A 115,343-nucleotide genomic window follows, 5' to 3' on the forward strand; every position below is an offset into this window, starting at 1 on the left:
AAAAGCTGCTCGCGCTCGGGACCGGCAAGTCCGGCGTATTCAATTTGCGCGAGAAGGAGCTCGACTCCGTCGATTACGGCCAGACCATCCTGGACGAGACCCGCAAGCTCAATGTCGGCCTCGGCATCAGCGTGCAGCAGCTCGTCGACGCCGTGCAGAAAGAGACCAACACGTCGACCTTCCAGGCGCGGCAGGAGATTTCGCTCGCCACGACGGCGATGCTGGCGCTGGGCGCCATGATGTTGGTCGGCTCGGCGCTGTTCGTCTGGCTCTATGTCGGCCGCAACATCCTCCGCCGCATCAGCGGCCTCCAGCGCGCCATGCAGCTGCTCTCGGCCGGCGATCTCGACACCGAGATCGCACGCGCGAAGCACAACGACGAGATCGGCGCGATGACCGATACGCTTCACGTGTTCCGCGACAGCATGATCGAAGCCCGGTCGCTGGCCAGCGAGCAGGACAAGGATCGTGCAGCGAAAGCCGAACGTGCCGCGCGGATGGAGGCGAAGATCGCCGAGTTTGAAAGCACTGTCCGCTCCGCGCTCGACAATCTCGCGCAATCAGCCAATTCGATGCAATCGACGGCGCAGAGCATGTCGAATACCGCGGACCAGTCCAACGCGCTGGTGAACGCGGTCGCCTCCGCCGCGGAGGAAACCTCCGTCAACGTGCAGACGGTCTCGGCCGGCACCGAGCAGCTGTCGTCCTCGATCGCCGAGATCAGCCGTCAGGTGGTGACCTCGGCGGAGATCGCCAAGAAGGCGGTCGACGAGGCCGGCGCCACTGACGCGACGGTGCAGAGCCTCGCCGACAGCGCGAGCCGCATCAATGTCGTCGTCGATCTGATCCAGACCATCGCCTCGCAGACCAACCTGCTCGCCCTCAACGCCACCATCGAGGCGGCACGCGCGGGCGAGGCTGGCCGCGGCTTCGCAGTGGTCGCGTCCGAGGTGAAGAGCCTTGCGAGCCAGACCGCCAAGGCGACGGAAGAAATCCGCACCCAGATCGCCAGCATGCAGGAGATAACGACCTCGGCGGTCGGTGCCATCCAGGGCATCGGCCGGATCATCGGCGAGATCAACGACGTCACCACGACGATTGCGGCTGCGGTCGAGCAACAGGGCGCCGCTACCCGCGAGATCGCCCGCAACATCCAGCACGCCGCCGGCGGCACCAGCGAGGTCTCCAGCAACATCGTCGGCGTCTCCACGGCGTCTGCCGAGGCCGGCGCTGCGGCAGGCGAAGTGCTGAACGCCTCCGATGCACTGCGCCGCGAGGCCGACATGCTGCGCGGGGAGATCGACGCGTTCCTCAACAACATGCGCGCGGCCTGATCGTCATTCCGGGACGCCTCGAAGAGGCGGGCCCGGAATCTCGCACCACAATCTCCGGATTCCGGGTTCGCGCTTGCGCGCGCCCCGGAAGGACAGCGTTTTTTTTGCCGGCTTCAACCGAGACGCGGAAAAACCGCTGCCGGTATGACGGCCATGCGACGGTCGACTCCCATCCTTTTCGGCTGGCGCCCCGCGCGCCGCGGGTTTAAGCCGGTAGCATGAATTCGAAAACCGACACCGCGCAGTCCTCGGCCGAGGCCTTGCGCCACCCTTGGGAACAGCATCCCGGCCCCGAAGAGGTGGTTGAGGTGCGGCCCGGTGTGCTGTGGGCGCGGCTGAAACTGCCGTTCCGCCTCAATCACGTGAACATCTACCTGCTCGCCGACGGCGACGGCTATGCCATGATCGATGCCGGCTTCGGCAACGAGGAAACGATCGAGGCCTGGACAAAGCTGTTCGAGGGCCCGCTGAAAGGCGTCAACATCACGCGGCTGATCGTCACCCACTCGCACCCCGATCATGTCGGTCTCGCCGGGTGGATCGTCGAACGGTTCAACTGCCCGCTGGTGATGTCGCAGGTCGAATATCTGCAATCGGTCTATCACCAGAACCGCGGCACCGAGGAGCGGCGCGAGGCGCAGCGGCTGTTCTTCCGCCGCCATGGCATGGACGAATCGCTCACCGAAAAACTGCTCGGTCGCGGTCAGGATTATCTCAAGCGCGTCTCCGTGCTGCCGCCGTCCTACCGCCGTATCTCCCATGGCGACGACGTCGTGATCGGTTCACGCCGCTTCAAGGTGATCACCGGCGGCGGGCACGCGCTCGACCAGGTGATGCTGTATTGCGCCGACGACAAGCTGTTCCTCTCCGCCGACCAGGTGCTGAGCAAGATCTCGCCGAATGTCAGCGTCTGGGCGGTCGAGCCCGACCAGAACTCGCTCGGCGAATATCTGGCCTCGCTCGCCAGCCTCACCACGACGCTCCCCTACGACGTGCTGGTGCTGCCTGGCCACGGCGTGCCGTTTTACGGCTTGAAGACCCGCATCAAGCAGCTCGCCGACCACCACGAGGAGCGCTGCCGCCTGATCGCGGAAGCCTGCCGCGAGGTGCCGCAGACCTCGCGCGCCTTGGTGCCCGTCGTATTCAACAAGCATGTGCTGGACGAGCATCAGATGGGCTTTGCCGCCGGCGAACTGGTGGCCCATGTCAACTACATGATCGTCGAGGGCCGGCTGAGGGCGGAGACGCAAGACGGCGTGTTGCAGTTCAGGACGACCTGAGTTTGCCTTCGCCTCTCCCCGCTTGCGGGCAGAGGCCGGAATTCAAGCGCAGCTTGAGGCGATGGCGTCGGCCGGCTCCGCAATGATGGACGGAGCGTGCACCATGGACAAAATGTCCACGGCAGCCCCACCTTTCCGGCAACTCCGGTCCGGGCCGCAAGTGCGCGCTAGGCACTTGATCCAAATCAACAATCGCGGCCAGGCCGGCGTTATCAATTGGCACGCTCGCCTTGCCGCAAATGTGAGCAGGTGCATGGACATCGGAGCTGGAAAAGCTCTAAAAATTGAACGGCCGCCTTGGGCCGGGTTCCGCTGCAGGTTTGCCGATGGATTACAACGAGTTCTTCAGTTCCGCCCTCGACCGTCTTCACACCGAGCGGAGGTACCGCGTGTTCGCCGATCTGGAGCGCACGGCCGGCCGGTTCCCACACGCGGTCTGGCATTCGCCGAAGGGCAAACGCGACATCGTGATCTGGTGCTCCAACGATTATCTCGGCATGGGTCAGCACCCGAAGGTGGTCGGCGCCATGGTCGAGACCGCAACCCGCGTCGGCACCGGGGCCGGCGGCACCCGCAACATCGCCGGCACGCATCATCCGCTGGTCCAGCTCGAGGCCGAGCTGGCCGATCTCCATGGCAAGGAAGCCGCACTGCTGTTCACCTCGGGTTACGTCTCGAACCAGACCGGCATCGCCACCATCGCAAAACTCATTCCGAACTGCCTGATCCTGTCGGACGAGCTCAACCACAATTCGATGATTGAGGGCATCCGACAGTCCGGCTGTGAGCGGGTTGTGTTCCGCCACAACGATCTTGCCCATCTTGAAGAGCTGCTGAAAGTGGCCGGGCCGAACCGGCCAAAACTGATCGCCTGCGAGAGCCTTTATTCAATGGATGGCGACATCGCCCCGCTCGCCAAGATCTGCGACCTCGCTGAAAAGTATGGCGCGATGACCTATGTCGACGAGGTCCACGCGGTCGGCATGTACGGCCCGCGCGGCGGCGGCATTGCCGAGCGTGACGGGGTCATGCATCGCATCGACATCCTCGAAGGCACGCTGGCGAAAGCTTTCGGCTGCCTTGGCGGCTACATCGCCGCCAACGGTCAGATCATCGACGCCGTGCGCTCCTATGCGCCGGGCTTCATCTTCACCACCGCGCTACCGCCGGCCATCTGCTCGGCCGCGACCGCCGCGATCAAGCACCTGAAGACCTCGAACTGGGAGCGTGAGCGCCACCAGGACCGCGCCGCCCGCGTCAAGGCGATCCTCAATGCCGCCGGCCTGCCGGTGATGTCGAGCGACACCCATATCGTGCCGCTGTTCGTCGGCGATCCCGAGAAGTGCAAGCAGGCCTCCGACCTTCTGCTCGAGGAGCACGGCATCTACATCCAGCCGATCAACTATCCGACCGTCGCCAAAGGCACCGAACGACTGCGCATCACGCCCTCGCCCTATCACGACGACGGTCTGATCGATCAGCTCGCCGAAGCCCTGCTGCAAGTGTGGGACCGCCTGGGCCTGCCGCTGCGCCAGAAGTCGCTGGCGGCGGAGTAGGGTTAGCTTCCACCCTCCCCTGGAGGGGGAGGGTCGGCTCACATTGAGCGCAGCGAAATGGAGCCGGGGTGGGGTGACAGTCTCTCCACCTCGAACGCTGCCCGTGTCGAGAGATCACCCCACCCCGCTCGCGCTGCGCGCGATCGACCCTCCCCCTCCAGGGGAGGATAGGCGCCCTGCCGCAAGCGAGCAGCTTAACGACAACTCCAGTTCCCGGCTCCACCGGGCATTTCGCTGTCGCTTGCGACCGCGCAACGCGCTAGATTTGTTAAGAAAATGAGATCGGGCGCTGCCAGCGCCCAGGGAGAAGCGCGCTCGCCATGCTGCACGACTGGGGCGTGATCGCCGCCGCCTTCGGCTACATCGGCTTTCTGTTCCTGGTGGCGAGCCACGGCGACCGTCGCTCGCCGACCGGGCCCGGCCGCGCCTCCGGGCTGATCTACCCGCTGTCGATGGCGATCTACTGCACCTCCTGGACCTTCTTCGGCTCGGTCGGCTTCGCCACCCGGACCTCGACCGACTTCCTGGCGATCTATGTCGGCCCGATCCTGATGATCGGACTGGGCGCCGGCGTGCTCCGGCGCGTCATCCAGCTCGCCAAAGCCCACAACATCACCTCGATCGCCGACTTCATCGGCGCGCGCTACGGCAAGAGCCAGGCGGTGGCAGCCACCGTGGCGCTGATTGCCATCATCGGCTCGGTGCCCTACATCGCGCTGCAGCTCAAGGCGGTCGCCTCATCGCTCGGCACGATCCTGAGCGAGGACCAGGCCTTCTCCCACATCCCGATCCTCGGCGACATGGCGCTGATGGTGACGCTGGCGATGGCGGCCTTCGCCGTGCTGTTCGGCACCCGCCAGACCGACGCCACCGAGCATCAGCACGGCCTGATGCTGGCGGTCGCGACCGAATCCATCATCAAGCTGGTCGCCTTCCTCGCCGCCGGCATCTTCGTCACCTTCTGGATGTTCTCGCCGCAGGAACTGATCGAGCGCGCCATGAAGACGCCGGAGGCGGTGCGCGCAATCAACTACTCGTCGTCGATCGGCAACTTCCTGACTATGACGCTGCTGTCGCTGTGCGCGATCATGCTGCTGCCGCGCCAGTTCCACGTCAGCGTCGTCGAGAATTCGTCCGACGCCGAAGTCGGCCGCGCGCGCTGGCTATTCCCGCTCTATCTCGTCGCCATCAATCTGTTCGTGATCCCGATCGCGATTGCCGGCCTCGTGACCTTCCCGTTCGGCACCGCCGACCCCGACATGTACGTGCTGGCCCTGCCGATGGAGGGCGGCGCGGATCTGCTCAGCGTCGCCGTCTTCGTCGGGGGCCTGTCGGCCGCGACCGCGATGGTGATCGTCGAATGCGTCGCGCTCTCCATCATGGTCTCGAACGACCTCGTGGTGCCCTTGGTGCTGCAACGACGGCCGGAGGGCCGCACCGGCGGCGCCGATTTCAGCGATTTCCTGCTGCGGTCGCGGCGACTTGCGATCTTCGCCATCATGGTGATGGCCTATTTCTACTATCGCGCGCTCGGCAACACCCAGCTCGCAGCGATCGGCCTGTTGTCCTTTGCCGCCATCGCCCAGCTTGCACCAAGCTTCTTCGGCGGGCTGCTGTGGCGACGGGCGACGGCGCGCGGTGCGATCGGCGGGATGCTGGTCGGCTTCGTGGTGTGGCTCTACACGCTGTTCGTCCCGAGCTTCATGGATTCCTCGACGACGGGGATCCTGCTGCTCCAGCACGGCCCGTTCGGAATCGAGGCGCTGCGGCCACAGGCGCTGTTCGGCGCCGACCTGCCGCCGCTGATGCATGGCGTCATCTGGTCGCTGTCGCTCAATATTCTCACCTATGTGCTGCTCTCGCTGGCGCGCCGGCCATCTTCGATCGAGCTGGTGCAGGCCGATCTGTTTGTCCCCAACACGCTCGCGCCGATCTCCCCAAGCTTCCGCCGCTGGCGCACCACCGTCACCGTGCAGGACATCCAGACCACGGTCGCGCAATATCTCGGGCCCGACCGCGCCCGCCATTCGTTTGAGGCTTTCTCGGCGCGGCGCAATGTCCGGCTCGAACCCGGAGCGCCCGCCGATTTCGAGCTGTTGCAGCATGCCGAGCACCTGATCGCCTCGTCGATCGGAGCCGCGTCCTCGCGGCTCGTGATGTCGCTGCTGCTGCGCAAGCGGACGGTCTCGGCAAAGGCCGCGCTGAAACTGCTCGACGATTCCCATGCGGCGCTGCACTTCAACCGCGAGATCCTTCAGACCGCGCTCAACCATGTACGCCAGGGTATCGCGGTCTTCGACGCCGATTTGCAACTGATCTGCTCCAACCGGCAGTTCGGCGATCTCCTCAACGTTCCTCCGCATTTCATTCAGTTCGGCACGCCGCTTCGCGAAATCCTGGAGTTCATCGGCATCAGCGATCCGGACGACCCGGTCGAGCGCGAGGCCATGCTGGAGCGGCGGCTGGCCGCCTACACCACCGACAGCGAGCCCTATCTCGAACGCCTGCCGGAACGCCACATGGTGATCGAGGTGCTCACCAACCGAATGCCGGGCGGCGGCTTCGTCATCACCTTCACCGACGTCACGCCCACCTTCGAGGCGGCGGAAGCGCTGGAGCGCGCCAATGCGACGTTGGAAAAGCGCGTCCGCGACCGCACCGAGGAGCTGACGCGGCTGAACTCGGAGCTGGCGCTGGCCAAGAGCACGGCGGAGGACGCCAGCATCTCCAAGACGCGCTTCCTCGCCGCCGCCAGCCACGATATTCTCCAGCCGTTGAACGCGGCGCGGCTCTACGTCACCAGCCTTGTCGAGCGCCAGCACAATGGCGAGGAGACCCGGCTGGTCGAGAACATCGACGAGTCGCTTCAGGCCATCGAGGAGATCCTCGGCGCGCTGCTCGACATTTCCAGGCTCGACGCCGGCGCGATGACGACTTCGATCACGAGCTTCAAGATGGCCGATCTGATGCGCTCGCTGGAGATCGAGTTCGCGCCGATCGCGCGCGCCAAGGGCCTGGAGCTTGCCTTCGTGCCCTGCTCGTTGCCTGTCGAGTCGGATCGGCTGCTGCTGCGGCGCCTGCTCCAGAATCTGATCTCCAACGCGATCAAGTACACCCCCCGAGGCCGCGTGCTGGTCGGCTGTCGTCGCCGCGGCGCCTCGCTCAAGATCTGCGTCTACGATACCGGCGTCGGCATCCCGCCGGTCAAGCGCGGCGAGATCTTCAAAGAATTCCACCGACTCGAGCAGGGGGCGCGAATCGCACGCGGCCTCGGCCTGGGGCTCTCGATCGTCGAGCGGCTGGCCCGCGTGCTCAAGCACAGCATCGCCATCGACGGTAATGCAAGCGGCGGCTCGGTATTCTCCGTGACGGTGCCGACGGCGAAGGCGATCACCCACACCGCGGCCGTGACCAGCGCGACGCCGCTGGCACGCACGCCGATCTCGGGCGCACTGATCGTCTGCATCGAGAACGATGCGGCGATCCTCGACGGCATGCGCACGCTGCTGAAAGCGTGGGATGCCGAGGTTATCGCGGTCGCCGATCCCGAGGGCGCGATGGCGGCGATCGAAGCCGCCGGACGGCGCGTCACCGGCCTGCTCGTCGACTATCATCTCGATCGCGGTAACGGCATTGCCGCCATTCGCGACATCCGCCGCCGCTTCGGCGACGGCATCCCCGCGATCCTGATCACCGCCGACCGCAGCCCCGCCGTGCAGGTCGCCGCGCGGGATGAAAAGGTCGCGGTGCTCAACAAGCCGGTCAAGCCGGCCTCGCTGCGCGCCCTGCTCGGTCAGTGGCGCACGCAGCAGATGGTCGCGGCGGAATGAATGCGGGCCGGTCAGTAGTCGGTCGACACACTGAGCGCGCGCCATTTCTCTAGCTCTTCGAGCCGAAGCCTGTCCGACGCCGCGATGGCGTTCACGGCGTCGCTTCCGAGGGCGATCCGCAGAGGTGGACGATTCATATCGACGAGCTTCAGCACAAGTGCTGCAGCCTTGGCCGGGTCACCGGGCTGGCGGCCATCGTAATCGCGCTGCATCCTGACGGCTGCGCCAACAACCACGTCGTACTCCGCTCGCCCATCGCCGGTCGCATGCGCGGTCTGGGCAAAGCCGGTGCGGAAGCCGCCGGGCTCGACGATTGTCACCTGCACACCGATCAACGCCATCTCTCGCGCCAAGGACTCCGAAAAGCCCTCGATCCCCCATTTCGCCGCCGAATAGGCCGCGCGAGCCGGAGCACCAATGCGCCCGCCAACGGATGAGACTTGCACGATGTGCCCGCGGCCTTGCCGGCGCAGCACGGGGATCGCCGCCTTGGTAACAATGATGGTGCCGATCAGATTGACCTCGATCTGCTGACGGAACGAGTCCAGGCTCGTGTCCTCGACCGATCCGAGATCGCCGTAACCGGCGTTGTTCACGACCACATCGACGCCACCGAAGGCTTCCACAGCCAGGCCGAGCGCCGCTTGCGCTGCCGCCTCGTCGGTCACGTCGAGGGTTGCAAGCCGAAGCCTTTCGCCGAAGCGCCCAAGCAACGATTCGAGCGGCTTTGGGTCCCGGGCCGAAGCGACAACGCGATCTCCCGCCGCGAGCGTCGCCTCCACGATAGAGCGGCCGAGCCCGCGCGAGCTGCCGCTGATGAACCAGATTCTGGACATTCAGGGTGCCAGCCGCGTGAAGACGTAGTCTCGGCTCTTGGCGCGGGCTTCGTGGCAGGAGAAGCAGGTGCGGTGCTGGGCCTCATCGACCGCCTTGCCGTCGACGAAGCGACCAAAACCCCAGCCGCCGGTTGAGGCGTATTTCTTGGAGTCTTTGACCATCACCTGAACCGTAGTTGCGGCGCCGGGAATCGTCGCGGACGCAAATTCAGGGGACTGCTTCCGCTTCCAGGCGCGCTTGACCAGAACGGTGCCGTCCGGGAGCGGAAGCTTTCCCGTGTGATAAGCGTCAATTGCGATCTGGTTGCCGACGACAGCGCGAAGCTCGTCGAGCGGCGCCGCCTCTTCGGCCGGCGCGATCAGCTCCCACTGCTTGTAGCCCGGCGGAACCGTGACCCCGAAGATCGGCGAGGCGTCCGCCGCGCCGCGGTCCGCCGGCCCCTCCGCGACGGCGACCGTGACGAGATACGGCACGCAGGTCAGGAGCACGACGAGGAGGATCACCGCCAGAACGACCATCTTGGCGTAAGAAGACTTCTTCTTTTCAGGTTCGGTTGTCGTCATGACGTTCCACCAAGCTGGAATGAGGGGCGATCCTTGGTCCAGCCTGGCTGGACCGAGGTGCTGACAATGTTCAGGCGCGGTCGGCGTCGATGACGGCCTTGGCAAAGGCTTGCGGTGCTTCCTGTGGCAAATTGTGGCCGATGCCGCCGGTGATGAGGCGAAACTCATATCGGCCTGAGAACTTCTTGGCATAGGCGCTCGGGTCGGGATGCGGCGCGCCGTTGGCGTCGCCCTCCATCGTGATCGTTGGCACGTCGATGACGGGAGCTGCCGCGACCTTCTTTTCGAGATGCTCGTATTTCGTCTCGCCCTGGGCAAGCCCGAGCCGCCAGCGGTAATTGTGGATCGTGATCGCGACATGATCCTTGTTGTCGAGCGCTGCTGCGCTTCGATTGAAGGTGGCGTCGTCGAACTTCCATTGCGGCGAGGCGAGCTTCCAGATCAGCTTGGCAAAATCATGCGTGTACTTCTCGTATCCGGCGCGGCCGCGCTCGGTCGCGAAATAGAACTGGTACCACCATTGCAGTTCGGCCTGCGGCGGCAGCGGCGCGTTGCCCGCGGCTTGGCTGGAGATCAGATAGCCGCTGACCGACACCAATGCCCGGCAGCGGTCCGGCCACAGCGCGGCGATGACGTCCGCGGTGCGCGCGCCCCAGTCGAAGCCGGCGACGACGGCCGTCTTGATATCGAGCTTGTCCATCAGCGCAATGATATCGGCAGCCATTGCCGCCGGCTCGCCGTTGCGCGGCGTCTCGCTGGAGAGGAAATGCGTCGTACCATAGCCGCGCAGGTAAGGGATGATCACACGATAGCCGGCTTTTGCCAGGATCGGCGCGACATCGACGAAGGCGTGAATGTCGTAGGGCCAGCCGTGCAGCAGGATCGCGACGGGCCCGTTGGAGGGACCCGCCTCCACATAGCCGACATTGAGAACGCCGGCATCGGTCTGCTTGATCGTACCGAAGGACGCGTTTGATGCTTGGGATCGCGACGCTTCCGTCTCGGCGCGGGCGAGTTCGATCACGCCGAGACCGGCGGCAACGGTTCCCGCGGCGACGCCGAGAAACTGGCGGCGATGTTGGTCGATGATCTGCTTCATGGTGGCTACCTTGCTGATGGTGGGTGATGATGCGTCAGATCAGCGCGACCGTGACGTCTATGTTGCCACGGACGGCCTTGGAATAGGGGCAGGTTTGATGCGCTTCATCGATGATGCCGCGTGCGACCTCGCGATCGAGACCCGGCAGACTGATATTGAGGCGCGCCCTCAGCGAGTAAGCGCCCTCGTCGAGCACGAGGTCGATCTCCGCATCGATCGCGCATTTCCTGGGGAGATCGATTCTCCGCTTGCGCGCCGCGATCTCCATCGCGCCTTCGAAACAGGCCGACCAGCCCGCCGCAAACAATTGCTCGGGATTGGTGCCGATGCCTGCGCCACCCGGCGGCGACAGCTTGACGTCAAGCCGACCGTCGGAACTGCGCGACATGCCATCGTGTCGACCGCCGCTGGTGTGTGTCTTGGCCGTGTAAAGCAGTTTTGCCGCTTGCGTCATCAAGGTCTCCTTGCCGTTGCGCAGCTGACTAGCAGCGGCTGCCGCAGGACACCCGTTTGGAATTGTGAGAAGTTGTGAGGTCTCAGCTCGCTCGTCTCACAAGGGCTGCATCCACCGTCTGATGCCGATGCAGGCAGGCGCTTGCTGGATCGCAGCCATCTGCTATCGGGTCCATTGGAAAGCATCAGGATTCGTCATGACTGAACCGGCCGGGTCTGTGGCAAAAACCCTATCGTTCGGGCCATTCACCGTGACGCCGCATGAAAGGCTGATGACGCGCGACGGCATCCCGCTGCCGCTCGGCGCGAAAGCCTTCGACCTGCTCATCGCGCTGATGTCGCGGCCGAACGAGGTCGTCAGCAAGTGGGATCTGATGGCGCTGGTGTGGCCCGGCCTGACTGTGGAAGAAGCCAGTTTGCGCTTTCACATCGCAGCCCTTCGCAAGGCGCTCGGCGACGGCAGCGACGGCGCACGCTACATCACCACGCTCTCCGGCCGCGGTTATTGCTTCGTGGCGCCGATCTCGCGAGCGGCCATCCCGGCAGAGCGGTGCGCGGCACCGCGGGGCGGCCTGTCGCCGGTGAAGCTGCCGAACCGGCTGCAACGGATGGTCGGACGCGACGATGCGATCGCCGCCGTCTCGGACAAGCTCATCGCCTCGCGCTTCGTCACGATCGCCGGTCCCGGCGGCGTCGGCAAGACGGCCGTGGCGGTCGCAATCGCTCATGACCTGCTCGAGACCTTCGCCGATGCCGCACACTTCGTCGATCTTGCCGCGCTCAGCGATCCCGATCTCGTGATCACCTCGATCCTGCTGATGCTGGGCTTGCCGGCGCAAACCGACGATCCTCTGCCCGCGCTGCTCGCGCATCTCCGTGACAAGAGGATGCTGCTGATCCTCGACAATTGCGAGCACGTCATCGCTGCTGTGGCCCCGCTGGCTGCGGAGATCTTCCACGCCGCACCGCATGTCCATATCATGGCCACGAGCCGCGAAGCCCTACGCGTCGAGGGCGAGCAAGTCTATCGATTGGCGCCACTCGCTGTTCCGCCAGACCGCTCGAGACTAACAGTCGCTGCGGCGCGGACCTATCCTGCACTTCAACTCTTCCTCGAACGTGCCACGGCCAGCGGCGCGCAGATCGCGCTCGACGATGCCAATGCCGCGATCATCGCAAGGATTTGTCGCAAGCTCGACGGCATGGCCCTGGCGATCGAACTCGCCGCCGGCCGGGTCGAGGCCTATGGCCTGGAGCAGACGGCCACGCTGCTCGACGAACGCCTCAATCTGCTCTGGCAGGGCCAGCGCACCGCGCCGCCGCGGCAGAAGACGTTGCAGGCGACCCTGGACTGGAGCTACGGGCTCCTGACCCACACCGAGCGCCTGGTGCTGCGCCGGCTTGCGGTGTTCGCCGGGCACTTCACCATCGACGCCGCGCTCGAGGTCGTCCCGGACAAACGCGTCGATCGCTCCCACCTGTTCGACGCCATCGACAGCCTCGTCGCCAAGTCCATGGTGGCGCCCCGACCGATCGGCGCCATGATGCGCTACCGGCTGCTCGACACCACGCGCGCCTATTTGCTCGAGATCGAGCCGAACGACGCGGGGCTCGCCGGACGCCACGCCACCTACTACCGGCAATGGCTGGAGCAGGCGGGCTCGACCTGGGCCACCGTGCCGAGCGCCGACGAACGGGCGATCCACTTCTCCGCACTTCACAACGTGCGCGCCGCGCTGGATTGGTGCTTCGGCACGGACGGCAATGTCGGCATCGGCATGGCGCTCGCCGCTGCGGCGGCACCGATCTTCCTCGCGATGTCGCTCTTGATCGAATGCCGGCGCTGGTCGGAGCGGGCGCTGCTTGCGATCGATCCTTCCTCGCGCGGTAGCGCCGAGGAAATGCACATCCAGGCTGCCCTCGGCCTCACCTTGATGTTCACGCGGGGCGGCAGCGAAGCGGCGCGCGCCGCCTTGAGCCGGAGCCTTGCGATCGCCCAGGGCCGTTGCGACGAGATCAACCAGCTCCAACTGCTCGGCCGCATGCATATCTTCCACGAGCGGATGGGAGAGTTCGATGCCGCACTCCGTTACGCCCAGCAGAGCCTCACCGTTGCCGAGGCGCTCGGCGATGCGGCTTCGACCGCACTTGCCCATTCGCTCCTGGGCGTCTCGCTGCATCTGGCCGGCGAGCATCACGATGCGCTGACGATGCTGGAGGCTGCCTGGCTGGGGCCAGGCACGGAACGGATCAGCACGGTCTACGGCTTCGATCATCGCAACCGGGCCGGCATTTCGCTTGCACGAGAGCTTTGGTTGCAGGGCCGGCCCGCGCAGGCGCAGCAGCTGGCGCGACAGACGGTCACCGAAGCCGCGCAGATGGATCATCCGATCACGCTCTGCATCGCGCTGATCTGGGCGGTTTCGATCGACCTCTGGAACGGAGACCTCAACGACGCGGAAGCGAACATCGACCGCTTCATCGCACACGCCGAATCGCGCTCGATGAGCCCGTATCTCGCGGTCGGCCGCGGCGTCAAAGGCGAGCTGGCAATCCGGCGGGGAAACGCCGCTGACGGCCTCGAGACGATCAGGGCTTGTCTGCACGAGCTCCACGATGCCGGCTACGAGCTGCTCACTACGACCTTCAACATCGCGATGGTTCAGGGCTTCTTGGCAATCGGACAGATCGAGCAGAGTGCACGCCTGGTCGACGAGGCGATCCGCCTCGTCGAGCAAGGCGGCGACCACCTCTACATGCCCGAGCTGCTGCGCATGAAAGGCAGAATCCTGTTGTCGCTGCCAGAGCCCAACGCTGAGCAAGCAGAAGCCCACTTCATGCAGTCGCTGGATTTGAGCCGCCACAGAGGTGCAAAAGCCTGGGAGCTGCGAGCGGCAATCGATCTCGCCGAGCTCCTTGCGGAACGGGGCCGGCGAGAGCACGCGAAACGCCTGCTTCAATCAGCGCTCGATGGCTTCGCCACGGGCTCCGAGACGACGGATATCACCGCCGCTAACAGGCTGCTGGCGATGATCTAGGTCGGACTGTGCGCACCCCGGGACGCTTCACCCCGTCGGCGTGCCCTGCTTCCACTGGCCACCGGCGATCTTCGCGGCGGCAATGACGGCTTGAGTGCGGCTCTCGACCCCGAGCTTTTGCAGGATGGCCGAGACGTGCGCCTTGATGGTGGCCTCGGAGACGCCGAGCTCATAGGCGATCTGCTTGTTGAGGAGGCCCTCCGATAGCATCATCAGGACCCGGACCTGCTGCGGCGTCAGCGTCACCAGACGGTCGCGCAGGCGCGTCATGTCGGGGTCGGCGGCGGCCGACAGATCGGTGTCCGCGGGAACCCAGACGTCGCCCTCCATAACCTTGAGGATGGCGTCGCGCAGCGTCTCGACGCCGAAACGCTTGGGGATGAAGCCGGAGGCGCCAAAATCGAGCGAGCGGCGAATCGTGGCGCTGTCGTCGGACGCCGAGACGATCACGACCGGTATCGCCGGATATTGCGCCCGTAGATAGATGAGGCCGGAAAAGCCGGAGATCCCAGGCATCGAGAGGTCGAGCAGGACCAGATCCACGTCGGAGGCCTGTTCCAGCAGCTTGGTCAGATCCTCGAACGATCCGGCCTCGTCGATCCTGGCCGAGGTCAGGACGCCCGCCACCGCCTGCCGCAGCGCGTCGCGGAACAGCGGATGATCATCGGCAATGACGAGATGGGTTGAGGGAGCGTTCATCGTTCTCTTGCTGTCGTTCGCGCCGGGAGGCGTGTCAACGCGGCGGCGGTCAATTCTTCCCCGAGCGGCCATGGCATGCAAGTGCACATTATCCCTTTGTCGCAAAGGGGTTAATCCCAGCCTTTACGGTTGCGCACCGGCGCCCCAGACCGGAGCGTCAGGCGCGCGTCAGTGCGCAAAGCCGAAAGTCGTATTGGGGCGGGTTTCACGCCGATGTTACCTTGCAAGCAAGACCTGGATTGATCCGGCCCGTCCGGGCATCTGGGGCGCGAGGAAACGCATTTCGGGGAGCGACTCAACATGTCGACAATGGCAGTGTCTCAGACGGGCGCGGGAGGTATGACGAAGGACGAACGGTTCGTCATTCTCGCCTCCTCGCTCGGTACCGTCTTCGAATGGTACGACTTCTACCTCTACGGTTCGCTGGCGAGCATCATCGGCGCCCAGTTCTTCTCGGCCTATCCGCCCGCAACCCGCGACATCTTCGCGCTGCTGGCCTTCGCCGCCGGCTTCCTGGTGCGCCCGTTCGGCGCGATCGTGTTCGGCCGCATCGGCGACATCGTCGGCCGCAAATACACCTTCCTTGTCACCATCCTGATCATGGGTCTTTCGACCTTCATCGTCGGCCTGCTGCCCAACGCGGCGACCATCGGCATCGCGGCTCCGATCATCCTGATCGCGCTGCGCCTCGCCCAGGGTCTGGCGCTCGGCGGCGAGTATGGCGGTGCGGCGACTTATGTCGCGGAGCACGCCCCGAACGGCAAGCGCGGCTACTACACCTCCTTCATCCAGACCACGGCGACGCTTGGCCTGTTCCTGTCGCTGCTGGTGATCCTGTTCACCCGTACCGCGACCGGCGAAGCCGATTTCGCGGCCTGGGGCTGGCGCATCCCGTTCCTGGTCTCGGTGCTGCTGCTTGGCATCTCGGTCTGGATCCGGCTGCGTCTCAACGAATCGCCGATCTTCCAGAAGATGAAGGACGAGGGGAAGAGCTCGAAGGCGCCGCTGACGGAGGCCTTCGGGAACTGGCAGAACGGCAAGCTCGTGCTGCTCGCCCTGCTCGGCGGCGTGATGGGCCAGGGCGTGGTCTGGTACACCGGCCAGTTCTATGCGCTGTTCTTCCTGCAATCGATCCTGAAGGTCGACGGCTACACCGCCAACCTCCTGATCGCCTGGTCGCTGCTGCTCGGCACCGGCTTCTTCATCGTGTTCGGCATCCTCTCCGACAAGATCGGCCGCAAGCCGATCATCCTCGGTGGCTGCCTGATCGCGGCGCTGACCTTCTTCCCCATCTTCAAGATGATCACCACCAACGCCAATCCGGCGCTGGAAAAGGCCATCGAGCAGACCAAGGTCGAGGTGGTGGCAGATCCAAAAGGCTGCGGCGACCTGTTCAACCCGGTCGGCACCCGCGTCTTCACCGCGCCTTGCGACACCGCACGCGCCTTCCTGTCGCAGTCGTCGGTCAAGTACTCGACCACACCAGGCCCGGCCGGCTCCGGCGTGAAGGTCATGGTGAACGGCAAGGAGGTTCCGTACACGAACGCCAAGGACAGCAACCCGGCCGTCCTCGCCGCCGTGCAGGCCGCCGGTTATCCGAAGGCGGGCGATGCGGGTATCGTGAAGATGGCGCACCCGTTCGACATCTTCCGCCCGCAGGTTGCGGCAGTCGTCGGGCTGCTGTTCATTCTGGTGGTGTTCGTCACCATGGTGTACGGCCCGATCGCGGCCATGCTGGTCGAACTATTCCCGACCCGCATCCGCTACACCTCGATGTCGCTGCCCTACCACATCGGCAACGGCTGGTTCGGCGGCCTCCTGCCCGCGACCGCCTTCGCCATCGTGGCCTCGACAGGCGATATCTATGCAGGTCTCTGGTATCCGGTCATCTTCGCATCCATCACCGTGGTGATCGGCTTCCTGTTCCTGCCCGAGACCAAGGACGTCGACATCAAGGCGACCTGATCGAAAGCACAGTCGACAACACGAACCGGCCGCGGTCTCCGCGGCCGGTTTTGTTTTGTCCCTACTGATTGCTGCCGACGAATTGCAGCACGATCTCGCGCCGATGCGGCCGGCTGCGATGTTCGATCAGGTAGATCGCCTGCCAGGTGCCGAGCGCGAGCTTGCCTTTCAGGATTGGCACCTGAAGCGAGGTCCCCGTCAGCATCGTCTTGACGTGCGCCGGCATGTCGTCCGGCCCCTCAGTGTCATGCGTCCATCCGGCATTCTCCGGCGCAAGCCGGGACAGCGCCGTGGTGAGATCGACGAGGACGGACGGATCGGCGTTCTCCTGAATCGTCAGCGAGGCCGAGGTGTGGCGGATGAACAATGTCAGCGTGCCCTCGCGCGCGTGCGCTTCGGCGATGAACTTGGCTGCCTCGCTGGTCAGATCGGTGAAGCCGCGGCCGGGCGTCTGCACGGTGAGCAGCGACGATGCGAGCGTGGTGGTTTGCACGAATGATGACGCCGAACGCTTTACGGATTTACCTGATGTCATCAAGAGCCTCTCGTCGTCCTGGCGAAAGCCAGGACCCACTACCCCGAATGCTCGTGATGGCGAAAGGTGGCAACTCGTGTCGAAAAACAGAGAGGCTGCGGTACATGGGCCTGGCTTCCGCGAGGACGACCTCGAAGGGGCCGAATCAAATCTTCCCCGACACGTCCTTCTGCACGCGGTTGGCCATGTCGATCAGCCGGCGCCAGGCCCTTTCCAGGAAAGACATCACGCGGTCGACGTCTTGGTCACTCGGCAGCGGGATCTCGATCTTGCGCTCGCCCTCGGCGGCCTTCGGCTCCGCCTTCTTGAGCGGATCGGATTTCGGCAGCGGCTCGTCGATTTTGCCCGATACCGTCGGCCCAGCCGCGAGCTGGCCCTTCAGCTTCTCGACTTCGGCCTGAAGCCGGCCGATTTCGGTATCGAGCGCGGCCCGTTCGTCAGGTAAGGCGTAGCAGGCCCAGCCGGCGCCGTTCTTGGTGCAAGTCGACATGGTGCCGGTGCGGGTGTCGAGCCGCAACACGCCTTCCGGGATCGGCGTCATGCTGTAGCGGCCGTTTTCGCTGTCAGGAGCGGATTGCGCGGCGACGAAGCCGCCGCTGACGACCATCACCACGGCGAACGTCGCTACCGCAAACCATGATGTTGTGGATGACGTCACAGGTCTCATCTTGCGCTCCGCCACGACGTGCAGGTGACACTTTCGCAATTCTACCCCCGCCGAGGCAATCCGCCGCCCAAAACGCACCACCGATATCAACGACCACGACCGTCTCTTTGATCCCGGCGGCGCGGCGAAATGGCGGCTGCATTCGTCGATCATGCGGAGAGCTGCTGCGGTGCGGCGTCACGCTGTGTGCAGCACTGCTGTGCGCGCCAATATCAGCAAAGAAATCAGATACATAACGGAAAACGACGCAATCGTGACTTGGCTTGACTTGATAATAGGCCATCAGTATGGTCCGCGCGGCTTTTGAGGGTGGCGGGCGTAATTTCCATTCAGCCGCGGCGTTTCGGGTCTTCGTTGCATGACACAGGGCACGGAGCACGGCGGGAATGGAGATCGCGATAGATCGTCCGAGGAAGCTGCGCTTTCCGAACGGCTCGGAAATCTTGATCAACGCTTGTCCGAACTTCGGGACCGGCGGAGCAAGACCGAGCAACCCGCAGGTGACGGTGAGGACGGAGCGGCCAGAGCCTCGGCGATGGCGCTTGGTTTCCGGTTATCCTCGGAGTTGATCGCCGGCGTCGTTGTCGGAGCGGGGATTGGCTGGGGGTTCGACCGCTTGCTGTCGACGTCGCCTTTCGGATTTATCGTGTTCCTGCTGCTGGGCTTCGTCGCCGGCGTGGTGAATGTGGTGAGAACGGCGGGCGCGGGTCAAAACAGGCGCGGTGGTTCTTAAGCGATCCGCCCAGCAGAGGAATGATCGTGCCGGCCTTGCCGGTACGGGCCGGCCCGGCCGGCAGACCGAGACCCGCCGGCATTGCCGGCAGACCAAGAGATGCCGCGCTGATGAAAATCGACCCGATCCACCAGTTCAACATCGAGCCTCTCTTCACCCTGGGCCATATCGGCAATCATACGATCGCCTTCACCAATTCGTCGCTTTACATGCTGGTGGCGGTCGCGATCATCTCGATCCTGATGCTCGCCAGCGGCACGCAGCTGGTTCCCGGACGCCTCCAGTCCGTCGCTGAAATCTCCTACGAATTCGTCGCCTCGACCATCCGTTCGACGGCCGGCGCGGAAGGCATGAAGTTCTTCCCGCTGATCTTCTCGCTGTTCATGTTCATCTGCGTCTCGAATCTGGTGGGCATCATCCCCTACACCTTCACGGTGTCGAGCCACCTGATCGTCACCGCGGCGCTCGCGCTCTTGGTGTTCTTCACCGTCCTGATCTACGGCCTCTACAAGAACGGCCTGAAATTCTTCAAGATTTTCGTTCCCCACGGCGTCCCCATCTACATTCTGCCGCTGGTCATGTTCATCGAGATCCTGTCGTTCTTCCTGCGGCCGGTCTCCCACAGCGTCCGTCTCTTCGCCAACATGTTGGCCGGCCACATCGCGCTGAAGGTGTTCGCCGGCTTCGTCGCCATGCTCGGCTTCTCGCTCGGCGCCCTCGGCTGGGTCGGCGGCGTGCTGCCGCTGGCGCTCACGGTCGCGCTGACCTCGCTCGAGATCCTGGTCGCATTCCTTCAGGCCTATGTGTTCGCGATCCTGACCTGCATCTACCTCAACGACGCCATTCATCCGGGACACTGAGCTGTCCGGGGAATTTCCACCCAAAACCCAATCTTTCTTCCAAGGAGACTAAAATGGATCCGGCAGCAGCAAAACTTATCGGCGCGGGCATCGCGTGCATCGGCATGGGCGGTGCGGGCGTCGGCGTGGGCGTGATCTTCGGCAACTACCTCGCCGCAGCCGTTCGCAACCCGTCGGCCGCTCAGGGCCAGTTCGGCAACCTGATCTTCGGCTTCGCCGTGACCGAAGCGCTCGGCATCTTCTCGCTGCTGATCGCGCTGCTGCTGCTGTTCGTTCCGCTCTGAGAACGACGTTTTTTCGCGCCGTTCCAGCCTCTGGGACGGCGCGCGTGACAGCAACAGGAGAACTCCATGGCTGAGAGTCATGGCGGCGCGAAAGGTCCGGCGGGCGCTCACACCGAGGCTGACGGTGGTCACCACGGTGGCGGTTTTCCGCCGTTCGAGAGCAGCAGCTTTGCTTCACAGCTGGTGTCGCTCGCGATCTTCTTCGTCCTGCTTTACGTGATCGTGTCCAAGCTCGCTCTGCCGCGCGTCGGCGGTGTGATCGAGGCGCGGCAGAACAAAATCGAGGGCGACCTCACCGAAGCGCAGAAGCTGAGGGACCAGTCCGACGCAGCGCTGAAGGCCTATGAAAGCGAGCTCGCTTCGGCGCGCATGCGGGCACAGGCGATCGGCAACGAATCCCGCGACAAGGCGAATGCGCAGGCGGACGCCGAGCGCAAGGCGCTGGAAGAGCAATTGGCGGCCAAGCTGGCCGGGGCGGAGAAGACCATCGCCTCGACCCGCGCCGCCGCCATGAGCAACGTCCGCGGCATCGCGGCGGATGCGGCAGGCCAGATCGTGCAGCAGCTCACGGGCGTCGTTCCCGACGCAGCGTCGGTCAATGCCGCGGTCGACGCGTCCTTGAAGGGTTAGTTGAGATGTTCTTCGAGCCTGAATTTTGGGTCGCCGTCGCCTTCGTGATCCTGATGGTCGTGTTCGGCTATCTCGGGATCTTCAAGACGGCGATGGCCGCGCTTGACCATCGCGCCGATCGCATCAAGGCCGAGCTCGATGACGCGGCGCGTCTCAAGCAGGAGGCGGCCAAGGTGCTCGCCGACTACAAGGCGCGCCGTGCCATGGCCGAGCGCGAGGCTGCCGACATCATCGCCAATGCCAGAGCCGAAGCCGAGCGAATCGCAGCCGACGCCAAGGCGAAGATGGAAGACTTCGTCGCCCGCAGAACCAAGACCGCCGAGAGCAAGATCGCGCTCGCCGAGGCCCAGGCGCTGGCCGACGTCCGTGCCGCAGCCGCGGAAGCCGCCGTTCAGGCCGCTTCCACGATCCTGTCACAGTCGGTCAAGGGCCAGGTCGCCGACGACCTGCTCGCCAGGGGCATCAACGAAGTCCGGCAGAAGCTGAACTGAGAACTCTGCCCTCACCACTCAAAAGCCGCGCGATGAGCGCCGGCTTTTTGTTGGCCGATCTATAGCTACAAGTCCAGTGTCATGCCCCGCGCAGTCGGGGCATCCAGTACGCCGCGACCTCTCGATAGATCACTGACCTCTCTGGAATACTGGATCACCCGCCTTCGCGGTGATGACAGCCGTAATTGTAGTGACAGCCGAGCTTGAACCCTACTTCTTCTTCCGTCCCTTCGGCTCGGGCGCGAGCGCCTGCGGGTCGAAGCCGACATAGAAGATGTAGGTATCGGCGACCGCGGCCGAGGGCATCGGATAGGCCAGATCTTCGGCCACGAACGTGAACGGCACGCTGCCGCCCTCCGACATCTCGACCGTGGTCCGGTAGGCCTTCGAGGCGATCACCTTCTCGCCGACGCCGCCCTGCACCACGGCAACACGCAAGGGGACCTCGACGGTCGCAGGCGCGCCGGCGGGACCGGCGATGACACGGCCCTGGATTCCGATCCGCGCGGTGATATCACCGCCGCTCCGGGCGCATTCGCGCGCCATCTTGGTGATTGTGGCTTGGAAGCGGATGTCGTTGCCGACGGCCTGCTTGCCACCCGCGCCGACCGCGTAAGTCGAGGCGCCGGCGCGCACCGTGACCTGCGGGCAATCAACGTCGTCATCGGCCGGCTGGCCGGGCGCGGGCGCCGGCTTGGGCTGGGCCGGTTCGTCGGACTTGCCGCCGAACAGGCTCTTGAAGCGGTCGCTCAAGGACTGGGCCGCCACCGGCGAGACAGACGCGAGCGCAACCGACAACGTCAAAGCTGCCACCGTCCTCCGCCGCAACGCATTTCGCGACGACCGAAGCTCCTTCACCATCAACACCCATACTCCATGACAGCACAGCGCCGATCGCTGGCCGGCCCGCGCCGTTATATCGCCAAAATCGGCGAACCCAAGGCAGGCAGATTACGGCAGCAAACAAGGCGGGACGATCAAGACTTTGGCCGCAGGAGGTGGCAGCTCAACCGCGAAAATCCTCATGCAGCAGGCCGAACAGCAGGTGATCCTGCCAGATCCCGTTGATGCAGAGATAGCGGCGCGCCAGCCCCTCGCGCGAGAAGCCGCACTTCTCCAGCACCCGGATCGATGGTGCATTGGTGGGGATGCAAGCGGCCTCGACGCGGTGCAGATTGAGCTCGCCGAACAGCGTCGGCAGCAGCACCCGCAGCGCGGCGGTCATGTAGCCGCGATGGGCGTAAGGCTGCCCAACCCAGTAGCCGATGGTGCCGGCCTGCACGATGCCGCGCCGGACATTGGCCAGCGTGATGCCGCCGACCATGGCGCCGTCGAGCTCGCGGAAGATCAGAAAGGGATAGGAACGGTCCGCAGCAATGTCCTCGGAATAGCGGCGCAAGCGGCGACGAAAGCCGGACCGGGTGAGATCGTCCGACGGCCAGATCGGCTCCCAGGGGGTGAGATAGTCGCGGCTGCTTTCGCGCAAGTGAGCCCATTGCAGGAAGTCCGACATCTGCGGGGCGCGCAGCAACAGCCCGTTGCCGCGCGGCGCGAGGGCGGCGGGTCCACTGGATGGCAGGCGGAACAGGGCCATGGTGATGCTTCCCGGAGCGGGCGCCCCTTGCGCGGCGGCTCTTAATGCAGCCGCGCCTTGGCACGCGCCCGCGTCAATCCTTCCGCAAAAGATACCGCCGTGTCCAGACCCCTGCCACTACCCAATGCAACAACCGCAGGGCGGCTGCGCGAAAGCAGCGCACGCGCGGCATCCCGGGTCGATTCGACGCTGACGGCGTCGATCCGGGCCACCAGCTCCTGCACCGTCTGCGGCCGGCCATAAGCCAGGACATGCCGGGCGAGCTGTTCGGCGCGGGAGGAGCAGCTCTCCAATGCCATCAGCAGGCCCGCCTTCATCTGCGCCTTGGCACGCGCGATCTCGGCCTCGGTCAGGGTCTCCACCGAATCATTCATGACATCGACCACGACCTCCATCATCTCCGGCGCGTCGGCGGGATCGGTGCCGGTGTAGAGGCCGAAGAAGCCGGTGTCGGTGTAGGGCGCGTGGAAGCTGTAGATGGAGTAGCAGAGGCCGCGCTTCTCGCGCACCTCCTGGAACAGCCGCGACGACATCCCGCCGCCGAGAATGTTGGTGAAGACCTGGAGCGAGAACAGCGACAGGTCGGTCTGCGGCACCCCTTCGAGCGCCAGCGTCAGATGCGCCTGCTCGAGTTCGCGGTGGACCACCTTGGCGCCGCCCTTGCCGAACTGGGCGGATTGCGGCTTCGGTCCCGGCGTCGCCTCAAAGCTCGCGAAGCGCTGCTCGACCTCGGCGACCACCTGCTTGTGATCGACCGCGCCGGCGGCGGCCACCACCATGTCGGGCCCGCGATAATGCGTCGACAGATAGCCGCGGAGCATGTCGCGGTTGAAGCCGCGCAGCGTCTTGGCGGTGCCGAGCAGCGAGCGGCCCATCGGCTGGTCGGGATAGCAGAGCTCGTTGAGATGCTCGAACACGACGTCGTCGGGTGTGTCCTGCGCAGCCCCGATCTCCTGCACGATGACGTTCTTCTCGCGCTCCAGCTCGTCCGGCTCGAAGGCAGGATTGGCGAGGATGTCGGCGAGCACGTCGAGCGCGAGCGGCACGTCGGCCTTCAGCACCCGCGCGTAATAGGACGTGGTCTCGGTCGAGGTGCCGGCATTGAGATCGCCGCCGACCGCCTCGATCTCCTCGACGATCTCGCGCGAGGAGCGCTTGGTCGTACCCTTGAACGCCATGTGCTCCAGGAGATGCGAGATGCCGTGCTCGTTCGGCTTCTCGTCGCGCCCGCCGACGCCGGCCCAGACGCCGAGCGCCGCAGTCTCGAGATGGGGCATTTTGTCGGTGACGACGGTCAGGCCGGAGGCAAGCTTGGAAATCTCGACGCTCATCCGGCAACTCCTTGCTTTGCGGCGCGGCTGACCGACAGCACGAACCGCTCGACCTCGGCCTGATCGTTCTTCATCACCTTCATGTGTTCGGATTTGGTCATCAATCCGTCGAGCCAGGCGGGCAGTTGCGGCCGCTGGCCGCAGGCCGCCTCGACGGCGTCGGGGAATTTGGCCGGATGGGCGGTAGAGAGCACGATGCTCGGGACCGTCGTGTCGGTGGTGTCGCGGTCGGCGACCGCGAGCGCCACCGCGGTATGGGGATCGACCAGCTCGCCCGCCTCGCGCCAAGCGGCGCGGATCGCGGCCGCGGTTTCGGTCTCGTCGGCACGGCCTGCGTCGAACGCCTCGCGGATCGCGGCCAGCGTCGCATCGGGCAGCACGAAACGCCCGGACTGCTTCAGTGAATCCATCAGACGGCGCACGCCGGCCGCATCGCGCCGGCCAGCCTCGAACAGCAGCCGCTCGAAATTCGACGAGATCTGGATGTCCATCGACGGCGACGCCGTGGCGTGCACTTCGCGCACCTCGTAGATCCCGGTCTTGAGCGTGCGGGCCAGGATGTCGTTGACGTTGGCGGCGATGTGCAGCGTACGCACCGGCAGCCCCATGCGCTTGGCGACGTAGCCGGCAAAGATGTCGCCGAAATTGCCGGTCGGCACGACGAAATCCACCGCGCGCGCCGGTGCACCGACGGCAACGGCCGACGTGAAATAGTAGACCACCTGGGCGACGATACGCGCCCAGTTGATCGAGTTGACGCCGGACAGGGACGTCGCATCGCGAAAGCGATGGTTGTTGAACATCCCCTTCACGAGCGCCTGGCAGTCGTCGAAGGTGCCTTCGACGGCGAGCGCGTGCACATTGGCCGCACCGGTCGTCGTCATCATCCGCTGCTGCACCTCGGAGATGCGGCCATGCGGAAACAGCACGATGAGGTCAACATTCTCCAGACCCGCAAAGGCTTCGACCGCGGCGCCGCCGGTATCGCCGGAGGTTGCGACCACGATGGTGGTGCGCTGGCCGCGCTTGGCGAGCACATGGTCCATCAGCCGCGAGATCAGCTGCATCGCCACGTCCTTGAAGGCGAGCGTCGGGCCGTGGAACAGCTCGAGCACGAACTGATGCGGCGACATCTGGCGCAGCGGCACCACCGCGGGATGGCGGAAGGTGGCATAGGCCTCGTTGGCCATGCGGCCAAGCTCGGCGTCCGTGATCTCGCCGCCGGCGAAGGGGCGAATCACGTCGACCGCGACCTCCCAATAGGCGCGGCCGAAGAAGCCGGCGATGGTCTGCGCCGAAAGCTGCGGCCAAACGGCCGGCACGTACAGCCCGCCATCGCGGGCTAGCCCGGTCAGCATCACGTCGCAGAAGCCGAGTTCGGGGGCTTCGCCCCGGGTCGAGATATAACGAGTCAAACTGCCCTCCAAAGGCCAACCGAGTCTGAGCTCGCTCGTTAAGCCTTTGATTTTACGAAATTACTTGTTAACAGCCAGAGGCTTTGAGCCACCATAAAGTGTTTTGCGGCATCGGGAAACCGCTTCCGCTCGCCCCGTGGCCCAATGAAAAAGGGCTGCGGCATTGCCGCAGCCCTTCTCTTGGAAGGTCTGTCGTTGTGTGCAGACCGGTTGCCTCGTCGGGTCGTTCGACCCGCTAAAACTGTTCACCCAAGCTTTCGTCAGCTGTCGTCAAATCGTCAAGAGCCAAAACGGCGGGCGGGGGAAGATGTTCCAGTTTTTCCCGGCGTGCTCCAGGCCTTCTTTCGCGGATATGAGCAATGACTTGCGTGATATTGCCGTCTTTTCCCTAACCCATGGCCTGCCTGAGGAACGAATGCCGTGGCGGCCGATTGGGTCGGCGGACGGTGCCGGCCATCGCCCATGCATTGCCCGGCCGATAGCGACGCCGATCCGTCGACCGAACCGCTGCCTCCTGGAGCAGCCGGTTCGGTCGTTGGCGGGAGGTCAATTCATCCCGATTTCCACTGCGATCCGGATCAGGTCGGAATGGTTCTTGGCCCCTAACTTCTGCTTGAGCAGGGACGTCGTGTTCGCGACAGTCTTGTAGGAGATGCCGAGCGCCTCGGCGACCTCGACGATTTTGTCGCCGCGTCCGAGCAGACGAAGAATCTCGAGCTCCCGCGGCGTCATCTGCGAGGCTGGATTGGCCTTGATTGCGGCACCGGAAAACGTCACGGCTTCCGCAAGCTGCGGAGAGATGAAATTATCGCCCGCGACCACTTTGCGCACCGCTTTCAGCAGGATCCTGGGATCGTCACCCTTGGAGACATAGCCTTGGGCCCCAAGCTCGACCGCCCGCACCACGAAGGCCGGATCATCGTTCATGCTGAACATGATGATCTTGGCGTCCGGATCGTCCTTCCGAATGCGTCGCATCAGCTCGAAGCCGGAGACATCAGGCAGGCTGATGTCGATCACGGTAACGTCGGGCCGCTTGCTGATATAGGCGCGGTGCCCGGATTTCGCATCGTTCGCCTCGTCGATACGGATCGACTGGTCGGACGCGAACAGGGTGCGGCAACCGGACAGCACCACAGGGTGGTCGTCGACGATCAGGACCTTGGTTGCCGGCTTGGCGGTATCTTGCATCGCAGGCTCACTTGCTTTCTCGACTCATAGACCGGCGGGAACAAATGGAAAGAGAGAATTCCGCCAAAACACGTTAGAATTGACCTAATGTGGCAACAACTCTCGTTCAGGACGCAACTGTTTCTTCCGCTCGGCGCGAGCCTTCTCGCGGCACTGATCCTCGGCGGCGTGCTGCTTCAGACCTTCGCAGGGGGCCAGCTCGTTGAGGAGAATGAGCCAGGCCGGCGTTCGACCCGGGCCATCGCCACCGCGCTCAACAACACGCTGCGCGCTTCGGACAATCCACGACGGACGCTCGATGCGTTTGTCCAATCGTTGGACACCTCCTCTGATATCCAATTCCGTTCCGTGGAAGCGGGTCCCGCGCGCTCCCCGAAGGACGACCCGCGCACGCCGCATAGCGTGCCGCAATGGTTCATCGACCTGATCACCATCCCCGAAATGGACGCGGCATCCCCGGTGACGATCGACGGCGAGCGTGTCGGCGATGTCGTCTTCGTGCCCGACCTATCCGCCGAGCTGTTCGAGAAATGGATCGGCTTCCTCGCGCTCACCGGCCTGATCGCCGGGCTAATGGCGCTTACCGGCACCATCGCCTACGTCCTGGCGGAGTCGGCGCTACGCCCCCTGCAGCAGCTCGGCGAAGGACTCACGCGAATGCGACGCGGCGACTACACAAAACCGATCCCGGTGGCAGGGCCGCCGGAGATCCGGCAGAGCTGCGAGGTGGCGAACGCGCTGGCGGGCACGTTGGCGCAATTGAGCCAGGACAATCGCGACCTGTTGCATCGGCTGGTGTCGCTTCAGGACGATGAGCGGCGCGACCTCGCCCGCGAATTGCACGACGAACTCGGCCCGCTTCTGTTCGGCATCCGCGCCGGCGCGGTCGCGCTGATCGAGGCCGCGCCTGCCGTGGGAAATCTCGGCAATTCGGCGCAAGAGGTGCTGCAATCGGTCGAGGCGCTCCAGCAGGCCAACCGCCGTATTCTCGACCGGCTGCGGCCGCTCTATGTTGAGGAACTGGGCCTCGCGACCAGCGTGCAGACACTGCTTCAATACTTTCGCAAGCAGGCACCGCATATCGGTTTGACGGACACGATTGACCCCCGCCTCAACGGATTAGACGGGCCGCTGGCGCGGACCGTCTATCGGTTGATCCAGGAGGCGCTGACCAACGTGCTGCGCCATGCCAAAGCGAGCAACGCCCATGTGCAGACGACCATCACCGGTGAGACGCTCGTCATCGAGATCTCCGACGATGGCGGCGGCTTTCCCGCCGACAACGTCTTCGGCCGGGGCCTGACCGGCATGCATGAGCGCGTTCGCGCGCTCAGCGGATCGCTGTCACTGCTGCGCGCGAATGAACGAACCTATGTCCGATGCCGTCTTCCGGCTGCGCCGACCCGGGAGGCGCCGGTTTAGCTGAGCATGATCTTTTCGGAAAACCGCTACACACTTTTCCGGATCATGCCCTAGCTAGCACGCGCAGCCAACATGCGCGTTCTGTCGCGCCGGCTCGCACAGCGTGCTGCGGATCTTGCCTTCCGTGCTGAAGCGAAACGAGGCGTGAATACGCAGCGCGCCAGCGATGGAATATTCGAGATCGACGCCGTCGGACCCTGGATCGATCTCTTCCAGCCTGAAGCCCGCCAACGACAGGGTGCCAAGTCGCGGTCTCCAATAGCTTTCGAGCTCGCTTCGGCCGCGATGGCGCTGCGTTCCGTTGCAGATGCATTCAAGCTCGGCGTCGTCCGCATATAGATCGAGCAGCGCCGCGAGGTCGCCCTTGCGGCAGGCATCTACCCAGTCAATGACAATTCCCATCTGGTCGAAATCGCTCACGCTGCAATCCTGTCCTGCCGCGGACACTAGTGGCGGCTTAGAACCACACTCGTGAATGTGCGCTGAACGGTAAAGCCCGGACGATACCGGGTTCCCTCGGTTGATCTACGGATGAGTTCGGTCTTGCCGCCCCCTCGCCCACACCGCGAAGGCGATCAGCAGGGCGCCTGCGAGCGTGAACCAGGTGATCGCGTATTGCAGGTGATCGTCTTTCAGATGCACGTCGAGCGGACCGGGACGTGGAACGCTGTTCTCGGGCACCGGCTGCTCGAGGTCGACATAGAACGGCGCAACCGTCCCCCAGCCGAGCGCGCTCGCGATTGCCAGATGATCGCGCACGAACCAGAGCCGCTTCTCGCGGTTCTCCGCAGGTGTCAGCCAGCCCGGTGCTTCCGGGAACCTGAGATAGCCGGTGAGCACGACCGGCTGGCCCGTGACGAGCTTCTTCACCGCGCGATCCTCGATGGCGCGATCCTGCATCGTGTTCTCGACGAAACCGGCATCGATCACGACCATCTCGCCGCTCGGAAGCCGCGCCGGCAGGAATGCCCAGGTGCCGGGACCGGAGGCGTCCTTGCGCACGGCCGAGCCGGAGGAATAAACCATCGCATCGGGCAGCGGGACGTAGGTTGCGGAGAAGCTGACGCGGCGGAATTCATCGCGCGCGGGATTGAGCGCCGCCCATTGCGCGGGCGCCGGAAGCGCGACCGGCGCGGCCGCAAGCCGTTCAGTGAGAGCAGCGATCAGCTCGTGCTTGGCTGTCCGGCGCTGCAATTGCCAGATGCCAAGTGCGACGAACACAGCCGTCAGGAGCAGCGTGAACAGCCCAAAGCCGGCCACGCGAGGCTTGCGCACGGTCCGGTTCATTTCGCGCGGTCGATGAGTCGGCCCGGCGCCGCCTTGTGGTGGAATTGCAGCGCGATCAGCAGCGACTTCATCGCGCGCAGCGGCAAAAGCGTGGTGGCGAGAATCAGCGGCAGCCAGAGCACCGCGTGCAGCCAGAACGGCGGCTGATACTTGACCTCGACGACGAGCGCGCAGCCGACCACGATCGCGCCGGCCAGCATGATGATGAAGATCGCCGGACCGTCACCGGTATCGATGAAAGCATAGTCGAGACCGCAGCGCTCGCAGCGAGGCGCGAGTGTCAGGAAGCCCGCATAGAGCTTGCCCTCGCCGCAGCGCGGACATTTGCAGGCGAGCCCGCGCAGCGCGCTTTGCAGGACCGTGGTTTCGGACTCGGATGGGCCGGCGGTGTCGTCCATGATGGCAATCTCTATCACAGTTTCCGCCAAGGCTTCAGGCGGCCGGAAAGCGAAAGGGCGGCCCTGCGGCCGCCCTTTCTGAATCATCTGCCTCGCAGCTCAGTGCGCGCCGTGAGCCATGGTCTCGGCGCCGTGTCCCCAGACATAGATGCAAAGGAACAGGAACAGCCAAACCACGTCGACGAAGTGCCAGTACCAGGCGGCGAACTCGAAGCCGAGATGCTGGGTCGGCGTGAAGTGGCCGGCATAGGCGCGGAACAGGCAGACCAGCAGGAAGATGGTGCCGACCAGCACGTGGAAGCCATGGAAGCCGGTCGCCATGAAGAAGGTCGCGCCATAGACGTTGCCGCCGAACGAGAATGCCGCGTGGCTGTACTCATAGGCCTGCACGCAGGTGAAGAGCGCACCCAGCACGACGGTGAGGATCAGGCCGTATTTCAGGCCCTGACGGTCGTTCTCGAGCAGCGCATGGTGCGCCCAGGTCACTGTGGTGCCGGAGGTGAGCAGGATCAACGTGTTCAGGAGCGGCAGATGCCAGGGATCGAAGGTCTCGATGCCCTTCGGCGGCCAGGTGCCGGGAACGGAGCAGGCGCCGGCCTGGGTGCCAAGGCCGCAGCCGAACACCGCATCACGCGTGGCATGGACGGCGTCAGCCGGGAACAGCGCGGCGTTGAAATAGGCCCAGAACCAGGCCACGAAGAACATCACCTCGGAGGCGATGAACAGGATCATGCCGTAGCGGTGATGGAGCTGCACGACGCGGGTGTGGTCGCCCTTGTACTGGGCTTCCTTGATCACGTCGCCCCACCAGCTCGCCATGGTGTAGAGCACGCCGACGGTGCCCACACCGAACACGATCGGCGCAGCCGAGAACATGTGGTGCATCCAGGCGATCGCGCCAACCGCCATAATGAAGGCCGACAGCGAACCGACGGCCGGCCAGGGAGAGGGATCGACCAGATGGTAGTCGTGATGCTTGGTGTGCGCCGTTGCCATTTTGCGGTCTCTCTCCTCAATCCCGTGCCTGTCAGGCACTTATCCCCTTGCGTCCAATCCCCCGAGCGTGCGCCCGGCGATCAGAGATTTCCCTTGCGTTTGTCGTCATCACCCGATGCCAGCGGCTTCACCACAGGATCCTTCACCGAATAGAACGTGTAGGACAGCGTGATCGTGTTCAGCCCATCGTTCTCGCGATCCTCGGCGATCGACGGATCGACATAGAACACGACCGGCATTTCCCGCTTCTCGCCGGGCGCCATGGTCTGCTCGGTGAAGCAGAAGCAGTTGATCTTCTGGAAATATGACCCGACCGTCAGCGGCGCGACGTTATAGGCGGCCTGGCCCGCGGTGGTGCGCGCGGCCTGGTTCGTCACGGTGTAGTAGACCGTCGTCACCTGACCGATATTGACCTCGATCTCGCTCTGCTCGGGCTCGAACTTCCAGGGCAGGCCCGGCGCGACGTTGGAATCGAACCGCACCGAGATTTTTCGCGCGATCGGGCCGGTGGCCGGCGCGGAGGTCGCGACTTGAGTCGTGCCGTTGAAGCCGGTGGCGCGGCAGAACCAGTTGTAGAACGGCACCGCCGCGTAGGATGCCCCCACCATCAGCGCCACCACGCCGCCGCAGATCGAGGCGACCAGCGCATCGCGGCCAAGACCACCGATGCGGCCCTTGCCCGCCGTCCGGCTCTGATCCTGCGGTATGGTCGGCTCGTGATCCATGTTTCCTACATCGGCCGCACTAGAACGGCCGGCCCCTTGACCATGGTGACGGCGAAGAACAGCACCACGAGCACGCCGAGCGCCAAAGCAATGGCAATGGAGCGCTGACGACGGCTCTTCTTCTGCGCCTCGGTGAGGACGATTCCATCTGGCTCGGATTTGTCGGCCATCCCTGCCTCATGCGCCCCATGCCATCGGAGCAAGCGCCCGGAATACAACCTGCGCCAGCAGGGTGGCGAACAGCGCAAACAGATAAAGGATGGAGAATGCAAACAGCTTGCGGGTGGCACGCAGCGACTGGCTGCGCTCGCGACGCATGTAGACATTGATGGCGAGCACCAGCATGCCGGCGCCGAGGATCAGCGAGACGATGCCGTAGACGGCGTCGAAATAGCCGAGCGCCCAGGGTGCGGCGGCGACCGCGATCAGCACGATCGTGTAGAGCAGGATCTGGAGCCGCGTCGCATCGGGACCGGCGACGTTGGGCAGCATCGGAATGCCGGCGCGCGCATAATCGTCGGAGCGGAACAACGCCAGCGCCCAGAAGTGCGGCGGCGTCCAGAAGAAGATGATGGCAAACAGCAGCAGTGGCTCGACGTCGACCGTGCCCGTCACGGCGGCCCAGGCCACCACCGGCGGCAGCGCGCCGGCGGCGCCGCCGATCACGATGTTCTGCGCGGTCCGACGCTTCAGGCCCATCGTGTAGATCACGACGTAGAAGAAGATGGTGAAGGCGAGCAGCGCGCCCGCGATCCAGTTGACGAGGATGCCGAGCGTCATCACCGAGAAGAAGGCGAGCGTCATGCCGAACGCCGTCGCCTCGGGGCGGGTGACGCGGCCGCGCGGGATTGGCCGGTTCGCCGTACGCGACATCTTGGCGTCGATGTCGCCCTCGAGCGCCATGTTGAGCGCGCCGGAGGCGCCCGCACCAACGGCGATGCAGAGGAGCGAGGTGATCGCCAGCACGGGGTGGAAATGCCCGGGTGCCATCGCCATCCCGACCAGCGCGGTGAAGATCACCAGCGACATCACGCGCGGCTTGAGCAGCGCGATGTAATCGCCGACCTCCGCTTCGGAGATGCGAGGATTGATGTCGACGGCATTGTGGTCGAGGACGGACACTTAATTCAGCTCGCTTCCTGATAGAGCCGCGGCGCCCGTCACGGGCGCCGCGTGCGATGGCTTACTGCACCCGAGGCAGCACTTCGAACTGGTGGAACGGCGGCGGCGAGGGCAGCGTCCACTCCAGCGTGGTTGCGCCCGCACCCCAGGGATTGTTACCGGCAGGCACCTTCTTCATGTAGGCGTCGAGGACGCAGTAGAGGAAGATCAGCACGCCGAATCCGGAGATGTAGGAGCCGAGGGACGAGATCAGGTTCCAGCCCGCGAACGCGTCGGGATAGTCGACGTAGCGGCGCGGCATCCCCGACAGGCCGAGGAAGTGCTGCGGGAAGAACACCAGGTTGACGCCGATGAAGGTCACCCAGAAGTGCAGCTTGGCCAGCCACTCATTGTACATGTAACCCGACATTTTCGGGAACCAGTAGTACCAGCCCGCAAAGATCGCGAACACGGCGCCGAGCGACAGCACGTAATGGAAGTGCGCGACGACGTAATAGGTCTCCTGGAGCACGCGGTCGACGCCCGCGTTCGCCAGCACGACGCCGGTGACGCCACCGACCGTGAACAGGAAGATGAAGCCTACCGCCCAGATCATCGGCGCGCGGAATTCGATCGACCCGCCCCACATCGTGGCGATCCAGGAGAAGATCTTCACGCCGGTCGGAACCGCAATGACCATGGTGGCGGCGACGAAATAGGCCTGCGTCGCCGAGGACATGCCGACCGTGTACATGTGGTGCGCCCACACCACGAAGCCGATGCCGCCGATCGCAACCATGGCGTAGGCCATGCCGAGATAGCCGAACACGGGCTTGCGCGAGAAGGTCGAGACGATCTGGCTGATCATACCGAAGCCGGGCAGGATCAGGATGTACACTTCGGGGTGACCGAAGAACCAGAACAGGTGCTGGAACAGCACGGGATCGCCGCCGCCCTCGGGCGCGAAGAACGTCGTATGGAAATTGCGGTCGGTGAGCAGCATGGTGATCGCACCGGCGAGCACCGGCAGCGACAACAGCAGCAGGAACACTGTAACCAGGATCGACCACACGAACAGCGGCATCTTGTGCAGGGTCATGCCCGGCGCGCGCATGTTGAAGATCGTGGTGATGAAATTGATGGCGCCGAGAATCGACGAGGCGCCCGCCAGATGCAGCGACAGGATCGCGAAGTCGACGGCCGGGCCGGGGTGACCGGAGCTCGACAGCGGCGCATACATAGTCCAGCCGGCGCCGACGCCGTTGGCGCCCGGCTCGCCCTCGACGAAGGTCGACATCAGCAGCAGCGCGAAGGAGGCCGGCAGCAGCCAGAACGAGATGTTGTTCATGCGCGGGAACGCCATGTCGGGCGCGCCGATCATCAGCGGCACGAACCAATTGCCGAACCCGCCGATCATCGCGGGCATGACCATGAAGAAGATCATAATCAGGCCGTGAGAGGTCACGAAGACGTTATAGGTGTGCGTCTCGTGGAAGATCTGCACACCCGGATACATCAGCTCGGCCCGGATCGCGATCGACATCGCGGCGCCGATGACGCCGGCGACGACCGCGAAGATCAGGTACATCGTGCCGATGTCCTTGTGGTTGGTCGAATAGACGTAGCGCCGCCATCCGGTCGGATGGGCGTGCTCGTCATGATGCGCGTGATCGCTATGTGCCGCTGCGCTCGTTGCCATATTCAAATCCTGCCTTGCGTCCCATTCGGACCGTATGCGGTCCCGCCCTTCATATCGCTTTCAGTCCCTCGAGCTTCCGCCCGGCGCTTACTGCGTCGGGCCGGCCGCGGAGGCGTAGGTGCTGGTGCCGCCGCTCGCGAATTTCTTCTTTGCCGTCTCGACCCAGGAGGCGAACTCCTGGTCGTCGACCACGCGGATCGCGATCGGCATGAAGGCGTGATCCTTGCCGCACAGCTCCGAGCACTGGCCGTAGAACGTGCCGGTCTTTGCCGCCTTGAACCAGGTCTCGTTCAGCCGGCCTGGAATGGCGTCGATCTTGACGCCGAAAGCCGGCAGCGCGAAGGCGTGGATGACGTCCGCGCCGGTGACCTGGACCCGAACCACCTTGTTGACGGGCACCACCATCTCGTTGTCCACGCCGAGCAAGCGGGGCTGCTTGTCCTGGGCCATCAACGAGTCGAACTCGAACTTGCCGTTATCAGGATAGGCATACGACCAGTACCACTGCTTGCCGGTCGCCTTGATCGTCAGGTCCGCCTTCGGCACGTCGAGCTCGAGGAACAGCAGCCGGAACGACGGCACCGAGATGCCGACCAGGATCAGCACCGGAACGAGCGTCCAGGCCACCTCGATCAGCGTGTTGTGGGTGGTCCGCGACGGCACCGGGTTGGCCCTCGCGTTGAACTTGACGACCACCACCACGAGCAGCGCCAGGACGAACAGCGTGATCAGGGTGATCAGCACGAACAGGAAGTTGTGGAACCAAACGATGTTGTCCATCACCGGCGAGCCGGATTGCTGGAGCGTCCACTCCCACGGTGCCGGTTGCCCGAGCTCGGCGAATGCCACACCGCCCGTCGCCAGCGTCAGACCCGCCACGGCCAATCCCAGCAACTGCCGGCCCATCCGGCCCATCGACATCCTCATGCCGTTCGCGCTCCCCTTACGAAATCACCCCACGTGCATTTCCCTATTTCCGGGAAACGCTTATTCCATCCGCCCGTCTGACAAACCGCCGCGCAAGAATACCTCTAAGAGGAATTGGGGCCAGATCGCTAGAACGCCGAAATCAAGCCTCTCAAACCATAATTCTCGATCTATCGCAATGCAGTCTTGGGCCTCAGCTGCCAGGCATCACCCGCAAGATATTTCCTAGTAACATCAGACAAAAATACCGTTTCCCGGCATGCTGCGGCTTGACAGCGAGATTGCCCGCGGTAGGCACTGACAGACGGCCGCGCAGGAACCTGATTCGTGCGGGCGATGGTGGCGCGCGGCGGCGCGATATTTGCTTGGGAATTGCCTTCAAGCCGCCGTCATTCCCGTATCAGTCCGCCAGGTGCGAGCGAACCAGGCGAGCAGAGGGACCGACCCGATGGGGCTTTCGAGAAGCATGGCAAGGCAGGCTGGCGGGCCCACGATGCTGGCCACCCTGCTGGTGGCGCTCGCCGTCCTGGCGCTGCCTGGCCTGGCCCATGCGCAGGGCGCGGTGCGCTCCGTCCATGGCGACTGGCAGATCCGCTGCGACACCCCGCCCGGTGCCCAGACCGAGCAATGCGCCCTGATCCAGAGCGTGGTGGCGGAAGACCGCTCCAATGCCGGCCTGACCGTGATCGTGCTCAAGACCGCCGACCAGAAGAGCCGCCTGATGCGGGTGGTCGCTCCGCTCGGCGTGCTCTTGCCTTCCGGCCTCGGCCTCAAGCTCGACAACCAGGACGTCGGCCGCGCCGGTTTTGTCAGATGCCTGCCCAATGGCTGCGTGGCGGAGGTGGTGATGGACGACAAGCTGCTGGGCCAGCTCCGCGGCGCCAAGACCGCCACCTTCATCATCTTCGAGACCCCGGAAGAGGGCATCGGTTTCCCGCTCAGCCTGAATGGGCTGGGTGAGGGATACGACAAGCTGCCGTAGGGTGTGAGATCGAGGGCGATCCTATTGTTTCCGTAATGTGAGGCTTCGTGCCCTCGCGGAACCGTTCCGAAATCATTATCTTGCCCCACACCTCCCGATAATGGACGGACGCATGACCAACCCTGCCACAACCTCCCTGCTCGACCGCGCCAATCTCGACCGCGACCAGGTTCGCAACGAGGTTGCGCGCGGGCTGGCCGGTGCCGACGACGGCGAATTGTTCCTGGAATACAGCCAGACCGAAGCGCTGATGTTCGACAATGGGCGGCTGAAGCAGGCGACCTATGACACCTCGCAAGGCTTTGGCCTGCGCGCCGTCAAGGACGACGCGGTCGGCTATGCGCATTCCTCCGACGTGTCGCTGCCGGCGCTGATTCGCGCCGCGGATGCGGTCGCGGCCGTGCGCGGCGGCTATTCCGGCAGTTTTGCGGCTCCGCCCCCGCACACCAATGTGCGGCTCTATGGCGACGACAATCCGCTGGATGCTCCGGGCTTCGAGACGAAGGTCAAGCTGCTCGCCGAGATCGATGCCTACTTGCGCGACAAGGATCCGCGGGTGCGGCAGGTCAGCGTCAGCCTGGGCGCGACCTGGCAGGTGGTCGAGATCCTGCGCCCCGATGGCGAGAGCTATCGCGATGTCCGCCCGCTCGTGCGCGTCAACATCTCCGTCGTCGCCGGCCAGGGCGATCGTCAGGAGAGCGGCAGCAAGGGCTATGGCGGCCGCGCCGGCTATGGCGAATTCATCGAGAGCAGGTCCTGGCGCGAAGCCGCCGAGGGCGCGCTGCGCGAGGCGCTGGTCAATCTGGAATCGATTCCGGCTCCCGCCGGCGAGATGGATGTGGTGCTGGGCGCCGGCTGGCCCGGCGTGATGCTGCATGAAGCGGTCGGCCACGGCCTCGAGGGCGACTTCAACCGCAAGAAGACCTCGGCCTTTGCCGGCCTGATGGGCCAGCAGGTCGCGGCCAAGGGCGTCACCGTGGTCGACGACGGCACCATCGCCTCGCGCCGCGGCTCGCTCTCCATTGACGACGAGGGCACGCCGACCAATCGCACCGTGCTGATCGAGGACGGCATCCTGGTCGGCTACATGCAGGACCGCCAGAACGCGCGCCTGATGAACATGAAGCCGACCGGCAACGGCCGCCGCCAAGGCTACGCCCATGTGCCGATGCCGCGCATGACCAACACTTACATGCTCGCGGGCGACCGCGATCCCGCCGAGATCCTCGCCTCCGTGAAGAACGGCGTGTTCGCCGCGAATTTCGGCGGTGGCCAGGTCGACATCACCTCGGGCAAATACGTGTTCCAGTGCACCGAGGCCTATAAGATCGAAAACGGCAAGCTGGGGGCGCCCCTGAAGGGCGCCATGCTGATCGGCAACGGGCCGACCGACCTGCACCGCATCCGCATGATCGGCAACGACCTCGCGCTCGACACCGGTATCGGTACTTGCGGCAAGAACGGCCAGGGCGTGCCTGTTGGGGTCGGCCAGCCGTCGCTTCTGATGGAACGCATCACGGTGGGTGGAACGGGCGCATGAGCGTTGAAGAAAAGGTCACTGTCACCACCAAGCGGAAGAGCAGTGGCTGGGGCGGACAGCTGATGCAACTCGCCGGCATCGTCGCCGCCGTGTTCATTGCCAAGGGCGCGCTCGCCGAACCGTTCTACGTGCCGTCGGGCTCGATGGAGCCGACGCTGCTGATCGGCGATGCGCTGCTCGCCTCGAAATTTCCCTATGGCTACGGCACCTCGTCGCTGCCGATTCAGATCAACCTGCCGGAGACTGGCCGCGTGTTCGCGGAGACGCCGAAACTCGGCGACGTCGTCGTGTTCCGCTGGCCAGGTGATCGCTCGCAGGCCTGGGTCAAACGCGTCGTCGGCTTGCCTGGCGACCGCATCCAGATGCGGCAGGGGCAGCTCTTCATCAACGACCGTCCCGCCGAGCTGAAGCCCGATGGCGTTGGCGCTGCCGAGGACGACAAGGGCGGCAGCGAGCCAGCCTACCGCTATGTCGAGACGTTGCCGAACGGCGTGTCGCACCTGATCTTCAAGATGCGCGACAACGGCCCCCTCGACAACACGCCTGAGGTGACGGTGCCAGCAGGCCATCTGTTCGTGCTCGGCGACAACCGTGACAATTCCGCCGACAGCCGCGTACCTTTGCGCTCCGGCGGCGTCGGCCTGTTGCCGATCGACAACCTGGTCGGCCGCGCGGACGCGGTGCTCGGCTCCTGGGATCTCGGCATCCGCGGCCAGCCGGTGTGGACCTGGCTCTCCGGCTTCAGGCTCGCACGGTTCTTCACCGCTGTGCATTGAGTAGAGTGTAGATCGTAGGGTGGGCAAAGTGCCCACCGCTTCTATCGTAAGTGATGGTGGTCACGACGCGCGAAGGAGCGCGCGCCTTTGACCACCCTACGATTCCTACGGTTTGCCATGAGCAAAGACGAATTCCTCGCTCTCGCTCTGCAAAACCATGTCAACGCCGCGATCGTCGATGAACTCGGCCGACTCGCGCTGCCGGATGCGTGGCTGGTCGCAGGCTGCCTAGTGCAATCGGTGTGGAACGCGGTCACGAGCCGCCCGATCGATCACGGTATCGCCGATTACGACGTGTTCTATTTCGATTCCGATACCTCCTGGGAGGCGGAGGATGCGGTGATCCGCACGCTGCATGCGCGGCTCGCGCATCTCGCCGCCAAGGTCGAGGTTCGTAACCAGGCGCGCGTGCATCTGTGGTACCCCGACAAGCACGGTCTGCCCTATCCACCGCTGACATGCTCGACCGACGGCATCGACCGCTTCCTGACGCAGAACACGCAAATCGGAGTGAGACGCGCGGGCGACGGTTTCGATGTCTATGCGCCGCACGGGTTCGACGACGTCGCGAGGCTGATCGTACGGCCCAATCGGGCGCTGAGTTTTTCCGCCGCCAATTACGAGGCAAAATCCGCGCGATGGAAGGCGCTGTGGCCGGAGCTTACCGTGATTGCGGCGGGCGCGTAACCTCTCGTGTCCCGGACAAGACACATCGCCAGCGATGTGTCTTGTCCGGGACACAGGCCTATCTCACAACGCCGGACGTGAACCCAGCCTTCCGCCGCGGCGGCTTGATTTCCTTCTTCAGGAAACAGCGCGCCTCGCGCCCGGTGTAGCCGGGACGGGCATAGGTGAAGGCGCGGCATTTGTTGTCGGCGGTGCAGGCGGCCTTGCAGGTCTCCTCGCCCTCGCCGACCTTGAGCTCGAAATTGCGCAGGTCGCCGCCCGGGCGATCGATCGACGTTTCCACACCCTCGATGCGCGGCTCGATCACGCCAGCGCCGCGCACCCCGGAGATGCAGCAATTGCCCGGCACCCGCGTCGGCACCGTATTCTTGAGCCAGCACACCGCCGAGCCGCCCTCGACGTCGGGATAGTTGAAACTCCAGGAGCGGCAACGGCGGTCACGCTCGCACAGCAGCGCGCAATCCTCAGGGTCGCCCGAAGTGACCGGCGTGTTGAAATAGTCGCCGCCTGGGCGGTCGAACGCCGTCTGCGCCGGCGCCGGCGCGCTCGCAAACAGGAGCGAAAGCAGCGCGACGCAAGCCAAGACGCGGGCCATGACGACCCCAGGCAGGCGGCCCTTTCCCATCGGAACAGCTTTCGAGTTATTGACGATGCACAGGTTTTTCCAGCCGATCATTTGATCGCCGCAAACCTGTACGGGCGATGAACGGCTCAATTGCCTGCTATTAGCCTAATCTAGAAAGCGTATTCCGCGTAGGCAGGTTCCACCGAGCCCTTCCAGGGACCATTAAACTTGTCCAGCATCTCCTCAGCCGGCGTCCGGCCGAACTCGATGATGCGATCGAGCGGCTCCAAATGCCTCGTCTCATCGCGGCCGAGCTGGTCGAGCCGGCCACGCCGGCGCAGGCCGGCATGTGCGAGAACCAGGCACTCCTTGGCGACCTCGAAGAGATAGCGATCCCTGATCCGCGACTTGAAGCCGAAGCGCGGCACGTCGTCGCGCAAGGCCTGACGTTCAGGCGCGCTCCAGTGCTTCACGATTTCCCAAGCGGCGTCGAGCGAGACATCGTCGTAGAGCAGCCCGACCCAGAACGCCGGCAGCGCCGGCAACCGGCCCCACGGACCACCGTCGGAGCCGCGCATCTCGAGATAGCGCTTGAGCCGGACTTCCGGGAAGATCGTCGAGAGGTGATTGGCCCAGTCCGACAGCGTCGGTCGCTCGCCGGGAAGATTGTTGTTGCGGCCGTCGAAGAAGGCACGGAACGAGGAGCCCGATACGTCGATGTACTGCTCGCCGCGCTTGACGAAATACATGGGCACGTCGAGCGCGTAATCGACATAGCGCTCGAAGCCCATGCCATCCTCGAACGCCCACGGCATCATGCCCGAACGCGCATTGTCGGTGTCGCGCCAAATCTCGGAGCGGAAGGAGAGAAAGCCGTTCGGCTTGCCTTCGGTAAACGGCGAATTGGCGAACAGCGCGGTCGCGACCGGTTGAAGCGCGAGCGAGACGCGCAGCTTCTTGACCATGTCGGCTTCCGAGGAGAAGTCGAGATTGGTCTGCACGGTGCAAGTCCGGTACATCATGTCGAGGCCATATTGACCGACCTTCGGCATGTAATTGGTCATGATCTTGTAGCGGCCCTTGGGCATCACCGGGATGTCCGCGCGCGACCAGGACGGCGTCATGCCGAGCCCGAGGAAGCCGATGCCGAGCGGGGTTGCGATCTCGCGCACTTGCGCCAGATGCGCCATCAGCTCGCTCTGGGTCTGGTGCACGTTCTCGACCGGCGCGCCGGAGAGCTCGAACTGTCCGCCGGGCTCGAGGGAGATGGCACCGCCGCCGGTGACGTCGTAGAGGCCGATGATATTGCCCTGCTCCATGATCGGCTCCCAGCCGAGCAGGAGCTTCATGCCCTCGAGCAGCGCGCCGATGCCGCGCGCCCCCTCGTAAGGCACCGGTCGGTGGCCTTCGAGCGTGAACGGCGTCTTCTCGTGCTCGGTCCCCATGCGGAATTCGGACGGATCCTTGCAGCCGGCCTCGAACCACGCGACGAGCTCGTCGCGCGATTGCAGTGGCGTCATGTCGATCTGGTCTCGCGCCATATCAAACTCTAATCAAAAAGCGCTTCGACCGAACGCGCGGGTGACGGGAGCCTCCGCGAACCCGCCGGGCGCGCGGACGTGCTGGTTTGCCGCGCGATCATCGCGACGGTGTGCTTTCGTTGGCGTTTGCGGCGGGCGGCAGTTTCATCTCGCCGCACGAGCAGCCGAGGCGATCGAGCAGACCGCTGAGCTTGACGGCGTCGGCATCCGATAGTTTCGAACCGACATATTTCTCGATCGCGGCCGAATAGGCGCCCCACATCCGCTTCTGCAACTCGCGGCCGGCTTCCGTGATCTCGACGAACTGGCCACGCTTGTCGATCTTGCATTCGCGCCGCAAGGCGAGACCTTCGTCGACCAGGCGGTCGATCAGCCGCGAGGTCGAGTATTGCGGGATCAACATCTGGCGTTCGAGCTCCACCGGCCGCAACTCGCCAGAGGGGGCGCGGGACAGTTCGAGCAGCGCGTCATACCAGGCGAGCGGCGGGAACCCGGCCTTTTTCAGATCCTGCTCGACGCAATCGAGCACGCGGCTCTGCACCCGCATCAGGCGGATCCAGGCCGAAGTTGCCTCGGTCGATGGTTTGCGTTTCATGGTCCCGCTCAAGCTCGTCGCCCGCTCTTTACCTCATTCGATGCACCTGCATCAATCTTGACTATTTCATGCAAGCGCATGTAGTCGTTCTTTCGCTCCAACCAAGCGTCATGAGGAGGAAATTCCATGAAGCTGTATTATTCGCCCGGCGCCTGCTCCCTGTCCCCCCACATCGCGCTTCTGGAAGCCGGCCTGCCCTATGAGCTGGTCAAGGTCGATATCCGGGCCAAGAAGCTCGAAAATGGTGAGGATTATCTGAAGCTGAACCCCAAGGGCCAGGTCCCTGCGCTAGGCCTCGACAGCGGTGAGATCGTGACCGAAGGCCCGGTGATTGTCCAGATGATCGCCGATCGGGCATCAAGCAAGGCGCTGGCCCCCGCCCGCGACAGTTCCGAGCGCTACAAGCTGCTCGAATGGCTCAACTTCCTCACCTCGGAGGTGCACAAGAGCTTTGGCCCCCTGTTCGCCCCGGCGCTGAACGACGAGGCCAAGGCCTTCTTCAAGGACCGCGTCATGGGCAAGCTGAAATATGTCGACAGCCAGCTCGCCGGCCGCGACTACCTCATGGGCAAGCAGTTCACGGTCGCCGACGGCTATCTGTTCACGATGCTGACCTGGGCCGACCGCATGAAGTTCGACCTCTCGGCGATGCCTAACCTGACCGCCTACAAGGCCCGCGTCGCGGCGCGGCCGCAGGTGCAGGAAGCGCTGAGGAAGGAAGGGCTGCTTCAGGCGAAGTGATTGTTCTTCGTCATTCCGGGGCGCCGCGACGCGGCGGACCCGGTAGCTCGCAGTTGTTGCATGACCGAGCAAAGCCCATCGAGATTCCGGATCAGTCCGCGTTGCGGACTGTCCGGAATGACGGGTTCCGTCAGGCCGCCGCCTTGTTCGGCGCGAAGCGGCCGTAGAAGGTTTCGCCCTTTGCGGCCATCTCCTCGAGCAATTTCGGCGGCGTGAAGCGTGAGCCGTATTTGGCCTCGAGCTTGTGGCAGAGTTCGACGAACTTCTTCGTACCCATGAAATCGATGTAGGACAGCGTACCGCCGGTGAACGGCGCGAAGCCGAAGCCGAGGATCGAGCCGACATCGGCCTCGCGCGGATCGGTGATGACGTGATCCTCGACCGTGCGAGCGGCTTCCACCGCCTGCACCACCAGGAAGCGCTGCTTCAGCTCCTCGATGTCGAGCGTGTCAGGGTCAAGCTGCTTCGGCTGCAAGGCCGAGAGACCCGGCCACAGGCTCTTCTGGCCTTTGCCCTTCTCGGGATAGTCGTAGAAGCCCTTGCTGTTCTTGCGGCCAAGCCGGCCCTGCTTCTCGACCATCTCGACCATCAGCTTCTTCTGCTCGGGATTGATGGCGTTGGGACCGAGATCGGCTTCCGTCGCCTTCATGATCTTGAGACCGAGGTCGAGCGCGACTTCATCCGACAGCGAGAGCGGGCCGACCGGCATGCCGGCCATCTTGGCGCAGTTCTCGATCATTGCCGGCGGCACGCCTTCCAGGAACATCTCGTTGCCCTCGGCGACGTAGCGGCCGACGCAGCGGTTGGCGAAGAAGCCTCTGGAGTCGTTGACCACGATCGGCGTCTTGCCGATCTGCCGGACGTAATCCATCGCGGTCGCAAGCGCGACATCGCCGGTGTTCTTGCCCAGGATGATCTCGACCAGCATCATCTTCTCGACCGGAGAGAAGAAGTGGATGCCGACGAACTTGCCCTGGTCCTTGAAGCTCTCGGCCAGCGAGGTGATCGGCAGCGTCGAGGTGTTGGACGCGAAGATCACGTCGGACTTTAGGTACTCCTGCGCCCTGGCAAAGGTCTCCGCCTTGACGTTGCGGTCCTCGAACACAGCCTCGATGACGAGGTCGACATCCTTCAGCGCGGCATAGTCCGCCGTCGCGGTGATGCGGGCGAGCAGCGCCTCGGCATCGCCCGGCTTGGCGCGGCCCTTCTTGATCTGCTCCTCGATCACCTTCTGCGCATGCGCCTTGCCCTTGTCGGCGCTCTCCTGGTCGCGATCGATCAGGACGACGTCGAGACCGGCACGAGCCGAGACGTAGCCGACGCTCGCGCCCATGAAGCCGGCGCCGATCACGGCAATCTTCTTCACCTTGGTCGGCGGCACGTGCTTCGGACGGCGTGCGCCCTTATTGAGCTCTTGCATCGACAGGAACAGGCTGCGGATCATCGCGGCCGCCTCCTTTGAGCGCAGCACCGAGGTGAAATAGCGCGACTCGACGCGCAAGGCGGCGTCGATCGGCAGCTGCAGGCCTTCATAGACGCAGCTCATGATCGCGCGCGCGGCCGGATAATTGTCGTAGGTCTCGCGCCGATAGATTGCGTTGCCGGCCGGGAACATCATCATGCCGGCCTTTGAGAACACCGGACCGCCGGGCAGCTTGAAACTCTTCTCGTCCCAGGGTGCGACCGCCTTGCCACCGCCCTTGATCCAGTCCTTGGCCGCCTTGATGAGGTCGGCAGCGGGAACGATGGCGTGGATCAGGTTCAGCGCCTTCGCCTTCTCGATCGTGACGGGATCGCCCTTGAGCAGGATCGTCATCGCGTCCTGCGGCGGCACCAGACGCGGCACGCGCTGCGTGCCGCCAGCGCCGGGGAACAGGCCAACCTTGACCTCGGGCAGGCCGAGACGAGTCTTGGGGTTCTCTGCGGCAACGCGATAATGGCAGCACAGCGTGATCTCAAAACCGCCACCGAGCGCGAGGCCGTTGATCGCCGCCGCCCAGGGCTTGCCGGAGGTCTCGATCGAACGCAGGACCTGCGAGAAGCGCCGGCTCTGCTCGAACAGCATCTGGTTCGCCGCGGTCTCGCCCTGCTCCTTCAAGACCTTCGCGTAGGCCTGGTTCATGCCTTCGAGCATCGAGAGATCTGCGCCGGCGCAGAATGCTTCTTTCGCTGAGGTGATGACGACGCCCTTCACCGCGGCATCAGCCGTGGTCGCCTTGACGATCGCGTCGAGCTCATTGGTCGAGGTCTCGTCGAGCACGTTCATCGAACGGCCCGGGATGTCCCAGGTGACGAGCACGATGCCATCGGAATCGGTCTCAAGCTTGAAGTTCTTGTACGACATTTTGGTTGCTCCTCGGTGCCGGCCGCCGATCTCAGGCGCTGGCGGTTGACTTGAGATCTCGTAGGGCGGGCAAAGGCGCTCCTGCGCCGTGCCCACCATCATTTTCGAAGCGCAGTGGTGGGCACGCTTCGCTTTGCCCACCCTACAGCAACGCGTTACACGCGCTCGATGATGGTTGCGGTGCCCATGCCGCCGCCGATGCACAGCGTCACCAGCGCGGTGGACTTGTTGGTGCGCTCGAGCTCGTCGAGCACGGTGCCGAGAATCATCGCGCCGGTCGCACCAAGCGGATGGCCGAGCGCGATCGCACCGCCATTGACGTTGATCTTGGCATTGTCGATGTCGAAGGCCTGGATGTAGCGCAGCACGACGGAGGCGAAGGCCTCGTTGAGCTCGAACAGGTCGATGTCGGACTTCTTCATGCCGGAGCGCGCGAACAGTTTTTCGGTGACGTCGACTGGACCGGTCAGCATCATCGCCGGCTCGGAGCCGATATTGGCGAAGGCACGGATCTTGGCACGCGGCTTCAGGCCGTATTTCGCGCCTGCCTCCTTGCTGCCGAGCAGAACGGCGCCGGCGCCGTCGACGATACCCGAGGAGTTGCCAGCGTGGTGCACGTAGTTGACGCGCTCGATCTCCGGATGCGACTGCACCGCGACGCCGTCGAAGCCGCCCATCTGCGCCACCATCGTGAACGACGGCTGCAGCTGGGCCAGCGACTGCATCGTCGTCGAGGGCCGCATGTGCTCGTCCTTGGCGAGGATGGTGAGGCCATTGATGTCCTTCACCGGCACCACCGACTTATCGAAGCGGCCCTCGTCCCACGCCTTGGCCGCGCGCTGCTGGCTTTGCACCGCGTAGGCATCGACGTCGTCGCGCGAGAAACCATATTTGGTGGCGATCAAATCGGCCGAGACCCCCTGCGGCATGAAATAGGCCGGCACCGCCATTGAGGGATCCATCGGCCAGGCGCCACCGGAGGCGCCGATGCCAACGCGGCTCATGGATTCAGCGCCGCCACCGATCACCAGCTCATGCTGGCCGCTCATCACCTGGGCGGCGGCAAAGTTCACGGCGTCGAGACCTGAGGCACAGAAGCGGCTGATCTGCACGCCGGGCACGGCTTGGCCGAGACCCGCCTTCAGCGCTGCGAAGCGCGCGATGTCGCTGCCCGCTTCGCCCACCGGATCGACCACGCCGAGCACGACGTCATCGACCGAGTCCTCGGGCAGGTTGTTGCGGTCCTTCAGCGCCTTCAGTGGCACGGTCGCGAGCGCCAGCGCCGTGACTTCGTGCAGCGCGCCGTCCGCCTTGCCGCGGCCGCGCGGGGTGCGAACGTGGTCGTAGATGAATGCCTCAGGCATGACGCCCTCCTGATGTGATGTTCAACGATTGGGAGCAGGCGGCGGAAGCAGGTCAGAACGCTTCCGCCGGCAGTTCCATGATGGTGGCGCAGCCGGCCTGGATGCGCGCGAGATTGGCCGCGGTCTCCGGCAGCATCCGCTCCATGAAGAAGCGGCCGGTGACGAGCTTGGTCGAGAGATAGGGCGTGGCCCCGCTCTCGGCAATCTTCCCTAGCGTCACCTTCGCCATCTTCGCCCACATGTAGCCGAGCGCGACGAAGCCGAAGAGATGCAGGTAATCGGTTGCGGCGGCGCCGGCATTGTCCGGCTTCGCCATCGCGTTCTGCATCAGCCAGGTGGTGGCCTGCTGGAGATGGCCGAGTGAGGTCGAGAGCGGAGCGATGAACGGTTTTAGCGCCTCGTCGCCGCCGTTCTCCTTGGCGAAGGCCATGACCTCGCCGAAGAAGGCCATAATGGCGCGGCCGCCGTCCCGCGGCAGCTTGCGGCCGACGAGGTCGAGCGCCTGGATGCCGTTGGCACCTTCATAAATCATCGCGATGCGGGCATCGCGCACGAACTGCTCCATGCCCTGCTCGGCGATGTAGCCGTGGCCGCCATACATCTGCTGCGCGTGCACCGCATTGGCAAAGCCGTAATCGGTAAGGAAGCCCTTCAGCACCGGCGTCATCAGGCCCATGTGGTCGTCGGCGGCCTGGCGGTCCCTGGGATCCTCCGAGCGATGCGCGACGTCGCTCTTCAGCGCGGTCCAGATCACGAAGGCGCGCGCGGCCTCGTTGAAGGCGCGGATCGAGAGCAGCGTGCGGCGCACGTCGGGATGAACGATGATCGGATCGGCCGGCTTGTCCGGGGCCTTGGCGCCTGTCAGCGCGCGGCCCTGGATGCGCTCGCGGGCATAGGCAACCGCGTTCTGATAGGCGACCTCGGATTGCGCGAGGCCCTGCACGGCGACGCCGAGGCGAGCCTCGTTCATCATCACGAACATGCCCTGCATACCCTTGTTCTCTTCGCCGATCAGCCAGCCGGTGGCGTTGTCGTAGTTCATCACGCAGGTGGAATTGCCGTGGATGCCCATCTTGTGCTCGATTGAGCCGCAGACGACGCTATTGCGCTGCCCGACCGAACCATCGGCGTTGACCAGGAATTTCGGCACCACGAACAGCGACACGCCCTTGATGCCGGCGGGCGCGCCCTCGATGCGGGCGAGCACGAGGTGGATGATGTTGGAGGCGAGGTCATGCTCGCCGGCCGAGATGAAGATCTTGGTGCCTGATATCTTGAAGCTGCCGTCGGCCTGGCGCACCGCCTTGGTGCGGAGCATGCCGAGATCGGTGCCACAATGCGGCTCGGTCAGGTTCATGGTGCCGGTCCATTCGCCGGCGACCATCTTCGGCACGTAGGTCTGCTTCTGCTCGGGCGTGCCGTGCACCAGCAATGCCGCGGTCGCGCCCATGGTGAGGCCGCCATACATCGAGAACGCCATGTTGGCGGAGATCTGGAATTCATTGATCGCCTGGGAGAGCGTCACCGGCAGCCCCTGCCCGCCATATTCGGTCGGCGCCGACAGACCAAGCCAGCCGCCCTCGGCGACCTGCTTGAACGCCTCCTTGAACCCCTTCGGCGTGGTGACGCTGCCGTCATCGGCACGCTTGCAGCCTTCGAGATCGCCGATACGGTTGAGCGGCTGGAGCACCTCTTCAGCGAGCTTGGCGGCCTCGCCGAGGATCGCCTCGCGCACGTCGCTGGACGCATCCGAGAAGCCCGGCAGATTGTCGTAGCGATCGATCTGGAAGACGTCGTTGAGCAGGAAGTTCACATCGTCGACGGGGGCTTTATAGATCGGCATGGCGTTCTCCCGGCACGGGCCTCGACTTGGTTGAGCCTTGAAGTGGTGGAATTCTCGTGAAGTCCCTGCGGCGCAGTCGCGAGCTTAGCGGCTTCCGCAACCTCAGGGCAGTGTCATGATTGGGCGGCCAACTGCTCCGCCATCAGGCGGTGCAGCATGTTGATCGCCTTGAGCGGACGCACCATCACCTTGAAACGGGTAATGCGTCCGTCGCTGTCGAAACTGATGATGTCGACACCGTTGATCTCGATGCCGTCGATGACGTTCTTGAATTCGAGCACGGCGCCAGTGTCGCTGCGCCATTCACCGACATAGGTGAAGCCCGGGCCGCCGAGCACCTTCTCGGCGCTGGAGAGGTATTTGAAGGTGATGTCGCGCCCGCGCTGCGGCGAATGCACGACGGGGCTTTCGAACACGGCATCCGGGTGCAGAAGGTCCCAGAGCGCGGCGCGGTCGTGAGACTTCATGTAGGCGTACCAGGAATCGAGACCGGTCATTCTCGGGTGCCTCCCTAAGGGCAAGGGCAAAAAGGACAAAAACAACCCCATGCACAGTAGCGAGGAGGTTGATTCCGCTGGATTTTCCGTCGGGGTCTTTAGCCCCGTGCGCAAGCTGCCTCATATGCACATTGACGCATATGCGCCGATGCGCATAAAGTCAAGTAAGTCGGTCAAATTCGCGAAGGGAGGCCGGTCATGGCACTGGGCGACGCAATCCTCGCTTGCCTGACGGAACGTCCGATGACGGGCTACGAGCTCGCCAAGACGTTCGATTCATCGATCGGCTTCTTCTGGAAGGCCGACCACCAGCAGATCTACCGCGAACTCTCCAAGCTGCGCGACCGCGGCTACATCCAGGGCCGCGAGGTCGTGCAGTCTGGCAAGCCCAATAAACTGATCTATACGCTTACTCCCGAGGGCCGAACAGCACTGCGGCACTGGGCCGCGCGGCCCAGCACGCCGCCCTCGATCAAGGACGACCTCCTGGTGCGGCTGCATGCGCTCGACAGCATCGACATCGAGCCCATACGCACTGATCTGATGGCCCGCCTGGAGCATCACCGCGACCGCCACGCCAATTACGAGCGCATCCTGAAGAAGCGTTTTCCGGAGGGAACGGCGGAAGGCCGGCTCGACCTCGGCAATCTGCTCCTGCTTCAGCTCGGCGCCCGGCACGAGCAGATGGTGGCCGATTTCTGCGAGGAGGCGCTGGACGCGCTGTCGGCAATGAGCGGCAAGGCCAGCGTAGTGCCGCTGGAGGAGGGGAAGCGGGCGAAGGGCTGAGACGCATAGGCAGTGCCGGTCACCTCTCCCGCAAGCTTGCGGGAGAGGTCGGCGCGTAGCGCCGGGTGAGGGCTTTCTCCTCTTTGGGAGTCTTCGTTGTTGAAGCACCCTCTCCCCAGCCCTCCCCCGCAAGCGGGGGAGGGAGCGCACCTCGTTCGTGGCTGAGCTCCCCCGCCCAACTTTAAGACAGCGGTGCCGCATTCCTTAACCCGTTATTTACCGTAACAGGAAAAAGTCGGTTTTCGAGGCAGACGACCCGCGCCAAATTCGGTTGTGTTTGCAACCGGCACGCGAGGGGAGGCTGGAGGCGCCGGGTGGGGCGCCGGAGTCGGAACCGGACAGAGTCATGAATTCGCGCGTATCGTGGAGTGTTGACGGCATCGATCCATCCGTCCGGGAGCGGGCCGAAGCTGCTGCGCGCAGAGCCGGCATGTCACTCAACGATTGGCTGAACTCCACGCTCGGCGAGACTGCCGCGCCGAACTTTCGCGCACCTTACGAGCAGCGTTCGCAGCACATTCCGCAAGGACCGAGCCAGGCGCACGGACCGAGCCAGGAAAGCCGCGAAGTCGCCGACATCCACCAGCGGCTCGACGCGATCACCCAGCAGATCGAACGGATTTCAAAGCCCACCCAGCGCCAGGACCCTTCGCGGCAGGACATCTCGCGCGAGCAGGGCGTCGCGCGCCAGCTCAATGATGCGATCTCGCGGCTCGATGCACGGCTCTCGCAAATCTCGAAGCCGCAGCAGCAGCCTCAGACCCAGCGGCCGCCACCGTCACCGGTCGAGACGCGCCAGCGCCAGGCCGATGCGGTCGAGCGCGCGGCAGCCCAGATCTATCGCAGCTCGCCTCCCCTGAGCCCGGCGTCGTTCGACGTCGCGGTCGCCGAGATCACGGCGCGGCAAAGCGAGCTCGACGGCTTTGCACCGCGGCCGATGCCGCCGCGCGCCGCGCTGCCGATCGCGCCGATGGCGGCGCCACCCGCCCCCGCCTACGCGCCGCCGCCCCAACCGTCGGGGCCGGATTTCTCCTCGCTCGAGCGCCATCTGCTCAAGATCACGAGCCAGATCGAGTCGCTCCAGCGCCCTGACAATACCGAGCAGGCGGTCACCGCCTTCCGCAGCGAGCTTGCCGAGATCCGTCACGCCATCACCGAGGCGATGCCGCGGCGCGCGATCGAATCGATCGAGAACGAGATCCGCTCGCTGCACCGTCGCATCGACGAGACCCGCTCCAACGGCACCGACGGCCAGGTCCTGTCAGGCATCGAGCGCGCGCTATCCGACATCAAGCAGGTGCTGCGCACGCTGACGCCGGCCGAGCAGCTCACCGGCTATGACGAGGCGATCCGCAATCTCGGCGCCAAGCTCGATCTGATCCTGCGCGCCAATGACGATCCCTCGACAGTGCGCCAGCTCGAAGACGCGATCTCGGCGTTGCGCAGCATCGTCTCCAACGTCGCCTCCAACGAAGCGCTGGCGCGTCTGTCCGAAGACGTGCAGCTGCTGTCCTCCAAGGTCGACCAGATCACCCGCGCCACCGGCCCGAGCGACAGCTTTGCGGTGCTGGAGCAGCGCATCGCGGCGCTCACCGCGGCGCTGGAAACCCGCGAGCGGGCGCAGCCGTCCGAGAGCACCGAGCATCTGGAAGCTGCGATCCGTGCGCTGTCGGACCGCTTCGATCGCATGCAGGTCGGCAACGACTCGGCCTCGACCTTCGCCCATCTCGAGCAGCGTGTCTCCTATCTGCTGGAGCGGATCGAGGCCGCCTCCGATCCACGCAGCGGCAACCTGAGCCGCGTCGAGGACGGGCTGCACGACATCCTGAGGCACCTGGAGCGGCAGCAGGCGACCTATTCCGCGCTGGCCGAGAGCCGCAATTCGCCGCCGCCCGATTCCGGCGTGGTCGATCTCGTCAAGCGCGAGCTCTCCGACATCCGCTTCAGCCAGGCCGAGACCAACCGGAATACGCAGGATTCGCTCGAAGCCGTTCACAACACGCTCGGTCATGTCGTCGACCGCCTCTCCATGATCGAGGGCGATCTGCGCGCCGTGCGCACCGCGCCGCCGGCACCGCTGATGCCTATGGCCGCTCCGATGGAGGCCGCTCCGATGGAGCCCGCTCCGATGGCGCGCGAGCCGCGGCCGCCGCAGCAGCCGAAATACGATCCGAAGCCGGAGCTGCCGAACCCCGCCGCAGCGCAGGCAGCGCAGGCCGCCTTCGCCGCCGCGCCGCGCGAATTCCATGCCGCGCCGCCGCCGGTGCCGTCGGCACCGCCCGTTCCGCCGCGTGCGATCAGCGAAATCCTGGAGCCGCACACCGTGCCCGCGCGCGCTGCACTCGCGCCGGAATTGCCGCCGGATCATCCGCTCGAGCCGGGCACACGGCCGGGTGGACGCGTCGCCACGCCGTCGGAGCGCATCGCCGCCTCCGAGAGCGCAATCAGCGGAATTCCCACCGCTCCGAAAGAGCCGGTGTCGTCGTCCAGCTTCATCGCCGCCGCGCGCCGCGCCGCCCAGGCCGCCGCCGCGCAGCCGGAAAAGACCGGCCGCGCCGCCAAGGCGGGGGCCGATCGCTCCAAGGACAAGGACGGCGGCTCGACCATCACGTCGAAGATCCGCTCGCTGCTGGTCGGCGCGAGCGTTGTCGTGATCGTGCTCGGCACCTTCAAGATGGCGATGGGCCTGCTCGAAGGCGGCAGCGCGCCGCCGGCGCCGCAAACGATGGAGAATTCGTCGGGCCAGCCCACACCGCTGGCCCCGCCGCCCCCGGTCGAGACCAAGCCCGCTACGCCCGAACAGGTCACACCGTCGATGACCTCGCCGACGCCGATCGGACGACAATCCCAGAACAATGCCGCGCCGGCTCCCGCCGCCAATCCGGGCAGCTCGGCCTCGGTCGAAATCCCGCCGGTCCCTCCCGCGGCCCCGCCTGTCTCCAGCGACGTCACCGGCGCGCTGTCGGGCACGAGCCGCGGCAAGCTCGGCCTCATCCAGGTGCCGCCGAGCGAGAAGCTGCCCGACGGCATCGGCGGCCCGGGCCTGCGCACCGCCGCGATGAAGGGCGATGCGACCGCGGCCTACGAGATCGGCGTGCGCTTTGCGGAAGGAAAGGGCGTGGCTGCGAACTACGACGAAGCCGCCAAATGGTACGACCGCGCGGCGCAGGCCGGCGTGGTGCCCGCGACCTTCCGCCTCGGCACGCTCTACGAGAAGGGCCTTGGCGTGAAGAAGGACGCCGATATCGCCCGCCGCTACTACACGCAGGCCGCCGAGCGCGGCAACGCCAAGGCGATGCACAATCTCGCGGTGCTAGATGCCGATGGCGGCGGACGTGGCGCCAATTACAAGAGCGCGGCGCTGTGGTTCCGCAAAGCGGCCGACCGCGGCGTTGCCGACAGCCAGTTCAACCTCGGCATTCTCTATGCCCGCGGCATCGGCGTCGAACAGAACCTCGCCGAATCCTACAAATGGTTCAGCCTGGCCGCCGCTCAGGGCGACGCAGATGCGGCCGGCAAGCGCGACGACGTCGCCAAACGTCTCGACCCGCAATCGCTCGCCGCCGCCAAGCTCGCAATCCAGACCTTCAGCGCCGAACCGCAGCCCGACGATGCCGTCAATGTCGCGACGCCCGCCGGCGGCTGGGATAGCGCGCCGCAGGCGAGCGCCAAGCCGGCGCCGAAGCCGGTCGCGACCAAGAAGTCGGCGTCGGCGGCGCATTAAGCTCTTTCCCCTCATGGTGAGGAGCGCGCTCTTGCGCGCGTCTCGAACCATGCAGGCCCGGCTCTAAATCCGGACCTCGCCCTTCGAGACGCCTGCTGCGCAGGTTCCTCAGGGTGAGGAGAAAGAGCTTGGATGCCGCTGTTGCGCGCATTCACCACGCGCAAATTTCCCGATCCCTCCCGACAGCGAATTCCGCTATGGAGGGGCGGGGCAATCGTTCCGACCTTCCCGCGAGCATTCCGCGGCAATCGATCTGTCCCGCCGGCGCGTGGTTCAATGCAGCTCTACCTTCCGATCGCCGATCTTCCGGTCAACGTCTTCCTGGTGCTCGCCATGGGCGCCGCGGTCGGCTTCGTGTCCGGCATGTTCGGGATCGGTGGCGGCTTCCTGATGACGCCGCTGCTGATCTTCATCGGCATCACGCCGGCGGTCGCGGTCGCCTCGGTCGCGAGCCACATCGCGGCCTCCTCCTTTTCCGGCGCACTGTCCTATTGGCGGCGGCGCGCGATTGATCCGGCACTTGCGAGCGTCCTGCTCTGCGGCGGCGTGACCGGAACGGCGCTCGGCGTTTGGACCTTCACCCGGCTCCGTGCGCTCGGCCAGCTCGACTTGATGATCGCGCTCTCTTACGTCGTGCTGCTCAGCACCGTCGGCAGCCTGATGTTCTCCGAGGGCCTGCGCGCCCTTATGCGGACCCGGCGCGGCGCGGTGCCGCCGCGCCGCGCGCACAACTGGATCCACGGCCTGCCGCTGAAGATGCGGTTCAAGCGCTCGAAGATCTACCTCTCGGTGATTCCCGTCGTGGTCGTCGGCATCATGATCGGCTTCATCGGCGCCATCATGGGCATCGGCGGCGGCTTCATCCTGGTGCCGATCATGATCTATCTGTTGCGGGTGCCGACCTCGACCGTGATCGGCACCTCGATGGTCCTCACCCTGGTCACGATGCTGTTCGCGACCATGCTGCACGCGGTGACCAATCACCTCGTCGACGCCGTGCTGGCGCTGATCCTGATGGTCGGCGGCGTCACAGGCGCGCAGTTCGGCGCCCGCGCCGGCCAAAAGATCCGCGGCGAGCAGCTGCGGCTGCTGCTCGGCCTTTTGATCCTCTCGGTCGGCATCCGCTTCGCGATCGAGCTGGTGATCCAACCTGCGGACCTCTTCACCATCCGTGAGCTGGGAGTGAGCGGATGACGCGCGCGCTTGTCGCAGTGCTTCTCGTCCTGCTGCTCGTCGGCGGCGCGCGCGCCGAGCGGCTGATCGTGTCGGTCTCCAACCACCGCGTCACCGTGACGCCGAATTATTCAGGCGAGGAGCTGGTGCTGTTCGGCTCGATCGAAAAGGATGCGACGACCCCGGCCGATCGCACGAGTTACGATCTCGTCGTCACCGTGCTGGGCCCGCGCGCCGACATGGTGACGCGGCGCAAGGAGCGCACCTTCGGCATCTGGATCAACACCGACTACCGGCAATTCCTGGAGGTGCCGAGCTATCTGGCGCTGTTCGCCAACCGTCCCTTCGATGTGATCACCTCGCCCGAGATCGCGCGGCGGCAGCAGATCGGGCTCAACAACGTGCTGCTGACCCAGCGGGTCAGCGGCGACTATGCCGACGTGGTGCCGAACGATGCGTTCCGCTCCGCCTTCATCCGCCTGCGCACCCAGGACGGGCTCTATCGGGAGGATGCGAGCGCGGTGACGTTCCTGACGCCGACGCTGTTCCGCACCGGCATTCCGCTGCCGGCAGAGGTGCCGATCGGCACTTATGAGGTGGAGATCAAGCTGTTTGCGAGCGGTGCGTTCATCGGCAAGACCGAGACCGCGTTCGAGATCGTCAAGGTCGGCTTGGAGCAGTTCGTCGCCACCAGCGCGCGACAACATGGGCTTCTCTATGGCCTCGCCACCGCAGCGATGGCGCTGATGACGGGCTGGATGGCGTCGATCGTGTTTCGGAAGGATTGAGCCACACACTCCGTCATTGCGAGCGAAGCGAAGCAATCCAGATTGCCGTCGCGGAGGGATTCTGGATTGCTTCGTCGCAAGGGCTCCTCGCAATGACGACGTGGCGACATCACGGCGCCTCGATCACCGTCGGCACGCCTGGCTCCAGCAGGCGCAAGCGCGTCCCGAAGCCGAGCACGTCGAAGGTCTTGCGCAGATCCTCGCTGCTCTGGCGGAAATGAGCCCAGCCTTCGGTGTGCAGCGGCACGATCGTCGCATCGGGAAAGGCACGCGCGGTCTCGATGGTGTCGTTGGTGTCCATGGTGAGATGGAACGGCCCGCGCGTTTGCGCCGCGCCTGCGAAGGGCAGCACCACACCGCATTTGAAGCGGCGCGCGACTTCGGCGACGCCGTCGAACCAGGTGGTGTCGCCGCTGATATAGACCGGCCGCGTGTCCTTCCGGCTCGACGACACCACGAAGCCGATGACGTCGCCGGACAAGGGCTCGATGCCGGCCGGGCCATGGCGCGCGGGCGTCGCGGTGATGGTCAGCGCATTGCCGTCGCCGTCCCTGAGATGCGCGGCGCTCCAGGGCGCAAGGCCCTCGACATGGCCGCCGAGGCGCTTTGCGCCGGCTTCGGTCGTCAGCACGCGCTTGACCTTGCCGAGAAGCTCCCGGCCGGAATTGTCGAGATTGTCGGAGTGCTGATCGTGGCTCAGCAACACGGCGTCGATCGGACCGATTGCGTCAGGCCTGACGGCAGGTCCGATCGTCTTCTCCAGCTTCACATGCGGCAGTTGATAGGCACCGGGCGCGTCGAAGGTGGGGTCGGTGAGCAGGCGAAAGCCGTCGATCTCGATCAGCGCAGTGGGGCCGCCGATCAGGGTGATGGAAACGGGCATGATGAACTCCTGTTACGAGACGAGCTTTGCCGGACGCGTCACCAGATAGATACCGAGCGCGACTGGAATGATCCCGAGCAAATCGCGGGCCTCGACATGCTCGCCGAGCACGAGAAACGCGAACAGCATGCCCAGTGGCGGCATCAGGAAATGATAGGCGCTGGCGGCGGTGGCGCCACACACTTTCAGGAGATGAAACCAGAGCAGGTAGGCGAGGATCGAGCCGCCGAGCACGAGGAAGGCAAAGGCGCCGATCAGGCTCGGGGTGACCACGATCGCGTGAACGTCGGCGAAGGTGAGCGCGACCGGCGCCAGCACGATGCCGGCGGCGAGATTCTGGATGCCGTTGCCGATCCACAACGAGCCCTTCGGCGCCAGCAGCTTGAACAGGATGGTGCCGGCTACGATCGAGGCCAGTGAGGCCAGCGTGAACAGGATGCCGTGCAGGCTGTCGGTGCCGACCGACAAACGGTGCCACACGATGAAGGTGACACCGATGACGCCGAGCAGCAGGCCCGCCGCCTTGCGCCAGGTCGTGCCTTCGCCGAGCAGCAGCGCCGCAAGCGCAGCCGTGAACACCGGATTGGCCGAGACGATCAGCCCGCCGAGGCCCGCGGAGACCGATTGCAGGCCGGTATAGCCGAGCCCGAGATAGAGGGCGTTGTTGGCGATGCCGAGCACGGCGAAGATCGCGGCGTCGCGCCAGGACAGGGACCAGCCGTCGCCTCGAATCCAGGTCGCGCCCAGGATCAGAACGCCGGCCAGCGAGAAGCGCGCGGCGAGCAGGATCAGTGGCGGGCAATAGGTGACGCCGATCTTGCCGGCGATGAAGGCGTAGCTCCAGAGCAGGCAGAACAGGCCGATATAGAGCGGCAGCGGATTGAAACGGCTGCGGGGGACGGCGATCGATGGGGCGAGCGACATGACATTCTCCTGAGCCCTCGATCTAGGAAGGCAGCTTGCCATTTGGAAATTAAATGATTAACTTCCATTCAGTGGATTTTCGAATGGAGGCGGCGATGCTCGATCTCGAGCTGCTGCGCAGCTTCGTCTCGGTGATCGAGGCCGGCGGCTTCACCCGCGCCGGCGAGCGCGTTCACCGCACGCAGTCGACCGTGAGCCAGCAGATCAAGCGGCTGGAGGAGGACGTCGGCCAGGCGCTGCTGCACCGCGACGGCAAAGATGTCCGCCCCACAGAGGCCGGCGAGCGGCTGCTGTCCTATGCGCGGCGGCTGCTCTCGCTGGCCGAGGAGGCGCGCGACGTGCTGCGCCAGCCCGAGGGCGAAGGCGCGATCCGGCTCGGCATTCCCGAGGATTTCGCGGCATACCGACTGGCGAAACTGCTCGGTGCGTTCTCGCGCTCGCATCCGCGCCTGCGGCTCGACGTCCGCGCCGACCAGAGCAAGCATCTGGCCCGTGATCTCGAACGCGGCGAACTCGATCTTGCGCTGTACAAGCGCGAGGCCGGCGCGAAGGACGCCATCGCGGTGTGGCCCGAGCGGGTGCACTGGGTCACCAGCAAGAGCCATCCGGTCGACGTCAACGTGCCCTCGGTGCCGCTGATCGGGTTTCCGCTCGGCTGCATCTATCGCGCCGGCGCCATTCACGCGCTGGAAAGCGCGGGCCGCGCCTGGCACACCGCCTACACGTCATCCAGTCTCGCCGGCATCCAGGCCGCGGTCGCCGCCGGCATGGGGCTGAGCATCCTGTCGGAGATGGCCATCCAGTCCGACCACCGCGTGCTGACCGCCAAGGATGGCTTTGCGCCGATCAACCGCACGGAGGTGGCATTGATGGCCGCGCCCGGCGCCAGCCCCGCAACGCTGCGGCTGGCCGATCGGCTCGCCGAGTTCTGCGATGATGTGCAGGCGAAGGCGGCCTAATAACACCGCGACGCGGCGATCGCGTGGACGCGGCGGTCGCCGAGCAGATGGGCGACAAAGCCGTTGGTCGGAAAGACCTTTGCGAAGGCGGCATCGCGGATGCTGAGGCCGCCAGTATAGGCGCCGAAGGCCGGCATCACGGCCCGCATCCCGTCACTGGCAAAGCAGCGGCGCTCCATCGAGCGGCCGCGCGTGGAAACGCGGGCCTTCGGATGCAGATGGCCGGCAATCTCGCCGCTTGCGCCGGTCGGCTCGTGGCGGAAGGCGATCGGGCCAACCAAGACTTCGTCGGCGGCGGTGCCGCCGAGATCACGCGGCAGCATGGGATCGTGATTGCCCGAGATCCAGATCCAGTCGCGGCCGGTCTGGAGTGCGGCGACAGCGTCGCGATCTTCCGCCGACAAACGCTCATGCGCGGTGCGGTCGTGAAAGCTGTCGCCGAGCGCGATGACGATGCGTGGATCATGGCGGGAGATGACAGCAGCAAGGCGGCTTAGCGTCGCCAGCGTGTCGTAGGGCGGCAGCAGCACGCCGCGGGTGGCGAAGCTGGAGGCTTTTTCCAGATGCAGGTCGGAGACGACGAGCAGGCGCTGCTCTTCCCAGAACAATGCACCGGCGAGGTCGGCCGCGAACGTCACACCGCTGATGGTAACCTTCGAAACGCGCATGTCCTCGACATCTCCTGAAACCTGCGCGCCTGCCGTCACGTCCGAACCTGCTCTTATCCCATGGCCTCTTTGACCAGCTCGTCGGCGGCTTCCGCCAACAGCTCGTCGCCAGCTTCGCCATAAACTGACTCGCGGCCGATTTCCAGCATCACGGGGACGGCGAGCGGGGAAACGCGGTCGAGTTCCCGAAGCGTGATCCGGCCCTGAATACGCATCAGCATGTCGCTGAGACGGCGCAGGTCGAGCAGGCCGGTGGCGGCATCGGCGCGGGCGGCGCGCAAGAGCACGTGATCGGCCTGGTGCTTGCGCAGCACGTCGTAGACCAGATCGGTGGAGAACAGCACCTGGCGCCGGCTTTTCTCTTCGCCGGTATGGCGTCGCGCGATCAGGCCGGAGATGATCGCGCAATTGCGGAAGGTGCGCTTCATGAGCGCCGATTCGGCGAGCCAGGCTTCGAGATCGTCGCCGAGCATGTCGGGGTCGAACAGGGCATCGAGATCGATCCGGCCGTCCCGGATCATGAACGACATATCGCCAAGCGCCCAGACCGCGATCGCATATTCGTTGGCAACGAAGCCGAGCGGCCGGGCGCGGGCGCGTTCGAGACGACGCGTCAGCAGCATGCCGAGGGTCTGGTGCGCGAGACGGCCCTCGAACGGATAACAGACGAGATAATGCTTGTTGGCGCGTGGAAAGCTCTCGACCAGGAGCTCGCGCACCGCGGGCACGCGGGAGACATCCTTTTGCAGCGACAGCCAATCGCGCACCTGCTCGGGCAAGCCACCCCATGCGCGCCCATCATCGAGCAGCCGGCGCACGCGCTCGGCGAGATAGGTCGAGAGCGGGAATTTGCCGCCCATATAGGACGGCACCTTCGGATCCTTGTCATGCGCGCGCGAGACATAGACCTGGTCCTCGACCAGGGTCTCGTAGCGGACCACCTCGCCGCTGAACGCGAAAGTGTCGCCGGGGCTCAAGCCCTCGATGAAGGCTTCCTCGATCTCGCCAAGCAGCCTGCCGCCGCGCGCGATCACCCCGGTCGAGCCGCCTGCTTTTCCTTCACCGCCGCGCGAGCGCACTAGCCGCACCTTCAGCATGTCGTCCTCGACGATAGTGCCGACATTCATGCGGTAGCTCTGCCGCACTTTTGGGTTGGCGACGCGCCAGCGTCCTTCCTTGTCCTGCTTGATACGGGCGAAGCGCTCATAGGTCTTCAGCGCATAGCCGCCGGAGGCGACGAAATCGACCACGTCGTCGAAATCCTGCCGCGACAGGTTTGCGTAGGGCGCGGCGGTGCGAACCTCGCCGTAGAGCTCGTGCGAGAGGAACGGCTCGCCGCAGGCGCAGCCGAGCACGTGCTGGGCGAGCACATCGAGCGCGCCCGTGCGCAGCGGCGGCGTGTCCTGCGCATTCTCCGCGATGGCATCGATGGCGACGCGGCACTCCAGCACCTCGAAGCGGTTGGCGGGCACCAGCACCGCGCGCGAGGCTTCGTCGAGGCGGTGGTTGGCGCGGCCGATGCGCTGCATCAGGCGCGAGGATCCCTTGGGTGCGCCGATATTGACGACGAGATCGACGTCGCCCCAGTCGACGCCGAGGTCGAGCGAGGAGGTGCAGACCACGCCACGCAGCCTGCCCGTCGACATCGCGTCCTCGACCTTGCGGCGCTGGGCGACGTCCAGCGAGCCGTGATGCAGGGCGATGGCGAGGCCGTCATCGTTCATGCTCCAGAGATTCTGGAACAGCATCTCGGCCTGGCTGCGGGTGTTGACGAATACCAGCGTGGTCTTGTTCGCCTTGATCAGCTCGTAGATCTCAGGGAGCGCGTGGCGCGCGCTGTGACCGGCCCAGGGCAATCGCTCGCGCGTATCCAGCATCTCGACCAAAGGCGGCGCGGCGCCACCGGCGATGACGATGTCGGCCGCAGCTTCCCTGCCTTCGGGCTGCGGCACCAGGAAGCGCGCGAGCTGCTCCGGCTCGGCGACGGTCGCCGACAGGCCGATCGCACGCAGCTGCGGCGCCAGCCGCCATAGCCGCGCCAGCCCGAGTGAGAGCAAATCGCCACGCTTCGACGTCACCAGCGCATGCAGCTCGTCGAGCACGATGCGCTTCAAGGAGGAGAACAGGAATGGCGCGTCGTCGGAGGACAGCAACAGCGCAAGCTGCTCGGGCGTGGTCAGCAGAACGTCCGGCGGGTAGCGCCGCTGCCGCTGCCGGCGCGACACCGGCGTGTCGCCGGTGCGAGTCTCGACCTTGATCGGCAGCGCCATCTCGGCGATCGGCCGCTCCAGATTGCGCGCGATGTCGACGGCGAGCGCTTTCAGCGGCGAGATGTAGAGCGTGTGGAGACCGCCGCTGCGCTGCAGGCTGCGTCCGGTGGAGACGAGGCTCTTCTTCGTGCTAGCCTCCCGCCGAGCTGCATCAGAAGACAGCTCCACCAGCGTCGGCAGAAATCCCGCCAGCGTCTTGCCGGCGCCGGTCGGCGCGATCAGCAGCGCCGAGCGGTCCTCGCGTGCCTTCTCCAAGAGCGCCAATTGATGGGCGCGCGGCGACCAGCCGCGGGCTGCGAACCACGCGTTGAAGCGGTCCGGCAGCAGCGCAGGCGTCTCGGCCGGGGATTTGAGGATGCGGGGCGGCACGGCATAAGAAGTAAGCCGTGCGCGCGGGTTCGTCGAGGGGTTGAAGCGGCCGAATAGCCGACGCCACTGTCCCTGTCCCCTTGTGGGAGAGGGTGGATCGCCGCGCAACGGCGAGACGGATGAGGGGTCTCTCCCCACGAATCTAACTCTCGTTTGGAGGCGCGGATAAAAACCCCTCATCCGGCGCTTCGCGCCACCTTCTCCCGCAAGGGGAGAAGGAAGAGCTTCCCTACTCCGACATCGGCTTGTCGGAGATGTCCCAGTCCTTGCCGGTGAACGTCGAGATGAACAGCGTCTTCATTGGCGTGTAATTCTCGGGCGTGTAGCTGTAGGTGACGCCGTCGAGGAAATAGGGCGAGTGGAAACCGTTGAGGTTTGATGCCTGCTTCAGCACGTTGGCGCGGGTGAGCTCGTCGCCGCAGCGGCGCAGGATCTCGCCCATGGTCACCGCCTGGCCGTAGCCGGCGAAGGCGATGGTGTTGTCGGGATCGATCGCCGGTGTGTATTTCTTGCGCAGCTCCTCGAACGCCATCACGTCGGGGTCCTTCTCCCATTTCGGCAGGCCGACCTCCTTGTTGTAGCGGATGGCAACGATGCCGGTGGCGTTCTCGAGGCCCGCGGCGCTGAGGATGGAGCGGCCGGTCGAGCCGGCCGACAGCAGCTGCAGCGGTTTCCAGCCGAGCTCGGCTACTTTCCGAATCGACTGCGACGACGCCTTGCCGGTGGAGATGTTGTAGAAGACATCGGCGCCCGACTTCGAGAGGTTGATGAGCTGGGAATCGACCGTCGGCTCGGTGAGATCGTAGGTCTGCTCCATGATCACCTGCGCGGTGCCGCCGGCATCGGCCAGCACCTTCTTGAAGGGACCCAGGAAGTCGCGGCCGAAATCGTCGTTCTGGTAGAGGATGCCGATCTTGGCGTTCGGCTTCACGCTGACGACGTGCCGGGCCAGTATGCGCGCCTCGGTCGGGTAGAGCGGCAGGCCCGCCATGGTCCATTTGAACTCTTTCGGGTTATTCCACTTCGACGCCCCGGTGTTGAGCAGGAGCTGCGGCACGCCCTTGGAGTTCAGGTATTTGTGCACGGCGGTCTGCGGTGCGGTGCCGAGCGAGCCGTAGAGCGCCAGCACCTCCTCCTGCTCGACCAGGCGCCGCGTCGCCTCGACGCATTTCGGGGCGCTGTAGGCATCGTCCATGGTGAGGAACTTGATCTTGCGCCCGTTGATGCCGCCCTTCTCGTTCAGCATCTGGAAATATGCCTCGCCAATGCGGCCGAGCACGCCGTAGAGCGAGCCGGGGCCGGAATGCGGCACGGTCTGCCCGATCTTGATCTCGGTGTCGCTGGCCCCCGCATCGTATTTCTTCTCCGCGGCCCAGACATAAGGCGCAGGCAAAGTGGATGCGGCAATTGTGGCGAGCGCGGCGGCGCTGAAGTCGCGCCGCGATGGATTCTTGGTCATGTTTGTTTCTCCCTGTGCGCGCATTGTGCTGGCACCGCCGCACGGCTCGCAAGTGGGAAGTCGCAGCTTTGCGACGCAATGACGCTCAAATTGCCAGGCGATTAGCGCCTAGACTCAAGTTTTCTCGGCAACGGCGACGAGGCCGCGCACCGGCTCGTTGTTCTCGTTGCGCGGCGAGGCCGGCTCCAGTGTCAGCAGCTTGAGCCCGGCTTTCGCGATGGCGGCGCGCACATATTCCGCGGAATGGGCGTAGCGCAGGCCTTCGCCGAGCACGATGCCGCTGCCGTCATGCGTCTCCAGCGTGAAGGCCAGCACGCCGCCGGCTGCGAGCACGCGCTTGGCCTCGGTGAGCACCGGCGCAAGATCAGAGAGATAGACGAAGGCATCCGCGGCAACCACGAGGTTCGCGCTCGCATCACTCTTGTCGCGCAGACCTTCGATCATGTCGGCGACTTCGAGCTCGGCATAGAGATTGGTGGCGCGCGCCTGCTTGATCATGCCGGGCGACAGATCGATGCCGACGAAATGATCGACCTGCTTGGCGAAGGCGGCGGCCGCGAGCCCGGTGCCGCAGCCGAGATCGATGGTGCGCTTGAAGAAGGCGGGCTTCTTGGCGGCCGCGCGTGAGGCCAGCACCGCCTTGAAGATCAGGCTCGGGGCGCGGTACCCGAGATCGTTGATCAGCGTGTGCTCGAAGCGCGGCGCATATTGATCGAACAGGGCCTGCACATAGGCCTTCGGCATCTCCGCCATCTCGGCATCACCGAGTCGCATCAGATGCAGGCCGGCGCCGTGCTGATCCTCGGGATCGGACCTGAGCGCTTCACGAAACGCCGCGATGGCCTTGTCGCGCTCGCCGAGCTGCTGACGGACTTCGCCGAGGGTGAACCAGGCCGAGGTGAAGTTCGGCGCGAGCTCGATCGCCTGCTCCAGCAGGTCCGCGGCCGCGGCCAGATCGCCCTTGAGTTGGAGGTCGCGCGCGAACTCGAAGCGGCGGTCGGCCATGAGATCGCCGGAGGTCAGGAACAGGCGCAGGGGCATAGGAACTCGGCTCGTCACTGCCGGGCTGACCCGGCAATCCATCAAAAAACGACTGTTTAAGTGCATGGATGCGCGGGTCAAGCCTCCGCCCATTGGCTTCGGCGGGCTTTTTACACCGCCGGGCCGGCGAAGCCTAACGGAGACGGCAAGCCCGCGCATGACAGGTGAATTCGGGGCGCCTGCCTCCTATATCGTCTCCATGCGCCCGCAAGACATCCTGCTGCCAGTTGCTGCCGGCCTGTGCTGCAAGCCCGGCGGCTTCCATATCGACCCCGTGCGCCCGGTTGAGCGGGCCGTGATCACCCACGGCCATTCCGATCATGCCCGCGCCGGCCATGGCGCAGTGCTGGCGACGCAGGAAACGCTGGACATGATGCGGCTGCGCTATGGCGAGCATTTTGCCGGCTTGACGCAAGCGATCCGCTATGGCGAGGAGATCCGGCTCGGCGACGTCACCGTCAAGTTTCACCCGGCCGGACACGTCTTGGGCTCGGCGCAGATTGCGGTGAGCTGCAAAGACACCTGCATCGTCGCCTCCGGCGATTACAAGGACGCACCCGATCCGACCTGCACGCCGTTCGAGCTCGTGCCCTGCGACGTTTTCATTACCGAGGCGACCTTCGGGCTGCCGGTATTCCGTCATGGCGATGCCGCCGACGAGGTGAAGAAGTTGCTCGCCTCCGTCGCCCTCTTTCCGGAGCGCGCGCATCTCGTCGGCGCCTATTCGCTTGGCAAGGCCCAGCGCGTGATCGCACTCTTGCGCCAGGCCGGCTACGACGCGCCGATCTACCTGCATGGTGCGATGGAGACGATCACGCATTACTATCAGATCCGCGGCATCGAACTCGGCGAGCTCAGGCCCGCGAAAGGCGTGAAGAAAGCGGCGCTCGCCGGCACGATTACGCTGGCACCGCCGTCGGCAACATCCGATCTCTGGACACGGCGCTTCCCCGATCCTCTCACCGCCTTCGCCTCCGGGTGGATGCGCGTGCGCGCCCGAGCGCGGCAGCGCGGCGTCGAGCTGCCGCTGGTGATCTCCGACCATGCCGACTGGGATGGCCTCACCGCCACGATCGGTGCGACAGGTGCCGGCGAGATCTGGGTCACCCACGGCCAGGAAGACGCGCTGGTGCATTGGTGCCAAAGCAAGGGCTTGAAGGCGCGGCCGCTTGATCTCGTCGGCTATGGCGACGAGGAGGAGAGCGAGACGCCAATTGAGGGCGAGGCGGAGGCATGAACCGCTTCGCCGAGCTTCTGGACCGTCTCGCCTACGAGCCCGGCCGCAACAACAAGCTGCGGCTGATCACCGGCTATTTCCGCGAGGTCGGCGATCCCGACCGCGGCTACGCGCTGGCCGCGCTGACCGGCGCGCTGAGCTTCAAGCACGCCAAGCCGGCCCTGATCCGCGATCTCATCGCCGCGCGCACCGACCCGGTGCTGTTCGGGTTGAGCTACGATTATGTCGGCGATCTCTCGGAGACGGTGGCGCTGATGTGGCCAAAGCAGGCGCATGGTAATAACGAATCCTTTCCGGGCTACCCCTCTCCCCAGCCCTCCCCCACATCCGCCTTCGCTCTTCGAGCTTCGACGGACGAGAGGGGGGAGGGAGCGCAGCGGAGTACTGCGCAATCACCTGATGCTTCAGTAACCATCGCAAAACAGTCCAAGCGTGAGGGACACACGAGCCTCACCGTTCCCTCCCCCCTTGTGGGGGAGGGTCAGGAAGGGGGGTACCGCGGGCGCGATACCAATGTGTCCTCTCACCCAAGCAACCACAACAGCCCGCCACCCCCATCCCTCACCGAAGTCGTCACCACACTGCGAACGCTCGGCAAGACCGAGCTGCCAAGGCAACTCGAACGCTGGCTTGACGAGCTCGATGAGACCGGCCGCTGGGCGCTGCTGAAGCTCGTCACCGGTGGGCTTCGCATCGGCATCTCCGCGCGTCTTGCCAAGACCGCGGTAGCGGCGCTCGGCGACAAGGATCCGCACGAGATCGAGCTGATCTGGCCGGGGCTCGCCCCGCCGTATCTCGACCTCTTCGCGTGGCTCGAGGGGCGCGCCGAAAAGCCCGTCAATCGCGATCCGGCGCCGTTTCGGCCCGTGATGTTGGCGCATGCGATCGAGGACATGGATTTCGCCGCACTCGATCCCGCCGATTACATCGCCGAATGGAAATGGGACGGCATCCGCGTGCAGGCGGTGGCAGGGCGCGATGATCGCGGCCACATCACGGCGCGGCTCTACTCGCGCACCGGCGAGGACATCACGGGAAGCTTTCCCGACCTCGTGCCGGCGCTGCGCTTGCCCGGCGCCATCGACGGCGAGCTGCTGATCCTGCGTGAGGGCCGCGTGCAGAGTTTCAACGTCCTGCAACAGCGGCTGAACCGCAAGGTGGTCTCGCCGAAGCTGATCAAGGAATTTCCGATCCACTTGCGCGCCTACGATTTGCTGGGCGACGACGAGAACGATCTGCGCGAGCTGCCGTTCGCGGAACGGCGTGAGCGGCTGGAGACCTTCATCGCAAAGCTTGACGATCCCCGCATCGACCTGTCGCCCACCATCCCGTTCGCAAGCTGGGAGGCGCTGACCGCTGCGCGCGCCGATCCTGCCAGCGCCGGTGCGGGCGAAGATGCGGACGCGGTCGAAGGCGTGATGCTGAAGCGGCGCGATGCGCCCTATATGCCGGGGCGGCCGAAGGGACAATGGTGGAAGTGGAAGCGCGACCCGCACATCATCGATGCCGTGCTGATGTACGCGCAGCGCGGTCATGGCAAGCGCTCGTCTTATTATTCCGACTACACGTTTGGCGTCTGGACCGCAGGCGATGGCGGCGACGAGTTGGTGCCGGTCGGGAAAGCCTATTTCGGCTTCACCGACGAGGAGCTGTTGCAGATCGACCGCTTCGTCCGCCGCAACACCACCGAGAAATTCGGCCCCGTCCGCCATGTCGTGCACGAGCCGGACAAGGGGCTGGTGCTGGAGGTCGCTTTCGAAGGGCTCCAGCGCTCGCCGCGACACAAATCCGGCGTCGCCATGCGTTTTCCCCGCATTAGCCGCTTGCGCTGGGACAAGCCGCCGCGCGAGGCCGATCGGCTGGAAACGCTGGAAAGGATGCTGAAGGCGGAGGCGGCGGAGATCGAGGCGTGAAAGCGCGCTGAGTCGAGGCTCGTTTCTCGCCCAGGCAGAGGTGCGCTCCCTCTCCCGCAAGCGGGAGAGGTTTGCACCGCGCCCGCGGCGGGCGGCGCGCCCAAATCGTGGCCCTGGCGCTGCCCGAATTAAAATGCGGTAAGCTGATTGACGCACCGTTGCGGGTTCCCCATGTGCCCCGCGGTGACCTATAATCGGGGCGAATCCCCGTTGAGGAGTTTCTTGCGATGGCCCACGACGTCAGAGATTTGCCGGCTGGCCGCAGCGATGGCCTGAACCGCTTTCTCGGCGGCACGCCGCTGGCGGTCGCGTTTCGGCTGGTCCTGCTCTCGATCCTGGTCGGCGTCGTGCTGGCCGCGATCGGCTTCGATCCCTGGAATATCATCTACAGCATCCGCCTGTTATTCCAGCGGCTGTGGGATCTCGGCTTCGATGCCGTGAACTGGCTGTGGCGCTACTTCCTGCTGGGCGCGGTCATCGTTATTCCGATCTGGCTGCTGTCGCGCGTGTTCGGCGCGCCGCGCGGCAGGTAAGGATTTAGGGGCCCGCAGCCGATGCAACTACGCTTTGTCGGCTGCGGTGACGCCTTCGGCTCCGGTGGCAGGCTCAACACCTGCTTCCACATCTCGGGGCGCGAGACCAATTTCCTGATCGATTGCGGCGCGTCGGCTCTGCCGGCCCTGAAACGGCTGGAGATCGAGCGCAATGACATCGATCTCATTCTCATCACACATTTCCACGGCGATCATTTCGCCGGGCTGCCATTCTTCCTGCTCGACGCCCAATTCTCGCGGCGGACGCGGCCGCTGACGATTGCGGGCCCGCAAGGCATCGAGATGCGACTAACGCAGGTGATGGAAGCGCTGTTCGAGCACTCCTCGAAGACAAAACAAGGTTTCGAGCTCTCCGTCGTCGAACTCGCGCCTCAGCAAAGCCAGAGCTTCGACGCAGTGACAGTGACGCCCTACCCGGTCGTGCACGGCCAATCCGGCGGGCCATTCCTGGCCTATCGCGTCGAGGCTGAGGGCCGCACGCTCGCCTACAGCGCCGATACCGAATGGACGGAGACGCTCATTCCGCTGGCGCATGGCGCGGATCTTTTCATTGCCGAAGCCTATATGTACGAGAAGGCGGTCAAGAACCATCTCAGCCTGAAGACCTTGGAACAGCATCTGCCCGCGATCGGCGCAAAGCGCCTCGTCCTCACCCATATGAGCGAGGACATGCTGTCGCGCCTGGACGACATCGAGCATCTCGCCGCCGAAGACGGCATGGCGCTCGTGTTCTGACATGCACGCGCCCGTTCATCCCAGGATCGGTTCCCGCCAGGTGTTCGCCATCGCCGGGCCTGCGATGGTCGCGAACCTCACCACGCCGCTGATCGGCGTGGTCTCGACCACAGCGATCGGACGGCTCGACGATGCGGCGCTGCTCGGCGGCGTCGCGATCGCGTCAGTGATTTTCGACTGCCTGTTCTGGCTGTTCGGCTTCCTGCGCATGAGCACGCTCGCCTTCACCGCGCAATCGCTGGGCGCTGGTGATACGCGCGAGCCGACCGCGATCCTGGCGCGCGGTTTCATCGTTGCTGGCCTGATCGGCGCCGCGCTGATCGCACTGCAACTGCCGCTCGCCGCGATGCTGTTCGACCTCATGGGCGGCAGCGAGGGCGTGACGCAGGCCGCGAAGACGTACTTCAAGATCCGGATCTGGTCGTCGCCGTTCGCGCTCGCCAACTACGTCATCCTCGGCTGGCTGATCGGCCAGGCCCGCGCCAATTCGGCTCTGTTGCTTCAGGTCGTCATCAACCTCGTCAACATGGCGGCGACGATCCTGCTGGTGCTGGTCTACGACACCGGCATCGCCGGCGCCGCGAGCGCCGCGCTGTTGTCGGAAGCCGTCGGGTTCGCCCTTGGCGTGATCGTCTGCCGCTATTATGCCGGCGGCGGCTTCGCCGTCCCGTACGCTACGCTGCTCGACCGCGAGAAGCTCCTGCGGATGCTGGCGGTGAATTCGGACATCCTGATCCGCACCGCGGCGCTGATCGCCGTGTTCCTGTTCTTCACCGCCAAGGGCGCACAGGCCGGCGACGTCATGCTGGCCGCCAACTCCGTGCTCAACAACTTCCTGCTGGTCAGCGCCTTCTTCCTCGACGGTCTCGCCAACGCGGCCCAGCAGCTCTGCGGCCGCAGCCTTGGCGCACGCGATGCCAAGGGATTTGCCGATTCGACCCGGCTGGTGCTGCTGTGGGGACTCGGCTTTGCAATCGTCGTCGCGGTGCTGTTTGCGCTGTTCGGGCCGGCCCTGATCGATTTCATGACGGCGAGCGAAGACGTCCGCCGTACCGCGCGCGACTTCCTGCCGTTCGTTGTACTCGCGCCCCTACCCGGCGTCTTCGCCTTCGGCTTCGACGGCATCTACATCGGCGCGACCTGGGCGCGCGAGATGCGCAATTTGATGCTGGCCTCGCTCGCGATCTTCCTCGGCACCTGGTGGGCGCTGCAATCGTTCGGCAATGCCGGACTGTGGAGCGCCCTGCTGGCCTCCTACGTCTCGCGCGGCGGCTTGCAGGCCGCGCGCTATCCGGCGCAGTTCAGGGCGACGTTTTCGAAGCCGTAGAAAGATCGTACCCGAGATGTTCGTGTCCCGGACGCGCTGCAGCGTGAAACGCTGCTGCGCAGAGCCGGGACCCCGTGGCTTGTGGGCCCCGATCAGCACCGCACCGCCCAAGGCGGCGCGGAGTCCACCTTACATCCCCGGCCAATCTTCCGCCGTGAGCGTCGCCGCATCCGCGCCGACGATCTCGGAGAGCGAATCCCGCCCGGTGCGGAGCAGCGTCGAGGTCAGGTCGCGCTTGATCTCGTCGACGAGGCCGAGTCCTTTGTAGACCAGCGACGAATAGAGCTGGATCAAGCTGGCACCGGCGCGGATCTTGGTCAGCGCGGCCCCGCCCGAATCGACGCCACCAACGCCGATCAGGGGAAATGCGCCCTCGACGCGCACATAGGTCTCCGCGACCATGCGCGTCGACAGGCGGAATAGTGGTCGTCCGGACAGACCGCCCTGCTCCCTGGCGCGCATCTCCTCGCGCAGCGTGGTCGGTCGCGCGATCGTCGTGTTCGACACGATCATGCCGTCGACCCGGCGCGAGCGCGCCACCTGCACGACATCGTCGAGCTGAGCAAGGCTGAGATCAGGCGCGATCTTGAGCAGCACCGGCGTGTCGCCCGCCTTCTGGCGCACCCGTTCCCGCGCGTCGATCACGCGTGCGAGAAGATCGTCGAGCAGTGCGCCTTCCTGCAAATTGCGCAGACCCGGTGTGTTCGGGGAGGAGACGTTGACGGTGAAATAGCTCGCAACCGGCGCAAAGGTCTCGATCAGCTTGACGTAGTCGCCGACGCGATCGGGTGAATCCTTGTTGGCGCCGACATTGACGCCGACGATGCCGCCGTGCGCTGCGCGCGCCGCGAGCCGGCGCAAGGCGACGTCCGCGCCGTCATTGTTGAAGCCCATGCGGTTGATGACGGCCTCGTCGCGCTCCAGCCGGAACAGCCGCGGCCGCGGGTTGCCGCTTTGCGGCTTCGGCGTCACCGAGCCGATCTCGACGAAGCCGAAGCCGAGCCGCAGCAACGCATCCGGCACCTCGGCGCTTTTGTCGAAGCCCGCGGCCATGCCGATCGGATTGGGGAAGTTGAGCCCGAAGGCGCGCACCGCGAGCTTGGGATCATCAAGGCGCGGCTTGACGGGTGGCAAGAAGCGCAGACCCTGGATCGCGAGCCGATGCGCATCCTCCGGGTCGAGCCAGCGCAGCACCGGCAGCGAAAACGCGTCGAAAGCGCGGATCACGGGGCAAGCTCCGGAACATCGTGACCGCCGTCGGAACGCAAGTTGAGGTTCATCACAGCGATCACCGCGCCGAGATCGAGCTCGCCATAAAGGTGCGGAAACAGCTCGTCATTGCGCGATCGCTCCCAGCGCAATTCGCTGCCGAGCGCATCGCCGTCGACCTCCACCAGGAACAGCGCGCGCTGCCCGACATAGTGCTTGCGCAGGGTCTCGGGAACCTGGGTGGCGGTCGAGAAATGGATGAAACCGTCGCGCGCATCGTCCGCGCTGCCACGGTAGACACCCTGCCGTTCCGCCTCGCGCCAGGCCGAGGCCGGACAGATTTTGTAGATCTTGACCACCGCTACCGCAGTCCTGTTTGCTCTTTGAGTTTTTTGGGATTTTTCGTCTCTCGCGGGTCCTCAAAACCCGGCCGCGACCGTAAAGGCGGCCCCTTCTGAACTCAAGACCTAGAGCCTTTCCGTTCCGATGAAATCGGAACGGGCCTCTAGACTCTTGTTTTGACGCGTTTTCTTGACGCGAACCGGTGCCCACTTGGCTTGAAAAAGCTTCTGCCCACCACCCCTTGCGCGAAAAACGGAAAACCGGTTTGATTTGAGGACAGTTTTCCTGAGTTGCTTCGATGGTCAAACAGGCCAAAGCGCAGAGGATGCTGACTCACGACCAGATCTGGGTCGCGCTGGATCGGCTGGCGGCGCGCGCCGGGCTTTCGCCATCCGGCCTTGCCAAGCGCGCGGGGCTCGATCCCACCACCTTCAACAGGTCCAAACGCGTCACCTCCGACGGCCGCGAGCGTTGGCCCTCGACGGAATCGATCGCGAAGGCGTTGGCGGCGGCCGGCGCCTCGATTGACAGCTTTGCCAGGCTGATCGACGAGGACGCCGGCGAGCCTCACTCGGTGCCGCTGCTCAGCTTCGCACTCGCCGGTGCGAGCGGCGCTTTCGACGAATCGGGCCTTCCATCCGGCAAGGGCTGGACCGAAATCGCGCTTCCCACCGCCGAGAACGGCCACGCCTTTGCGCTGGAGATTTCCGGCGATGCGCTCCAACCAGCCTATCGCGACGGCGACGTCATCCTGGTCTCGCGCGGCACGCCGATCCGCAAAGGCGATCGCGTGGTGGTGAGGACCAAAGCGGGCGAGATGGCGGTCGCGACGCTGAAGCGCCGCACGGCAAAGGCGCTGGACTTGCAGCCGTTCGATGCATCACAGGCGGAGCGGGCGATCGCGGTGAGTGATGTCGCCTGGATGGCGCGGATCGTCTGGGCGAGCCAGTGATTGCGCCCCGCCTGGCGTGGTGAACCAGGCGATGACATCACCCGCGCCGCGCGTTTCGCCGTGGCCCTCGGCAAGGTCAAGTACAAGCAATCGGGACTACGTCCTACGCACTCCGCGCCAGCGCGCCGTCGATCATGTTGACCGCGTTCTGGATGCCGTAGACCGCGACGAAGGAGCCGAAGCGCGGGCCCTTCTCCTGACCGAGCAGCACCTGGTAAAGCATGTTGAACCAGTCGAGCGTGACGCCGGGACGGCCGTCCTTGCCCTTCTTGACCTGATCGAGGAACGGCTCGCGGCGGCCGACCTCGTAGACGACGTTCTGAATGTCCTCGGCCGAGGCGTCCTCCGGCAGTTGCGACAGCGCATCGCGCAGGTCCTGTAGCGCGGCACGCTCGCTATCAGTCGGCTCGCGAAATTGCTTCGTGGGCGCGACGAAGTCGCGGTAGTAGTTGATGGCATAGCCGACCATGGCATCGAGCTTCGGATGCGTCTGCGGGCTCACGCCGGGACGGTAGCGGCCAATAAAACCCCACAAGGTCTCGGCATTCTCCGCGTTCGACGACGACACCAGCGTCAAGAGGAGCTGGAAGGTGACGGGCATGTCGCCTTTCGGCGGATGGCCGTTATGAATGTGCCAGACCGGATTGCCGAGCTGCTGCTTGGCATCCTGCTTGGCAAAGCCGTCGATGAATTGCTGGTAATCGTCGACATTGCGCGGGATGACGTCGAAATAGAGCCGCTTGGCCGCCTTCGGCTCACGGTACATGAACAGCGACAGCGATTCCGGCGAGGCGTAGCGTAGCCATTCGTCTATGGTGAGGCCGTTGCCCTTCGACTTCGAGATCTTCTGGCCCTTCTCGTCGAGGAACAGCTCGTAGTTGAAGCCTTCCGGCGGCGTGGCGCCAAGCGCCCTGGCAATCGCGCCGGACAGCTTCACGGAGTCGATGAGGTCCTTGCCGGCCATCTCGTAGTCGACGCCGAGCGCGACCCAGCGCATCGCCCAATCGGCCTTCCACTGACACTTGACGTTGCCGCCGGTGACCGGCGTTTCGACTTCCTGGTTGGTGTCAGGATCGACATAGGTCACCGTGCCGGCCGCGACATCGCGCCGGATCATCGGCACTTGCAGCACCACGCCTGTCGTCTTGCTGATCGGCAGGAATGGCGAATAGGTGGCGCGGCGGTCGGGCCCGAGCGTCGGCAGGATGATCGCCATGATCTTGTCGTAGGCGGCCAGCATCTTAAGCAACGTCGCATCGAAGCGGCCCGATGTGTAGTAATCGGTCGAGCTCGCGAACTCGTAGTCGAAACCGAAATGGTCGAGGAAGGCGCGCAGGCGCGCATTGTTGTGCGCACCAAAGCTGTCATGCGTGCCGAAGGGATCGGGGACGCGCGTGAGCGGCTTGCCGAGATTGGCTTCCAGCGGCGCCCGGTTCTGCACGTTGTCAGGCACCTTGCGCAGGCCATCCATGTCGTCGGAGAAGGCGAGCAGGCGCGTCTTGATCTTGTCCTCGGTCAGCACGCGGAAAGCATGGCGCACCATCGAGGTGCGCGCGACCTCGCCGAACGTGCCGATATGCGGCAAGCCGGAGGGACCGTAGCCGGTCTCGAACAGCACCTCGTCCTTCGGGCTTTTCTTCAGCCGCGCGACGATCGCCTTCGCCTGCTCAAACGGCCAGGCGTTGGATTGTTCGGCGAGCGCACGCAGGTCGCTCGGGCTCGCGGCAAGATCGATAACGGACATCGGGGCCTCCGGGCCGCGGAAAATAGCGATTTCCGGGCAGAATGCAATTTTGTGGGCGAGTGTCAGACCCTCACCCTGAGGAGCGCGCTGTTCGCGCGCGTCTCGAAGGGCGAGGCCATCAGTGGGGCCTTCATCCTTCGAGAGGCTTGCTACGCAAGCCCTCAGGATGAGGATCTGAGAGCAGCGAAGAACCTAAAACGGGCTCACCGAAAAATACCGCAGCCACAGATCGGTGTAGCGGCCTTTTTCCCAGACGCGGAACAGGGCCCAGTTCAGGGCCTGGCGCAGCACGTCGTTGCCCTTGCGCACGGCGATGCCGATGCCCTCGCCGAAGAAGCGGCTCTCGACGAAGGGGCCGCCGGAGAAAGCGCAGCAATCGCCGGAATCGGTGCCGTTGATCCAGAACGCGAGCGAGATGGCGTCGCCGAAGATGAAATCGACCTCGCCCTTGCGTAAAGCGCTGCGGAGCGCATCGTCATTGGGATAGGCGTGCAGTTCGGCGTCGGTGAACATCGCCTTGAGATAAGCTTCGTGCGCGGAGCCGGCGATGACGCCGACCTTCTTGCCTTCGAGATATTCGGGCCGGATTTCCGGCATCACCGCGTCCTTGCGCGAGACGAAACGCGCCGGCACCCGGTAATAGGGATCGGTGAAATCGACGCGGGCGCGGAGCTGCGGGCTTACCGCCATCGAGGCGATAATGGCATCGCCGCGGTTGGAGGTGAGCGCGTCGACCAGCGTCTCGAAGCGGCGCATCTGCACCGTGCAGGTCACCTTGATCTCGTCGCACAATGCGCGGGCGAGGTCGACGTTGAAGCCGGCCGGATTGCCGTCGGCGCCGGTGAAGTTGAACGGCGGATAGTCGGTCTCGGTCAGGAAACGGATCACGGTCAGGCGTGACAGGTCCGGCCGCTCCGGACGGCGCCGCGGATCCCAAAAACCGGGCACGGCCTGGGGGGCGGCCTGGGGCACGGTTTGCGGCGTGGCCGGGGGCGCAGTGGGCGGCCGCTTGGCTGGTGTCTGGGCATTCGCGCCGGATAGGCCCGCGAGCAGGCACCCGCCGATGGCCAGCCGGCGCAGCAAGCTACGGGCAGATTTCGACGATTTCGCCTGTTGCGATGGTGCCATCGGCCGGAAATGAACTGATATCGGTGGGATCGGAGGGCCTTATAGACCATTCGGCCCGGAACGCGAGCGCTGAATGCGGACAAGGTGACGGTGCGCTCCCTCCCCCCGTGCCGGGGGGGAAGGCGGAGGAGAGGGTGTTTCAACAACCAAGAAATCCCTCGGAGCAAAGAGCTATCACCCCCGCCTCCGCTGCACCTCTCCCGCAGGCCAGGTAGGAGGGTGAGCTCGCGGTGCGATCGCGCTCTTCTTAGAGATACCGCTTCAGCTCTGCCGCCGCCTCGTCCGGCGTCCGCTTCAAATTGAACGGCGAGACGAAGCGGCCGTCGCGGTCCATCAGATAGATCAGCGCGGTGTGGTCCATGGTGTAGTCGCCGTCCTTGGTCGGGACCTTCTTGGCGTAGACACGGTAGGACGTGATCACCTTGGCGATCTCGGCGGGATCGCCGGAGAGGCCCTCGAGATGCGGATCGAAGCTCGACAGATAGTCCTTCATCGCCGCCGGCGTGTCGCGCTCGGGGTCGACCGAGATGAAGATGGCATTGACCTTGTCGGCATCCTTGCCCATCGCGCGCAGCACTTCCGAGATCTCGAACAGCGAGGTCGGGCAGACGTCGGGGCAATGGGTGTAGCCGAAGAAGATCAGGGTCGGCTTGCCCTTCAGGTTCTTGTCGGTGACGGTCTTGCCGTTCTGATCGGTGAGCTGGAACGGACCGCCGATCGTGGCCGGCTGCGCCACCTTGCTCATCCCGCCCATGGCCCAGAACATGATCAGGAGCCCGACAATGAGGCTTGCGGCGAAGGCGGTTGCGATCACCAGCGGACGGGCGATGGAGCTCATTGGCGGAACACTTCCTGTCGAGATCAGAAGCAGGCGGTGAAACCGGTCCTGATCATTTCGAAGAACACCTGGGTGCCGTAGTGAAACCAGAGCGTGAGGGCGGCGACCACGACGAGCGCGCCGAGACCCGCGCCCACCCACAGCAGCACGGACGGCATCCGGCCGGCATTGGGCGAATTGTCCGATACTGGATGGGCCGGGTGCAGTGGTTGAACCATGGTCATGATCGGGGCGAAGGGTTCCCTGCCTTTCAAATAGGCGCTGACGCGGGACCCGGCAAGCGCAGGGGTGGGGCAGAGATCACGATAAGCGTGTAGCAGCGCGAGCTTGTCGCAGGGTCGCCACTCCCGCAAGCCAAGCGGGAGAGCACCTCAATCGTGGTGCAAGTTTGCCAAAACCGGAGGGGTTGGGCCTACCTTGATGATGGCTTGTTGGTCGAGGCTTGCGCGTCCAGGTAGCAGGGCTTGTACATGGCCTGGAGCTGTTTGCCCCTCAGGAAGAGCATGTGCGGGGTGAGGCCGCCGCGCTGCGCGATCCAGCGCTTCACCTGCGAGGGATACATCGCATAGAGCATCTGGGTAGCTTCTGGATTGGTGATGGCGCGGCCGTTGCTGCCGAAATCCCACGCCGCATGGAAGCCGAGCGTTGCGTGCGAGGTCACGCAGATCCGGTCGCGTGGGATGGCGCCGAGCACGATGGTGCAGGCGGACGCGCAGAGGCCGTCGATGATGACGGTTTCGCCTGATTGCCGCAGGCCCTGGTATTTGTCGACGTAGGTTCCGATCCTGCCGCCGCGGTCATCCGCAATTCGAACCACCGCGTGAGAAGCCCCCATGCCGGCGATCAGCAGAATCGCCGCAAGCAACCCCGTCAGAACCTTCATTGTCCCCCGCCCCAGTCGTATTCGAATCTGCGTGTCAGGTGGTGATGCACGGCTAGCGTCGGTCGAGTCTGCGGTTTTGTCTAGGCACGCCGGCTTGCTCAAAACAAATTCAAATCCAGTGTTGCGTCCGCGCTGCACTCGGCTGGTCTCTATCCCAAAGTGGAACAAGTTAATGATGTCTTACCGGCCACACCCTTGATCTCAGTTGCAACCGCTGGCTTCAATCCGGACAACTACAGGGGGGAACCCGAGGAGGGGGAGACACATGATTGAAGAGACGGACGTCATCGTCGTCGGCGCCGGACTATCCGGACTGGTGGCCGCAACGGAGATTGCGGACGCGGGCAAGCGCGTCATCGTGGTCGACCAGGAGGGCGAACAGTCGCTCGGCGGCCAGGCGTTCTGGTCGTTCGGCGGGTTGTTCCTGGTCGATTCGCCGGAGCAGCGCCGACTTGGCATCAAGGACTCCTACGAGCTCGCGCTCCAGGACTGGATCGGCGCCGCCGGCTTCGACCGCGACGAGGACTTCTGGCCGCGGCAATGGGCCGAGGCCTATGTGGGGTTCGCGGCCGGCGAGAAGCGCGGCTGGCTGCGGGCGATGGGCCATCGCATCTTCCCCGTGGTGGGCTGGGCCGAGCGCGGCGGCTACGATGCAATGGGCCATGGTAATTCGGTGCCGCGCTTCCACGTCACTTGGGGCACCGGCCCCGGCATCGTCGAACCATTCGAGCGCCGCGCGCGCGAAGCCGCCCAAAGCGCCCGGCTGAGCTTTCGGTTCCGCCATCGCGTCGATGCGCTCTCCATCACCAACGGCACGGTGGATGGCGTCAGCGGCGCCGTTCTCGCCCCCGATACGATCGAGCGGGGCAAGAGCTCGTCACGCAACGCCGTCGGCGAGTTCTCGCTGAAGGCGCAAGCGGTGATCGTCGCCTCCGGCGGCATCGGCGGCAATCATGAGCTGGTGCGGCAGAACTGGCCGAAGCGGCTCGGCGAGCCGCCGAAATTCATGATCTCGGGCGTGCCCGAGCATGTCGACGGCCGCATGATCGGCATCACGGAGAAGGCTGGCGCGCGGCTGATCAATCGCGACCGCATGTGGCATTACGTCGAGGGCATCCAGAACTGGTCACCCATCTGGCCGCGCCACGGCATCCGCATCCTGCCCGGCCCGTCCTCGATGTGGTTCGACGCCACGGGCACGCGGCTGCCGGCGCCGCTATTCCCGGGCTCCGACACGCTCGGCCAGCTCAAATACATCATGTCGACGGGCTATGATTATTCCTGGTTCATCCTGACGCAGAGCATCATCAACAAGGAATTTGCGCTGTCGGGCTCGGAGCAGAACCCCGACCTCACCGGCAAGAGCTGGCGCATGACCTTGCGCCGCGCCACCAACAAAGGCGCGCCGGGGCCGGTGGAGGCGTTCAAAAGCCACGGTGTCGACTTCATCGTGCGCGACAAGCTCGATGAGCTCGTTGCGGCCATGAACGAGCTTGCCGGCAGCGACCTCGTCAGGCTCGAGCACATCAGGATGCAGATCGAAGCGCGCGACCGAGAGATCGCCAATCCTTACGTCAAGGATGCGCAGGTGATGAACATCCACAATGCGCGCCGCTATATCGGCGACAAGCTGATCCGCACCGCCTCCCCGCACAGAATTCTGGATCCCGCGCATGGACCGCTGATCGCGGTGAAGCTCAACATCCTCACCCGCAAGACGCTGGGCGGCTTCGAGACCGATCTCGAGTCGCGCGTGTTCGGTGAGGACGGCAGCGTCATTCCCGGCCTTTATGCGGTCGGCGAAGCCGCCGGCTTCGGCGGCGGCGGCGTGCACGGCTACCGCTCGCTGGAGGGCACCTTCCTCGGCGGCTGCCTGTTCTCCGGGCGCAATGCCGGCCGCTCCGCGGCGAAGGCGGTGGGCTAGATCATGCGGCGGTGGATGCATATCGGGGCGTTCCTCGTGGCCCTCACCGCCGTCACGGCGGCGTCTGCCGATACGGTTGACGTCAACGGCGTGAAGCGCTCCTACACCGCGCAGCTGCCGGCGAAAAAGCCTGCGCCGCTAGTCGTCGTGTTGCATGGCAAGACCCAGCGCGGTGCCGACATGGTCGCGCGGACGGCGTGGCCGCAGCTTGCCAGGCGCGAGGGCCTCGCCGTTGTCTTTCCGGACGGACTCAACCACGCCTGGGCCGATGCGAGGACCAAGGCGGGACCCGCGCTCCGCGGTCCACCCGAGGGCACCGATGACGTCGCGTTCATCGCAAAACTTATCGAGAAGCTGGTGGCCGACGGCACCGCCGATGCAAAGCGTGTCTACGTGACCGGCATCTCCAACGGCGGCGCCATGGCGATGACGCTGGCTTGCGCCCGCGCCGATCTGCTCGCGGCAGCTGCGAGCGTGATCATGAATCTCACCGACGAGGCTGCTGTCACGTGCCATCCGTCCCGGCCGCTGCCGATTCTGATCATGAACGGCACGGCCGACCCGCTGGTGCCCTATGAAGGTGGACGCGGATCGGGCTATTATGCCGCAGACGGGTTCTGGTCGACCGACGAGACGCTGGCGTTCTGGCGCAAGCTCAATGGCTGCGACGCGGATGAGTTGACCGAAGCCGACCTGCCCGACAGAAGTCCCACCGACCAATCCACCGTGACGCGGATTTCCTCACGTTGCCCGGCCGGACACGACGTCGTGCTCTATCGCGTCAATCGAGGCGGCCATCGCATGCCCGGATTTGCACCTGACGCGCGTTTCCCGAAGGTCGCGACCGGCCTGCTCGGGCCACAGAACAGTGACATCGACGGCGCCGAGACGATCTGGGCTTTCTTCAGCCAGTTTCGCTGAGCGGCGCATCGCCGCAGGCAGCGCATGCGTGTCTGGCAAGGCATGCGCGCCTGGCAACGCATGCGTGCCTGGGCTGGCACAGCGCGAATCGCTGGGCTAGACAGGGCCGCCCTTCCACCAGGAGATCCCAAATGAGCATTCAGCGTTTTGAAACCGGCCCGCGCATGAGCCAGGTCGTCGTGCACGGCAACACCGTCTATCTCGCCGGTGTCGTCGCGAACAAGGCTGCCGGCGAAAGCGTGACGAAGCAGACCCAGGACATCCTGGCGACCATCGACGGCCACCTCGCCAAGGCCGGCACCGACAAATCGAAGCTGCTCTCGGCCACGATCTACATCACCGACATGAAAACGTTCGGCGAGATGAACGCGGTGTGGGACGCCTGGGTCTCGCCTGGCAACACGCCGGCCCGCGCCACCGTCGAAGCCAAGCTGGCGGCGCCGCAATACACCGTAGAGATCATGGTGACCGCGGCGAAGTGACGCCTGCATGAGATTATGCGTGCGCCGATGACCTCCGAGGTAATCGATCGGCGCGCGCATTCCTTCGATAGTTACGGTCAGCCAACACGGCACTGTCGAAGGAGAACATCATGACCGATCCCAACACCATCGCCTGCCGCTACATCGAGCTCTGGAACGAACGCGCCGCCGGCCGCCGGCGCGAACTGCTCAGCCAAAACTGGACAGCGGATGCGAGCTATGTCGATCCCCTGATGAAGGGCGACGGCCAGGACGGGATCCACGCGCTGATCGCAGGCGTGCAGCAGCGCTTTCCCGATTTCACCTTCAAGCTGATCGGCGAGCCCAACGGCTACGGCGACCATGTGCGCTTCTCGTGGGGACTTGGTCCTGACGGCGTCGACAGCCCGATCAAGGGAACGGATTTTGCCGTGCTAAAGGAGGGCCGGATCAGGAGCGTGACGGGATTTCTGGATCAGGTGCCAGCGGGCGCGTGAAGGGCGGGCACGCTGCTTTCTTCCTTCTCCCCTTGTGGGAGAAGGTGGCGCGAAGCGCCGGATGAGGGGTTGCTTCCGCGATCCTTGCTGCTTGAGGGTCGTGCGCGGAGAGATACCCCTCGCCCGTCTCGCCGCTACGCGGCGAGCCACCCTCTCCCACAAGGGGAGAGGGAAAGAGTGCAACCCTCGACTGAACAGTCAAGCCAACCGATACGCAGCCTTCGCATTCACACCGAACGCCTTCTCGCGCACGTGTGCGCCCAGCCTCACCAGGCACGCCTCCAGCGCATCCTTGATCTCGCCGTAGCTCCCCGCAAGCAGACACACCGGCCAGTCCGAGCCGAAGATCAGCCGATCCTCGCCAAAGCATGTCGCGGCATGCTGAACGAACGGAAACAGACGCTCCGCATTCCAATCGCTCCAGACTGCTTCCGTCGCCAAGCCCGAAATCTTGCACCAGACATTGCCGCAAGCAGCGAGCGCCGCGATGCCATCGGCCCATTCGTCGCTTGCGCCATCGGCGATCGGCGGCTTGGCGGCGTGGTCGAGCACGAAGCGCGCTTGCGGGAAGGCCTGCGCGGTCGCGATCGCAACCGGCAACTCGCGGGTGCGGACGAGGAAGTCGTAGGTGAGATCGCGGGCAAACACCGCGGTGAGGCCGCGCTGGACGTCTTCGCGGAGTAACCAATCCGGATCGGCTTCATCGTGGACCTGGTGACGAATGCCCACCAGCTTGTCCCCACCGGGCGCAGCGCGCAATCGATCGAGCGTTTCGTCAAGCGCCCCGTCCGTCAGATCAGCCCAGCCAACGACACCGATGACAGAGGGCGTCGCATGCGCGATGCGCAGGAACTCCTCGGTCTCCTCCAGCGCGGAGCGGCACTGCACCAGAATGCTCGCATCGATGCCGTTTGCCTTCAGCAATGGCGCAAGATCGCCAGGGCCGAAGGCGCGGCGGATCGGTGTGAGCTCGTCCGCGTCCATCCAGGGATAGTCGGCACGCGCCGGATCCCAGAAATGCTGGTGACCGTCGATGATCATGGCTCACGCTCCGCCCGGCAGCGGCGCCCGCGCATCGACGAGGTTTTGCGCGCGCAGCTCCTGCCAGAAGGCCTGCGGCACCGCCGCCTCCGACATCGCGATGTTCTCGGCCGCCTCCGCAGCATTGCGCGCGCCCATCACCGTGACCGTCACGGCCGGGTGGGCCATGCAGAACTGCAGCGCTGCGGCCTTTAGCTCGGTGCCGTGCTCGTGACAGAGCGCGTCGAGTTCCAGCGCACGCGCGACAAGCGCCGCGTCAGCATCCTGATAATTGAACTTCGCGCTCGTGTGCGGATTGGCCAAGATGCCGCTGTTGTAGACGCCGCCGAGCAGGATGCCGATGTTCCTGGCCTGGCAGGCCGGAAATAGCGCATCCAGCGCGCCCTGGTCGAGCAGCGTGTAGCGGCCGGCGAGCAGGAAGCAGTCAACCGGCACGGCGTCGGCAAAGCGGACCAGCATTTCCGACTGGTTCATGCCGGCGCCGATCGCCTTGACCGTGCCGTCCTCGCGCAGGCGCTGCAGCGCGCGGAAGGCACCGGTGACGGCATCGTCATAGTGGTCGTCGGCATCATGCACGAGCAGGACGTCGATGCGATCGAGCCCGAGCCTGGCGAGGCTTTCCTCCACCGAGCGCATCACGCCGTCATGGCTGAAATCGAACACCGGCCGCTCACGCGGCGTGCCCTTGTAGTGCTCGTCCTCGGCGGCGGCGCCCTCGGGCGCGCGCAAAAGACGCCCGACCTTGGTCGAGATCGCATAGGATTCACGCGGCTGCTGCCGCAGGAACGCGCCGAGCCGCCGCTCGGCCAGGCCAAAGCCGTAAAGCGGCGCGGTGTCGAAGAAGCGGATTCCGAGCGACCAGGCACGCGCGACCGTCGCTTGCGCATCGGCGTCGCTGACGGGTGCGAACAATCCGCCGAGCGGGGCGGAGCCGAGGCCGATCGAGGTGACGTCGAGAGAGCCGAGGCGCGACCGTTTCATTTCCATTGCCTTCCAGGAGTCGTCCTTCCAGCGGCGCAAATCATCTCCCCCGCTCGCGGAAACCGCAAGCGGGGGAGGCACGCAGGAGCGCGGGGCTGGCGGCGCTCCTACTTCAACATCTGTGCAACGTTGTCCTTGGTCACGAGATCGAGACCGGTGTAGACGATCTCCGGCACCTTCTCGCCCTTCTTGATGGCGAGCAGCGTGTCCATCGCCTTCTCGCCCATCTCGAACGGACGCTGGCCGACCAGCGCATTGGCATAGCCGTCGCGCAGGAGCTCAAGCTGCATCTTGAGCGTATCGGCGACCACCAGGGTGAACTTGCCGGAGTCGATGTCCTTCTTGTTCCTGGAGGCGAAGGCCTTGAAGCCTTCAGGAGCGAACATCGGCCAGCCGCCGATGGGAACGATGGCGGCGAGATCGGGCGTTGCGGTGCGCATGTCGGTCATCTGCTGGACCGCGAGCGCGGGATCGTCGTTGCAGAAGGTGGGCGAGCCTGCAACTTCGGTCCATTTCGAGCCCTTCAGCGCCTCGCGCACGCCGTCGACGCGCTCGGCGAGGTTCTTGGCGCCGGGACCGCCCGAAACCATCGCATATTTGCCGCCGTCGGGCCGCATTTTCAGCAATTGCTTGCCGAGCGCGACACCGAACTCCTTGTTGTTGGTGCCGATATAGGCAATGCGCTTGGAGCCCGGTGCATCGGCATCGAAGGTGATGACGGGGATGCCGGCCGCGGTCGCCGCCTCGATCGACTTGGTCATGGCCGCGACGTCGGCGACCGAGATGGCGAGACCGTCGACCTTCTGCGTGATGAAGTCCTGGATGATCTGGGCTTGCGTCGCCGGCTCGTGCTCGACCGGCCCCTTGTAAATGCATTCGATGTTGCCGAGCTCCTTGGCGCGCTTCAGGCAACCGTCGCGCGCGAAGTCGAAGAACGGATTGTTCATCGCCTTGGGCACGATGACGAAGCGGTAGTTCGCAGCGAACGCCGGCGTTGCCATCATGGCAACAGTGATGCCGGCAAGAAGAAGTTTCCTCATTGTCTCCTCCACCCTTCTCTTGCGCCCATCCTTTCCAGATTCGTCCGGGAAGCGGACAGGCGGCATTTTCGTTGCCTCCCCGGAACGACGTCACGTCAGATCATCCGCGATCGGATGCGATCGACCAGCACGGCCAGGATGATGATCACGCCCACCAGCGTCTGCTGCCAGTAGGAGCTGACTTGCGCCAGCACGAGGCCGTTGCGGATCACCTCCAGCAGCACGCAGCCGACGATGGCCCCCAACGGACCGCCGATGCCGCCGGCGAGATTGGCGCCACCGATCACGGCCGCCGCAATCACGTTGAGCTCGTAGGACGTCGCCATGTTGGCCGGCGCCGATCCAAGCCAGCCGGAGATGATGATGCCCTGGAGCCCCGCGGCGAGCGCGCAGATCACGTAGACCTCGATCTTCACCCGCACCACCGGAATGCCGGTGAGCTCGGCCGCCTTCTCGTTGCCACCGAGCGCGAAGACGTGGCGTCCGAACGAGGTATGGTGCAGCACCACGGCCATCGCCAGCGCGAGGATCACCAGATAGATGAAAGGCACGGGCACGCCGAGCACGTCGCCGGAGGTGAGCGCATAGAAATAATCTGCATCCGGTCCGCCCGGAAAACTGCCACGGCCGTTGGAGACGACGTAGCCGAGCCCGCGTACGATCGAGAGCATGCCGAGCGTGGTCACGAACGGCGACAGACCGAGCACGGCGATGCAGAAGCCGTTGACGAGCCCGGCGACCAGCGCGACGCCGAGGCCGGCGAGGATCGAGACCAGCAGGATCAGCCCTGGCACCTTGGCGAGCACGGTCTTGCCGTCGGCCGCCATGTGCACGAACAGCGCGCCTGCCGGCGAGCCGGGTGCCGACAATTCGGTCATCACCATCGAGGTGATCATGGCGGAGAAACACATCATCGAGCCGACCGAGAGGTCGATGCCGCCGGTGATGATCACGAAGGTCACGCCCAGCGTGGCAATGGCGATGAAGGAAAAGTTCTTCGCCACGTTCTGCATGTTGCCTTCGGTGAAGAAGTACGGGCTGGCGAAATGCATGATCACCAGCAACACCGCCAGCGCGAGCAGGACATAGCCGGTCTGTGACGCGAAGATGCCGCGCTGCCACCATCTGATCCGGCCGACATTGGTGAAGCTGATCGGAGATTCCAGGGGCATGGCCATCACGCCGCCTCCTTCGCGCCGGTGATCAGGGCGGTGACCTCCTCGGGCGAAGTCTGGTGGATCGGCTTGTCGGCGCGCTTCTCGCCGCGGCGCATGACGACCACGCGGTCGCACACCGCGAACACGTCGGGCATGCGGTGCGAGATCAGCATCACGGCGACACCCTGCTCCTTCAGCCGGTGGATCAGGCCGAGCACCTGCTCGACCTGGCGGACCGAAATCGCGGCCGTCGGCTCATCCATCATCACCAGCCGCGCATTGGAGAGCCGCGTCCGCGCGATCGCGACCGCCTGGCGCTGGCCGCCCGACATTTGCTTGACGAGATCATCGGGGCGGGTCTCCGAGCGCAATTCGCCGAACAGCTCCAGCGCCCGCGCCGCCATCGCCTTGTGGTCGAGCAACGCAATGGGTCCGAATGTGCGCTTCAGCTCGCGGCCGAGGAAGACGTTGGCAGCGGCGGTCAGATTGTCGGCGAGTGCGAGATCCTGGTAGACGACCTCGATGCCGACGGTGCGGGCATCGAGCGGTCGGCTGAAATGGACCGCATTGCCGGCAAAGCGGATCTCGCCATGGCTGGGGCGGAAATTGCCGGCGATGATCTTGACCAGCGTCGACTTACCGGCGCCGTTGTCGCCCATCAGGCCGACGACCTCGCCCGGGAACACCTGCATGTCGACCTCATGCAGCGCCCGGATCGCGCCGAACTCCTTGCCGATGCCAGTCAGCTCGAGCACCGGCGTTGCTTCAGCGCTTGTCATCAGCGGCCTTCCTCAGACATGTCGGTTGACCAGGGATTCCAGATATTCCTGCCGACCCGAGCGCGGCTGCGGGTCGAAGCCGGGGCCGAGCGCACGGTCGGCGAGATCGGCGAGCGAACGCTGGCCGCCGAGAATGGCCTGGCCCTCGGGCCCGGCCCATCCTTCGTAGCGCTTGGCAAGCGGTGTGGTGAGCACGCCGGCGTCGAGCATGTCGGCAGCGGCGAGGAAGGCGCGCGCGCAGGCATCCATCGAGCCGACATGGGCGTGGATCAGATCGTCGGGATCGATCGACTGACGTCTGATTTTGGCATCAAAATTGAGCCCGCCCGCGGTGAAGCCACCGTGGCTCAGGATCTCGTGGAACACCAAGGCGAGCTCCGGCACGTTCATCGCGAACTGGTCGGTGTCCCAGCCGAGCAGATCGTCGCCGCGGTTGACGTCGAGCGAGCCGAACACGCCGAGCGCCTCGGCGAGCGCAACCTCGTGATGGAAGGAGTGACCGGCGAGGATGGCGTGGTTCTGCTCGATGTTGAGCTTGACGTCGTTCAGGAGATCGTAGCGCTCGAGGAAGCCGTAACAGGTGGCGACGTCGAAATCGTATTGATGCTTGGTCGGCTCCTTCGGCTTGGGCTCGATCAGGATCGGTCCCTTGAAGCCTATTCTGTGCTTGTGCTCGACCACCAGCGAGACGAAGCGGCCGAGCTGGTCAAGCTCGCGCTTGAGATCGGTGTTGAGCAGCGTCTCGTAGCCCTCGCGCCCGCCCCATAGCACGTAATTCTGGCCGCCGAGCCGGTGCGTCACCTCCAGCGCGGCGCGGACCTGGCCGGCGGCATAGGTGAAGATATCGGGGTCCGGATTGGTCGCGGCGCCCGCCATGTAGCGACGATGCGTGAACAGATTGGCTGTGCCCCAGAGCAGGCGGACCTTCGCGGAAGCCATCTTCGCCTCGAACAGATCGGCAATCGCGTTGAGATTGGCGACGGACTCGCTAAGCGAGGCGCCTTCCGGCGCTGCATCGACGTCGTGGAAGGTGAAGAACGGCACGTCCAGCAGGCGGAACAGCTCGAAGGCAACATCGGCCTTGGCCCGCGCCAGCGCCATCGCATCGGTACCGTCGTGCCAGGGCCGCAGGAAGGTCTCGCCGCCGAAGGGGTCTGCGCCCGGCCAGCAGAACGAATGCCAATAGCAGACCGCAAATCGTAAGTGGTCCTCCAGCCGGCGGCCATGCACGAGGCGGTCCTTGTCGTACCAGCGGAAGGCGAGCGTGTTGTCCGCATCTTTGCCGGCAAAGGCGACAGGCGTGCTGGCCTCGAAGAATTTGGCTGACGCGTTCACTCAGGCAGTCTCCTTCAATGCAGGATAAAGCGCCCGCCAGCGCAGATAGGCCTCGTCATAGGCCGCAGTGACGGATGGGCGGGGTGTGAAGCTCGCGAGCCGCCGCGGGGGTTTGCAGACCTCTGCGGGGTCCTCGCCGGTCGCGGCGATACGGCCGAGCCGCGCAACGCCGAGCGCGGCGCCCACTTCGCCTTCCTCAACGCGATGAACGGGAATGCCGAGCACGTCGGCGCAGATCTGCGCCCACAGCGGCGAGCGCGAGCCACCGCCGACCAGATCGAGCTCAGCAAGCGGCCCACTCGCTGAGCTCAGCGCGGCCAGATTGTCGCGCGCGGCAAAGGCGACGCCTTCGAGCACGGCCTGGACGATCTGCGCCCGCCCGGTCGCACCGCGCAAGCCCACAAAGGCCCCGCTCGCGGTAGCATCGTTGTGCGGCGTACGCTCGCCATCGAGATACGGCAGGAAGGAGACGGGGCTGGGCCCGTCGACGCGCTCGCCGAGCGGTGCCAAGAGCGCTGCGGCCGGAGTCTCCATCACGCCAGACAGCCAGGCGAGCGAGGCCGCGGCCGACAGCATCACCCCCATCTGATGCCAGAGGCCGGGCAGCGCATGGCAGAAGGCATGCACGGCCGAAGCCGGCGCCGGCGCGAAGCGGTCGGTGACGCGGAAGACCACGCCCGAGGTGCCCAGCGACAGGAAAGCATTGCCCGGCGCGATCGCGCCAAGCCCGATCGCGCTCGCCGCATTGTCGCCGGCGCCGCCGGCGACCACGACATCCGCAGTCATGCCCCAGCGCTGCGCGTATTCCGACGCGAGCACCGCGCTTACCTCGCTGCCCTCGACGAGGCGCGGCATGTGATGCAGATCGAGCCCGGTGGCATGCAGCAACAGTGCCGACCAGCGGCGCAGACCAACATCCAGCCACAGCGTGCCGGCGGCGTCCGACATGTCCTCGACCATTTCGCCGGTGAGGCGATAGCGGACATAGGCCTTGGGCAGCAGCACCTTTGCGACGCGATCGAAGATCTTTGGCTCATGCCGCGCCACCCAGAGCAGCTTCGGCGCGGTGAAGCCAGGCATGGCGAGATTGCCGGCGATCGCGTGCAACGACGGACAGCGCCGCTCCAGCATGGCGCATTCGGCGTGCGAGCGGCCGTCGTTCCAGAGAATCGCGGAACGCAGCGGCCGCCCATCCTCGCCAAGCAGCGTCGCGCCATGCATCTGGCCCGACAGCCCGATGCCGGCGACCCGCGCGACCTCGCGCGGATGGCGGGCGGCGAGATCGTCCACCGCGCCGATCGCCGCATCGACCCAGGCGTCCGGATCCTGCTCGGACCACAGCGGCGCCGGGTGCGACAGCGCAAGCTCGCGCGCGGCCGTCGCGACAATCGCGCCGGCTTCGCTCACGAGCACCGCTTTCACACCGGATGTGCCGATGTCTAGTCCGAGATACACGCCATCCTCCCTTTTGCCTGTCGCGGTGCGCGAGCTTGACGTCGCATTCACCGCTGCAGACCATTTTGAAATCCAGCTGCCACTAGGGCAGATTGTCCCGCATCACGATGTCGATCCTGATCTTCTCCTGTTCGCGCAAGATCGGCTCGCCGCGGGCGAGCGCGAGCAGAACGCGCACGGCGGCACGCGCCTCATGGCCAGGGTTCTGCGAGATCGCCGCATGCATCACGCCCTGCAACAGCAGCCGCCGTGTCAACGCGGTGACGTCGTGCCCGACGAACACCACCTGCTTTTCGCGGCCGGCATCGGTCAAAGCCTTGGCTACGCCTTGCGTGCCGGCGCCGACGTTATAAAGCCCGACAATGTCAGCATGCCTGCCGAACAGCCGCGCCAATACTTGCTCCGAACGCTCGTCCTCGTCGCGCCCTTCCAGCACCGGCAGCACGCTGAGACCGGGGAATTCCGTCGCCATCACCTGGTTGAAGCCGAAGATGCGCTCGGCGTGGTCGCGCAGGCCCTGCGAGCCCGCGACGATCGCGACCTTGCCGGACCTCTGGCCGACCAGCCGCCCGACCAGCGCGCCGGCGGTGCGACCCGCAGCGATGTTGTCGATGCCGACATAATGATGGCGGCGCGAGGACGGCACGTCCGAGACCAGCGTCACCACCTTGGCGCCGGCATCGACGAGATCATTGATGGCGGCGCGAACACTCGGATGATCCAGCGCCACCACGGCGATGCCATCGTAATCGCCCGATAGCGCCTCCAGCGTGCCTGCGAGCGCGGAGGGGTCGAACACGTCGGTCGGCACCATCTCGACGCTGAGGCGGCGGGCCGACAGCCAGGCCGACATTTCGCCGAGATAGGCTTCGATCTGCTGCATGAACGGGTTCGAGCCCGACGGCATCACGAAGGCGAAGCGCCGGGCGCGGCTGCGGGCGAGCTCGGCGGCCGCAACGTGCGGCTGGAACGAATTGCGCTCGATCGCCGCCTTGACGCGCCGGACCGTGTCCGGGCGGACGCCCGGGCGGTTGTGGAGGACGCGGTCGACCGTGGCGAGGCTGACGCCGGCCTCGCGGGCGATATCCTTCAGCGTCAGCGCAGTTGGGGTGAGCGTCTCGGCCATGGCTGAAGGCTAGCAGAGGTGTTTTGAGGTGCGCAACTCATTTTGAGGAATGATGGGGTTTGGCTCCGCCCTCCCAGGAACAGGTCCTCCACTCGGCCGTTGCCGCCGCGTGCGTAACGACATCACCCATGATCCCGGCGAGGGCCTGAGCCCGACGCTCGAGCGCAACATCCAGGCGCTCGTCGCGCGTCGCCGTGGGGAGCAGCGGGCTGCCACGAACCAGGAAAAACTCGCCGACGCGATCACGGCCTTCACCGGCAGCATGCCGTTCGTTTATCTCCACCTGGCCATATTTGGTTTCTGGATCATCGCCAATCTGAATTGGCTGCCGGGGATCCCGGTCTGGGACGAAAGTTTTGTGGTGCTCGCGATGATCGCCTCGGTGGAAGCGATTTTCCTCTCCACCTTCGTGCTGATTTCGCAGAACCGCATGACCGCGGCCGCGGACAAGCGCGCCGATCTCGACCTCCAGATCAGCCTGCTCGCCGAGCATGAACTGACCAAGGTTGCCCGCCTGCTCACGCAGGTCGCCGAGCGGCTCGACGTCAAACCTGACTCGAAGCGCGATCTGGAGGAAGCGGCCCGGGACATCGCCCCCGAACGCGTGCTCGACAAGATCGAGGAGACGCGAAGAAGTTGAGGCTGCATGCACCTTGCGCCAGTCGGCTGCATGCACCTTGCGCCAGTCGGCAGGCTCAGCTGGTGGTCAGATCCAGCGTCAGGAACAGGCTGTTGGGATCCTCGACATAGCCTTCGAATGGACCGCAGGCGACGAAGCCGTGGGCCTGATAGAGGGCGTGCGCGGGTTTGAAATAACCCCAGGAGCCGGTTTCCAGGCTGAGCCGCGTCATGCCGCGCATGCGGGCTTCACTGATGATGTGGCGGAGCATCTGGCCGCCGAAGCCGCGCCGGCGTGTGGTCTGCAGCGTGTGCATCGACTTCACCTCGCCGTGGTCGGCCGAAAGCGTCTTCAGCGCGCCGGTGGCGACCAGTGTCTCGCCGTCCCAGCCGGTCCAGAATCCGATGTCGGGTGCACGAAGACCCGAGAGATCAAGTGCATGGGCGCTACCGGGCGCGGTCTGCGCCCGCGCCGCCGTGACGTGATGATCGAGCAGCGCGATGACACGGGGATCAAAGGTGTCGCCGGGGCGGATGTGCATCGTCAGGGCCTCACTCCAGGGTCTCGGATCGCATCGGTGCCCTCACATCTTGCCGTAGGAAGCGCCGCGCCGCGTGATGATGACGTAGCGCGCATCCTGCCGGGTCTCGTTCTCGAAAATCACCGCGCGCATCACGTCGAAATCCAGACAATCGCCCTCGTGCAACCGCACCGCCTTGGCGTCGATATGCACGGCGATGGCTCCCTCCAGCATCAATAATTGTTGGGTGAAGGCGTTGCGGCCCCAGGGACTGTACGGCACCCGCGCGCCGGCCGGCAGGTCGACGACGATGATCTCGATCCCGCTCGCCGCATCGGTTGGCGAGGCGTGGCGCCTGCGATAGCCGCTCTCGGGATCGCGCCAATGCGGCTGATCGGCAAGTCGCACCAGCCGCTCGGGCGGCTTCTCGGCCAGTGCGACCACATCGCTGAGCGACACGTCGAGCGCTGCGCAGAGTTTTCCGAGCAGCGCAGCCGTCGCACTGCTCTGCGCCCGCTCCACCCGCCCGATCATGGCCCGGCTGACGCCGGACCGAGTTGCCAGTTCGTTCAACGTCATGCCGGCCTGGGTCCGCAGCGTCTTCAGGCGGCGGCCGACCGCACGATCGAGTTTCTGCTGGTCCATTTTTTTAGCCCCGGCCTTCATCCAAGCGTTGCCCGGCGCAAGGACCGCATGCCGCCTCGACCAACCTAAGCCGGGCGAGAGGCGAATGCCGGGAGCGCCAGTCCAATATATTAGAATCTTTGCGCAGCCGGGACACCCGATTAGGATGCTTCCCATAAGCAGGACCGGGAGGCGACATGGGCGAGCCGACGCAGCGGACGATCAAGGCCAACGGTATCAGCCTCAACATCGCCGAGCAGGGCGAGGGGCCAATGGTGCTGCTCTGCCACGGCTTTCCGGAAGGCTGGTACTCCTGGCGCCACCAGCTCGAGGCGCTGGCAGCGGCCGGCTACCGCGCTGTTGCGCCCGACATGCGCGGCTATGGCAAGAGCGACCGGCCCGAAGCCATCGACCAGTATACGATCTTGCACATGGTCGGCGATCTCGTCGGCGTGCTCGACGCGTTCGAGGCGAAGGACGCCGTGATCGTCGGGCATGATTGGGGTGCGACAATTGCCTGGCACACGGCGCGCCTGCGTCCCGATCGCTTCCGCGCCGCTGCCATTCTCAGCGTACCCTATCGCCCGCGCAGTCCCGTGCGGCCGACCAGCGTCATGCCGCGGACAGCGGATGCGCAGTTCTATCAGTTGTACTTTCAGGAGCCCGGTGTCGCCGAAGCGGAGTTCGAACGGGATCCGCGCGCTACGCTCGGCGCCATGCTCTTCGGCGGTTCCGGCGAAGGGGCGGCGGCGATCCGCGCCAATGCCGAGCGCGCCGGCAGGACCGTCGGCATCGGGATGGTCTCGCGCAAGGATGGCATGTTGCCGAAGGTGCAGGTGCCGCTGCCCTCATGGCTGAGCGTCGCCGACCTCGATCATTACGGCGCCGAATTTGCCCGCAGCGGGTTTCGCGGGCCGCTCAACTATTACCGTAACATCGATCGCAACTGGGAGCTGATGGCGGCCTTCGAGGGGGTGAAGGTGACCGTGCCCTCACTCTTCATCGCCGGCGACCGTGACATGGTCATTGCCTTCCCCGGTGCCGCCGAGCATCTCGCCAACATGAGACAATGGGTGCCGCAGCTACGCGAGATCAAGATGCTGCCGGGCTGCGGACATTGGACGCAGCAGGAGCGGCCGGCGGAGGTGAACGCGGCGATCGTCGAATTCCTGCGAAGCCTGCCGAACTGAAGCTTGGAGCGGGCGAAGGGAATCGAACCCTCGTATGCAGCTTGGGAAGGGATATTCGTCAGCTTTTCGACCGTCGGCGTCTGAGCCTAAGCACTTGGAAACTCGCAATTAATTGCATCTTAAGGCCACTTCGGCTACCAGAGGCAAAATCTGAGCGTTTTCAGGACGTGTTGTAGAATTGTTGTAGAGGTTAAGGATGGCCGGGGTCCACTACGAACGGACGAGCAAACCGATCTCGCCTCACGATGTGTGGCTCGCGATCAAGATGTCTCGCACTCCCGAAGCCAAAGCTCGGGCAATCGAATGGCGGGACACCGAGTGCGCAGGCCTGACGCTGCGTATCACCAAGTCCGACGCGGCCTGGTTGATCCGCCGTCGAGATCGTACCATCAAGATCGGACGTTGCGCAGAAATCCCTCTGCCTACCGCGAGGTACATCGCGCATAGGACGCGGGAGGCAGCCAAGCGGGGACGCGACCTGAAGGTCTTCGTGGAGACGTTGGTCAAGCTCCGATCGCATGGGTTCAACGGGCACAAGAGCTACGATGATAATTTGGAATGGGAAACCGCGGACGAGATCGCCGACGACAACTCGGAACTAGGCCGGCGCCGGCTCAAGGGTGAAATCCATTCCGTGTGGACGTGGCAACAGCTTGCGGAGCAGTTTCTCTCGGAAAAGCTGCCGGAGCTTAAGAAGGGATATCGGGACCGATACGCGCGGTACCTTCGTTTGCCAGAATTCTCATTGCTGAGCGATCGCCCTGTGCGCGAACTGACTGCTGGCGATCTCGAAGTCGTCAGGGACAGAATGCTTGCGGCATACCGCCCCTCGACCGTCCATCGCGCCGTTCGGCAGGGGCGCGAGATGTTGACCTGGGCTTGGAGGTATCACCCGGCCAAGGCTGGCCTCGACCATGCCCAGCATGCGTGGTGGGAGAGGTGGTCGGTCAAGTACAAGTGGAAGGTCCGACACCACACGCCGAAGATCGAGGAGATTGCCCGCACGATGGTAATCGCCGACATGTTTAGGCATCTGTCCGACAACGAACATGAAACATATCCCGGCACGGTCGGCGCATTGTGGGCAGCGGCGCTCACGGCGCAGCGGACCGGATCACTTCTGGTCCTGCGGCCCGATCGCCTGTTTGTTCCGGAGAAGAAGGCCAAGCTCTCCGGGTGGAAGATCGCAAATTGGACCGCCGAGGAGATGAAAGGGGGTAAGGACGGCGGGAGGCCGCATGCGCTCCCCGTGCCGCCCGAAGCGCTCAAGGTGTTGGAACGCTACTACAAGGCCTCCGGCGGAAAGTCGGTATGGATGTTCTCCGGGCGCAAGTCGACCGAGCGCATCACTCAGTCCGCGCTCAATCTTCTGATGTATCGTCTGCAGGGAAGAGTTTTCGACCATCGCAGCAAAAACAAGCCGGACCTCCCAGGCAAACCCGGCCCGAAAGCGGCCAAAAAGGCAAAGATGCGCGTCGATCTGTTCGCGTACTATGGCATTCGGCCTTGGACTCTCCATGATATCCGCCGCACGCTTGGAGAGTTTCTTGACGACAAGCGCCTGGGCGGCGCGGCATCCGCGATCCTTGGTCATAAGCTTCCACGAGACGAGATGCCCGAGAGGGAGCGGATGGCTCCTGTCACGGAGATCCACTACAACTCGTCTCAGCGCATCGCGCTGAAAGCGGAGGGGATGGCTCTCTGGACGCAAGCATTACTGGCGGCTTGCGAGAAGGAGCGGAAGGCACTCATCCGCAAGCCCCGACCTCCAGCATTGCCAGCTCAAAGTAGCCACTGAACCCGCTACGACGAACATGTCGAGGTGCCCGCGTCGGCAGAAATGAGCCTTACGGCAACGCTAAGCCCTAAGGCCGCCCCTGAAGCCGTCCGCTTGCTCCGATCCGCTGGAGGTTTGTTTCTACCGACAAGGCAGCTAGTCCAGCGGATGCCGGCATTGAGCTGGCGCTGGAGACCCGGACGTCATGGAGCGCACTGTCGCTTGATCGGAGAACTGTATCGAACTCACGGCTTCGCCGGGGCTCGTCGATCCGGAGCCGACTGAAGGTCGCCGGCCTCGGAAATGTGCTGGCCGCTACGCCGCCTGCTCGCGGTTTGCGTTCTCGCTCAAGCAGCGCCTATTCACCAACGCTGAGGCAGGCGACTGCTCGTCGGAGCACCGCTGCTTTGCGGTCACACTTGCAGGCGGCGGAGAAAGTGGGACTCCCCTCCCCATCGCCCCGAATGCGCGAACTCCGCAGGAAAACAAGGATTCCTGAAAGACCCGGTCTCGATTTGTGACCACCGCTGTGTACCACCGGGCAGGCCTATTCGGCCGTAAATCTCGGGTAGTCTCGGGGCTATCGAGGATCGCAGGATCACACCGGCTTCGCGGTGCGAGACGGTTCGTGCTAGTCATTAGTGACGTGACAACGATGGCCCGCCTTGACAGCCCAGACCCTTGCCGACCCGCAATCCTTCATCCGCGCGAACACCCGGCTGCGGTCGGTGTCACTGGTGCCGGAAATCGCGGTCTTCCTCGCCGATGAATCGTTGCCGCTCTGGCAACAGACCGAGAACGAGCTGAACGAGGCCGGCCTCCCCCCGCCCTTCTGGGCACTTGCCTGGGCGGGCGGCCAAGCCCTGGCGCGTTATGTGCTCGATCATCCCGATACCGTGCGGGACGGCGCGTGCTCGACATCGCTTCTGGCTCCGGACTCGTCGGCATCGCGGCGATGATGGCCGGCGCGGTCGAGGTGACCGTGTCCGACATCGACGCCTTCGCGATCGCGGCGGCCGAACTCAATGCGGAGGTCAACCAGGTCCACCTCACGTCGTGCGGCAAGGATTTGCTCGACACTCGATCAAACGACCGATGGCAGACCATCCTCGCGGGCGACATTTTCTGTGAGCGGGACACCGCGGCGCGTGCCTTCGCATTTCTAGCCGACCATGCGCGCGCCGGCGCGACCATCTTGATCGGCGACCCCGGGCGCTCTTTCCTTCCGAAGGCAAAACTTGTCCGACTCGCCGACTATCGCGTACCGGTGATCCGCGACCTAGAAGACGCCGAGATCAAGCATACGGCGGTTTGGACCATCTCGCCGGATTCTCTGTAAGTTGCGTTGCGCGGCGTCGGTCATGGTCTCGACGAACTCAGGCGCCCAACAGCGCAAGCAAGGCGGCGTCGAGGTCGCCGCGTTTGAGCGCGGCTTCCAGATATTACCTAGCGCCGATCGGGTCGTCCAGATCCCACAGCAGGAAGCGCCAGACGGCGTAAAGGGCTGCAGCATCCAGCTTAGTGGCGAGCGTGAGGACGCCCTCGTCTAGCTGCATGAGCCGGCGATCGAAGGCGGCGGCGGCGACCGGTATAAGCCGCCGTCCCAACTGGGCGAATGGTTGGCGGCGCCGCACATGGGTGTTCTCCTCTGCGGACTTGTCCAAGGTTGCTCCACTCAGACTGTCGTCTGGCATCTTTGAGACAGACCCTCCTGGCGGAAGTAGAAGCAAGAATGGACTGGCCGACAGAGATGCTTTGCGCGCCCTGGAGCGTCCCTTCTTCCGCGGCAGCTCACTCGTTGTTTATCGACTTGGGGTCCCCATCAGGCAGTTGCGCCAAACGGTCGTCGTGCATTCATTTGGCCAGCTTCCGCCGAGTGCCATGAACAGCGCCGCTGTATCAGACAAACGGGTCGCCTCGGCCTGGACGCGAGTAATCGCCGCGTTGAAATAGGCCTGCTGGGCATTCAGCACCGCGACCTGATTGATCTGACCGAGCACAAGCTGCTTCTGCACGATATCGAGGCTCGCCTTCGCCGCGGTCTCGGCTTTGATCGCTGCCTGCACCGCGCGTACGTCCGCCTGCAGGCTGCGCAGCGCGTCGGCGACGTTCTGCATCGCCGTGATCACGGCTTGGCGGTAAAGGCCTTCGGCCTGTTCGAGCGCCGCTTCGGCAGCCTTCTGCTTGTGAAAGAGCGTGAGGCCGTCGAACAGTGGCTGGGTGGCGCTCGCGGCCACCGTGTAGAACAGCGTCCCTTGCGTGAACAATTGTGCAGGCTTGAAGGCGCTGGTGCCAGGATTGCCTGTCAATGTAAGGTTGGGAAGCCGCGCGGCGATCGCGACTCCGACCAGTGCGCTCGCCGAATGCATGTTCGCCTCCGCCGCCCGCACGTCGGGGCGCTGCGCCACCAGCGTACTCGGCAGGCTCACTGGAAGATTTGCAGGCAGCGCAAGGTGCTGGAGGTCGAATTTCTGCAAGATCTCGTCGGCGGAGAATTGCCCCGCGAGAGCGGTGAGGAGATCGCGCTGCACGGCGAGCTGCTTTTGCAGGGGCGGCAGCGTTTGCTCCGCTTGCGCCAGCGCCGTCTCCTGCGTCAGCACGTCGACCTCAGCGGCCTGGCCCGCGTTGTACTGGTTCTTGAGGATGCCGAGGATGTCGCGCTCAATCCTGACGATGCGTTCGGTCGCCATGATCTGGCCGCGCAGCGAGGCCTCTTGGATCGCGGCAGTGACGACATTGGCGGTAAGCGCCACGTAGGCCGCATCGAGCTGGAGTTGCGTCTGCTCCGTCGTGGCATCGAGGCTCTCGACCGCGCGGGTGTTCTGGCCCCAAATGTCAGGCACGAAGCTAATATTGAGCTGCACGGTGTGCAGGGTGTAGCGCGACTGCGGCGAGCCCACCGGATTGGAAGTCGCCATATTGGAGAATTGCTGGTCGGACGGCGTGTAGTTGACGGCGACCTGCGGGAAGAACAGACCACGCTGCGCCAGCGCATTGAAGTTCGCGACCTTGATCGCGGCTTCCGCCGATTGCAGCGACGGATTGTGTTCGACTGACAGCCGGATCAGCTCATTCAGCGGCTTTGAGCGGAACGCCGCCCACCATCGCGTGGGGATGTCTGCTCCATCGACGAAGCGCTGCCGCGGCACGCGCGGCCCCTCGGACTCGGTGTGGGGCGAGGCGAGGGGCTCCGGCGTGTAGCGCGACACCTCCGGCGCCGGCGGCGGGGCGAAGTCGGGACCGATGGCGCAGCTTGCGAGCCACAGGCTGAGCGCGCTGGCCGTCAATGGTCCGGTCATTCCGCGGTTGATCATCACGCTACGCACCTACCGCATTGTCCTAGGGAGCCACTTGGCGCGGTGACGCCACCGCGCTGTCCTCGCGCTGTGCGGTTCTTTCCCGCGACAGGACAATCTTGCGCAACGCGGGTGCCACCACGAGCAACAGCAGCGGCCCGATGAACATGCCCCCGACCACGACGGTGGCGAGCGGCCGCTGCACCTGGCTGCCGATGCCGTGCGAGAGCGCCGCCGGAAATAGGCCGACGCCGGCAGAGAGGGCGGTCATCAGCATCGGCCGCATCCGCTGCTCGGCGCCGCTGAACACGGCCTCCGCGATGCTCATGCCGGAGGCGCGCAGCTCGCGGAAATAGGTGATGTTGAGGATGCCATCCATGATCGCAACGCCGAATAATGAGATGAAGCCGATCGCAGCGGAGATACTGAAATCGAGACCGGCGAGATAGAGCGCGATCAAGCCGCCGCCGACGGCGAAGGGAATGCCAGCGAGCGCCAAGAGGCTGTCGCGTACCGAATTGAACAGGCTGTAGAGCAGCACGAAGATCAGGAGCAGCGTCACCGGCACCACGACCATGAGGCGGGCTTTTGCCGCCTCCAGATTGTCGAACTCGCCGGACCAGATGACGCGGTAGCCCGGCGGGAGCTGCACATTCTGTGCGACGCGGGCTTGCGCCTCGGCTACCGTGCCGCCGAGATCGCGACCGCGCACGCTGAACTTGATCGGAATGTAGCGCTGGCTGCGCTCGCGGTAGATGAACAGCGCACCCGTATCGAGCGAGATGTCGGCGAGCTCGCTCAGGGAGATATAGGCGTTGGTGCCCGATGGCGTCGCATAGGCGACCTTGATGTCGCGCACTGTGTCGATGCTCTCGCGGAATTTGGGATCGAGCCGGACCGCCACCGCAAAGGAGCGATCGCCCTCCAGCACGTTCGTGGCGACGGTGCCGCCGAGCGCCGCCTGCACCACGGCGGTGACATCGCCGGTGTTGAGCCCGTAGCGTGCGGCCTTTTCACGGTTGACCTTGATGTCGAGGTTAGGCTGGCCGACGAGATGGAACACGCCCAGATCGGCGACGCCGCGCACGTCTTTCATCACGTCCATGACCTTGGTCGCGGTCTCCTCGAGCACGTCGAGGTTCGGGCCGATGATCTTGACGGAGTTGGCGCCCTTCACGCCGGAAAGCGCCTCCTCGATATTGTCCTGTATGTATTGGGAGAAGTTGAAGGTGACGCCGGGCAGCTGCTCGTCGAACTCCTTCTGCAATTCCTCGGTAAGCTTCTCCTTGGTCAGGCCCTTCGGCCATTCGTCGAATGGCTTGATCGGCGCGAACAGTTCGACATTGGAGAAGGGCGAGGCGTCGCTGCCATTGTCGGGGCGGCCATGCTGGGACACGACCGTGATGATCTCGGAGTGACGCAGCAGGATCTCGCGCATCTTGCGCGTCGCCGCGGTGCCGGCCTCGAGCGAGATCGTCGGCGGCATGGCGGCTCGGATCCAGAAATTGCCTTCTTCCAACGCGGGCAGGAATTCGCTGCCGAGCCTGCTCGCAGCGAGCGTCGAGATGGTGAGGAAGATGACGCCCGCCGTTACGGCAAGCTTCACGCGTCCGAGTGCCCAGCGCAGCACCGGCGTATAAGCCTTGCGCAGCCCCCGGACGATGACGGTCTCGGCTTCCTCGATATGTTCGGGCAGCAGGAGCGAGGCCAGCACCGGCGTCACCGTGAACGTCGCGAGCAGTGCGCCCGCCAGCGCATAGCCATAAGTGCGCGCCATCGGTCCGAAGATCTGCCCCTCGACGCCCTGCATCGTGAATAGCGGCACGAATGCGGTGACGGTGATGGCGGCGGTGAAGAACACCGCCTTGTTGACCTGGAGCGCGCTGACGAAGATCATCCGCAACCGATCGGTCCAGCGCGCCGCCGAGGGCTGGCCATGGGCGGGGGTGGTCGGGTCGGCGCCCCAATAGCCTTCCGCCAGATTTTGCAGGACTCGTTGACGGCTCTCTGGGCTCGATTGGAAATTGCGGAAAATGTTCTCCATCATGATGACGGCGGAATCCACGATGATGCCGAAATCGACGGCGCCGAGCGACAATAGGTTGGCATCCTCGCCCTGCAGCACCAGGATCATGATGGCGAAGAACAGCGCGAACGGGATATTGGCGGAGACGATCAGCGCGCTGCGCAAGTCGCCCAGGAATACCCACTGGATCACGAACACCAGGAGACAGCCGAACACGAGGTTGTGGAGCACGGTGTGGGTCGTGACCCCGACCAGCGAGCTGCGGTCGTAATAAGGGACGATCTTTACGCCCGGTGGCAGTGTGCCGTCGCTGTTGATCTTGGCGACTTCCTCCTCAACCTGCGGAATGATGTCGTTGGTGTGCTGGGTGCGGCCCATGACGACGATCGCGGCCGCGACGTCGTCGTCCCTGTCTTTGCCGGCGATGCCGAGCCGCGGCACATAGCCCACCGAAACTTTGGCGATGTCCTTGATCTGGATCGGCAGGCCGTTTGACTGAGTCAGGACGATATTCTCGATGTCGGCGACCTTGTAGCCTTTGGTGATGTCGTCAGTGCCGCCGGAGTCGATCAAGCCGATGCCGCGGATGTTGACGGATTGCTGTCCGATCGCGATCTCGCGACCGCCGACATTGGCGTTGGAATTGCCGAGCGCCGTGACCAGCTGCGGCACGGTGATGTTGTAGGCCTCAAGCTTCGAGAGGTCGGCATAGACATTGAACTGCTTGGTGGTGCCGCCCCAGGCATTGACCTGCACCACGCCGGGAATGGTCATCAGGCGGCGGGTGACCACATAGTCCTGCAGCGTGCGCAGATTGGTCAGGCCGAAATTCGGCGGGCCGACGAGCTGGTAGCGGTAGATTTCGCCGACCAGGCTGGACTGCTGGATGGTCGGCACCAGATTGCCGGGAAGCTGGATGTTCTGCTGGATGCTGTTGGCGGCCTGCGTCAGCGCAAAATAATAGTCGACGCCGTAATGGAAGGTGACGCGGACGAAGGACAGCCCGTAGAACGAGGTCGAGCGGATATTGACGACGCCCGGTGTCGGATAGAGCCCGACCTCCATTGGGATCGTGTAGTACTTTTCCATCTCCTCGGCTGAGAGCCCCGGCGCCTGTGCAGTGATCTCCAGGATCACCGGTGCCGGATTGGGGTAGGCCTCAATATTGAGCTTGCTGAACGCGGCAAGACCGGCGGCGCAGAACACGACAAGGCCGAGCACGATGATCGCGCTACGCGTCAGGCCGAACTGGATGATACTCTTGACCACGATGTTGAACTTTGCGCCGGGCGATGCGGTTGGTCAGCCCGTGACCGCGGTTGCGAACTTGTTTGAGAGGAAGATGGCGCCAGTTGATGCCACGAGCTCGCCGGGCTTGAGGCCATCGACGATCTGACACCAGCCGTCCTGCTCGATGCCAACCTTCACCGTGCGACGCGCGAAGCGGTGCCGGTCGGCGGTAACCCACACGGTCATGGTGCCGTCACCCTCGCGCACCACGGCCTCCGACGGCAGGGCGACCGATAGCCTCGGCCCGTCGGTCTCGATGGCAAAGCTCGCCAGCATGCCGGCGCGTAGCTTGTGGGCGGGATCGTCGATCACCGAACGGACCAGTTGCCGGTGTGTGGTCGGATCGATATTGAGTCCCAGGATCGTCACTTGTCCGCGAAACACCTCATCGGGATAGGCCGGGACACTGACGGCCACCGGCTGGCCAACCCGGTAGGCCGGCGCGTCGATCTCGATCACATTGGCAACCATCCACATGGTGGAGAGGTCAGCGAGCGTGTAGGGCGCAGGCGTATTGCCCGGCTGAACATAGAGGCCCGTTGCGGCGTTGCGGGCGACGATCTGTCCGGAAATGGGACTTGGCACGATCAGGATCGAATCGACCTTGCGATCTGCCACGATCCGATCGATCTCCTCGTCGGTCTTGCCGAAAATGCGAACCGCGTCGCGTGCCGCCTTGTAATTGCCTTCCGCGGTCTGCTGATCGGAGGTTGCTTGGTCGACATCCTTCTGCGCGCCACCGCCGGTCTTCAGAAGCTGCTTCACGCGCGTGAGCGTTCGGGTCTGCAACTCCAGCACTCCGGCGGCCGCGAGCAGGGTGGATTCAGCCTGCAACAGGTCCGGGCTGTCGATGGTGAAGAGGGTCTGTCCCTTAGTGACGGTGTCGCGGACGTTGAAGAAGGTGTCAACGATCTTACCTGAATTTGGCGTGAACACCTGCACCAGCATGTTCTGGTTGAAGTCGATCGACCCGACCGCGTTCTTTGTGATGCGGAAGGCACGCGGCTCGGCGGGCCTGATCCTGAAGGCGTCGACCTGCTTGTCCGTGACGTTCACGGCTTGCTGGGCGACATCGACGTCAGTGTTTGCGGCCGGCTCGCCGACCCTGACCGCGCGCATGTTGCTCGCCTGGATCAGCAGCCAGGCGCCGGCCCCGACGACCGCCACCGCGGCGATGGCCACCGCAAAGCCCGTATTTCTAGTGGGAAGCGCCATGACTGCTCCAGCCCCGTTCTGCTTGTATCGAATGGCCTTCGCGCCTGGCGCGACCGGCCGGGCGCGCAAACTGTGCATGCAGCAATGTGGTGGCGCCTGGCGTGGCGCGGAACGCTGTACCAACACGACCTTACATCAACCTGAAGGACGGTCCGTGAGGGCTCAGGCCTTGCTCGTCGCTTTTTTGCTGGCCGCCGCCGGCGAATGATAGGAGAGAGTGGACTGTGCGGATTATGTCGCGCGTCCAAGATTGTAACCTCGGCTGGTAGTGAAATGCGCCTTCTGATTGTCGAGATAAGATCGAGCTTTCGCGTCTCATTGCCAAGTGGGTTGGCCGCGGCGGGTTACGAGAGCGACATTGTGAGCAGCGCGGTGGAAGCGCGAAGCAGTGAACAATGTCGGCTATGCCGCGATGATCCTTGACCTCGGCTTTTCCGATGGGGATGGCTTGTCGACGCTGCGCGAGCTGCGGCGTCACAACCATCCGCTTCCGGTGCTGGTATTGACCGCGCGCGGCGGGCTGCAGGACCGTGTCAACGGCCTGCGCAGTGGCGCCGACGATTACCTGGTTAAGCCGTTCGCGCTAGAGGAGCTGGTGGCGCGGCTGGAGGCGATCTTGCGTCCTTCCGGCCAGTTGCTCTCGGGCGCTCGCTTCGTCTCGACAACCTCGTCTATGATACCGAGAGCGGACAAGTCTTCATCGACGATCAACCCGGATCATGTCCGCCCGCGAAACCTCGGTCCTGGTGATCCTGCTGCGGCGGCAGGGGCGGGTGGTGCCGAAGACGAATGTCGAGGATCATATTTTTGGGCTCGAGGGCGAGGTCGCCTCCAACGCGGTGGAGGTCTACATCTCGCGCTTACGCAGGCAGCTCGCGAAGTATGGTGCCGAGGTCGTGATCCACACCATCCGCGGCGTCAATCGGCTGCCGGAGCCAAGCCGTCTTCCGGAGCCAGTGCGGTCCGCGATCACCCCCAGGCAGCCTGAGCCATCCAGGCATTTTGAGCTGTCTTGACCATAGGCCGCAAGACTTCCTCAGCGGCCCTCGAGCCGATCCCGCAGTCCGGGCTTAGACATACTTCGTGATCAGCTCGAGCTCTTTGCCCTCGCAAGTTGCTGGGCAAATGAGCACAGGCCCCTGTTCGGCCATCTCGACGTGTGTTTTGAGATGGCCGTTGTCTCGCTTCAGATGGCGGGCGATCACCGCGCGTCTGGCATCCTGGCGTTCTTTTCGGAAACCAACACGTTCTCCCGGGAGGGTGGACGAACGCGGTTGACTCCGGGGGGAGCGCAAGCGTAAGGGCCGCTCGCCGTCCGAAAGGTTTCCCTCTGGCGGCGACTTCAACCTGACGATGAGAACATGGGCAGTACCAACAATTGCATTGCCGGTTCGGCGCGCTTGACCGGACCCGCACTGCCGCAGGACATGTACGCTTATCGCGACGGCGGCAGCCGCGTGGGCATCGAGGGTCGCAGCTAGGCGGCCGCTTTCGCTCACCGCCCTCTGTTTGACGCGGATGGAGGTGAGCGATGTTGAAGGCCTTCGCGCTGATTCGGCGCCTCGGGCCGGCGAGTTTCCCGGCCCCAACCGGAAAGACGTTTCCAGCAAACGACTATGTGCGCGCCGCTCGTCGGCTCGAGGGGCCCTTGGCGCGTCACAACAGGGCAGCGGCTTGTCTGGCAATGGTCTTTGGTTGGCCCCAGAGCGGATCTGGTCTGTCGCTGGCAGCGCGACGTCGCCGCGCAATCGAAGGTTCAGCCTTTCGGATCTCCCCGCCTTCGGGCCTCAGCCCGGCTTTTCGGCGTGTCGCGGGCTGCTGTTGGAGCTGTGGAATGAAGCGGATTCTGGCGATCGGAAGCGTAAGTGCCTTCCTGAGCGGAACGACAGTCGCGACGGCCAGCTATGCCGCTGATCTGCCGCTGAAGGCGCCGGCGAGGAAGGCGGTCTACAACTGGACCGGCTTCTACGTCGGCGGACACTTCGGTTACGGTGACGCGAGCTTTGGGCCCGGCACCAATCCGCTACCGCAACAGGGTGCCTTCCTGCCTCACAGTGCGATCGGACTAATCGGTGGCTACCAGGTCGGCTACAATCGTCAGTTTGCAAGCCGCGTGGTGCTCGGCATCGAGGCGGATGCGACCTTCACGAGTCCCCAGGATGTGCCAGCGCTGGAGCGGGCGCCAGCGCCCTTCCACACCACGATCGACTACGTCGGCACGGTGCGTGGGCGCGTCGGCTATGCGTTCGACCGCTTCATGCCCTACGTCACCGGCGGCTTGGCTTGGGGTCATAGCCACATCAATGTCAACGATGGGGACGGCGTCACCGCCGTGTTTCCGGTCGGCGACTACCATACCGGTTGGACCGCGGGACTCGGCCTAGAATTCGCGATCCGCGGCAATTGGACCGCAAAGGCCGAGTACGAGTATGTCGATTTGGCGCGTCAGACCTACGATATGAGCGGCTTTCGCCTCGCCAATGTCAACGTCGATCCGCGCATTCATTTGGTCAAGCTCGGCCTGAACTACCAGTTCGGCGATACGCCGTGGATGGCGCCGGTCAATGGCAAGACGAAGCTACCCGAATCGAACGATTGGAATGTCCACGCGCAGACGACCTTCCTGCCCCAGGGTTACGGGCCGATCCACTCGCCCTACGCCAGCCCGCTCAGCCTTCCCGGTGGTGGCCAATTGCAGGCGACGTGGACGACCACGGCCTTCCTGGCTGCAAGGCTCTGGGACGGCGGCGAGTTCTATTTCAATCCGGAGCTTGCCCAGGGCTTCGGCCTCAACGGGACCTTGGGCCTCGCTGGCTTCTCGAACGGCGAAGCGCAGAAGGCCGGCGCCCCCTTCCCGAAGATTCGCGCGCAGCGTTACTATCTAAAGCAGACCTTCGGCTTCGGCGGCGAGCAGGAAGACGTCGCTGACGGGCCGAACCAGCTTGCTGGCAAGCGCGACATCGACCGTATCACCGTGGTCGTCGGCCGTTTCGCGGTCGGCGACTTTTTCGACGGCAACGCCTACGCCAAGGATCCCCGCGCCGACTTCATGAACTGGGCGATGTGGTCGTCGGCTGCCTACGACTTCCCGGCCGATCTGCCCGGCTATACGCGCGGTGCCGTGGTCGACCTCAACCGCAAGGACTGGGCCGTGCGTGCCGGTCTGTTCCAGGTGCCGTCGGCGCCCAACAGCGACGTGCTCACCTTCAAGACTGGCGGTGCGGTGGTGGAATTCGAGGAGCGCCATAGCATCGCCGATCAGCCGGGCAAGTTGCGGGCGGGTGCGTTCTACAACAGCGGCAACACCGCCAACTACGGCGAAGTGCTCGCAATCGCCGCCGCCAACCCGGCGCTCGACATCAATGACATCACCATCGCCAACCAGCGCGACCGCTCGAAATACGGCTTCTACGCCAACCTTGAGCAGCAAATCGTCAAGGACGTCGGGTTGTTTGCCCGCGCCAGTTGGAACGACGGCCAGAACCAGATCCTGTCCTTCACCGACATCGACCGCAGCCTGTCCGGCGGCCTGTCGGTTAAAGGCAGTTTCTGGGGACGGCCCGAAGATACGGTCGGCATCGGCGGCGCCGTCAATGGGCTTTCCGCCGCTCACCGCGACTTCCTCGCGGCCGGTGGCACGGGTCTGCTGATCGGTGACGGGCGGCTCAACTACAGCCCGGAGCGAATTCTCGAGGCCTACTACGCCTGGAAGCTCAATAACTGGTCGACGCTGACGCTCGATTACCAGTTCATCGCGAACCCCGCCTACAACGCCGATCGCGGACCGGTTTCGATCGTCTCGGGCCGCCTGCACGCCGAATTCTAACCAGGGGCGGCCTCATGAAGATTCAGAATTTGCGGTGACTCTTGAATCGGTAGATCCAGTGTCGCGATCCCCTCGGCGGCCTGGAACCGGCTGCCGCTCCCGTCCCCACTACGGGTGTCGTGGCGCTCGTGCCGCCGGCGCTGGTCGTCGCCAGGCCGACGGCCATTGATCAGCTCAGGCCCGATCATCCCGTGCCGCCACAGGTCGACGTGGAGTCAGTTCTGGCGGTCGCGCCAGCTGCCAGCGACGCGGTTGCCGCCTCCATGCCTCCGGCGAAGCCGGTCGCCGTTCCCATGGCTGAGCCCGGCGACGATGGACCGGGTGGACGGTAACTTGGCTGGCGTGCTGCTGATAGCGTTAGGGCTCATCTCGCTCTTAAGCTCGAGCCGGCCCTTCGGCGGGCCGTGCTGGTTCGGCGATTTCTCGAGGCCAGGTAGGACTTTGTGGCGGTGTCGCGGAAGACTGATTCTGTCTCTCGCCTTCCCTCTGTCATCGCGGCTCCGGCAGGCGAAAAAGTCCCGCGGGAAGTAGCCTCGTGGTGGCAGGATCGCTATCGTCGTCGGGCATGTCGTGACCTTAATGACCGCCTCGTTTCGCCAACGGAGCGCGAGCAATCGCATCGCCGGCGAATGTGCCCGGCAGGCGCCTCACCGCGAGATCAGACGATGAAAGGGGCTATCGATCTATCGCCTTCGCGTCGCCAAGTGTTGCGGCTGGCAACCATGGTTACGGCATGTGCCCTGGTTGCGAAGGCTCCGAGGGCCGCGGAGCCTCTAAAGGGGGAAAACAGCAACGCCTATGTCCCTGACGATGGCGTCTCGATCTTCGAGAGCGTGTGGCAGACCGTGCGTGATCGCTTTTACGATCCGTGCCACAACGGATTGGACTGGTCGGCAGTTGGGAGAGATATCTTCCAGACGTTCAGCGAGCAACTTCCCAGGACTCTTTGGCGCGCGTCATTAATTCCATGCTGTCTGAGTTGAACGCTTCGCACACGCGTTTCTATACGCCGGATGAGCCGGAATATTATCAGCTTGCAGACATCTTTGTCGGCGCGCTGCGACGGCGTGGACTGCAGCGTGCGTTTCCAGACGGCCGCATTTCGTACCCTGGCATCGGTATCATTTCGCGTTTCGAGGCGACTGGTCGCAACACGATCACTGGCGTCATTGATGGAACGCCGGCTCAGCAGGCGGGCCTCCGTGCTGGTGACGAAATAATTGCGGCCGACGGGACCGCATTTGAGCCAATCCGGTCATTTCGTGGGAAGGTCGGCAAATCGGTTGTCTTAGAGGTCCATCGAAGCGCCTCTGGCTGCAAGTCCCGGTCATGCCAGTCGACCTCGAGCCCACGAAAATGTTCCTCCGTGGGTTGGAGTCGAGTGCGCGCATCATTGAGTCCAATGGACGACGCATCGGCTATGTCCATGTTTGGTGCTATGCCGGCTCCATCTATCAACGTGCTCTTGAACGCCTGCTGTCGCAAGGGGCGTTAAAAGACGCGGATGCGCTGATCTGGGATTTGCGGGATGGCTGGGGCGGCGCGCAACCCGAATATCTCGATCTGTTCATTGCCCGGGCGCCCACGATGCATGTCATTGATCGAAGCGGCAGTAGCGAATTCGTGAATGTGAAGTGCCGCAAGCCCGTTGCGATGCTCGTCAACGGCGGTACGCGCAGCGGGAAGGAGGTCCTTGCCTATGGCTTCAAAAAGCACCGGTTGGGCGAGCTGATCGGCACCCGCTCGTCCTGGTTCTGGCCCTTTGGTACGCGAGCGAAAAGACGATCTCCGTTGAAACCGTCAGCACCCCAAAGGTGGAGGCCTTTTATTGGTGCGCGATCACCTTCTCGCAGACATTGGGCACGGCGCTTGGCGACTGGGTCGCCGATACCGGCGACATCGGCTATGGGAGTGGAGCACTGATTTTCCTCGCCGCCCTGGCGGTCATTGCGGCGCTCTATTCCTGGACCGGCGTATCGAAAGTTGCGCTGTTCTGGACGGCATTCATCCTGACGCGCCCCCTCGGTGCGATGGTCGGCGACTTTCTCGACAAGCCCGTCAATCAGGGTGGACTGGCCCTAAGCCGTCCGCTCGCGTCAGCAGTGCTTGCGATCTTCGTTATCGCCTGTCTGTTCGTCCTCCCACAGCGAGCCGGAACATATCAGCGCAGCTTGCAGGACGAGCCGGAAGGATGAGGCAAGCGCTCGACGTCGACTTCGCGCCTGATTAGTGTCGTCGGCCCCCATGTCCAGATACAGCACTGCCTTGAATCATCCTCCCACCAGAAGCTGCGGCAGCTGCACGGCCTGCTGCGACGGCTGGCTTCAAATCGAAGTGCGGGGACACAAGGTGCACCAGGGGCAGCCGTGCCCTTTCAGTGTCGCACAGCGATGCGCAATCTACGCTGAGCGTCCCGAGCATCCGTGCCGGGAATTCGTCTGCGGCTGGCTGGTCGCATCAAGTCCCCTGCCAGATTGGATGCGGCCGGACCAATCGGACATGATCATGTTGGCGGCCAACTTTTTCTGGCGCGGCCTTCCGGTGGATGTCGTGGTGCCGGCCGGCACGCGGCCGAAGAAGAAAGCGCTGGACTGGCTGACGACGTTTTGCGCCGAAAACAGACGGCTGCTGGTCTACCAGATCGGCGAAGAGTGGTTCGCGTTCGGACCGCCGCCTTTCCAGACCGACATCGCCGACCGTCTCGGACGCGGCGAAACGCCGTGGGGCGATTGAAGCAAGCCCCGGAAGCCATTCTCTTTTTAGCGAGAAGTCTATCGGCTCGCCACAATGCGGCAGATCGCCGCGCGACACACTTTATCGGTAGTAGTTGCACATCAGGCACACTGGGATGGAAAGTGAGTAGCATCGCGCTAATCGAGTTGTATACGGTATCTGGCATACGTTACGTTCCACTTTGTCCCGGCCCATTAAAGAGCCTGCGGCGATAGAGGGGAAACCAATGAAGAAGGCCTTTCTGCTCGGTACAGGCTTTGCGGCCCTTTGTGCAACTACAATTACCGACACTCTACAAGCTGCAACCATAGATGATGTGGTTGCGCGCCTCGATGCGCTCGAACGCAACAACGCAAAGCTCGCGAAGGAGAACGCGCAGCTGCGTGAGCGCGTCACTCACATGGGCGAGGCGAAGGCCGCGGTGGCAGCCGTCGCCCCAGGCTCGCCGAAGGGCAATCCGGTTCTGCACGCTGCAGTCGCGCCGTCGCCGGCACCGGCATCTGCGCCCGAGCACACCGTCGTCAGCATCGGCGGGGCTCCGCTCTACAGCAAGGCGCCCGGGGCCAACCCGTTCATCGACAATACGACAGTGACGCTCTACGGCCACGTCGATCTCTCGGGCGACATCTTCAATCCCGGCGTCTACGACCAGGGCACAAAGTTCGGGGTTTCGAGCAACCTCACCTATTTTGGCGTTCGCGCGCGGCACAACCTCGATCCCTATGGCTATCCCGGATGGGCAGCCATCGCGCAGTTCGAATCCCTTGTGGAGGTCGCGGCCCTTCCGACCGAGCGCGCGGCGTTCGGCACCCGGGACAGCTTCCTCGGCATGGAAACCCCCTGGGGTACGATCAAGGCCGGCAAGGCGGATACGCCGTACAAGAAGGCAACGGCGAAGTTCGATCCGTTCTCGGCCACGCTCGGCGACTACAACTCGATCATGGGCAATACCGGCGGTGACCTCCGCGCCGAGTTCGATTGGCGCGCATCGCACGCGATCTGGTATGAATCGCCGGTGTGGAACGGCTTCCAGGCCACCGTCATGTTCTCGCCGGGACAGAACACGGCAAAGGATAACAGCGACTACGCGCTTGGCGATTTCAACTGCCCTGCCACCTCGGCGCGCGGCAGCGGCTCGAGCTTCCCGGCGACATCGGCACCGGAAGGCTGCACCGACGGCTCATACGGTAATCTCTACAGCGCGTCGCTGACGTATAACCAGGGTCCGTTCACCGCGGTCGCCGCCTACGAATTCCACGAAGGGACCAACCGGACCAGCGACGAGGCGGTGACGCCGCTGAGCAATGGCGGCGTTCTGGTCGTACCGCCGGGCGCGGTCGGCATTGCCAACGAATGGGCAGCGAAAGTCGGTGCCGGCTACAAGTTCAAAGACGTGATCGGCAGCCTCCAGCTCTACGGCATCTACGAGGTCATGCGCCGCGAGAACACGATTGCCGCCTTCAACGAGCGTTCGCGCGATGGGTACTTCCTCAGCGCGACCCAGACGGTCGACAAATGGGACATCAACGCGTCCTGGGCTCACGCCAACGCCTCGCCGGGCTCGCCGGGCACAGGCGTCCTGAACGCCTATCCCACCGCCGGGGTCGCGGTCTCGGCGCCCGCAGGCGCGGCTGACTTCGCGCTCAACTCGGTCGACTCCAGCGCCGACCAGTACGCCCTCGGCGTGAAGTACCACTTCAGTCCGTTCGTGAGCTGGTACATGGTGGGCAGCTATCTGCGCAACGGACCGGGCGCGCATTACTGCCTGGGTGTCAGCGGACATGGCTATGGCGTCTGCGGCCGCGACGCCAACAACAACGTCGTCGCAGGCAACAAGGCGGAAGCGGTCACAACCGGCATGACCTTCGATTTCTGACATACGATTCTTAGTGAAACCTCCGGGGAGCCAAACGGCTCTCCTTTTCTATCTACAAACGTATCTCGTGCACGATTAGCAAATAGGTTGCGGTCGGGCTGGACACCCCGACATCGGAGATCGTATAAATGAAAGCGGCCTAGGAAGGCGGACGATGCAGGATTAGATTGCAGGTCCTTCTGAGAGCGATCCAGGATGCAAGCTGCTGCAGCGGGTCGCCGAATGGAAGACGAGGCGCGCGAGTCCTATGACACGCAGAGCCGTCGGCGTTCAGGTCGAGCCACGCTATAGAGCGCTTCCGCTCTCAGCCGCGGAAACGGACTTCGTCCGAATCCCTTGGCGTCCGTATCTTTCACATCAGAGACGACATGAGATGGATTCTGGCAGCTGCTTGTGCTGCCGCGATTTCCTTTGTTCTTGCAGCCGTCGCGGACGCCCAGGGCTGCACTAAGGGTGCGCTCCTCGGCGGCGCGCTGGCCATACGGCCGGCAGGCTGCACGCTGCGACTGGTTCCGTCGTCGGCCATACAAAGCGAACAAGGCCGACGCGAATAAGGGCAATAGTCAGGCGTCCTCCGGTCAGAACTGAGCCTCGATAAGCCTCAGAGCTCCAATCCGAAGGCCGTTCGTGCCAGAGAACACTTTAGCTGAAAGCGGCGACTTCGGAGGCGCCCCGTCGAGAATTCTCCGGAAACCAAGCATCCGCCCCCGCAGCTTGCAGCGCAACGGTTGCAACTGGCGACGGCCTCTTCCTGGCATACTCGCCGACGGACCAGGCGCACTCGCGATCGACGGAGGCGTCGTCGAGAGATGATGCGACTGCCTGATCTGAGGCGGCATCACTCCATACCGACATTCAGACGACGTCTTAGTTCCGAATTGCGCAACGCGGACGGCGCGATCCACAGGAGCATCGGCACTCGAGCCGCGCAAATCATTACGCTCGTCGCACCATTGGTCTTTCGAGGCAGCAGGGGCTAACGTTATCGTCATCTCAGTTTGGAAGCGTCTGTGGGGCCGCGTGGGACCGGCAACCATCTTTACCTGCTCTTCCGCGCAGTGCGCCTAGCACCTCGTCACCTCCGATTGAAGCAGAGAGAAAGCCCCGAAATCGGGGAGACCGCTCGGCAGGTCGGCGCAGGCAATAGCGGGCGTCTTCCCCCGCGGGGCAGCGCCCCTCGCCTCTCCAGCTGCTGGGCGAAGCCATCTTTATCCGACGGCTATGCCAGCCATTCGCGCAAGCTGCGGGCTGATCCCGATTCCGGTCTCCGGCTGGCAGCACGAATTAGCCAATCGATCCGCGCGGCCCCTTTCCTCACCTATCTCAACCGAAGGCAACCTCGGCTCCCCAATAGGCGCGCGCCATCCTTCATGACTTAATCTGAGCACTGGCGGATGACAGTCGGCGTGATTGCAGCCGAGCGCTCCATAGCCATAGCGCTCAATCCCCAAGATATGCTCGGCGCACTGGCTTGGGCCAAACAGGGCCTAGTCCTGGTGGGGAGCGAGGGTGAACTGGAAGACGGCGCCCCGAGGCTTGTTCCTCGTGACCCACAACTGTCCGCCATGAGCTGCGATGATCGACCGACAGATGGCCAGCCCCATACCTAAGCCGTGCGATTTGGTCGTGTAGAACGCTTCGAAAACGCGCTCTTCACTCGTCGGGTCGAGCCCCGGGCCCGTGTCTCGCACCGAGACGCGTATATCGCCTGCAACATCCCTTTCGGTACTGATCTGCAGCTCCCGCATGCCGTCCTCAACGCTGTTCACGGCGTCGATGGCATTGAGGATCAGATTCAGGAGCACCTGCTGCAGCTGAATGCGCTCACCTTCGATCTGCGGCAGGTCCTCCGCCAGTTGCGTCTGTAGCGAAATCTTATGCCTCACCGCCTCGCTTCGGACCATGGCGACGACGTCCAGCACGGCTTCGTTGAGGTCGACGCGGCTTCTGGGTACCGGCGCCTTCCTGACCATAGCACGGATACGGTGGACGATCTCGCCAGCTCGTCGGCTATCTGCGACAATGTGCTCGAGGGACTCGCGGGCCTTGTTCAGATTAGGCGGGTTAGCGCCCAACCAGTTCAAGGCGGCGTCCGCATTGGTGAGCACAGCCGAGATCGGCTGATTGACCTCATGGGCAATCGAGGCCGTCAGCTGCCCAATCGTCGCGACACGACTGACATGAGCGAGTTCGACCTGGGTCTTTTGGCGTTCAATGACAGCCTTCTTGAAAATTTCGATCGCACCCGCCATCGCGCCGATTTCGTCACGCCGTTCAATCCCGGGCACGTCGATGCTAGTGTCGCCCTTGGCGAGTGCGGTCATGGCGCCGGTCATTCGGGTGATCGGCGTCGCGATAGCGCGCGTGAGTAAAATGCCCATCAATACCGCGATCAGGAGCGAGGCTGCGGCGCCCAGCGCGGTCGCCGTGTATGCAGTGGCATACGCCTGCTTCTGCACGGCGTCGCGCCTTGCCAACAGATCGCGCTCAGCCTTCTCGATTTCGTTCGCCTTGGCGCGGATGGCGTCCATCGCAGCCTTGCCGGTCGACCCCTCCAGCGTGCGTGCGTCCTCGCGCGTCTCGGGGGTCGCCATCAGCGCGATCTCGCGCTCGGCGGTCTCGATGCGCCACGTGGACGCCAGCTTGTTCAACTCATCGAGCCGGTTTTGCTGATCTTGGTTATCCGAAGTCTGTGCTTTTAATTTCCGGATCGCCGCACTGAAGTTGTCGCCACCCCTGCGATACGGCTCCAAGAATTTCTCGTCGCCACTGAGCAAATAGCCGCGCAGACTCGTTTCTTGATCAAGCGCTGCGGCCACCGCCATCTCTAGCGTGTCCAACACGTCAGTGGTATGGACACGCCAGTTTTTGGCCTCTTCGATCACGCCAAGTCTGTCATATACGATTGCGCCACTCACAAATATGACGGCTATCACGGCTGCAAACGCGGCCATCAATTTGTGCAAGATCAGCAAATTCGAGAAAGGGGACACAATGACCCTCAAGGCCGAAATCAGCGGCCGAACAGCTGGCTAACTCAAGATTGCTCCCAAGCGGTGGCATTCGCAAGAATTTGGCATGGGACTGTGATAGGGGCAAAGCAGCGCAGCCTTCCCCTCAGTGGAGCATACCGCATCTCGTCGGACAACTGGGAAATTCTAGGCATGCGGTGCCCTCGGACACAACAGGCCCTCATATCGATGCGACCTTCATGATCTCCAATGTTCCGCGCCAGATCATCTCAACTGCCACATAGAGAATGACGGCCAGTCCGACGTAAGCGAGCCATCGATGAGTTTGCAGAAGGCCGGCAATGAAAGAAGCGGCCAGGAGTGCGGCGGACTTGGTCATGCCGATGATCGCATGCTTGGAAGCGGCGTAGGAGGCACCGCCCGCGACACCGCGGATGCCGGCACCCGACGAGGTATTTACGACTACGCCACCGCCTTGGCTCAACATGTGTGCTATCTCATGCTTCATGCAGATGAAGGTGCCACGAAGGTTTATGTCAAGAACGCGGTCCCACTCCTCTAGCTCGATTTCATGAAGCGGCGCCGCCTTGTTCTCGACCCCAGCGTTGTTGAATGCGCAGTCGATGCGGCCGAACGCGTTGACGGCCTTCGCCACCGCCGCTGCGACGTCGTCAGGATTCGACACATCACACGTGATCGTCAGCACGTCGCCGCCGGCGGCCTTTACCCGCTCGGCAGTCTCCTGTAGCGCGGCCTCCCATCTATCCGTGATGACGACGCCCGCGCCTTCTGCAGCGAAGGCTATCGCGGTCGCTCGGCCGATGCCGCTTGCGGCTCCGGTGATGAATGCAGTCTTTCCTTCGAAGCGTTTTGAACCGAGCATCGCAGTCTATCTCCTGAGTGGTTTTCTAAAAATGGCTGCCGGGCTAGTTCGGTCGACGCCGATAAACTGAGGAACCCCAACCGGCCGTCGAGCGGTATCACTTGGCGCTCACAACCGATCTGCAGGACCGGTGATGCCGGTGACCCCATCGTCTCGTTTGCTGCCCATCACTTCCGGTACTGTTCGTCGCGGACCTTCTCCATCCATTCAACGTTCTTGCCGTTGAGAGATTCCTGGATGGCGATGTGTGTCATTGCGGTCGTCGCCGATGCGCCGTGCCAGTGCTTCAGTCCTGGCGGAAACCACACGACGTCGCCTGCGCGAATTTCTTCGACCGGTCCGCCGTCGCGCTGCACCCAACCTAGGCCGGCAGTGACGATCAGCGTCTGGCCAAGCGGGTGCGTGTGCCAAGCAGTCCGCGCGCCGGGCTCGAACGTGACATAGGCGCCGCTCGAGCGGGCCGGCTCTTGCGCCTGAAATAGCGGATCGATGCGTACGGTCCCGCTGAACCAGTCTTCGGGCCCCTTCTGTGAAGGGCGGGACCCGTTCCTGTTGATGGCGATATCCATGTTGGTCTCCTTTTGTTTTCCAGCTGCGAACACCAGCGGGGAGTGAGTCTCGGCGACGGCGACACTGCCAAGAATGAGGACGGCCCTGCGCGTAATCACGGTCGCTTCTCGATCACGTCCTTGACGACAGGCGCCGCGGAGAATGCGTTAGGCCAGCCGGCGTAGAACGCGAGATGGCCGAGAACCTCGCCGGCTTCATCCCGCGTCAGTCCGTTGTCCATTGCGCGGTTCAGGTGATAGGTGATCTGCGCAACTTGGCCGGTGGCGATCAGCGCGCTCACGGTAACCAGGCTGCGGTCGCGCGGGGCCAGCGCCGGCCTGAGCCAAAGATCCCGGAACAGCACGTCGGTCGTGTACTGCACAAGGCTTGGCGTGACGTGCCCAAACTGCTCTCCGACGCGCGTGGCCCGCTGCTTCTCGGCCGCTTCGTCGAGCGGGAGCTGCGGTCCCGAGGCCGGCGGGAGCTGATCGGCTCCGACGTTGCGGCCCTTGAACACCTCGCGCGCCGCCGGAATCGCGTCCATGGCATTCGCCCATCCGGTATAGAAAGCCAGATGGGTGATGATCTCTGATATCTCCGACGGCTTCACGCCGTTGTCGAGAGCGAGGTTCATGTAGTACGGCAGTTCGACGGTCTGGTCGCGGGCGATCAGCGCGGCGACGGTGACGACGCTGCGATCGCGGGAGGAAAGGCCCGGTCGCTTCCAGAGATCGCCGACGACGAACTTCTGCGCGTAGCCTTCGAGAGCTGGAGCGACGGCGCGAATGTCTTCCGGTTTCGTCATGGTGTTTGCTCCTTCGTTTGATGTCTGCGCGGCGGCCGCGCCGCGAACAGACAGAATGAAACCAACGTCGCTGCGAGCGCTCTCATTGCGGAGATCCCTGCACT

At 64.5% G+C, this 115,343-nt stretch carries 99 protein-coding genes and 3 pseudogenes (2 of these 102 cut by a window edge); 41 read left to right on the forward strand and 61 right to left on the reverse strand.

Annotated elements, in window-relative coordinates:
• From IVB01_RS10360 to IVB01_RS10375, 4 genes are all read left to right on the forward strand, one after another.
• On the forward strand, positions 1-1,334 hold the 3' portion of the coding sequence (locus IVB01_RS10360; protein WP_247281734.1) for a HAMP domain-containing methyl-accepting chemotaxis protein. It extends 808 nt beyond the left edge of the window; 1,334 of the gene's 2,142 nt are visible here — the last part of the coding sequence; its start codon lies beyond the left edge, outside the window; its stop codon occupies positions 1,332-1,334.
• Between the two features lie 218 nt (positions 1,335-1,552).
• Entirely contained in the window at positions 1,553-2,614 is a 1,062-nt protein-coding gene (locus tag IVB01_RS10365) for an MBL fold metallo-hydrolase (protein ID WP_247281735.1), read from the forward strand.
• A gap of 326 nt (positions 2,615-2,940) precedes the next feature.
• On the forward strand, positions 2,941-4,170 hold the full coding sequence (hemA, locus tag IVB01_RS10370) for a 5-aminolevulinate synthase (RefSeq protein WP_247281736.1): 1,230 nt from the start codon (positions 2,941-2,943) through the stop codon (positions 4,168-4,170).
• A 320-nt stretch (positions 4,171-4,490) separates the two neighbouring features.
• Positions 4,491-8,000 (forward strand): PAS domain-containing hybrid sensor histidine kinase/response regulator, encoded by a 3,510-nt coding sequence (locus tag IVB01_RS10375; protein WP_247281737.1) that lies wholly within the window; start codon positions 4,491-4,493, stop codon positions 7,998-8,000.
• An 11-nt stretch (positions 8,001-8,011) separates the two neighbouring features.
• Here IVB01_RS10375 and IVB01_RS10380 read toward each other — a convergent pair whose 3' ends face one another.
• The 4 genes from IVB01_RS10380 to IVB01_RS10395 all read right to left on the reverse strand — a co-directional run bounded on the left by IVB01_RS10380 (position 8,012) and on the right by IVB01_RS10395 (position 10,953).
• Positions 8,012-8,836 carry an SDR family NAD(P)-dependent oxidoreductase gene (locus IVB01_RS10380; protein ID WP_247281738.1) on the reverse strand — a complete coding sequence of 275 codons (825 nt, stop codon included), beginning with the start codon at positions 8,834-8,836 and terminating at the stop codon, positions 8,012-8,014.
• Positions 8,837-9,400 carry a cytochrome P460 family protein gene (locus tag IVB01_RS10385; protein ID WP_247281739.1) on the reverse strand — a complete coding sequence of 188 codons (564 nt, stop codon included), beginning with the start codon at positions 9,398-9,400 and terminating at the stop codon, positions 8,837-8,839.
• A 70-nt stretch (positions 9,401-9,470) separates the two neighbouring features.
• Positions 9,471-10,499 (reverse strand): alpha/beta hydrolase, encoded by a 1,029-nt coding sequence (locus IVB01_RS10390; protein WP_247281740.1) that lies wholly within the window; start codon positions 10,497-10,499, stop codon positions 9,471-9,473.
• 34 nt (positions 10,500-10,533) lie between these two features.
• Positions 10,534-10,953 carry an organic hydroperoxide resistance protein gene (locus IVB01_RS10395; RefSeq protein ID WP_247281741.1) on the reverse strand — a complete coding sequence of 140 codons (420 nt, stop codon included), beginning with the start codon at positions 10,951-10,953 and terminating at the stop codon, positions 10,534-10,536.
• Positions 10,954-11,149: 196 nt separating this feature from the next.
• Between IVB01_RS10395 and IVB01_RS10400 the strand changes: the two genes are divergently transcribed.
• Complete coding sequence (locus IVB01_RS10400) at positions 11,150-13,990, forward strand: winged helix-turn-helix domain-containing protein (protein WP_247281742.1); 2,841 nt, start codon at positions 11,150-11,152, stop codon at positions 13,988-13,990.
• A 27-nt stretch (positions 13,991-14,017) separates the two neighbouring features.
• Here the strand turns inward: IVB01_RS10400 and IVB01_RS10405 are convergent, their stop codons facing one another.
• On the reverse strand, positions 14,018-14,689 hold the full coding sequence (locus tag IVB01_RS10405; RefSeq protein WP_247281743.1) for a response regulator transcription factor: 672 nt from the start codon (positions 14,687-14,689) through the stop codon (positions 14,018-14,020).
• Positions 14,690-15,028: 339 nt separating this feature from the next.
• Between IVB01_RS10405 and IVB01_RS10410 the strand changes: the two genes are divergently transcribed.
• Positions 15,029-16,654, forward strand: coding sequence for an MFS transporter (locus IVB01_RS10410; protein WP_247281744.1), 1,626 nt, complete (start codon positions 15,029-15,031; stop codon positions 16,652-16,654).
• A 61-nt stretch (positions 16,655-16,715) separates the two neighbouring features.
• Here the strand turns inward: IVB01_RS10410 and IVB01_RS10415 are convergent, their stop codons facing one another.
• The 3 genes from IVB01_RS10415 to IVB01_RS10425 all read right to left on the reverse strand — a co-directional run bounded on the left by IVB01_RS10415 (position 16,716) and on the right by IVB01_RS10425 (position 18,139).
• Positions 16,716-17,189 (reverse strand): secondary thiamine-phosphate synthase enzyme YjbQ, encoded by a 474-nt coding sequence (locus tag IVB01_RS10415; protein ID WP_247281745.1) that lies wholly within the window; start codon positions 17,187-17,189, stop codon positions 16,716-16,718.
• Between the two features lie 145 nt (positions 17,190-17,334).
• Positions 17,335-17,856, reverse strand: a complete 522-nt coding sequence (locus tag IVB01_RS10420; RefSeq protein ID WP_247281746.1) for a hypothetical protein — start codon at positions 17,854-17,856, stop codon at positions 17,335-17,337.
• Positions 17,753-18,139 (reverse strand): hypothetical protein, encoded by a 387-nt coding sequence (locus IVB01_RS10425; RefSeq protein ID WP_247282059.1) that lies wholly within the window; start codon positions 18,137-18,139, stop codon positions 17,753-17,755. The genes IVB01_RS10420 and IVB01_RS10425 overlap by 104 nt, the downstream gene beginning before the upstream one ends.
• 75 nt (positions 18,140-18,214) lie before the next feature.
• On the opposite strand from IVB01_RS10425, the gene IVB01_RS10430 reads away from it, so the two are divergent.
• The 5 genes from IVB01_RS10430 (at position 18,215) to IVB01_RS10450 (ending at position 20,854) form a co-directional block, all read left to right on the forward strand.
• Positions 18,215-18,589 carry an AtpZ/AtpI family protein gene (locus IVB01_RS10430; RefSeq protein WP_247281747.1) on the forward strand — a complete coding sequence of 125 codons (375 nt, stop codon included), beginning with the start codon at positions 18,215-18,217 and terminating at the stop codon, positions 18,587-18,589.
• 110 nt (positions 18,590-18,699) lie between these two features.
• On the forward strand, positions 18,700-19,449 hold the full coding sequence (locus IVB01_RS10435) for a F0F1 ATP synthase subunit A (protein ID WP_247281748.1): 750 nt from the start codon (positions 18,700-18,702) through the stop codon (positions 19,447-19,449).
• 53 nt (positions 19,450-19,502) lie between these two features.
• Positions 19,503-19,733 (forward strand): F0F1 ATP synthase subunit C, encoded by a 231-nt coding sequence (locus IVB01_RS10440; RefSeq protein WP_007599451.1) that lies wholly within the window; start codon positions 19,503-19,505, stop codon positions 19,731-19,733.
• Positions 19,734-19,799: 66 nt separating this feature from the next.
• Positions 19,800-20,363, forward strand: a complete 564-nt coding sequence (locus IVB01_RS10445) for a F0F1 ATP synthase subunit B (RefSeq protein WP_247281749.1) — start codon at positions 19,800-19,802, stop codon at positions 20,361-20,363.
• A 5-nt stretch (positions 20,364-20,368) separates the two neighbouring features.
• On the forward strand, positions 20,369-20,854 hold the full coding sequence (locus tag IVB01_RS10450; RefSeq protein WP_247281750.1) for an ATP F0F1 synthase subunit B: 486 nt from the start codon (positions 20,369-20,371) through the stop codon (positions 20,852-20,854).
• A 210-nt stretch (positions 20,855-21,064) separates the two neighbouring features.
• Here the strand turns inward: IVB01_RS10450 and IVB01_RS10455 are convergent, their stop codons facing one another.
• From IVB01_RS10455 to IVB01_RS10475, 5 genes are all read right to left on the reverse strand, one after another.
• A complete protein-coding gene (locus IVB01_RS10455; RefSeq protein WP_247281751.1) occupies positions 21,065-21,715 on the reverse strand; it encodes a hypothetical protein in 651 nt (216 codons plus the stop codon).
• Between the two features lie 145 nt (positions 21,716-21,860).
• A complete protein-coding gene (locus IVB01_RS10460; protein ID WP_247281752.1) occupies positions 21,861-22,448 on the reverse strand; it encodes a GNAT family protein in 588 nt (195 codons plus the stop codon).
• Between the two features lie 41 nt (positions 22,449-22,489).
• Positions 22,490-23,779, reverse strand: a complete 1,290-nt coding sequence (locus tag IVB01_RS10465; RefSeq protein ID WP_247281753.1) for a pitrilysin family protein — start codon at positions 23,777-23,779, stop codon at positions 22,490-22,492.
• Positions 23,776-25,194, reverse strand: coding sequence for a threonine synthase (gene thrC, locus IVB01_RS10470; RefSeq protein WP_247281754.1), 1,419 nt, complete (start codon positions 25,192-25,194; stop codon positions 23,776-23,778). The genes IVB01_RS10465 and thrC overlap by 4 nt, the downstream gene beginning before the upstream one ends.
• Positions 25,195-25,740: 546 nt before the next feature.
• A complete protein-coding gene (locus IVB01_RS10475) occupies positions 25,741-26,385 on the reverse strand; it encodes a response regulator transcription factor (protein WP_247281755.1) in 645 nt (214 codons plus the stop codon).
• A gap of 87 nt (positions 26,386-26,472) precedes the next feature.
• Here IVB01_RS10475 and IVB01_RS10480 point away from each other — a divergent pair, with 87 nt between their 5' ends.
• Complete coding sequence (locus IVB01_RS10480) at positions 26,473-27,807, forward strand: histidine kinase (protein ID WP_247494485.1); 1,335 nt, start codon at positions 26,473-26,475, stop codon at positions 27,805-27,807.
• 54 nt (positions 27,808-27,861) lie between these two features.
• On the opposite strand, the gene IVB01_RS10485 is transcribed toward IVB01_RS10480, so the two are convergent.
• From IVB01_RS10485 to coxB, 9 genes are all read right to left on the reverse strand, one after another.
• Positions 27,862-28,227 (reverse strand): nuclear transport factor 2 family protein, encoded by a 366-nt coding sequence (locus IVB01_RS10485; RefSeq protein ID WP_247281757.1) that lies wholly within the window; start codon positions 28,225-28,227, stop codon positions 27,862-27,864.
• Positions 28,228-28,332: 105 nt separating this feature from the next.
• A complete protein-coding gene (locus IVB01_RS10490) occupies positions 28,333-29,094 on the reverse strand; it encodes an SURF1 family cytochrome oxidase biogenesis protein (RefSeq protein WP_247281758.1) in 762 nt (253 codons plus the stop codon).
• Positions 29,091-29,492, reverse strand: coding sequence for a DUF983 domain-containing protein (locus IVB01_RS10495; protein WP_247281759.1), 402 nt, complete (start codon positions 29,490-29,492; stop codon positions 29,091-29,093). Before IVB01_RS10495 ends, IVB01_RS10490 begins: the two co-directional genes overlap by 4 nt.
• 99 nt (positions 29,493-29,591) lie before the next feature.
• Positions 29,592-30,488 carry a cytochrome c oxidase subunit 3 gene (locus IVB01_RS10500; protein ID WP_247281760.1) on the reverse strand — a complete coding sequence of 299 codons (897 nt, stop codon included), beginning with the start codon at positions 30,486-30,488 and terminating at the stop codon, positions 29,592-29,594.
• Positions 30,489-30,568: 80 nt separating this feature from the next.
• Positions 30,569-31,213, reverse strand: coding sequence for a cytochrome c oxidase assembly protein (locus IVB01_RS10505; RefSeq protein WP_247281761.1), 645 nt, complete (start codon positions 31,211-31,213; stop codon positions 30,569-30,571).
• 5 nt (positions 31,214-31,218) lie between these two features.
• Positions 31,219-31,383 carry a CoxF protein gene (locus tag IVB01_RS10510; RefSeq protein ID WP_247281762.1) on the reverse strand — a complete coding sequence of 55 codons (165 nt, stop codon included), beginning with the start codon at positions 31,381-31,383 and terminating at the stop codon, positions 31,219-31,221.
• 7 nt (positions 31,384-31,390) lie between these two features.
• A complete protein-coding gene (locus IVB01_RS10515; RefSeq protein WP_247281763.1) occupies positions 31,391-32,335 on the reverse strand; it encodes a heme o synthase in 945 nt (314 codons plus the stop codon).
• Positions 32,336-32,396: 61 nt separating this feature from the next.
• A complete protein-coding gene (gene ctaD, locus IVB01_RS10520) occupies positions 32,397-34,013 on the reverse strand; it encodes a cytochrome c oxidase subunit I (protein ID WP_247281764.1) in 1,617 nt (538 codons plus the stop codon).
• An 87-nt stretch (positions 34,014-34,100) separates the two neighbouring features.
• On the reverse strand, positions 34,101-34,940 hold the full coding sequence (gene coxB / locus IVB01_RS10525; protein ID WP_247281765.1) for a cytochrome c oxidase subunit II: 840 nt from the start codon (positions 34,938-34,940) through the stop codon (positions 34,101-34,103).
• Between the two features lie 448 nt (positions 34,941-35,388).
• On the opposite strand from coxB, the gene IVB01_RS10530 reads away from it, so the two are divergent.
• The 4 genes from IVB01_RS10530 to IVB01_RS10545 all read left to right on the forward strand — a co-directional run bounded on the left by IVB01_RS10530 (position 35,389) and on the right by IVB01_RS10545 (position 38,925).
• Entirely contained in the window at positions 35,389-35,922 is a 534-nt protein-coding gene (locus tag IVB01_RS10530) for an invasion associated locus B family protein (RefSeq protein ID WP_247281766.1), read from the forward strand.
• A gap of 112 nt (positions 35,923-36,034) precedes the next feature.
• On the forward strand, positions 36,035-37,462 hold the full coding sequence (tldD, locus tag IVB01_RS10535) for a metalloprotease TldD (protein WP_247281767.1): 1,428 nt from the start codon (positions 36,035-36,037) through the stop codon (positions 37,460-37,462).
• Entirely contained in the window at positions 37,459-38,238 is a 780-nt protein-coding gene (gene lepB / locus IVB01_RS10540) for a signal peptidase I (protein WP_247281768.1), read from the forward strand. Before tldD ends, lepB begins: the two co-directional genes overlap by 4 nt.
• A gap of 117 nt (positions 38,239-38,355) precedes the next feature.
• Entirely contained in the window at positions 38,356-38,925 is a 570-nt protein-coding gene (locus IVB01_RS10545) for a nucleotidyltransferase family protein (RefSeq protein WP_247281769.1), read from the forward strand.
• A gap of 58 nt (positions 38,926-38,983) precedes the next feature.
• Here IVB01_RS10545 and IVB01_RS10550 read toward each other — a convergent pair whose 3' ends face one another.
• The 3 genes from IVB01_RS10550 to IVB01_RS10560 form a co-directional block, all read right to left on the reverse strand.
• Entirely contained in the window at positions 38,984-39,550 is a 567-nt protein-coding gene (locus tag IVB01_RS10550) for a PAN domain-containing protein (protein WP_247282045.1), read from the reverse strand.
• Positions 39,551-39,660: 110 nt separating this feature from the next.
• Positions 39,661-41,031: a glutamate--cysteine ligase gene (locus IVB01_RS10555; protein ID WP_247281770.1), complete on the reverse strand. Its 1,371-nt coding sequence runs from the start codon at positions 41,029-41,031 to the stop codon at positions 39,661-39,663.
• A gap of 97 nt (positions 41,032-41,128) precedes the next feature.
• On the reverse strand, positions 41,129-41,626 hold the full coding sequence (locus tag IVB01_RS10560) for a MarR family winged helix-turn-helix transcriptional regulator (protein WP_247281771.1): 498 nt from the start codon (positions 41,624-41,626) through the stop codon (positions 41,129-41,131).
• A gap of 126 nt (positions 41,627-41,752) precedes the next feature.
• Here IVB01_RS10560 and gstA point away from each other — a divergent pair, with 126 nt between their 5' ends.
• Positions 41,753-42,367 (forward strand): glutathione transferase GstA, encoded by a 615-nt coding sequence (gene gstA / locus IVB01_RS10565; RefSeq protein WP_247281772.1) that lies wholly within the window; start codon positions 41,753-41,755, stop codon positions 42,365-42,367.
• A 130-nt stretch (positions 42,368-42,497) separates the two neighbouring features.
• Here gstA and IVB01_RS10570 read toward each other — a convergent pair whose 3' ends face one another.
• From IVB01_RS10570 to IVB01_RS10585, 4 genes are all read right to left on the reverse strand, one after another.
• The gene (locus IVB01_RS10570) at positions 42,498-44,711 is read right to left on the reverse strand and encodes an FAD-dependent oxidoreductase (protein ID WP_247281773.1); all 2,214 of its coding nucleotides are present in this window, start codon (positions 44,709-44,711) and stop codon (positions 42,498-42,500) included.
• A gap of 155 nt (positions 44,712-44,866) precedes the next feature.
• A complete protein-coding gene (locus tag IVB01_RS10575; RefSeq protein ID WP_247281774.1) occupies positions 44,867-46,075 on the reverse strand; it encodes an acetyl-CoA C-acetyltransferase in 1,209 nt (402 codons plus the stop codon).
• Positions 46,076-46,127: 52 nt separating this feature from the next.
• Positions 46,128-47,918, reverse strand: a complete 1,791-nt coding sequence (locus IVB01_RS10580) for an acyl-CoA dehydrogenase C-terminal domain-containing protein (protein ID WP_247281775.1) — start codon at positions 47,916-47,918, stop codon at positions 46,128-46,130.
• Between the two features lie 113 nt (positions 47,919-48,031).
• Positions 48,032-48,415 (reverse strand): nuclear transport factor 2 family protein, encoded by a 384-nt coding sequence (locus tag IVB01_RS10585; protein WP_247281776.1) that lies wholly within the window; start codon positions 48,413-48,415, stop codon positions 48,032-48,034.
• 198 nt (positions 48,416-48,613) lie between these two features.
• Here IVB01_RS10585 and IVB01_RS10590 point away from each other — a divergent pair, with 198 nt between their 5' ends.
• From IVB01_RS10590 to IVB01_RS10605, 4 genes are all read left to right on the forward strand, one after another.
• Positions 48,614-49,201 carry a PadR family transcriptional regulator gene (locus IVB01_RS10590; RefSeq protein WP_247281777.1) on the forward strand — a complete coding sequence of 196 codons (588 nt, stop codon included), beginning with the start codon at positions 48,614-48,616 and terminating at the stop codon, positions 49,199-49,201.
• Positions 49,202-49,547: 346 nt separating this feature from the next.
• Positions 49,548-52,925 carry a tetratricopeptide repeat protein gene (locus IVB01_RS10595; RefSeq protein ID WP_247281778.1) on the forward strand — a complete coding sequence of 1,126 codons (3,378 nt, stop codon included), beginning with the start codon at positions 49,548-49,550 and terminating at the stop codon, positions 52,923-52,925.
• A 276-nt stretch (positions 52,926-53,201) separates the two neighbouring features.
• Positions 53,202-54,119 (forward strand): sulfite exporter TauE/SafE family protein, encoded by a 918-nt coding sequence (locus IVB01_RS10600; protein ID WP_247281779.1) that lies wholly within the window; start codon positions 53,202-53,204, stop codon positions 54,117-54,119.
• A complete protein-coding gene (locus IVB01_RS10605) occupies positions 54,116-54,886 on the forward strand; it encodes a TIGR02186 family protein (protein ID WP_247281780.1) in 771 nt (256 codons plus the stop codon). Before IVB01_RS10600 ends, IVB01_RS10605 begins: the two co-directional genes overlap by 4 nt.
• Before the next feature lie 109 nt (positions 54,887-54,995).
• Here IVB01_RS10605 and IVB01_RS10610 read toward each other — a convergent pair whose 3' ends face one another.
• Both IVB01_RS10610 and IVB01_RS10615 read right to left on the reverse strand, forming a co-directional pair.
• Positions 54,996-55,769 (reverse strand): MBL fold metallo-hydrolase, encoded by a 774-nt coding sequence (locus IVB01_RS10610; protein ID WP_247281781.1) that lies wholly within the window; start codon positions 55,767-55,769, stop codon positions 54,996-54,998.
• Between the two features lie 12 nt (positions 55,770-55,781).
• Positions 55,782-56,693, reverse strand: a complete 912-nt coding sequence (locus tag IVB01_RS10615) for a DMT family transporter (protein ID WP_247281782.1) — start codon at positions 56,691-56,693, stop codon at positions 55,782-55,784.
• Positions 56,694-56,788: 95 nt separating this feature from the next.
• Here IVB01_RS10615 and IVB01_RS10620 point away from each other — a divergent pair, with 95 nt between their 5' ends.
• Positions 56,789-57,652: a LysR substrate-binding domain-containing protein gene (locus tag IVB01_RS10620; protein WP_247281783.1), complete on the forward strand. Its 864-nt coding sequence runs from the start codon at positions 56,789-56,791 to the stop codon at positions 57,650-57,652.
• On the opposite strand, the gene pdeM is transcribed toward IVB01_RS10620, so the two are convergent.
• The 4 genes from pdeM to IVB01_RS10640 all read right to left on the reverse strand — a co-directional run bounded on the left by pdeM (position 57,649) and on the right by IVB01_RS10640 (position 63,459).
• Positions 57,649-58,320 (reverse strand): ligase-associated DNA damage response endonuclease PdeM, encoded by a 672-nt coding sequence (gene pdeM, locus IVB01_RS10625; protein WP_247281784.1) that lies wholly within the window; start codon positions 58,318-58,320, stop codon positions 57,649-57,651. The two genes, IVB01_RS10620 and pdeM, sit on opposite strands and share 4 nt — an antisense overlap.
• 53 nt (positions 58,321-58,373) lie before the next feature.
• A complete protein-coding gene (locus IVB01_RS10630; protein ID WP_247494486.1) occupies positions 58,374-60,959 on the reverse strand; it encodes a ligase-associated DNA damage response DEXH box helicase in 2,586 nt (861 codons plus the stop codon).
• 229 nt (positions 60,960-61,188) lie between these two features.
• The gene (locus IVB01_RS10635) at positions 61,189-62,418 is read right to left on the reverse strand and encodes an ABC transporter substrate-binding protein (protein ID WP_247281786.1); all 1,230 of its coding nucleotides are present in this window, start codon (positions 62,416-62,418) and stop codon (positions 61,189-61,191) included.
• Between the two features lie 114 nt (positions 62,419-62,532).
• Entirely contained in the window at positions 62,533-63,459 is a 927-nt protein-coding gene (locus IVB01_RS10640) for a methyltransferase domain-containing protein (RefSeq protein WP_247281787.1), read from the reverse strand.
• A gap of 199 nt (positions 63,460-63,658) precedes the next feature.
• Between IVB01_RS10640 and IVB01_RS10645 the strand changes: the two genes are divergently transcribed.
• The 5 genes from IVB01_RS10645 to IVB01_RS10665 all read left to right on the forward strand — a co-directional run bounded on the left by IVB01_RS10645 (position 63,659) and on the right by IVB01_RS10665 (position 69,225).
• The gene (locus tag IVB01_RS10645; protein WP_247282046.1) at positions 63,659-64,696 is read left to right on the forward strand and encodes a ligase-associated DNA damage response exonuclease; all 1,038 of its coding nucleotides are present in this window, start codon (positions 63,659-63,661) and stop codon (positions 64,694-64,696) included.
• Positions 64,693-66,609 (forward strand): cisplatin damage response ATP-dependent DNA ligase, encoded by a 1,917-nt coding sequence (locus IVB01_RS10650; protein ID WP_247281788.1) that lies wholly within the window; start codon positions 64,693-64,695, stop codon positions 66,607-66,609. The genes IVB01_RS10645 and IVB01_RS10650 overlap by 4 nt, the downstream gene beginning before the upstream one ends.
• 227 nt (positions 66,610-66,836) lie before the next feature.
• Positions 66,837-67,142, forward strand: a complete 306-nt coding sequence (locus IVB01_RS10655) for a DUF6460 domain-containing protein (protein WP_247281789.1) — start codon at positions 66,837-66,839, stop codon at positions 67,140-67,142.
• 21 nt (positions 67,143-67,163) lie between these two features.
• Positions 67,164-67,898 carry an MBL fold metallo-hydrolase gene (locus IVB01_RS10660; RefSeq protein ID WP_247281790.1) on the forward strand — a complete coding sequence of 245 codons (735 nt, stop codon included), beginning with the start codon at positions 67,164-67,166 and terminating at the stop codon, positions 67,896-67,898.
• A 1-nt stretch (position 67,899) separates the two neighbouring features.
• Complete coding sequence (locus IVB01_RS10665; protein ID WP_247281791.1) at positions 67,900-69,225, forward strand: MATE family efflux transporter; 1,326 nt, start codon at positions 67,900-67,902, stop codon at positions 69,223-69,225.
• A 129-nt stretch (positions 69,226-69,354) separates the two neighbouring features.
• Here IVB01_RS10665 and IVB01_RS10670 read toward each other — a convergent pair whose 3' ends face one another.
• Positions 69,355-70,452, reverse strand: a complete 1,098-nt coding sequence (locus IVB01_RS10670; protein ID WP_247281792.1) for a quinone-dependent dihydroorotate dehydrogenase — start codon at positions 70,450-70,452, stop codon at positions 69,355-69,357.
• Positions 70,449-70,793 carry a DUF952 domain-containing protein gene (locus tag IVB01_RS10675; RefSeq protein WP_247281793.1) on the reverse strand — a complete coding sequence of 115 codons (345 nt, stop codon included), beginning with the start codon at positions 70,791-70,793 and terminating at the stop codon, positions 70,449-70,451. The genes IVB01_RS10670 and IVB01_RS10675 overlap by 4 nt, the downstream gene beginning before the upstream one ends.
• 281 nt (positions 70,794-71,074) lie before the next feature.
• Here IVB01_RS10675 and IVB01_RS10680 point away from each other — a divergent pair, with 281 nt between their 5' ends.
• Entirely contained in the window at positions 71,075-71,728 is a 654-nt protein-coding gene (locus tag IVB01_RS10680; protein WP_247281794.1) for a helix-turn-helix transcriptional regulator, read from the forward strand.
• Between the two features lie 103 nt (positions 71,729-71,831).
• On the opposite strand, the gene IVB01_RS10685 is transcribed toward IVB01_RS10680, so the two are convergent.
• From IVB01_RS10685 to IVB01_RS10705, 5 genes are all read right to left on the reverse strand, one after another.
• On the reverse strand, positions 71,832-73,472 hold the full coding sequence (locus tag IVB01_RS10685; RefSeq protein WP_247281795.1) for a lysine--tRNA ligase: 1,641 nt from the start codon (positions 73,470-73,472) through the stop codon (positions 71,832-71,834).
• A 192-nt stretch (positions 73,473-73,664) separates the two neighbouring features.
• A complete protein-coding gene (locus IVB01_RS10690) occupies positions 73,665-74,600 on the reverse strand; it encodes a transporter substrate-binding domain-containing protein (protein WP_247281796.1) in 936 nt (311 codons plus the stop codon).
• A 247-nt stretch (positions 74,601-74,847) separates the two neighbouring features.
• Positions 74,848-75,438 carry an SCO family protein gene (locus IVB01_RS10695; protein ID WP_247281797.1) on the reverse strand — a complete coding sequence of 197 codons (591 nt, stop codon included), beginning with the start codon at positions 75,436-75,438 and terminating at the stop codon, positions 74,848-74,850.
• A 23-nt stretch (positions 75,439-75,461) separates the two neighbouring features.
• The gene (locus tag IVB01_RS10700) at positions 75,462-75,656 is read right to left on the reverse strand and encodes a hypothetical protein (protein ID WP_346015479.1); all 195 of its coding nucleotides are present in this window, start codon (positions 75,654-75,656) and stop codon (positions 75,462-75,464) included.
• A gap of 194 nt (positions 75,657-75,850) precedes the next feature.
• Positions 75,851-76,321: a hypothetical protein gene (locus IVB01_RS10705; RefSeq protein WP_247281799.1), complete on the reverse strand. Its 471-nt coding sequence runs from the start codon at positions 76,319-76,321 to the stop codon at positions 75,851-75,853.
• A 265-nt stretch (positions 76,322-76,586) separates the two neighbouring features.
• On the opposite strand from IVB01_RS10705, the gene IVB01_RS10710 reads away from it, so the two are divergent.
• From IVB01_RS10710 to IVB01_RS10725, 4 genes are all read left to right on the forward strand, one after another.
• Positions 76,587-78,245 (forward strand): FAD-binding dehydrogenase, encoded by a 1,659-nt coding sequence (locus IVB01_RS10710; RefSeq protein ID WP_247281800.1) that lies wholly within the window; start codon positions 76,587-76,589, stop codon positions 78,243-78,245.
• 3 nt (positions 78,246-78,248) lie between these two features.
• Positions 78,249-79,166 carry a PHB depolymerase family esterase gene (locus tag IVB01_RS10715; RefSeq protein WP_247281801.1) on the forward strand — a complete coding sequence of 306 codons (918 nt, stop codon included), beginning with the start codon at positions 78,249-78,251 and terminating at the stop codon, positions 79,164-79,166.
• A gap of 131 nt (positions 79,167-79,297) precedes the next feature.
• Positions 79,298-79,648: a RidA family protein gene (locus IVB01_RS10720; RefSeq protein ID WP_027575148.1), complete on the forward strand. Its 351-nt coding sequence runs from the start codon at positions 79,298-79,300 to the stop codon at positions 79,646-79,648.
• Between the two features lie 110 nt (positions 79,649-79,758).
• Positions 79,759-80,124 (forward strand): nuclear transport factor 2 family protein, encoded by a 366-nt coding sequence (locus IVB01_RS10725; protein WP_247281802.1) that lies wholly within the window; start codon positions 79,759-79,761, stop codon positions 80,122-80,124.
• Positions 80,125-80,322: 198 nt separating this feature from the next.
• Here the strand turns inward: IVB01_RS10725 and IVB01_RS10730 are convergent, their stop codons facing one another.
• The 8 genes from IVB01_RS10730 to IVB01_RS10765 all read right to left on the reverse strand — a co-directional run bounded on the left by IVB01_RS10730 (position 80,323) and on the right by IVB01_RS10765 (position 89,038).
• A complete protein-coding gene (locus IVB01_RS10730) occupies positions 80,323-81,165 on the reverse strand; it encodes an amidohydrolase family protein (protein WP_247281803.1) in 843 nt (280 codons plus the stop codon).
• Positions 81,166-81,168: 3 nt separating this feature from the next.
• On the reverse strand, positions 81,169-82,146 hold the full coding sequence (locus IVB01_RS10735) for an aldo/keto reductase (protein ID WP_247281804.1): 978 nt from the start codon (positions 82,144-82,146) through the stop codon (positions 81,169-81,171).
• A 107-nt stretch (positions 82,147-82,253) separates the two neighbouring features.
• Positions 82,254-83,186, reverse strand: a complete 933-nt coding sequence (locus IVB01_RS10740) for a sugar-binding protein (RefSeq protein ID WP_247281805.1) — start codon at positions 83,184-83,186, stop codon at positions 82,254-82,256.
• Between the two features lie 95 nt (positions 83,187-83,281).
• Positions 83,282-84,364: an ABC transporter permease gene (locus IVB01_RS10745; RefSeq protein WP_247281806.1), complete on the reverse strand. Its 1,083-nt coding sequence runs from the start codon at positions 84,362-84,364 to the stop codon at positions 83,282-83,284.
• Positions 84,364-85,122 (reverse strand): ATP-binding cassette domain-containing protein, encoded by a 759-nt coding sequence (locus tag IVB01_RS10750; protein WP_247281807.1) that lies wholly within the window; start codon positions 85,120-85,122, stop codon positions 84,364-84,366. Before IVB01_RS10750 ends, IVB01_RS10745 begins: the two co-directional genes overlap by 1 nt.
• 12 nt (positions 85,123-85,134) lie before the next feature.
• Positions 85,135-86,457 (reverse strand): xylose isomerase, encoded by a 1,323-nt coding sequence (gene xylA / locus IVB01_RS10755; RefSeq protein ID WP_247281808.1) that lies wholly within the window; start codon positions 86,455-86,457, stop codon positions 85,135-85,137.
• Entirely contained in the window at positions 86,458-87,912 is a 1,455-nt protein-coding gene (gene xylB, locus IVB01_RS10760; RefSeq protein ID WP_247281809.1) for a xylulokinase, read from the reverse strand. It lies immediately after the preceding gene.
• An 82-nt stretch (positions 87,913-87,994) separates the two neighbouring features.
• On the reverse strand, positions 87,995-89,038 hold the full coding sequence (locus IVB01_RS10765) for a LacI family DNA-binding transcriptional regulator (protein ID WP_247281810.1): 1,044 nt from the start codon (positions 89,036-89,038) through the stop codon (positions 87,995-87,997).
• A 109-nt stretch (positions 89,039-89,147) separates the two neighbouring features.
• On the opposite strand from IVB01_RS10765, the gene IVB01_RS10770 reads away from it, so the two are divergent.
• Entirely contained in the window at positions 89,148-89,678 is a 531-nt protein-coding gene (locus IVB01_RS10770) for a DUF1003 domain-containing protein (protein ID WP_247281811.1), read from the forward strand.
• A 55-nt stretch (positions 89,679-89,733) separates the two neighbouring features.
• On the opposite strand, the gene IVB01_RS10775 is transcribed toward IVB01_RS10770, so the two are convergent.
• A complete protein-coding gene (locus tag IVB01_RS10775) occupies positions 89,734-90,198 on the reverse strand; it encodes a GNAT family N-acetyltransferase (RefSeq protein ID WP_247281812.1) in 465 nt (154 codons plus the stop codon).
• A 42-nt stretch (positions 90,199-90,240) separates the two neighbouring features.
• Positions 90,241-90,822 carry an XRE family transcriptional regulator gene (locus IVB01_RS10780; protein WP_247281813.1) on the reverse strand — a complete coding sequence of 194 codons (582 nt, stop codon included), beginning with the start codon at positions 90,820-90,822 and terminating at the stop codon, positions 90,241-90,243.
• Between the two features lie 176 nt (positions 90,823-90,998).
• Here IVB01_RS10780 and IVB01_RS10785 point away from each other — a divergent pair, with 176 nt between their 5' ends.
• The 3 genes and pseudogenes from IVB01_RS10785 (at position 90,999) to IVB01_RS10795 (ending at position 95,107) form a co-directional block, all read left to right on the forward strand.
• A complete protein-coding gene (locus IVB01_RS10785; RefSeq protein WP_247281814.1) occupies positions 90,999-91,991 on the forward strand; it encodes an alpha/beta hydrolase in 993 nt (330 codons plus the stop codon).
• A 196-nt stretch (positions 91,992-92,187) separates the two neighbouring features.
• Entirely contained in the window at positions 92,188-93,789 is a 1,602-nt protein-coding gene (locus tag IVB01_RS10790; RefSeq protein WP_247494487.1) for a hypothetical protein, read from the forward strand.
• A gap of 644 nt (positions 93,790-94,433) precedes the next feature.
• Positions 94,434-95,107 (forward strand): annotated as a pseudogene (locus tag IVB01_RS10795) (50S ribosomal protein L11 methyltransferase).
• A 103-nt stretch (positions 95,108-95,210) separates the two neighbouring features.
• Here the strand turns inward: IVB01_RS10795 and IVB01_RS10800 are convergent.
• The 4 genes from IVB01_RS10800 to IVB01_RS10815 all read right to left on the reverse strand — a co-directional run bounded on the left by IVB01_RS10800 (position 95,211) and on the right by IVB01_RS10815 (position 101,595).
• Entirely contained in the window at positions 95,211-95,432 is a 222-nt protein-coding gene (locus IVB01_RS10800) for a hypothetical protein (protein WP_247494488.1), read from the reverse strand.
• Positions 95,433-95,570: 138 nt separating this feature from the next.
• The gene (locus IVB01_RS10805; RefSeq protein ID WP_247494489.1) at positions 95,571-97,067 is read right to left on the reverse strand and encodes an efflux transporter outer membrane subunit; all 1,497 of its coding nucleotides are present in this window, start codon (positions 97,065-97,067) and stop codon (positions 95,571-95,573) included.
• Positions 97,068-97,107: 40 nt separating this feature from the next.
• A complete protein-coding gene (locus IVB01_RS10810) occupies positions 97,108-100,359 on the reverse strand; it encodes an efflux RND transporter permease subunit (RefSeq protein ID WP_247494490.1) in 3,252 nt (1,083 codons plus the stop codon).
• Positions 100,360-100,392: 33 nt separating this feature from the next.
• Positions 100,393-101,595 carry an efflux RND transporter periplasmic adaptor subunit gene (locus tag IVB01_RS10815; protein ID WP_247494491.1) on the reverse strand — a complete coding sequence of 401 codons (1,203 nt, stop codon included), beginning with the start codon at positions 101,593-101,595 and terminating at the stop codon, positions 100,393-100,395.
• 273 nt (positions 101,596-101,868) lie between these two features.
• Here IVB01_RS10815 and IVB01_RS10820 point away from each other — a divergent pair.
• The 5 genes and pseudogenes from IVB01_RS10820 to IVB01_RS10840 form a co-directional block, all read left to right on the forward strand.
• Positions 101,869-102,515 (forward strand): annotated as a pseudogene (locus IVB01_RS10820) (response regulator transcription factor); the annotation flags it as partial.
• Positions 102,516-103,429: 914 nt separating this feature from the next.
• Positions 103,430-105,421, forward strand: coding sequence for a carbohydrate porin (locus IVB01_RS10825; protein WP_247494492.1), 1,992 nt, complete (start codon positions 103,430-103,432; stop codon positions 105,419-105,421).
• Positions 105,422-107,172: 1,751 nt separating this feature from the next.
• A pseudogene (locus tag IVB01_RS10830) lies at positions 107,173-107,616 on the forward strand (hypothetical protein); the annotation flags it as partial.
• A gap of 310 nt (positions 107,617-107,926) precedes the next feature.
• Positions 107,927-108,154 (forward strand): hypothetical protein, encoded by a 228-nt coding sequence (locus tag IVB01_RS10835; RefSeq protein ID WP_247494493.1) that lies wholly within the window; start codon positions 107,927-107,929, stop codon positions 108,152-108,154.
• A 226-nt stretch (positions 108,155-108,380) separates the two neighbouring features.
• On the forward strand, positions 108,381-110,030 hold the full coding sequence (locus IVB01_RS10840) for a porin (RefSeq protein ID WP_247494494.1): 1,650 nt from the start codon (positions 108,381-108,383) through the stop codon (positions 110,028-110,030).
• A 1,487-nt stretch (positions 110,031-111,517) separates the two neighbouring features.
• Here IVB01_RS10840 and IVB01_RS10845 read toward each other — a convergent pair.
• From IVB01_RS10845 to IVB01_RS10865, 5 genes are all read right to left on the reverse strand, one after another.
• The gene (locus IVB01_RS10845) at positions 111,518-112,984 is read right to left on the reverse strand and encodes a CHASE3 domain-containing protein (protein ID WP_247494495.1); all 1,467 of its coding nucleotides are present in this window, start codon (positions 112,982-112,984) and stop codon (positions 111,518-111,520) included.
• 238 nt (positions 112,985-113,222) lie between these two features.
• Positions 113,223-113,885 carry an SDR family NAD(P)-dependent oxidoreductase gene (locus IVB01_RS10850; RefSeq protein ID WP_247494496.1) on the reverse strand — a complete coding sequence of 221 codons (663 nt, stop codon included), beginning with the start codon at positions 113,883-113,885 and terminating at the stop codon, positions 113,223-113,225.
• Between the two features lie 167 nt (positions 113,886-114,052).
• On the reverse strand, positions 114,053-114,448 hold the full coding sequence (locus IVB01_RS10855) for a cupin domain-containing protein (protein WP_247494526.1): 396 nt from the start codon (positions 114,446-114,448) through the stop codon (positions 114,053-114,055).
• Positions 114,449-114,549: 101 nt separating this feature from the next.
• A complete protein-coding gene (locus IVB01_RS10860) occupies positions 114,550-115,239 on the reverse strand; it encodes a carboxymuconolactone decarboxylase family protein (RefSeq protein ID WP_247494497.1) in 690 nt (229 codons plus the stop codon).
• Positions 115,240-115,321: 82 nt separating this feature from the next.
• Positions 115,322-115,343: the 3' portion of an arabinose transporter gene (locus IVB01_RS10865; protein ID WP_247494498.1), read on the reverse strand. 1,187 nt of this gene lie beyond the right edge of the window; 22 of the gene's 1,209 nt are visible here — the last part of the coding sequence; the start codon falls outside the window, past its right edge; the stop codon is at positions 115,322-115,324.

This window comes from Bradyrhizobium sp. 164 (genome assembly GCF_023073715.1).
GTDB lineage: Bacteria > Pseudomonadota > Alphaproteobacteria > Rhizobiales > Xanthobacteraceae > Bradyrhizobium.

Coding starts and splice junctions, on each gene's coding strand:
- IVB01_RS10380 (WP_247281738.1), bottom strand. CDS start 8,836: ATGTCCAGAATCTGGTTCATCAGCGGCAGCTCGCGCGGGCTCGGCCGC.
- IVB01_RS10655 (WP_247281789.1), top strand. CDS start 66,837: ATGGCCCACGACGTCAGAGATTTGCCGGCTGGCCGCAGCGATGGCCTG.
- IVB01_RS10400 (WP_247281742.1), top strand. CDS start 11,150: ATGACTGAACCGGCCGGGTCTGTGGCAAAAACCCTATCGTTCGGGCCA.
- gstA (WP_247281772.1), top strand. CDS start 41,753: ATGAAGCTGTATTATTCGCCCGGCGCCTGCTCCCTGTCCCCCCACATC.
- IVB01_RS10615 (WP_247281782.1), bottom strand. CDS start 56,693: ATGTCGCTCGCCCCATCGATCGCCGTCCCCCGCAGCCGTTTCAATCCG.
- lepB (WP_247281768.1), top strand. CDS start 37,459: ATGAGCGTTGAAGAAAAGGTCACTGTCACCACCAAGCGGAAGAGCAGT.
- IVB01_RS10510 (WP_247281762.1), bottom strand. CDS start 31,383: ATGGCCGACAAATCCGAGCCAGATGGAATCGTCCTCACCGAGGCGCAG.
- IVB01_RS10775 (WP_247281812.1), bottom strand. CDS start 90,198: ATGCACATCCGCCCCGGCGACACCTTTGATCCCCGTGTCATCGCGCTG.
- IVB01_RS10505 (WP_247281761.1), bottom strand. CDS start 31,213: ATGGATCACGAGCCGACCATACCGCAGGATCAGAGCCGGACGGCGGGC.
- IVB01_RS10790 (WP_247494487.1), top strand. CDS start 92,188: ATGGCCGGGGTCCACTACGAACGGACGAGCAAACCGATCTCGCCTCAC.
- IVB01_RS10815 (WP_247494491.1), bottom strand. CDS start 101,595: ATGGCGCTTCCCACTAGAAATACGGGCTTTGCGGTGGCCATCGCCGCG.
- IVB01_RS10390 (WP_247281740.1), bottom strand. CDS start 10,499: ATGAAGCAGATCATCGACCAACATCGCCGCCAGTTTCTCGGCGTCGCC.
- IVB01_RS10600 (WP_247281779.1), top strand. CDS start 53,202: ATGCAGCTCTACCTTCCGATCGCCGATCTTCCGGTCAACGTCTTCCTG.
- IVB01_RS10405 (WP_247281743.1), bottom strand. CDS start 14,689: ATGAACGCTCCCTCAACCCATCTCGTCATTGCCGATGATCATCCGCTG.
- IVB01_RS10580 (WP_247281775.1), bottom strand. CDS start 47,918: ATGCCGATCTATAAAGCCCCCGTCGACGATGTGAACTTCCTGCTCAAC.
- IVB01_RS10765 (WP_247281810.1), bottom strand. CDS start 89,038: ATGGCCGAGACGCTCACCCCAACTGCGCTGACGCTGAAGGATATCGCC.
- IVB01_RS10725 (WP_247281802.1), top strand. CDS start 79,759: ATGACCGATCCCAACACCATCGCCTGCCGCTACATCGAGCTCTGGAAC.
- IVB01_RS10455 (WP_247281751.1), bottom strand. CDS start 21,715: ATGGTGAAGGAGCTTCGGTCGTCGCGAAATGCGTTGCGGCGGAGGACG.
- IVB01_RS10660 (WP_247281790.1), top strand. CDS start 67,164: ATGCAACTACGCTTTGTCGGCTGCGGTGACGCCTTCGGCTCCGGTGGC.
- IVB01_RS10685 (WP_247281795.1), bottom strand. CDS start 73,472: ATGTCCGTTATCGATCTTGCCGCGAGCCCGAGCGACCTGCGTGCGCTC.
- IVB01_RS10740 (WP_247281805.1), bottom strand. CDS start 83,186: ATGAGGAAACTTCTTCTTGCCGGCATCACTGTTGCCATGATGGCAACG.
- IVB01_RS10730 (WP_247281803.1), bottom strand. CDS start 81,165: ATGATCATCGACGGTCACCAGCATTTCTGGGATCCGGCGCGTGCCGAC.
- IVB01_RS10860 (WP_247494497.1), bottom strand. CDS start 115,239: ATGACGAAACCGGAAGACATTCGCGCCGTCGCTCCAGCTCTCGAAGGC.
- IVB01_RS10495 (WP_247281759.1), bottom strand. CDS start 29,492: ATGGACGACACCGCCGGCCCATCCGAGTCCGAAACCACGGTCCTGCAA.
- IVB01_RS10590 (WP_247281777.1), top strand. CDS start 48,614: ATGGCACTGGGCGACGCAATCCTCGCTTGCCTGACGGAACGTCCGATG.
- IVB01_RS10550 (WP_247282045.1), bottom strand. CDS start 39,550: ATGGGAAAGGGCCGCCTGCCTGGGGTCGTCATGGCCCGCGTCTTGGCT.
- IVB01_RS10610 (WP_247281781.1), bottom strand. CDS start 55,769: ATGCCCGTTTCCATCACCCTGATCGGCGGCCCCACTGCGCTGATCGAG.
- IVB01_RS10750 (WP_247281807.1), bottom strand. CDS start 85,122: ATGACAAGCGCTGAAGCAACGCCGGTGCTCGAGCTGACTGGCATCGGC.
- IVB01_RS10650 (WP_247281788.1), top strand. CDS start 64,693: ATGAACCGCTTCGCCGAGCTTCTGGACCGTCTCGCCTACGAGCCCGGC.
- IVB01_RS10575 (WP_247281774.1), bottom strand. CDS start 46,075: ATGCCTGAGGCATTCATCTACGACCACGTTCGCACCCCGCGCGGCCGC.
- IVB01_RS10825 (WP_247494492.1), top strand. CDS start 103,430: ATGAAGCGGATTCTGGCGATCGGAAGCGTAAGTGCCTTCCTGAGCGGA.
- IVB01_RS10695 (WP_247281797.1), bottom strand. CDS start 75,438: ATGAGCTCCATCGCCCGTCCGCTGGTGATCGCAACCGCCTTCGCCGCA.
- IVB01_RS10745 (WP_247281806.1), bottom strand. CDS start 84,364: ATGGCCATGCCCCTGGAATCTCCGATCAGCTTCACCAATGTCGGCCGG.
- IVB01_RS10425 (WP_247282059.1), bottom strand. CDS start 18,139: ATGGCCTATTATCAAGTCAAGCCAAGTCACGATTGCGTCGTTTTCCGT.
- IVB01_RS10850 (WP_247494496.1), bottom strand. CDS start 113,885: ATGCTCGGTTCAAAACGCTTCGAAGGAAAGACTGCATTCATCACCGGA.
- IVB01_RS10560 (WP_247281771.1), bottom strand. CDS start 41,626: ATGAAACGCAAACCATCGACCGAGGCAACTTCGGCCTGGATCCGCCTG.
- IVB01_RS10480 (WP_247494485.1), top strand. CDS start 26,473: ATGTGGCAACAACTCTCGTTCAGGACGCAACTGTTTCTTCCGCTCGGC.
- IVB01_RS10665 (WP_247281791.1), top strand. CDS start 67,900: ATGCACGCGCCCGTTCATCCCAGGATCGGTTCCCGCCAGGTGTTCGCC.
- IVB01_RS10715 (WP_247281801.1), top strand. CDS start 78,249: ATGCGGCGGTGGATGCATATCGGGGCGTTCCTCGTGGCCCTCACCGCC.
- IVB01_RS10545 (WP_247281769.1), top strand. CDS start 38,356: ATGAGCAAAGACGAATTCCTCGCTCTCGCTCTGCAAAACCATGTCAAC.
- IVB01_RS10395 (WP_247281741.1), bottom strand. CDS start 10,953: ATGACGCAAGCGGCAAAACTGCTTTACACGGCCAAGACACACACCAGC.
- IVB01_RS10635 (WP_247281786.1), bottom strand. CDS start 62,418: ATGACCAAGAATCCATCGCGGCGCGACTTCAGCGCCGCCGCGCTCGCC.
- IVB01_RS10595 (WP_247281778.1), top strand. CDS start 49,548: ATGAATTCGCGCGTATCGTGGAGTGTTGACGGCATCGATCCATCCGTC.
- IVB01_RS10690 (WP_247281796.1), bottom strand. CDS start 74,600: ATGGCACCATCGCAACAGGCGAAATCGTCGAAATCTGCCCGTAGCTTG.
- IVB01_RS10465 (WP_247281753.1), bottom strand. CDS start 23,779: ATGAGCGTCGAGATTTCCAAGCTTGCCTCCGGCCTGACCGTCGTCACC.
- IVB01_RS10845 (WP_247494495.1), bottom strand. CDS start 112,984: ATGGCCGCGTTTGCAGCCGTGATAGCCGTCATATTTGTGAGTGGCGCA.
- IVB01_RS10840 (WP_247494494.1), top strand. CDS start 108,381: ATGAAGAAGGCCTTTCTGCTCGGTACAGGCTTTGCGGCCCTTTGTGCA.
- IVB01_RS10680 (WP_247281794.1), top strand. CDS start 71,075: ATGGTCAAACAGGCCAAAGCGCAGAGGATGCTGACTCACGACCAGATC.
- IVB01_RS10530 (WP_247281766.1), top strand. CDS start 35,389: ATGGGGCTTTCGAGAAGCATGGCAAGGCAGGCTGGCGGGCCCACGATG.
- IVB01_RS10805 (WP_247494489.1), bottom strand. CDS start 97,067: ATGACCGGACCATTGACGGCCAGCGCGCTCAGCCTGTGGCTCGCAAGC.
- IVB01_RS10410 (WP_247281744.1), top strand. CDS start 15,029: ATGACGAAGGACGAACGGTTCGTCATTCTCGCCTCCTCGCTCGGTACC.
- IVB01_RS10555 (WP_247281770.1), bottom strand. CDS start 41,031: ATGGCGCGAGACCAGATCGACATGACGCCACTGCAATCGCGCGACGAG.
- IVB01_RS10490 (WP_247281758.1), bottom strand. CDS start 29,094: ATGAACCGGACCGTGCGCAAGCCTCGCGTGGCCGGCTTTGGGCTGTTC.
- IVB01_RS10460 (WP_247281752.1), bottom strand. CDS start 22,448: ATGGCCCTGTTCCGCCTGCCATCCAGTGGACCCGCCGCCCTCGCGCCG.
- IVB01_RS10385 (WP_247281739.1), bottom strand. CDS start 9,400: ATGACGACAACCGAACCTGAAAAGAAGAAGTCTTCTTACGCCAAGATG.
- IVB01_RS10420 (WP_247281746.1), bottom strand. CDS start 17,856: ATGAGACCTGTGACGTCATCCACAACATCATGGTTTGCGGTAGCGACG.
- IVB01_RS10500 (WP_247281760.1), bottom strand. CDS start 30,488: ATGGCAACGGCGCACACCAAGCATCACGACTACCATCTGGTCGATCCC.
- IVB01_RS10440 (WP_007599451.1), top strand. CDS start 19,503: ATGGATCCGGCAGCAGCAAAACTTATCGGCGCGGGCATCGCGTGCATC.
- IVB01_RS10445 (WP_247281749.1), top strand. CDS start 19,800: ATGGCTGAGAGTCATGGCGGCGCGAAAGGTCCGGCGGGCGCTCACACC.
- hemA (WP_247281736.1), top strand. CDS start 2,941: ATGGATTACAACGAGTTCTTCAGTTCCGCCCTCGACCGTCTTCACACC.
- IVB01_RS10785 (WP_247281814.1), top strand. CDS start 90,999: ATGGGCGAGCCGACGCAGCGGACGATCAAGGCCAACGGTATCAGCCTC.
- IVB01_RS10620 (WP_247281783.1), top strand. CDS start 56,789: ATGCTCGATCTCGAGCTGCTGCGCAGCTTCGTCTCGGTGATCGAGGCC.
- IVB01_RS10605 (WP_247281780.1), top strand. CDS start 54,116: ATGACGCGCGCGCTTGTCGCAGTGCTTCTCGTCCTGCTGCTCGTCGGC.
- ctaD (WP_247281764.1), bottom strand. CDS start 34,013: ATGGCAACGAGCGCAGCGGCACATAGCGATCACGCGCATCATGACGAG.
- IVB01_RS10430 (WP_247281747.1), top strand. CDS start 18,215: ATGACACAGGGCACGGAGCACGGCGGGAATGGAGATCGCGATAGATCG.
- IVB01_RS10645 (WP_247282046.1), top strand. CDS start 63,659: ATGCGCCCGCAAGACATCCTGCTGCCAGTTGCTGCCGGCCTGTGCTGC.
- IVB01_RS10720 (WP_027575148.1), top strand. CDS start 79,298: ATGAGCATTCAGCGTTTTGAAACCGGCCCGCGCATGAGCCAGGTCGTC.
- tldD (WP_247281767.1), top strand. CDS start 36,035: ATGACCAACCCTGCCACAACCTCCCTGCTCGACCGCGCCAATCTCGAC.
- IVB01_RS10705 (WP_247281799.1), bottom strand. CDS start 76,321: ATGAAGGTTCTGACGGGGTTGCTTGCGGCGATTCTGCTGATCGCCGGC.
- IVB01_RS10585 (WP_247281776.1), bottom strand. CDS start 48,415: ATGACCGGTCTCGATTCCTGGTACGCCTACATGAAGTCTCACGACCGC.
- IVB01_RS10835 (WP_247494493.1), top strand. CDS start 107,927: ATGTTGGCGGCCAACTTTTTCTGGCGCGGCCTTCCGGTGGATGTCGTG.
- IVB01_RS10710 (WP_247281800.1), top strand. CDS start 76,587: ATGATTGAAGAGACGGACGTCATCGTCGTCGGCGCCGGACTATCCGGA.
- IVB01_RS10365 (WP_247281735.1), top strand. CDS start 1,553: ATGAATTCGAAAACCGACACCGCGCAGTCCTCGGCCGAGGCCTTGCGC.
- IVB01_RS10780 (WP_247281813.1), bottom strand. CDS start 90,822: ATGGACCAGCAGAAACTCGATCGTGCGGTCGGCCGCCGCCTGAAGACG.
- IVB01_RS10640 (WP_247281787.1), bottom strand. CDS start 63,459: ATGCCCCTGCGCCTGTTCCTGACCTCCGGCGATCTCATGGCCGACCGC.
- IVB01_RS10700 (WP_346015479.1), bottom strand. CDS start 75,656: ATGGTTCAACCACTGCACCCGGCCCATCCAGTATCGGACAATTCGCCC.
- IVB01_RS10570 (WP_247281773.1), bottom strand. CDS start 44,711: ATGTCGTACAAGAACTTCAAGCTTGAGACCGATTCCGATGGCATCGTG.
- IVB01_RS10415 (WP_247281745.1), bottom strand. CDS start 17,189: ATGACATCAGGTAAATCCGTAAAGCGTTCGGCGTCATCATTCGTGCAA.
- pdeM (WP_247281784.1), bottom strand. CDS start 58,320: ATGCGCGTTTCGAAGGTTACCATCAGCGGTGTGACGTTCGCGGCCGAC.
- IVB01_RS10435 (WP_247281748.1), top strand. CDS start 18,700: ATGAAAATCGACCCGATCCACCAGTTCAACATCGAGCCTCTCTTCACC.
- IVB01_RS10735 (WP_247281804.1), bottom strand. CDS start 82,146: ATGAAACGGTCGCGCCTCGGCTCTCTCGACGTCACCTCGATCGGCCTC.
- IVB01_RS10475 (WP_247281755.1), bottom strand. CDS start 26,385: ATGCAAGATACCGCCAAGCCGGCAACCAAGGTCCTGATCGTCGACGAC.
- IVB01_RS10450 (WP_247281750.1), top strand. CDS start 20,369: ATGTTCTTCGAGCCTGAATTTTGGGTCGCCGTCGCCTTCGTGATCCTG.
- IVB01_RS10375 (WP_247281737.1), top strand. CDS start 4,491: ATGCTGCACGACTGGGGCGTGATCGCCGCCGCCTTCGGCTACATCGGC.
- coxB (WP_247281765.1), bottom strand. CDS start 34,940: ATGAGGATGTCGATGGGCCGGATGGGCCGGCAGTTGCTGGGATTGGCC.